Raw genomic sequence first — 115343 nt, forward strand, 5'->3', positions numbered from 1 at the left:
TGAACCGAGCGCACGCTCAGGTTCAGCCATTCCATCAGTTGTGCTTCCACAGTCTTTACCTCTCGCCTGTCAGTCTTGTTGTCGAGTGATCAGTCCTTCTCTTATTGGTGGGGGGCGAGGAACAGACGCTCTTCCTCTTTGAAAAAATGCTCATCGCAGTTATTGCCTGTGCCACTGCGATCAACCACCAGGAAGTCATCCCGCTTTTCGATCGTCAGCACCGGATGGTGCCAAACGCCGCGATGGTAATTAATGCCCTGCCTGCCGTTGGTGACGAAGGCGCGGACCAAGCCTGATACAGGTTCATCGCCAACTGGCGCGACCACGATCAGAAAGGGGTTGCCGAGCAGCGGTATGAAAGCCTGGCTGCCCAGCGGATGGCGTTCCAGCATGCAAACGGTCAGCGGCATGTCCTGCGCGTCGGCGCGAAAGATGCTGATGATCGCGTTGTCCTCAGGCTGAGCGGTTTCGACCGTCGCCAGTTTATGGAAGCGCATGGTCGAACCGTTGTTGATCATGAAGTGATCGCTGCCGTCGGTTTCGATCACGTCACCGAAAGGGGCGAAGGCTTCTTTGCTCAGCGGTTCAATCGTTAGTGTGCGCATGCTGTTCTTCTTTTCGTTGAGTGATCGTTCCCACGCTCCGCGTGGGAATGCAGCCCGTGACGCTCCGCGTCACATCCAAAACGGACGCAGAGCGTCCAGTGATGCGTTCCCACGCAGAGCGTGGGAACGATCAGTGCGGTGTTATTTAGCGACCTTGCCGAGAACGCGCAGGCGGCTCACGCCACCGTCCGGGAACACGTTCAGGCGGATGTGAGTGATCGGGCCCAGTGCTTTGATCTGCTCGACGAAGGTGTGCTCGGCGTGCATTTCCAGCTTCTGGCTTGGCAGCAGATCGCGCCAGAACAGCGACTGGGTTTCGATCTGGCTGTCAGTACCACCTTTCACGAACGCGCCCTGGATCGAGCAAGTGTCCGGGTAGTTGCCTTTGAAGTGCAGGGTGTCGACGACGATCTTCTCGATCTCGCCCGGGTGACCCAGCGCGACGATGACCCAGTCATTGCCCGGCGTACGACGACGTGCAGTTTCCCAGCCGTCGCCCATGTTGATGCCACGGCCCGGGTTGAGGATGTTGCTCATGCGGCCGAAGTGTTCGTCGGAGCAGGCGAGGGCGCGGCCACCGTTGAGGGCTGCTGCCAGATCGACTTGCTCGTTGTCGCCAACCGCCGACCAGTCACGATGCGGCACACCGTACACGCGCAGACGGGCAACACCGCCGTCCGGGTAGATGTTGAAGCGTAGGTGGCTGAACGCTTGGTCGTTGCTGATTTCGTGGTAGTGGTGGCTGTTGCCCTGCAGCTCGACGGCCGACAGCACTTCAGTCCACTGAGTGTTGTCATCAGGCTCGCCCGAGGCCAGGAAGCACGCTTCCAGCGAGGCCGATGGCGGGAAGTTGCCGGTGAAGAATGAAGTGTCGATGTCCACGCCTTTGATCGAGCCCGGTACGCCCAGACGGATCACTGCGCTGTCGAAGCCTTCGAAGCGCTTGCGGCGCGATTCCCAGCCGTCCATCCACTTGCCGTTGTCATCGAACACGCCCTCCTTCCATACGGCCGGGGTCGGTTGGAACAGACGATTGGCGTCTGCGAACCAGTCATCGGTGACCGAGATGATTTTGGTGCCCAGACGGGCATCGGCCAGGTTGACGAACTTCTCGAAAGGTACGGCGTAAGCTTTCATTCTTCTTGTCTGCCTTTAAATAAGTGGCTGGGGATGCTTGCAGGGCCCTGGGAAACACAAGCGTTCTAGAGGTTTCTCGGGCCAGGCTCGCTATAGGGTCAGTAAACGGAACAGGGCAATCTTGTTGATCTCCGCCAGCGCACATTTGAACTCGGTGTCTTGCGAGTTGTGAATGCGCGTTTCGAACGCCGCGAGGATCTGATGCCGGTTGCTGCCTTTTACCGCCATGATGAAGGGAAACTTGAACTTGGCTTTGTAGGCGTCGTTCAGCTCGGTGAAGCGCTGGAACTCTTCGGCCGTGCATTGGTGAATACCGGCGCCAGCTTGTTCATTGGTGCTGGCTTCGGTCAGTTGGCCCTGGACGGCGGCTTTGCCGGCCAGGTCCGGGTGAGCGTTGATCAGGGCCAGCTGACTGGCGTGATCGGCGCTCAACAGGATGTCGCTCATGCGCTGGTGCAGGGTTTCGATCTCGTCGATCGAAGCGTCCACGCCCAGGTCGTAGGCCTTCTCGGCCACCCATGGCGAATGTTCGTAGATGTCGGCGAAAGCTTTGACGAAAGCGTCGCGGCTCAGGGTCGACGGTTGCAGGGTTTGAAAGCGGCTCATTTGGCGGCCCCTTGGTACGGCTGGGTTTCGTGCCAGTGACGCGCGATGTCGACGCGACGGCTGAACCACACCTGTTCATGACTTTTGGCGTATTCGATAAAGCGTTTGAGCGAAGCGATGCGACCCGGACGGCCGATGAGGCGGCAGTGCAGACCGATCGAGAGCATTTTCGGTGCTTCAGCGCCTTCGGCGTAGAGCACGTCGAACGCGTCTTTAAGGTATTCGAAGAAGTCGTCACCCTTGTTGAAACCCTGCACTTGCGTGAAGCGCATGTCGTTGGTGTCGAGGGTGTACGGGATCACCAGATGCGGCTTGCCGGTCGGGTTGTTCGGTTCCCAGTAGGGCAGGTCGTCGTCGTAGGTGTCGCAGTCGTAGAGGAAACCGCCTTCTTCCATCACCAGACGACGGGTGTTCGGGCCAGTGCGGCCGGTGTACCAGCCCAGTGGGCGCTCGCCGGTGATTTCGGTGAGGATGCGGATCGCTTCGAGCATGTGCTCGCGTTCCTGCGCTTCGTCCATGTACTGATAGTCGATCCAGCGATAGCCGTGGCTGCAGATCTCGTGACCGGCATCGACCATCGCGCGGATCACATCCGGGTGGCGCTGAGCGGCCATGGCCACGGCGAAGATGGTCAACGGAATGTCGAATTCCTTGAACAGTTTCAGGATCCGCCAGACGCCGGCACGGCTGCCATACTCGTAAAGCGATTCCATGCTCATGTTGCGCGCGCCTTGCAGCGGCTGAGCAGCAACCATTTCAGACAGGAACGCTTCGGATTCTTTGTCGCCGTGCAGAATGTTGCGCTCGCCGCCTTCTTCGTAATTGAGTACGAAGGACAGGGCGATGCGGGCATTGCCCGGCCAGTGTGGGTGAGGAGGGTTACTGCCGTAACCGATCAGGTCGCGTGGGTAGTCAGCGCTCACTGCAGTCTTCCTTCTTATTCATGACTTGTTCAAAGTCGGGATTTTGTGGCGGCCTGGCGGTGAGTGAACAGGCTGGCGTCACAGCGATGGGCTGATTGTATACAACTTTAATCGCAATTTGTAAGCCTGAATTTTCGCATTTTTCACCGACTGTCATCTTTTACTGCTATTGGCGTGAGCCTGCAAGAAACCTGCCTGACCCGTCAGCTTATGGATAGGAGGTTCAATGAATAGGCGCGTTGCTGGCAGATCAAGGGGAAACGCCCGAATGGCGGGGGTGATGTGAAAAATGTCGTTTTTATTGTGTACAATTTTTTTGAAAAGTGTCTTAATCAGTCGCTCGCCGCAGCTTTTCGTGCTCCGAATCGGTGCGGTCTCCTTTTCAACTGACTTCGGGAGGCGCGAAGTCTGACTGCTTCCACGCAGGCAGGCGCGCAGAATCAATGGGACGTTTGACTACACACGTTTTGGACGCTGCACACGGTTGCCCGGGCAGTTCGATCAAGGTCGAGCTGTACCGCGTTGAAGGTTCGCAACTGGAATTGGTCGCCAGTGCGATTACCAACAGCGATGGCCGGGTCGATGCACCGCTGCTGCAAGGCGATGATTATCGTACCGGCGTTTATCAGGTTCAGTTCCACGCGGGCGATTACTACCGTGCCCGTGGTGTTCAGTTGCCGGAACCGGCCTTTCTGGACGTGGTTGTGCTGCGCTTCGGCATCTCTGCCGAACAGGATCACTACCATGTTCCGTTGCTGATTTCGCCGTACAGCTATTCCACGTACCGGGGCAGCTGACCCCCAAGCAGCTGCCCCCACCGGGAAGCGACTGCGCATATAGCTTCTTTGGTCTTTCGCCCGCCCACACTGCGGGCTTTTTTTTCGTCTGTCCTAAAGTCAAAAGATCGCAGCCTGCGGCAGCTCCTACAGATTGAAGTGCAATCCCATGTAGGAGGTGCCGCAGGCTGCGATCTTTTGCTCTTAACGGCTCAACAGGGACGCGGCACCCGCACCACTGAACAACCCGGCACTGATCCGGTTAAACCAGCTCTGCCCCTTGCCACTGCGCAGATACCGCGCCGCCCCATGCGCACCCAGCCCATAAGCCAGTTTGCAGCACAGATCGAGCACCACCCAGGTGGCAATCATGATCAGCAACTGCGGCAGGAACGGCTGCTGCGCGCTGAGGAACTGCGGCAGAAACGCGGCGAAGAACAGAATGTCCTTCGGATTGCTCGCGCCCAACACAAACGCGCGCCCGAACAAGGTGCGAAAGCGCGGAGTCGGTGCCGCCTGAGGCACTTCCGCGCCTACCGACGGCTGACGCGATTGCTGCCAGCTCTGCCAGGCGAGGTAGAACAGATACAGCGCACCGACGATTTTCAGCGCACTGAACAACTGCTCCGACGCCAACAGCAGGGCGCCCAGTCCCAGCGCCGAAGCACTGAGCAAACAGATCGACGCAATCACGCCACCCAAAAACGCCGGGTAAGAACGGCGCAAACCGTAATTCAGACTGTTGCTGATCATCAGCAATGACAGTGGCCCCGGAATCAGGATCACCACCAACGCAGCGCCGCTGAACAGCAGCCAGGTTTCCAGACTCATCACTTTCCTCCTTTTTTGTTGTACTGAAAAATGCACAAAAGCCCCACCCGTGAGGGTGAGGCCGTTTTGAAGCCTGAACCGCGTAGCGCTTACAGGAAGATGAACTTGGCGATGAAGATCGCGCAGAGCACCCACAGGCTCACGGAGATTTCCTTGTACTTGCCGGTACCGGCCTTCAGCGCCACGTAGGTGATGAAGCCCAGTGCAATACCGTCGGCGACCGAGAAGGTCAGCGGCATCATGATGGCGGTGACGATTGCCGGGATGGCATCGGTGGCTTCGTCCCACTCGATGTGGGCCATGCCGCCCATCATCAGCATTGCTACGTAGATCAATGCACCGGCGGTGGCGTAAGCGGGAATCATGCCGGCCAGCGGTGCGAAAAACATTGCCGCTATAAATAGCACACCTACGGTCACTGCGGTAAGACCAGTCCGACCACCAGCGGCCACACCGGCAGCACTTTCTACATAACTGGTGACGGGCGGAACGCCGACCACCGCACCGAATACGCTGGAAGCACTGTCGGCTTTCATCGCGCGGGAGAGGTTTTCGATGCGACCGTCAGCGCCGACCAGATTGGCGCGCTGAGCGACGCCCATCAGCGTACCGGCGGTGTCGAACATGTGTACAAAGAGGAAGGCCAACACCACGCTGATCATGCTGACGTTAAACACGCCGGCCACGTTCATCGCCATAAAGGTCGGCGCCAGGCTTGGCGGCGTCGACATGATCCCTTCGTAATGCACGATGCCCAGACCCCAACCGGCGAGGGTTACGGTGATGATGCTGATGAGGATCGCGCCGAAGATTTTGTGGTAGCTGAGGATCGCAATCATCAGGAAGCAGATGGCGGCGAGCAGCGGGCCGGGCTCACGCAGGGAACCGAGCTTGATCAGGGTTGCCGGGCTGTCGACGACAATGCCAGCGGTTTTCAGGCCGATCAGACCGAGGAACAAGCCCACACCGGCACCCATCGCAAAGCGCAGGCTGACCGGAATACTGTTGAGCAGCCACTCACGAATCCGCGAGAAGGTCAGGATCATAAACAACACACCGGAAACAAACACCGCACCCAGCGCGGTCTCCCAGTTGTAGCCCATGGTGCCGACCACGGTGTACGTGAAGAACGCGTTGAGGCCCATGCCCGGCGCCAGGCCGACTGGCCAGTTGGCGTACAGGCCCATCAGCAGGCAGCCCAGTGCGGCGGCGATACAGGTGGCGACGAACGCCGCACCGTGGTCAATCCCGGCATCGGCCATGATGTTCGGGTTGACGAAGATGATGTAGGCCATGGTGATGAAGGTTGTCAGACCGGCAATCAGCTCGGTCTTCACCGTGGTGCCATGCAAGCTGAGTTTGAACAAGCGCTCCAGCAGGCCAGTGCGTAATGGCGGCGAGAGATCCAGCGTCGATGCTTCGGATTTGCGGCTTTCCACAGCGAGTACTCCTCAAGAGTTTTATTGTTATTTCCAGGGCCGGACCCATGAGGGGTGGCAGCGGCCCTTTGAGGCACTTGCGAATTTGTTGACCATGCGGTCAGGAACTCGCACGCTGTGGATTATGCTTTTGTGTACAAATAAAGCAAATATTGTTTTTGGTTTTGTTTACGAAAGTTCCATTGATAGGGATATATCGCCTTTGAGGGCCCCTTCGCGAGCGAGCTTTGCTCCTACAAGGCAACTCAAACCGTAGGAGCAAAGCTTGCTCGCGAAGAGGCCGGCCCATTCAATCGAGAACTGTCTGGGTATTCCCCAGTGCCAGATTCACCGCCAACCACCCATTCACCGCCGCCTCCCCAGCCTCGGCAAACACCCGCTCCAGCAACTTCACCTGCTCACGCCGCAACGCCTGCTCAAACTTCGCACCTTCCGCCGTCAATTCCAGCAGCCGTTTACGCTTGTCCGCCTCCGACGCCACGCTGTCGACCAGGTGCATTTCCTGCAACTGCCGCAACGGCATGTTCAGCGCCTGCTTGCTCACGCCGAGCAAGCCAAGCAATTCCTTCACGCTCAAATTCGGATAGCGCGCGATGAAAAACACAATGCGCTGATGCACCCGCGACAACCCGCGGCGCTCGAGCATTTCGTCAGCCTTGGCGGTGAACGCCTGATAGCCGAAGAAAAACGCTTCCATCGCCTGCTGCTGGCTCGTTGGGTTTTTAAGGTCAAGCATGTTGACGTACTCGCTCAAGCTGTCGTAATTTCAGTCAACCAGTTTGACTCATTTTAAACCACCCTCGCTACCGGTGACCTCCATGGCTTTTTCCGAACGTGTCTCGCGCCTTAAAAGTTCTTTGATCCGTGAAATTCTCGCCGCCGCCCAGCGTCCTGAGGTGATGTCGTTCGCCGGTGGCTTGCCCGCCGAAGCCATGTTGCCGAAAGTCGAATGGGCGGACATGCCGCTGGCGCTCGGTCAATACGGCATGAGCGAAGGCGAACCGGCGTTGCGCGAAGCGTTGGCGGCGGAGGCGAGGGCGCTCGGTCTGGGATGCGAGGCGAGTCAGGTATTGGTGGTCAGCGGCTCCCAGCAAACCCTCGATCTGGCGGCCAAGCTGTACATCGACAAAGGCACGGAAATTCTGCTCGAAGCGCCGACCTATCTGGCCGCACTGCAAATCTTCCAGTTGTTCGGCGCCGATTGCCTGACCGTGCCGCAAGAGTCCGACGGCCCGAACCTGGTGCAATTGCGCAATCGACTGGAGCAGCATCGTCCGGCGTTCATCTACCTGATCCCGACTTTTCAGAATCCATCAGCCGTACGCTACAGCGAAGCCAAACGCGCAGCAGTCGCCGCATTGCTCGATGAATTCGGCGTGACCTTGATCGAAGACGAGCCCTACCGCGAACTGACCTTCGACGGCGGCAGCGCCAAACCGATTGCCGGACGCTTGCAGAAATCCAGCTGGATCTACACCGGCACCGTGTCGAAAACCCTGCTGCCGGGGTTGCGCGTTGGCTACTTGATCGCCAGCCCGGATCTGTTTCCGCACCTGCTTAAACTCAAGCAATCGGCGGATCTGCACACCAACCGCATCGGCCAATGGCAGGCGCTGCAATGGATCGGCACAGAGAAATATCAGCAGCATTTGAGTGAATTGCGTGGGTTCTACCGGCAGCGGCGCGATGCCTTCCAATCGGCACTGGAAACGCATTTTGCCGATTTGGCAGATTGGAGCATGCCGCAGGGCGGGCTGTTTTTCTGGCTGACGTTGAAGCAACCGCTGGATACTCGAACGCTATTGAATGAGGCGTTGGCCAATGATGTGGCGTTTATGCCGGGCGAGCCGTTCTTCCCGGAGCCGGATAATCATCATGGGCACTTGCGTTTGAATTTCAGCCATATTGATCCGGCGCGGCTGGATGAAGGGTTGAAGCGGCTGGCGGCGGTGGTGCGGCAGGCGCAGATAAATAAAGCGGCGTGATAAAAACAAATAAACCGGCTCAAGGGCCGGTTTATTTTTGTCTGGGATTTGCTGTGTCTGAGAGGGCCTCTTCGCGAGCAGGCTCACTCCTACAATTGGAATGCGTTCCCCTGTAGGAGTGAGCCTGCTCGCGATAGGGTCATCAGCCCAACATAGAAATATCAGACCGCAGCAAATCGCTTATCCAGATAATCAATAATCACCTTCGACTCATACATCCACGTCGTCTGCCCATTCTCTTCAATGCGCAGGCAAGGCACCTTGATCCGGCCGCCCTGTTCCAGCAGCGCTTGACGATCCTGCTCATTGTTCTTCGCATCCTTCAGCGCCACCGGCACATTCAGACGACGCAACGTACGGCGGGTTTTCACGCAGAACGGGCAGGCGTGAAACTGATACAGGGTCAGATCTTTCGCAGCGGCATCAACCTGAGCCTGAGCAGCGGCGGGGCGCTTTTTCTTGCCCGGACGGGTGAGGAAGTCGATGAAGATAACCAGTTGGCCGAGGCCGACACGAAGCGCTTTGACGAACACGTTGAAAGCCTCACGGTGCAGATTGAGAAAGGCGCGCAGCTTACCCGATTTTTCACGGGCGAAAAAAAACCGGCGATGAATGCCGGTTTTTTTCGTGTGGCGCGTTACTTGATCAGGCTGAGAAACTCGCTGCGGGTGGCAGCGTTCTCACGGAACTCACCGAGCATCACCGAAGTGATCATCGACGAATTCTGCTTCTCGACACCGCGCATCATCATGCACATGTGCTTGGCCTCGATCACCACGGCAACGCCCAGTGCGCCGGTCACTTGCATGATGGCGTCGGCGATCTGGCGGCTGAGGTTTTCCTGAATCTGCAGACGACGCGCGTACATGTCGACGATGCGCGCAACCTTCGACAGGCCCAGCACTTTGCCGCTCGGGATGTACGCAACGTGCGCCTTGCCGATGAACGGCAGCATGTGGTGTTCGCACAACGAGTACAGCTCGATGTCCTTGACCAGCACCATTTCGCTGTTGTCGGAGCTGAACAGGGCACCGTTGGTGACCTCTTCAAGCGTTTGTTCATAACCGCGGCAGAGGTACTGCATGGCTTTGGCGGCACGCTTCGGCGTGTCGAGCAGGCCCTCGCGGGAGACGTCCTCGCCCAGTTGGCCGAGAATCGCGGTGTAATTCTGTTCCAGGGACATGAAACTACCTGTGGGGGATTTTCGCAAAGGGCAAGGGTACGGTGGCGGACACGACCCTGCAAGTTCGGTGTAACGCGATTATTCGTCGCGACCTTCCATCATCGTGCGTTTGAGCATCACGTACACCGCACCCGCGCCGCCATGTTTGGCCTGACACGAGCAGAACCCCAGCACCTGTGCATGCTGACGCAGCCAGGTGTTGACGTGGCTTTTAATCATCGGTCGCTTGCCGTCCAGTCGCACGGCTTTACCGTGAGTCACACGCACGCAGCGGATTTCAAATTTGGTCGCTTCGGCAAGAAACGCCCAAAGGGTTTCGCGGGCCTTTTCGACGCTCATGCCATGCAGATCGAGGCTGCCTTCAAACGGAATCTGACCGACTTTGAGCTTGCGCATCTGACTTTCCTGCACGCCGTCGCGCGACCACATCAGCTCGTCTTCCGGGCCGACGTCGATCACGAACTGGTCGGACAGACCATCAACGGTGGTGGCGTCGGTGCGCACGGTGGCGGACTGGCGCAGCTTGGCGATTTGCGCGCGGTCAGTCTTGGGCTTGCCGGTGTCGGCGCGGTCGTGCTTGATCGGCTTGACGCCGCGCAGCTCGTTTTTGAACAGGGAAAAATCGTCGTCTTGCATGTCAGCCTCCGCGAAGGGCGGCCAGTTTACCCAAGTCGAAACAAAACGGCCCGGCAAAAAGCCAGGCCATTGTTCAATCGTGTTTTTTCATCAGGTGCGGGGACATGTTCAGTTCCCGCGATTGCCGTGCGCGACGGCGGCAGCGGCGCCACAGGGCGACACCGAAATACAGAAACAGCAAACCGACCGCCAGAATGATTGCCGAACCCATCGGCGTGGCATTCAAATCACCGAGCGCCGGCGGGCGCCCCAGCAGGCTGGCGGCACCGGCCATCGCCAGCAGCACCCCGAACGTCGCCAGAATGGCAGCGATCGCAGCGCCGAATCGAAAACGCCAGTTGCTTTGGCCTTTGGGCCGCAAGCGGCGAGCGTCAAATCCATCGGATAACTTCATTCCGACCTTCCTCAATGGTATCGGCCCTTCGACCGGGAGTTGACGATGTTGTTCCTGAGGCTAAGGCAATTGCGGCAAATGAGAGGGTTTTGCGGATGAGCGGCCATGCGCGCCGCTCATCTGAGCTCGAATCAGATCAGATCCTGAGTCAAGGCGAGGGTGGCGAAGTTGTCGGCCATGATCGCCATTTCGGCTTCTTGTACCAGTTCAGCGCTGAGCACACGGCCCTTGAACGGCAGGTCACGAGTGGCGCAGGCGTCTTCAACCAAAGTGCAGCGGAAACCCAGGTTCTTCGCGGCGCGCACCGTGGTGCTGACGCTGGAGTGGCTCATGAAACCGCAAACGATCAGATCCAGCGAACCAAGGTTTTGCAGGCGATCGAGCAACTCGGTGCCGTGGAACGCGCTCGGCAGCAGTTTGCCGATGATGGTTTCGTCGCCCTGCGGTTCGAGGCCCGGGATGAACTCACCGCGTTCGCCTTGCGGGTCGAACAGACCACCAACGGTGCCGAGGTGACGCACGTGCACGATCGGCCGACCGGCTGCACGGGCTGCGGCAACCACTTGTTTGATGTTCGCGACGGCCGCGTCCATGCCGCTCAGGGCCAGCGGGCCACTGAGGTATTCCTTCTGGGCATCGATGATGACCACGGTGGCATGGCTCAGAGTGGCCGCTGCGTAACCGCGGCCGCTGAGTTGAAACATCGTTTTTGGAACGGACATTCTGGGGCTCCTTGGGGTGGGGCTTTTGCGGCATTGTCCTCTGGCTGAGCGATTCTGTGAATCGCTACCATCGTAGGCACCGTCGATTGTGGCCTGCAGCCCCGTCACGTTACACGTTCTGTTCAACGGCTGATGCAAAAAAAAGAAAACTCCTACCGTCGCTCGAAGTTTTTCCTGCGTCGTCGTTACGCGTTTTGGCTGGTAGAATCGCCAGTCGTTTTTTCTGGAGTTCTGCCCCGTGATCACTTCCCGACTTCGTACCCTGCGCGACCACATCCGTTGGGCCGTCAGCCGCTTCCATGGGGAGGATCTGTTTTTCGGCCATGGCACCGACAATGCGTGGGACGAAGCCCGCCAATTGGTACTCGGTGCCTTGCACCTGCCATGGGAAATCGCCGACAGCTACCTTGATTGCGCGCTGGAAGACGACGAACTGGTCAACCTGCAGCGCTTGCTCAAGCGCCGCATCGAAGAACGCATTCCGACCGCGTACCTGTTGGGCGAAGCGTGGTTCTGCGGCATGTCGTTCATTGTCGACGAGCGTGTGTTGATTCCGCGTTCGCCGATTGGCGAACTGATCGAAAACCGCTTCGCGCCGTGGATCGGCACCGAGCCTGCGCGCATTCTCGACCTGTGCACCGGCTCCGGTTGCATCGGCATTGCCTGCGCCTACGAGTTCCAGAACGCCGAAGTGGTGTTGGCCGATCTGTCGTTCGAAGCGCTGGAAGTGGCCAATCAGAACATTGAGCGACACGGCGTCGATGAGCGCGTGTACACGGTGCAGGGCGATGGTTTTGATGGCTTGCCGGGTCAGCGCTTCGACCTGATCGTGTCGAACCCGCCTTATGTCGATGCGGAAGATTTCGCCGACATGCCGGATGAATATCAGCATGAGCCTGAGCTAGGTCTGGCCTGCGGTGATGATGGTTTGAATCTGGTTCGGCGGATGCTGGCTGAAGCGGCGGATCACCTGACCGAGAAGGGCTTGCTGATCGTGGAAGTGGGCAACAGCCAGGTGCACGTGGACGCGTTGTACCCGGAAGTCGATTTCGCCTGGCTGGACTTCCAGCGCGGCGGGCATGGCGTGTTCATGCTGACCGCAGAACAATGCCGCAACCACCAGGCCCTGTTCGCTTCCCGCGTCTAATCGAGACCGATCGTTCCCACGCTCTGCGTGGGAACGCCTCAATGGACGCTCTGCGTCCGCTTTTGGAACGCGGAGCGTCCCGGGCTGCATTCCCACGCGGAGCGTGGGAACGATCAAACAGGGTGTACACCGATCACAGTGTAGGAGCTGCCGCAGGCTGCGATCTTTTGATCTACCGGTGCGTCGCAATCCAGATCAACAACCCCGCCTGAAACACCGCAAACGCCACCAGACAAGTAATCGTAAAGCGCAACCCGGCGTCTTCACGCTTGAACTTGCCGACTTTCTCTTCCTGCTTCTTCAGCTTCACTTCCTGCTCAGCCAGATTCTGCTCAGCCTGCTGGAGCATCTGCGCCGCTTCAAGAATCTCGACGATCTGCAGCTTCTCGCTGTTCCAGTCGCCGAGCAAATCGCCGACCTGCACTTCCTTGACGCTGCCCTTCAAATGCTGGGCATCGGCGTAGACCACATCAAAGCCGTGCACGCGCAGGAAATGATCGCGACGCAGGCGCGTGTCTTCGTTCAACGCGTCCTTGTTGTTCAAATCCATGCCGTCGACGGTGTAGGTCGGCCAGCGCTTCTTCGCCCAATTGATGCCTTGCGCGGCCATGTAACGGCCGATGCCACGGTTCAACGGTTCGATCTGCAAGCCGCTGTCCGGGCCGAAATGCACACGCTTGGTCGCGTGATCAACCCACACGTCCAATTGATTTTGCTCTTTGCGAACTCGCTGGCCCGGCAGTTTGATCGCCATGCGCATCAGGCTGATTTCTTTGCTGTTGCGCTCGGCGTAACCGAATTCGACAAAGCGCAGTGGCCGCCCGCCGGTGTTGCGGTCGGTCTGCAGCGGGGCCAGGCGGAGCATCTTGTGGTGCTCGACGTGGACGTCCGCCCACGGCAGCTCGGCCGCTGGCGGTGCGTCTTTTTCAGCGGCGGTGTCGGGTGAAGTCTGGGTATCAGTCATAACGGCGAGATCCTGTCCAAGCCCTGCTTGTCGCCAGCCGTTGCGCTGGCGACAAAGGCTTATCGGCCGTGTTTTGCGGTACTGGAGGGCAAAAGCGTTTAACGGGTGCGAAGTCCGTCAATAAAACTGAGGATTGTCGCGCCTAACTCTGCCGCGAGTGGCAAGTTTGGATCCTTGTAGGAGGCCAATTGCCGCTTCATGTCGTTATGCACAATGCGCAACACGTGGTTCATGCCCTCGATCACCACCAGTTCGGCATCCGGTTTGGCAGCCTTGAGCCGCTTGGCATCGTCAACGCTGACTTGAATATCGTTCGTGCCCTGAATGATCAGCGCCGGCATTTTCAATTGCGCGAAGTCTTGCGCTGGATCTTGACGGAAAAGCGAAATCAGATACGGCTGCACGCTCGGGCGGAAGATCACCTGCAACGGCTGCGGCACGTTGTCATCGGTGCGACCGGCCTTGAGGCTGTCGAGCAGCTCGTTACTGCGCAGCATCAACGCGGGCGGCAGGCTGCGTGCCAGTTGTTCACGAATGACTTGATCGACCGGTCGGGCACTCCCCGACAGAGAGATCACCGCCGCCGCATCGACTTTCGGCGCGGCGAGGCTGGCGATCAACGCGCCTTCACTGTGACCGAGCAGAATCAGCGGGCCGAAGCGCGGATCAGCCTTGAGCTTCTGTCCCCACGCCACGGCATCGGCGGCATAAGATTCGATCGACAAATTGCGCTCGTCGGGCGTCGCCGGCAGGCTCGCGGCCACTCCACGTTTGTCGTAACGCACGCTGGCGATGTTGTGTTTGGCCAGCACCCACGCCAGCCGTTTAAGGCTGTCGTTGCGCCCGCCGTCGGGGTTGTTTCCGTCGCGGTCTGTAGGGCCGGAGCCGGAAATGATCAGGACAACCGGCACAGCCTTGTCGGACTTTGGCAGCAACAGCGAGCCGAAAAGTTCGCCGCTGCCGGTATCCAGAGTGACCGGGCGTTGTAAGACCGTCGCTTGGGCAAAGCCCGTAAACAAGGTAAGACTCAAGAGCAAAACTCGCAGCATCATCACGCCATCATTGGTCAAGGTGCCGGTTGGACTCGCCAACACCGCTAAGGTTCGAGGATGAACTACTCGGTTAGCCTGCGTATACTGGCGCGCATCACGAATTTGGGTTTGATTTCACGGAGCGTCCTGCATGTCCGGCAATACCTACGGCAAGTTGTTCACTGTCACCACCGCTGGCGAAAGCCATGGTCCGGCGTTGGTCGCCATTGTCGACGGCTGCCCGCCGGGCCTGGAGATCTCCCTCGAAGACCTGCAGCGCGACCTCGATCGCCGCAAGCCCGGTACCAGCCGCCACACCACCCAGCGCCAGGAAGCCGACGAAGTCGAAATCCTTTCCGGCGTGTTCGAAGGGCGCACCACCGGTTGCTCGATCGGCCTGCTGATCCGCAACACCGACCAGAAGTCCAAGGACTACTCGGCGATCAAGGATCTGTTCCGCCCGGCCCACGCCGACTACACCTACCACCACAAATACGGCGAGCGCGACTACCGTGGCGGTGGCCGCAGCTCGGCGCGCGAAACCGCAATGCGCGTGGCGGCGGGTGCAATCGCGAAGAAATACCTGGCCAGCCAAGGCATCGTCATCCGTGGCTACATGAGCCAGCTCGGCCCGATCGAAATCCCGTTCAAGACCTGGGATTCGGTGGAAGAGAACGCCTTCTTCAGCCCCGATCCGGACAAAGTCCCGGAGCTGGAAGCCTACATGGATCAATTGCGCCGCGATCAGGACTCGGTCGGGGCGAAGATCACCGTCGTCGCCGAAGGCGTGATGCCGGGTCTGGGCGAGCCGATTTTCGACCGTCTCGACGCTGAACTGGCCCACGCGCTGATGAGCATCAACGCGGTCAAAGGCGTGGAAATCGGCGCCGGTTTCGCCTCGGTCGCCCAACGCGGCACTGAGCACCGCGATGAAATGACCCCGCAAGGTTTCCTCAGCAACAATGCCGGCGGCATCCTCGGCGGCATTTCCTCCGGTCAGCCGATCGTTGCCCATCTCGCGTTGAAACCAACGTCGAGCATCACCACCCCGGGCCGTTCGATCGATATCCACGGCAACCCGGTCGACGTCATCACCAAGGGCCGTCACGACCCGTGCGTCGGCATCCGCGCCACGCCGATTGCCGAAGCGATGATGGCCATCGTGTTGATGGATCATCTGCTGCGTCACCGTGGGCAGAACGCCGATGTGCGCGTGAGCACGCCGGTGCTGGGTCAGCTTTGATGGCAGGCTCTAAAGCCGTCGCGGCATAACTGGCGTGGCGGCCCTCCCTTACTGGCGGCTGTCCAGTTTCTACCTGTTCTATTTCGCCTTGCTTGGTTCGACTGCGCCGTTTCTGGCGCTGTACTTCGATCACCTCGGTTTCAGTCCGGCGCGAATCGGTGAACTGGTGGCCATCCCGATGCTGATGCGCTGCGTGGCGCCGAACATCTGGGGCTGGCTCGGCGACTACACCGGCAAACGTCTGGCGATCGTGCGCTTCGGCGCCGTGTGTACGCTGCTGACCTTCTCGTTGATTTTCGTCAGCAAAACCTACGCCTGGCTGGCAATGGTCATGGCGCTGCACGCATTCTTCTGGCACGCGGTGCTGCCGCAATTCGAAGTCATCACCCTCGCGCATTTGCAGGGGCAAACCTCGCGTTACAGCCAGATTCGTTTGTGGGGCTCGATCGGTTTCATCATCACCGTGGTGGTGCTCGGTCGTCTGTTCGAATGGCTGAGCCTCGACATCTACCCGGCGGCGCTGGTGCTGATCATGGCCGGCATCGTCCTCAGCAGTCTGTGGGTGCCGAACGCGCAACCGCCGCAAGGCAATCGGCCGAGCGGCGAAGGGTTCCTCAAACAACTGCGCAATCCCGGCGTGCTGGCGTTTTATGGCTGCGTCGCGCTGATGCAGATGAGCCACGGCCCGTATTACACCTTTCTGACCTTGCACCTCGAACGACTTGGTTACACGCGCGGCACCATCGGCATGCTCTGGGCCGTGGGCGTGGTCGCCGAAGTGCTGATGTTTATGGCGATGAGCCGGATTCTTGCGCGGTTTTCCCTGCGCCGCGTATTGCTGGCGAGTTTTCTGCTGGCGGCGCTGCGCTGGTTGCTGCTAGGTTCGTTCGCCGAGTTTCTCTGGGTGCTGTTGTTCGCGCAGGTTCTGCACGCGGCGACCTTCGGCAGTTTTCACGCCGCTGCCATCGCCTTCGTGCAACGTAGCTTCGGCGCGCGCCAGCAAGGGCAGGGCCAAGCGCTGTACGCCGCGCTGGCCGGCACCGGCGGCGCGATGGGCGCGTTGTATTCCGGTTACAGCTGGAATGCCCTCGGCGCAACATTGACCTTTAGTATTGCCAGTCTCGCGGCGCTCGCTGCTGCCGTTATCATTGCCACACGTATGCAAGAGGACAGGCCATGAGCCTTACGCGTGAACAGCTCGCCCAGCAAATCGTCGACGCCGGGCGTTTTCTTTATGGTCGCGGCTGGTCGCCGGCCACCAGCAGCAATTACTCGACGCGTCTGTCGCCGAGTGAAGCGCTGCTGACCGTGTCCGGCAAGCACAAGGGCCAGTTGGGTCTGGACGATGTGCTTGCCACCGACCTTTCCGGCAATAGCCTGGAGCCGGGCAAAAAACCGTCCGCCGAAACCCTGCTGCACACTCAGCTGTATAGCTGGCGGCCGGAGATCGGCGCGGTGCTGCACACCCATTCGGTCAACGCCACGGTGCTGTCGCGCCTGACGCCGGAAGACTTTATCGAGTTCGAAGATTACGAACTGCAAAAGGCCTTCAGCGGCATCTCGACCCACGAATCGCGGGTGCGCGTGCCGATTTTCGACAACGACCAGGACATTGCGCGCCTCGCCGCCAAGGTGCAGCCTTGGCTCGACGCCCACCCTGATTGCGTCGGCTATCTGATTCGCGGCCACGGCCTCTACACCTGGGGCGCGCAGATGAACGACGCGCTGCGCCAGATCGAGGCCTTTGAATTTCTGTTTGAATGCGAGTTGAAAACCCGCAGCGTCATGAACCGCCAAGGCTGACTTCACCAGAAGTAGCCCATTTGCCTGATGAAATGCTGTGCCCGACCGGTCTGCAAGAACCGGATGGCAAGGCCGATACCGAGGAATTGCCCCAATGAGCAGCCTGTCCGTCTATCACGTCTCCAGCCCCGACATTCCCAACAAAGTGCTGACCCACTTTGAAGACATCGCCTCGACCCTGGCCGAGCAGGGCGTGCGCTTCGACCGCTGGCAAGCCGCCGCCAAGATCCAGCCCGGCGCTACCCAGGAAGAAGTGATCAGCGCTTATAAAGAGCAGATTGACCGACTGATGACCGAGCGCGGTTACATCACCGTCGACGTGATCAGCCTGAACAGCGATCACCCGCAAAAAGCCGAATTGCGCGCCAAGTTCCTCGAAGAACATCGGCATGGCGAAGACGAAGTACGATTTTTCGTCGCCGGCCGTGGGCTGTTTACCCTGCACATCGACGATTACGTCTACGCCGTACTCTGCGAGAAGAATGATCTGATCTCGGTACCGGCCGGCACCAAACACTGGTTCGACATGGGCGAGCATCCGCACTTTGTCGCGATCCGCCTGTTCAACAACCCTGAAGGCTGGGTTGCCAACTTCACTGGCGAAGACATCGCTGGCCGTTTCCCGCGACTGGAGGACTGATTCGATGTCGATCAAAGCCATTGTCACTGACATCGAAGGCACCACCAGCGCGGTGAGTTTCGTTTTCGACGTGTTGTTTCCGTACGCGGCCAAACATTTGCCGGACTTTGTGCGGCAGAACGCCGAACGTGCCGATGTCGCCGAGCAACTCGACGCCGTGCGCCGTGACAGCAATGCGCCGCAGGCCGATGTTGAGCGGGTCGTTGAAATTCTGCTGAGCTGGATCGAGGAAGACCGCAAAGCCACGCCGCTCAAGGCCTTGCAAGGCATGGTCTGGGCGCAGGGTTATCACGCCGGGCAGTTGAAAGGGCACGTTTACCCGGACGCGGTTGAAGCGCTGCAACGCTGGCATGCGGCGGGTTATCAACTGTTTGTGTATTCGTCGGGGTCGATTCAGGCGCAGAAGCTGATTTTCGGTTGTTCCGAGGCGGGGGATTTGACGCCGCTGTTCAGCGGGTATTTCGACACCACGTCGGGGCCCAAGCGTGAGGCGCAGTCTTACACCAACATTCAGCAAGCCATCGGCGTCGCGCCCGAGGAAATTTTATTCCTCTCGGACATCGTCGAAGAACTCGACGCCGCACAAGCCGCCGGCCTGCAAACCTGCGGCCTGGCCCGCGAAGGCGGCGAGCTGGGCAACCACATCACCGTCGACACCTTCACCGGAATAGAACCCGAAGCCTTCTAACCCACAGTCCCTGTAGGAGCTGCGGAACGCTGCGATCTTTTGATCTTGTTTTTAGAATCAGGATCAAAAGATCGCAGCGTTCCGCAGCTCCTACAAAGAGTTAGCGATCGTAGTTGAGATCGCGATCGCAATAGAGTGCGCGATTGCGGTAGAGATCGCGCACAAAAAAACAGGCCGTGAAGCGTGAGCTCCACGGCCTGTTTTGTTTAAAGCGTTTTACAAATTACAGCGAGTGATACGTCGGCAGGGCAAAACGCTGTTGGCTTTGCAGCATGCCGATTTGCGGCAGCTCACTGGCTTGTTCTGCCAGGTCACGACGGATCGCGCTGATCGCCCACGACAGTTGGTCGCCGGCATGCAGTTGTTGATAAGTCAGTGCGCGTTTGAACACTTTGCCGTCGCTGCTGCGCAGAGTCAGCAGGATCCCGCCATCAGGACGTGGCGCGGTGGTGACGTCGAAGTTGGAGAACAGGGAGGTAAATTTCTCTTGGATCAGGCTCATGTCTTTCAGCTCCGTATGCACTTGAATGGCAAGCATGCAGAGGAGGTTGCAGAGTTTGTGCCAGCATTTGATTTAAAAAATATCGTTATAAATCAATAACTTGAAAATTGTAGTTTTTCAGGGCGTCGTGCAATCTGCATGAGTGGCCATCGTGCATCCTGCATTTTGCGGGATCGTGATCATTTCTACGGAACCAAACGCTGACCCGGAGATCAGCTCCGCGCCCGCCACGTCAGCGGATACAAAACATTGCAAAAACCGCGTGTACAGCCTGAGAAGCGCTGACGTATTTTCGATCTCGACCGGCGCTCGAATGCGCCGGTTGCTTCAAGGCACAGCCCGAAAAATAAAAACATCGACCTGCACGCCAAGGTCGAACGGGGAGCTTCCATGCGTCACGCGCCAAGCGACACGATTACCTGGAGCATGATGCTCCGCAAACTGCCGATGATTGCCAAAGCCATCCCGCGGGTGGTCAAAGGCATGAAGGTGGCCAATGTCACGGATCCGACCCAAAGCTGTGGCCTTGGCTGGACGTTCGAACAAGCAACCCTGCGCAACCCCGACGGCCCGGCGCTATTGCACGGCGACGTGGCGCTGACGTACTCACAAGTCAACCAGTGGGCCAACCGTATCGCTCACTATCTGAACGGGCAGGGCATCGGCAAGGGCGACGTGGTCGCGGTGTTTATCGAGAACCGTCCGGAGTTGCTGGTGACGATTTTGGCGTTGGCCAAGGTCGGCGCCGTCAGTGCGCTGCTGAACACGTCGCAGACCCGCGACACGCTGATCCACAGCATTAATCTGGTAGCACCGGTAGCGATTGTCGTTGGCGAAGAGCTGGTTGCGGCTTATTCAGCGGTGCGCGAGCAAGTGGCAATCACCGCGCCGCGCACCTGGTTTGTCGCCGATCAGGACACTTACAGCCATCCGGGCATTGCGCCCGATGGCTTCGTCAATCTGATCAGCGCCAGTGCCGACGCCTCCAGCGAAAATCCGCCGAGCAGCCAGCAGATCTTCTTCGACGACCCGTGTTTCTACATCTACACCTCCGGCACCACCGGGCTGCCGAAGGCCGGGGTGTTCAAGCACGGGCGCTGGATGCGCAGCTCCGCCAGCTTCGGCATGATCGCCCTCAACATGGGCCCCGACGACGTCGTCTATTGCACCTTGCCGCTGTACCACGCCACCGGCCTCTGCGTGTGCTGGGGCTCGGCGGTCAACGGCGCTTCAGGCTTCGCGATTCGGCGTAAATTCAGCGCCAGTCAGTTCTGGAACGACGTGCGCCGCTATCGCGCCACCACCATTGGTTACGTCGGCGAATTGTGCCGCTATCTGGTCGATCAACCGGCCAGCGCCGACGACAACCGCCACGACGTGCGCAAGATGATCGGCAACGGTTTGCGCCCCGGCGCCTGGGCCGAGTTCAAAACGCGCTTTGCGGTGGATCACATCTGTGAGCTGTACGCGGCCAGCGACGGCAATATCGGCTTCACCAATATCCTCAACTTCGACAACACCATCGGTTTTTCGCTGATGGCCTGGGAGTTGGTGGCTTACGATCACGACAGCGGTGAGCCTCTGCGCAGCGACAACGGCTTTATGCGCAAGGTCGAAAAAGGCGAGCAGGGCCTGTTGCTGGCGCGGATCGACGAGAAAGCGCCGCTGGACGGTTACACCGATCCACAGAAAACCGCCAAAGTTGTACTGCAGGATGTGTTTGCCAAAGGTGACCGATTCTTCAATACCGGCGATCTGCTGCGCAACATCGGTTTCGGTCATGCGCAATTTGTTGATCGACTCGGTGACACCTATCGCTGGAAGGGCGAAAACGTCTCGACCACCGAGGTTGAAAACCTGCTGCTGCAACATCCGCACATCTCTGAAGCGGTGGCCTATGGCGTGGAAATCCGCAACACCAACGGCCGCGCCGGCATGGCGGCGATTACGCCGGCGGAATCCCTCGCGACCCTGGATTTCGCCGAGTTACTGACGTTTGCTCGGGAGCGCATGCCGGCGTACGCGGTGCCGCTGTTCCTGCGGGTGAAGGTGAAGATGGAAACCACGGGGACGTTCAAATACCAGAAAACCCGCCTGAAGAATGAAGGCTTCGACCCCGGCCAGACGGGCGATGACCCGATTTACGCATGGCTGCCCGGTACGCAGACTTACGTTCGCGTGACCGATGAAATATTGGCGGGCATTTATCAGGGCAAGCATCGTTATTGATCTGGCTATAGGCCGACTTGAGAAAAAGGGGGTGACAGTTTTCCTCGCGCTCGGGAAACTGTCGGCTTTCCGATTGACCGAAAGTGGAGTTGCCCATGTCCGAACAAAGCCGCCAGATGACCCCTGAAGAAGCCGCCGAATTCACCGAGCAGGTTTTCAACAAGGCGCGCGACGGTGATGCCGAGATGCTTGATCGCCTGGTCAGCGCCGGTTTGCCGGTCAACTTGAAGAACAGCAAGGGCGACACGCTGCTGATGCTCGCCAGTTACTACGGCCATATCGACGCGGTGAATGTGCTGCTTAAACACAAAGCCGATCCGGAAATGCGCAATGGCAACGGCCAGAGCCCGATTGCCGGGGCGGCATTTAAAGGTGATCTGGCCGTGGTCAAGGCGTTGGTCGAGGCGGGTGCCGAGATCGAAGGTTCGTCGTTTGATGGCCGGACGGCGCTGATGATGGCGGCGATGTTTAACCGTGTAGAGATCGTCGATTACCTGCTCGGCAAAGGTGCCAACGCGCAGGCCAAGGACGCCAACGGCGCAACGGCGCTGGACGCGGCGCGCACCATGGGCGCGGTCGATACCACGGCGCAGTTGGAAAAATTGTTGGCTTGAAAGATCAAAAGATCGCAGCCTGCGGCAGCTCCTACACTGAACCCACCGCAGGCTGCGATCTTTTGCGTTGTGCGCTATCCTCCGCGCCCTCAAATTTCACCTTCCACAGGATCCGCCCTCATGAAAGCCGCACTCGTCGAACTCATCAGCAAAATCAGCTCCGGCTGCATGGCCGAGGACGAGATCCTGAAAGTGGCCGATGAAGCGGCGCAAGCCTACGCCGATGCCGACGCCTTCCTGGCAGCCAACCCGGACATCAACTACGACGACACCTTCCCGATCCCGTTGGGCGAGTGGGTCGTCGTCGGCAGCCTGCCGGAAACCGTGTTGTTCCAGGCAGACACCTACGTTGACCTGTTCGCGCAGATCGTCGCCTCGTTCGGCCCGGGCGTGGATTTCAATCTCAAGCCCAAGCAACTGGCGAAAACCGAAGCCCTGACCGCGCTCAACCGCATTCAGGTGCAGATGAGCAGCATGAACAAGGAAAACGGCGGTTACACGCTGATGAACTTCAGCCAGTTGCTCGACGACGAGCTGCAAATGGTGCTGGTCTTCGGCAACGACGTGCCGCGCGTGCTGGAACTGTGCGCCGAAGTCGGCATCACGGCTGCACCCGCGCTGGAGGCGTTGAAGATCGCCGTTCACGTCTGAGTGCAATAAAAGGGAACCCTGCGCGCGACCGTCTATCCTAAAAGTGCATGCCACTATTCTGGAGCGACACCATGGGTTCCACGTTCAACGGTCTGATCGGCCTGATCATCCTCGCCCTCGACATCTGGGCCATCATCAATGTGCTGAAAAGCGGCGCGACCACCGGGATGAAAATCGTCTGGGTGCTGCTGATCATCCTCCTGCCGGTACTGGGCCTGATCATCTGGGCAATCGCCGGGCCACGCGGTAACGTCCGGATCTAACCAGCTAACACCGCAATACCCCTGTAGGAGCTGCCGAAGGCTGCGATCTTTTGATGTTGATTGTAAAAAACAAGATCAAAAGATCGCAGCCTGCGGCAGCTCCTACAGGGATTGTGGTTGTGAGGTTCGACCTGTCATCTTCGGCAACGTAGAATGCGCGCCTTTCCCGGGCAATCGTCCCCACGATTGGCGCCCGCGCATTCATCGGAGCACTTGACCATGACCGTCACCAAAACCAGCGAGTACCTGGAAACCCTCTACGAAGGCTACGGCCAGCGTTTTCGCATGGAAAAACTGCTGCACGAAGTGCGCACCGAACATCAGCATCTGGTGATCTTCCAGAACCCGCGCATGGGCCGCGTGATGGCGCTGGACGGCGTGATCCAGACCACCGAAGCCGACGAATTCATCTACCACGAAATGCTCACCCACGTGCCGATCCTCGCCCACGGCAGCGCCAAGCGCGTGCTGATCATCGGCGGCGGTGACGGCGGCATGTTGCGCGAAGTGACCAAGCACGCCGGCGTTGAACACATCACCATGGTCGAGATCGACGGCACCGTGGTCGACATGTGCAAAGAATTCCTGCCGAACCACTCCAGCGGCGCTTACGACGATCCACGTCTGAACCTGGTGATCGACGACGGCATGCGTTTCGTCGCCACCACCACGGAAAAATTCGACGTGATCATCTCCGACTCCACCGACCCGATCGGCCCGGGCGAAGTGCTGTTCTCGGAGAACTTCTATCAGGCCTGCCACCGCTGCCTGAACGAAGGCGGCATCCTCGTGACCCAGAACGGCACGCCGTTCATGCAGATCGACGAAGTGAAAACCACCGCCGGTCGCCTGAAAAGCCTGTTCCCGGACTGGCACTTCTATCAAGCTGCCGTACCGACCTACATCGGCGGTTCGATGACCTTCGCTTGGGGCTCGACCAACCCGGCCTACCGCAAGCTCAGCCGTGAAACCCTGCAACAGCGCTTCATCGGCAGCGGCATCGTCACCCGCTACTACAACCCGGAAATCCACATCGGCGCGTTTGCCTTGCCGCAGTACGTGCTGCAGGCGATCAACAAGCCAAGCAACGACTGATCGCACCATTTTTCATTTGTGTATGAATCCCCTGTGGCGAGGGGATTTATCCCCGACCGGCTGCGCAGCAGTCGTAAACCCGGCCAACGCGGTCTGCCTGATGGATCGCGTTGGATGGTTTTGGGGACGCTTCGCATCCCATCGGGGATAAATCCCCTCGCCACAGATAAATCCCCTCACCACAATGGTTTTCTCCCCAATTTTTCGCCCGCGCCTAAAATGTCGTTTTTTTCATCTTCGTCCGCTGTAATCCTTTTGAACCAACTTTCTGCGTAAACAGTCGAGATAGTTGTAAGCCCATTTGCGGGTTTGATCGAGGAGGCACCGATGCAAAAGTGGAAAGTCACTTTCGTGGACGATCATGGTGAAATTGTCGATGAGGTGTTCGAACGTGCGGAATGCCCCAGTGACGATGAGGCCGCACAACTGATCAAGGCACGGCTCCTGCCCGTGGCCGCCGAGCTGGATCTCAACGATCTGGAAGGGCGCACCGCCGATGCTGGCGTGAAAAGTCTGAAAACCCAGAACAGCATCGAAATCCGCAGCATCACCCCTATCTGACATTCTTCTTGTCACCTTCACCACCAGGCCTTGGCAGCAGCTCTATCTTGGGGCTACTCTGCAAGCGAGATCAGCGAACGGATCGCTAAGGTCTGGTCTTGTCAGCTACATGCTTGTTTCCCGCGTTCAACGACGTTGTCGCAGTACTTTGGCCAAAGGCCCGGGGCGGGAATACGGAAAGTCTATCCATCTATGCGAGGGGGACGATTCATGAGCACAGCCTATCAAGAAGACATCAGCAGCAATGTTCTGCGCCGCATGAAAGAAGGCGGTTTCGATTTTTCCCGATTCCATCCCATCGAGTTCTACGCGATTTTCCCGGACGAGGAGCGGGCGCGCAGGGCAGCAGGCAAATTTCGCGGTGAATCCATCAATGCCCAGGTCAGCGTGCGTGATGACGGTGCGTGGGCGCTGGAATTAAGCAAAGTGATGTACGCGACGTATGACGATATCGGCGATTTCGAGCAGGGCTTTTCGGCGGTGGTCGAGCCTTTGGGCGGAATAATCGAAGGGTGGGGCGTGAAACAGGAGGTGCGTAGCCGCCACCGGTTGAATTGAATATTTATAGATAGAAGATCAAAAGATCGCAGCCTTCGGCAGCTCCTACACAGATTCATGTAGGAGCTGCCGAAGGCTGCGATCTTTTGCTTTTACTTTCAAAACATTTCCAAAAGGCAAAAAAAAGCCACCGGAGAGGGTGGCTAAAAGGGAAGACCGATAAGGAGAGGAAACCGGTCAGGGTTAAGGCTTGGCGGGCTGCCGGGGCAATCCCAATCAATTGAGCTGACCACTTCGCGGTGCGGGGAGCGGCGAAGTTTGGCAGCGAATGCGCGGATTATCCGCAGCCGATCCCGGGCAGTGAAATCAACTCTGACTATGCTGCTAATAGGCGATGCAGTGCGTCGCAATGAAGCGGGGGCAATCAGGTTGGGGCATTTGCCGCACAGGAATGGTGCGGCGCCTGCGGCGCGAATATCCAACCGATTGAAATCAAAGCGTTTATGCCGATGGCACGGGCCTTGCGAAGGCCTGTATGTCCGGGTGACAAGGAGTACGGCATGATCCGCACCTATTTTGATGAAATGTACGATGCCGGCGGCCAGGTTCGCCCGCATTATCGGGAGTTCGCCCGATGGCTGGCCGACACGCCTGACGAGCTGCTGGCCCAACGGCGACGCGAGGCCGATCTGCTGTTCCATCGCGCCGGCATTACTTTCACGCTCTACGGCGACGAGCAGGGCACCGAGCGGCTGATTCCTTTCGACACCATTCCGCGCAGCATCCCCGCCAGTGAATGGCGGATCGTCGAGCGCGGCTGCATTCAGCGCGTCAAAGCGCTGAACATGTTTCTCGCCGACCTTTATCACGAACAACGCATCATCAAGGCCGGGATCATTCCCGCCGAGCAGGTGCTGGCCAACGAGCAATATCAGTTGGCAATGCAAGGCCTGGATCTGCACCGCGATATCTATTCGCACATTTCCGGCGTCGATCTGGTGCGCGATGGCGACGGCACGTATTACGTGCTCGAAGACAATCTGCGTACGCCGAGCGGCGTCAGCTACATGCTCGAAGATCGCAAAATGATGATGCGATTGTTCCCGGAGTTGTTCGCCGCGCAACGCATCGCCCCGATCGATCACTACCCGAACCTGTTGCTCGACACGCTGAAAAGCTCCAGTCCGATTGATGATCCGAGTGTGGTGGTGCTGACGCCGGGGCGCTTCAACAGTGCGTTCTTCGAACACGCGTTTCTTGCGCGGGAAATGGGCGTTGAATTGGTCGAAGGCGCGGATCTGTTCGTGCGTGACGACAAAGTCTTCATGCGCACCACCGACGGCCCGAAAGCAGTGGACGTGATTTACCGCCGCCTCGACGACGCCTTCCTCGATCCATTGGCGTTCAACCCGGACTCAATGCTCGGCGTGCCGGGGCTGCTGTCGTCCTATCGCTCCGGCAACGTCGTGTTGGCCAATGCCATCGGCACCGGCGTGGCGGACGACAAATCGGTGTACCCGTTTGTCACCGACATGATCCGTTTCTATCTCGACGAAGAACCGATCCTGAAAAACGTGCCGACCTGGCAATGCCGCAACCCGTCTGAACTTTCCCACGTGCTGGCCAATCTTCCAGATCTGGTGGTCAAGGAAACCCAAGGCTCTGGCGGTTACGGAATGCTGGTGGGGCCGGCGTCGACGAAAGCGGAAATCGATGCTTTCCGCGAACGCATCAAGGCCAAACCCCACGCGTACATCGCGCAACCGACGTTGTCGCTGTCGACCTGTCCGACCTTTGTCGAAAACGGCATTGCGCCGCGCCATATCGATTTGCGCCCGTTTGTCTTGTCTGGTCGCGAAACCCGCGTGGTGCCCGGCGGTTTGACCCGTGTGGCGCTGCGCGAAGGCTCGCTGGTGGTGAATTCATCACAGGGCGGCGGAACCAAGGACACCTGGGTGGTCGAGGATTGAAGGAAGCTTGCCATGTTAAGTAGAACTGCCTCGGATCTGTATTGGATGTCGCGTTACCTGGAGCGGGCGGAAAACCTCGCGCGGATGCTCGACATTAGTTATTCGCTATCACTGATGCCGCAGGACGGACGCGGCGACGGTTTGCATGAGCTGGCGATGCCGCTGTTGATCACCGGCACCCTTGAGGATTATCTGGAGCGTCACGGCGCATTACATGCCGAACGGCTGCTGCACTTTTTCGCCCTCGATGCGGCCAACCCGGCAAGCATTTACAGCTGCCTCGGCGCCGCACGGGCCAGTGCCCATGCAGTGCGCGGACGGATCACGGCGGACATGTGGGAGAACATCAACTCGACGTGGCTGGAGATTCGCGGGATCGCTGAACAGGGCCTCAGTCGCTATGGCATGAGCCGTTTCTGTGAGTGGATCAAGGAGCGTTCGCACCTGTTTCGTGGCGCGTCCTACGGCACGATTATGCGTAACGATGCGTTTCGGTTTATTCGTCTCGGCACGTTTATCGAACGCGCGGACAACACCCTGCGCTTGCTTGATGCCCGCTACGAAATGGCCGGCGATCAGGCCGAAGCGGTCAGCGACGGCACGGCCCACGCCTATTACCAGTGGAGTGCATTGCTGCGTGCGCTGTCGTCGTTCGAGGCCTACACCGAAATCTATCGCGACGCGCCCGGCGCCCGGCATGTCGCCGAGTTGCTGCTGTTGCGCGCCGACGTGCCGCGTTCGCTGCGCGCCTGCACCGAAGAGATCGACCAGATTCTCGCGCAACTGCCCGGGGCCAACGGTCGTCCCGCGCAACGCTTGGCCGCCGAGATGGACGCGCGCCTGCGCTACACCGGCATCAACGAAATCCTCGAGGAAGGCCTGCACGCCTGGCTGACCGAATTCATCCCGCTGGTGCGCCAGTTGGGCAACGCCATTCACAGTTCCTACCTGGAGGCTGCATGAGACTTTCCATAAGCCACGAGACCACCTATCACTACGAAGATAAGGTGCGGGCGAGCATCCAGTACCTGCGGCTGACCCCACACGACAGCGAGCGCCAACACGTGCTCAGTTGGCAACTTGATCTGCCGCGCCCGGTGCGCGCGCAACTCGATCCGTTCGGCAACATCCTGCACGTGCTGACCATGGACGAGCCGCACGAAGCGATCATCATCGGTGCGCGTGGTCAGGTCGATATCGATGAATTGCGCGAGGCGGAACATGAGAGCCAGTCAGCGCTGCCGTTCCTGCGTTTTACCCGGTTGACCGAGGCCGATGAGGCGTTGCGAGCGTTCGCGGAAAGATCCTGCAAGCAGCGACGCGATCGCACCGCGCTGATCGATTTGATGCACGGTTTGAATCAGCACATGACCTACACGCCGGGCTCGACCGAAGTCGACACCAGCGCCGCTGAAGCCTTCGCCGGACGCGCCGGGGTTTGTCAGGATCACACCCACGCGTTTCTGGCCTGCGCGCGCAGCCTGGGCGTGCCGTCGCGTTATGTGTCGGGGTATTTGTACAGCGAGGATTGCGAACATCTGGCCAGCCATGCCTGGGCGGAAGCGTGGCTGGATGACGCCTGGTACAGCTTTGACGTGACCAACGAACTGGCGCGGCCGGAACGGCATCTGAAACTGGCGGTGGGCCTCGATTACCTCGACGCCTGCCCGGTACGCGGCATGCGCCGGGGCGGCGGGTGTGAGCAGATGCACGCGAAAGTGTTCGTCTCACCGACCCCGGTCATCTCCGTGCAACAACAATAAACACGATCCCTCGTAGGAGCTGCGGCACGCTGCGATCTTTTGATCTTTATTCCGCAGATCAAAAGATCGCAGCCTCGTTGCACTCGACAGCTCCTACAGAGTGGGGCGCAAGCGTCAGGGCTTAACCTTGCGCCCCGCCATGTGTTTCAAATAACCCACCAGCAATTCCAGATCCCCCTCAGGCAACACCTCCGCCGAAAACCCCGGCATCTTCGCCTGCGGCCACTGGCGCAAACTCTGCGGATCACGAATGTAGCGCTTCAAGAAATCCACCCCAAAATACTCCGTCGGACTGTACGGAATATTCAGATCCGGCCCAAACTGCGCATCCCCCGCACCGTTTAAGCGGTGACAGGCCAGACAATGCTTCTGAAACAACGCAAAACCCAGATTTACCGGATCATCTTTCTTCAACACCGGATCCGGTAGCAGAGCAGGGAAGCGTTCGGCCACCGGCGCCATGCGCTTGATGCTCGCCACTTCAAACGGCCACTGCTCGGGGCTGATATTGCCCGCCTGCGGATCCGTCCACACCAGGTAAAACGGCCCGGCGCTGTGCTTGTCTTTCGACAACGGCGGCCACGGATGGGCCGGGTCTTCAATCGCCAGCCACGCGCGCGCGCCTTCACGATTGAGCAACGGCGCCGCCGCCAACTCTGCCGCAAAACCGTCCAGCGCCACCGCTTGCAGATGATCTTCAGCCTTTATTCCCGTCAACAACGCCGCCATCGGCACAGCGCGATAGACCATGTCCTTCTTATAGGACACATCGTTTTTGATGGTGATGTTTTGCACCTGAGGATGCTTGAGCAATTCCTCGGTCTGCCAGGTGCGGCTGTGCTCGCCCAGTTGCAAATCCAACTGGGCGGCAGACAGAGGCATGCTCAGCAGCATGGCCCCGAGTACGAAGAGCGCTTTCAAATGATCGCCGTCCATGTCGTGGAAGTGCGCAAAGGTTGGCACAGCCACGCTGGCCCGGGTAGCGGGCCAGTCACATTTTCAGTGGCGATAGATAAACCCGCCGCTCGATTCAGCCGATGACCTTGGTCAGATTCGGCAAAATCAACAACAGCGTCGTGGCGAAAAGAATGAGCCCTGCTTGACGAACTTTCGGTTGTTTGAACATGGCTTGACCGCCTTTATTGTTATTTCCTGATGCCTGCCTGCATATCCATGACGGCAAGCGCTGCACTTCCTGTTGAAGGACGCCGGCCTCGGCAAAACCCGACGACTCTGACGTACATGTACTACCTTAGGGCCCGCGTCACGCTTGGCTTAGATCCATTTCATATGGAGTTGCTGCCAACGGCGATTAAAAAGGCATGAGGCGTATTGCCAGCTTCTGCGCCGCCCGCTTGCTAGACAACTCCGTGACCTGAACCGGTTCACCCGACGGCCAATGACCGTCCGTCTGAGCGTGTCCGTCAACCGCATTGAGCACTGTGGTCATTGAATCCGTGGCCGTCCGGGACAAGAGTGCAAGCACAAGAAATCACTCACCGCACAGGTTCGAGGACGTCATGACCCAAGCTTTGATTTTCGATGCGCTACGCACGCCACGCGGCAAAGGCAAGGCCGACGGCGCCTTGCACAGCGTCAAACCGGTGAATCTGGTGGCCGGGCTGCTGACCGCGCTGCAACAACGCACTGCGCTGGACACCAGCCAGGTCGATGACGTGGTGCTCGGTTGTGTCACGCCGATTGGCGATCAAGGCTCGGACATCGCCAAAACCGCGGTGCAAGTGGCTGATTGGGACGTCAGCGTGGCGGGGGTGCAGATCAACCGTTTCTGCGCGTCCGGGCTTGAGGCGGTGAACCTCGGCGCGATGAAAGTGCGCTCGGGTTTTGAAGACCTGGTGGTGGTCGGTGGCGTCGAGTCGATGTCGCGCGTGCCGATGGGCAGCGATGGTGGTGCGTGGGCACTGGATCCGCAGACCAACTTGCACAGCCACTTCACCCCCCAAGGCGTCGGTGCCGATTTGATCGCCACGCTCGAAGGTTTCAGCCGTCACGACGTCGATGCCTACGCGCTGCACTCGCAACAGAAAGCCGCGCGGGCCCGGGCCGATGGTTCGTTCAACAAGTCGCTGGTGCCGGTGCAGGATCAGAACGGCATCATCCTGCTCGATCACGATGAATTCATTCGTGCTGAATCGACGCTGGAAGGGCTCGGCAAGCTCAAGCCGAGTTTTGAAATGATGGGGCAAATGGGTTTCGACGCGACGGCGCTGCGGGTCTACAGCCACGTTGCACGGATCAATCATGTGCACACACCCGGCAACAGTTCCGGGATCGTCGACGGTGCGGCGTTGATGCTGATCGGCTCCGAAGCCAAAGGTCGCGCGTTGGGCCTGCAACCGCGGGCGCGAATTGTCGCTACGGCAGTCACCAGCACCGACCCGACCATCATGCTCACCGGCCCGGCGCCGGCCACGCGCAAGGCTTTGGCCAAGGCCGGGCTGCGCGTGGAAGACATCGACCTGTTCGAGGTCAACGAAGCGTTTGCCTCGGTGGTGCTGAAGTTCATCAAGGACATGGCCGTCGATCCGGACAAGGTCAACGTCAACGGCGGCTCCATCGCCATGGGCCATCCGCTGGGCGCCACCGGTTGCGCGATCCTCGGCACCTTGCTCGATGAACTGGAAGCGCGGCACCTGCGCTATGGCCTGGCGACGCTGTGCGTCGGCGGCGGCATGGGCATTGCCACCATCATCGAACGTCTCTGAGCCCCCGAATTCAAGGAACCTTGTTATGAGCGAAGCCATTCGTTACGAAAAAGGCCAGGACGGCATCGTCGTGCTGACCATCGACATGCCGGGCCAGAGCGCCAACACCATGAACGCCGTGTACCGCGAGGCGATGGCCGCTTGCGTGGCCCGTCTGGTAGCAGAAAAAGACAGCCTTGCCGGCGTGATCATTACCTCGGCGAAGAAAACCTTCTTTGCCGGCGGCGACCTCAACGAACTGATCAAAGTCGGCAAGCCTGAAGCCAAAGCTTTCTACGACATGGTGCTGACCCTCAAAGGTCAGTTGCGCACCCTGGAAACCCTCGGCAAACCGGTAGTTGCAGCGATTAACGGCGCGGCGTTGGGCGGCGGCTGGGAAATCTGCCTCGCCTGCCATCATCGCGTGGCGCTGGACGACGCCTCGGTGCAACTCGGCCTGCCCGAAGTGACGCTGGGCCTGCTGCCGGGCGGCGGCGGGGTGGTGCGCATGGTGCGCATGCTCGGGATCGAGAAGGCGCTGCCGTATCTGCTCGAGGGCAAAAAAGTGCGTCCGCAACAAGCGTTGCAGGCCGGTTTGATCGATGAGCTGGCGGCGGATCGCGATGAACTGTTGGCCAAGGCGCGCGCGTGGATTGTTGCCAATCCGACGGCGGTGCAGCGTTGGGATGTGAAGGGTTATCAGATTCCCGGCGGTACGCCGTCTAATCCTAAAGTCGCGCAGATGCTGGCGATTGCACCGTCGATCCTGCGCACGAAAACTCAAGGCACACTGCCGGCGCCGGAGAAGATTTTGTGTGCGGCTGTTGAAGGGGCTCAGGTCGATTTCGATACCGCGCACCTGATCGAAACCCGCTACTTCACCGAACTCACCACCGGGCAGATTTCGAAAAACCTGATCGGCACGTTCTGGTTTCAGCTCAACGAGATCAATGCCGGCGGTTCGCGGCCGCAGGGTTTTGCACCTTATAAGACGCAGAAGGTCGGCGTGCTCGGTGCCGGGATGATGGGCGCGGGGATCGCGTTTGTCAGTGCTTCGGCGGGTATCGACGTGGTACTAAAGGACATCAACCTTGCAGCTGCCGAGAAAGGCAAAGCGCACTCGGCCGCGTTGCTCGACAAAAAAGTTGCCCGTGGCCAGATGAATGCAGCCCAGCGCGATGAAGTGCTGGCGCGGATCAAACCCTCTGAAAGCGATGCCGATCTGGCCGGTTGCGACCTGATCATCGAAGCGGTGTTTGAGGATCGCGAGCTCAAGGCCAAGGTTTCTGTGGCTGCGCAAAAAGTCGTGGGCGCCGACGCCGTTATTGCCTCCAACACGTCGACCTTGCCCATTACTGGCCTTGCCAGTGCCGTGCCGGATCAAAGCAAATTCATCGGCCTGCATTTCTTCAGTCCGGTGGAAAAAATGCCCTTGGTGGAAATCATCAAAGGCGCGCAAACCAGCGATGAAACCCTCGCGCGCGGCTTCGATTTCGTTCTGCAAATCAAGAAAACCCCGATCGTGGTCAACGACAGTCGCGGTTTCTTCACCTCGCGGGTTTTCGGCACCTTCACCAACGAAGGCATCGCCATGCTCGGCGAGGGCGTCAGTGCGCCGATGATCGAGACCGAAGCACGCAAGGCCGGGATGCCGGTCGGGCCTCTGGCGATCTCCGACGAAGTTTCCCTCAGCCTGATGAGCCATATCCGCAAGCAAACGGCCAAAGACCTACAGGCAGAAGGGAAACCGCTGATTGAGCACCCGGCCTTCGCCGTGATTGACTTGCTGCTCAACGAATACAAACGTCCGGGCAAGGCTGCTGGCGGCGGTTTTTATGAATACCCGGCCGGTGGCCAGAAGCATTTGTGGCCGGAACTGAAAACACGTTTTGAGAAGGCCGACGGGCAGATTTCCCCGAAGGATGTGCGTGACCGTTTGTTGTTCGTGCAAGCCATTGAAACCGTGCGTTGCGTGGAGGAGGGCGTGTTGACCTCGACGGCGGACGCCAACATCGGCTCGATCTTCGGCATCGGTTTTGCGGCGTGGACGGGCGGTGCGTTGCAGTTCATCAATCAGTACGGGGTGAAGGATTTCGTCGCTCGCGCGCAGTATCTGGCCGAACAGTACGGCGAGCGTTTCGCCCCGCCGGCGTTGCTGCTGGATAAAGCGGCGAAAGGTGAAATGTTCTAACGGGGCGAGCATTCCGGGGCTTGCCTTGTCAGGGTGTTTCAAGGCAGGCTCTGGGGTGTTCATTATTCCCATCACGTGTCAGGTATTTTTTATGTCGCTACGCATCTGCATTCTGGAAACCGACATCCTGCGTCCCGAACTGGTCGATCAATATCAGGGTTACGGGCAGATGTTTCAGCGCCTGTTCTCGCAGCAACCGATTGCCGCCGAGTTCACCGTCTACAACGTGATGCAGGGCGAATACCCAAGCGACGAGCAGACTTTTGATGCGTACCTGGTCACCGGCAGCAAGGCCGATTCGTTCGGTACCGATCCGTGGATTGAAACGCTGAGGGAATACCTGCTGAGCCGTTACGAGCGTGGCGACAAACTGCTCGGCGTGTGCTTCGGCCATCAACTGTTGGCGCTGCTGCTGGGCGGCAAGAGCGAGCGCGCTACGCAGGGCTGGGGCGTCGGCACCCACAACTACAAACTCGCGGCCAAGGCGCCGTGGATGAGCCCGGTGCGTGAAGAACTGACGTTGCTGATCAGCCACCAGGATCAAGTGACGTCGTTACCGGAAAACGCCACCGTCATCGCCTCCAGCGATTTCTGCCCGTTTGCCGCGTACCACATCAACGATCAAGTGCTGTGCTTCCAGGGCCATCCAGAGTTCATCCACGATTACTCGCGGGCGCTGCTGGATTTGCGTCAGGAAGCGCTGGGTTCGCAGATCTACAGCAAAGGCGTGGCGAGCCTGGAGCAAGAACACCACGGCGCGACGGTTGCGGAATGGATGATGCGGTTTGTGGCGCACAAGCCTGAGGTCGCTTAACAGCAGATCAAAAGATCGCAGCCTTCGGCAGCTCCTACACTGAAACCCTGTAGGAGCTGCCGAAGGCTGCGATCTTTTGCTTTTTTACAACCACCCAGACTTCTTGAAACTCGCCCACAAACTCACACACCCCACCGCAATAAACCCCAGCACCCCGAAGTAGCCGTAATGCCAGCTCAGCTCCGGCATGTTCTGGAAGTTCATCCCGTAAATCCCCGCCACCGCCGTCGGGAACGCCAGAATCGCCGCCCATGCAGCAAACTTGCGCTGCACCACGCTCTGTCGTGACGCCTCCAGCAACACACCGATCTCGATGGTCTGGCTGGCAATATCGGCCAGCGTGCTGAGGTCTTCCATCTGCCGCGTCACGTGAATCTGCACATCACGGAAGTACGGGCGCATGTTCTTGTCGATAAACGGGAAGCTGAGCTTCTGCAATTCCTCGCCGATCTCCACCATCGGCGCCGCATAGCGACGCAGGCGCACGACATCACGACGCAAGCCGTGCAGCTTCTGGATATCACGCTCATTCAATGCGCTGCACAGCACGTTGCGCTCCAGCTCATCGATCTCGGCATGGATCGCTTCACCGACCGGCTGGTAGTTCTCGATGACGAAATCGAGGAGCGCATAGAGTACGAAATCTTCCCCATGCTCCAACAACAGCGGACGCGCCTCACAGCGTTGGCGCACATGTGCGTAGGACGCCGAGTGACCGTTACGCGCGGTGATGATGTAGCCCTTGCCGGCGAAGATGTGCGTTTCGATGAATTGCAGCACGCCGTTTTCACGGATCGGCGAATAAGTGACGATAAACAAAGCGTCGCCAAAGGTTTCCAGCTTCGGCCGACTGTGTTTTTCCAGCGCATCTTCAATCGCCAGTTCGTGCAGGTTGAACTGACGTTGCAGGTTGGACAGCTCCTGAGCGTCCGGCTCTTCGAGGCCGATCCAGACAAAGTGGCCGGTTTTCGCGGCCCAGGCGGCGCCTTCGTCCAGGGAAATATTGGTGACTTTCTTACCGGCGCTGTACACAGCAGCAGCAACAACTCGACCCATGGTGGTGATTCACTTCTTCTTGGCAGGTGGCAGGAATACAAGGCTTCAGCTTAGCCGTGTCGCTACTTGAGAGTCAGTGAAATCTGCACCGTTCATTCGGCAAAAGAAAACCCGCACAAGGCGGGTTCGGTTTCAGGCGGCTTGCAACTGCCGATCCATTGATTCGATGCATTCGCGCATCTGCTCGCGGCATTGCTCTATGAGCATAGGCATGTCGTCCATGGTCAATCCGGCTGTAGGAATCGCCGGCAGCGAGCGTATGAGAATTTCCCCACTGTTCCAGCGGTTCAGACGCATGTGCTTGATGTAGCTGCTGACACACACCGGCACGATCGGCACACCAGCGGCAATCGCCATCTGAAACGCGCCTTTTTTGAACGGCAGCAACTCTTCGCCGAGGTTGCGCGTGCCTTCCGGGAATACCCAGATCGAGGTGTTTTCGTTTTGCAGCGTGTTGGTGGTGGTGAGCATCGACTGGCGCGCCTTGTGCGCATTGCCACGGTCGATCAACACATTGCCGGCGAGCCAGAACAATTGCCCGAACAACGGCACCCACTTCAGGCTCTTCTTGCCAATGCACACCGTGCGGTAGGGCACGACGTTACCGAACACAAACAAATCGTAGTTGGACTGATGGTTGGCAATGATTACGCAGCTGGCCGGTTTGTTCATCAACCCGCTGACGTCGGTTTTCACCCGCAGACGCAAAATGCACATGGCCGGCAATGCATAGAGGCGAGCGCACAGACGGCTGTTGTCCGGATTGAACGGACGGCATATGCCGAGGATCACCCCAAGCACGCCAGCCAGAATAAAGTGCAGGCTCATCAATAACATACGAAACACGAACAGCATTTTCAGGCCCCACCGGCGCAAAAGGTGGCGCAGTGTACGGATGTGCACTGTTTTCGGCAATTGCCACTATAGAGTCCGGAGATAGGCGATGTTTAAGCGCATGTTTCCGAATTGCTTGTCAGACCCGTCCTAGAGCAGCCACGGCATTTTCAACCGAGCGCGCAAGAAAAAGCCCGACACGCGGGTCGGGCTTTTCTTCGACGCAGGATACGGGGGTTAACCCAGATGCTCCTGATCCTGAACAATCGCGTTGTCCAGGGTTTCCAGCAGCGCTTTGCGCACCTTCAGTTTGGTGTTCTTGTGCGCCAGCATGTTGATCTTCTTCAACTGGCGCGCGGCGGCGAGGGCGGCACCTTGCAACTCTTCGGCAGAAACCACCTTGTCGAGAAAACCGGCGTCCACCGCGCTTTTCGGGTCGAACATCTCGCCATTGATCACCGACCGGTGGAATGCCGAGCGACGCAGACGATCACGCGCCAGCTCGATACCGGCGTGATGCATGGTCATGCCAATTTGCACTTCGTTCAGACCAATGCTGAACGGGCCATCGACACCGATGCGGTAGTCGGCCGACAACAGCAGAAACGCACCCTTGGCCACGGCGTGACCCGGGCAAGCGACGATCACCGGGAACGGGTGAGAAAGCAGACGACGGGCGAGGGTGGAACCAGCGGTCACCAGCGCCACGGCTTCTTTAGGGCCGGCGGTTATCACTTTCAGATCGTAGCCGCCCGACAGAATCCCCGGCTGGCCGGTAATGATCACGATGGCACGATCAGTCACCGCCTGATCCAGCGCCGCGTTAAACGCCGCAATCACGTCCGGGGAAATGGCATTGACCTTGCCGTTGCTCAAGGTCAGGGTCGCGATGCCGTCTTCGAGGTGGTAGGCAATCAACTCACTCATGACGCGATTCCTTGTAAGAAAGATGAGCAGACGTTACCCACCACCGCAGGCCAGGTAAAGCGCCGTGACTGACCCGCCGGTCACCGAATCCCGGCTGATCCAGCGCCGCACGCCATTCTGCTTCTATATGGAAGGGCCGCGCCCACCGAAGATTGGCCGGTTTGCCATGGGCCGTCGGCAGGGCAAACGGCTTTTTCTCTTAAGCGCATGAAAATCTTAAAAAAAAGTTTGCCATCGGAAAAGCTTTCGACTACATTAGCGCGCCTCGACAGACAGAACATGTTTGAAGAGATACGGTGAAGTGTCCGAGTGGCTTAAGGAGCACGCCTGGAAAGTGTGTATACAGGAAACTGTATCGAGAGTTCGAATCTCTCCTTCACCGCCACATTCAGTACACAAAAACCCCTGATTTCGAAAGAAATCAGGGGTTTTGTGGTTTTGGGCGTCTGGAATTTATCGGACAGCAGTTTTGATTTCGAGACCAGTAAGCGGGCCGGCACCGCCGTGAAGTTGTGCTGATCACTGATCGGACGTTTGTGCCTGGTAGATTTCGATGTTGCCGTGTTTGACCTGTTGATACACGGTGTATGGCAATACCAACGTATCTGTCACACCGGAGACTGCCAGATCTATCAAAACCAGCGGGGCTGAAGGGCGACCCTTCCAGGATTTTATCGGCAGATCGGGTGCGTGCAGGATGCAGAAGTCGTAGCCGACGCCGCTGTAAATTCGGGAAATCGAATCACAGTAGGTTTGGCGTTTTTTTAGATCATTTCCGGCGACGGTGTCTTCCTGTACGACACTGCTAATCGTGCCGCAGCCAGTAACGGCTAGCGCTGAAAGCAGCAAGGCGATGGTTTTTATTGTCATGCTCGCAATCCTTGGCAATGAGATGAGGGTGCCAGATTAGCGTGTTTGATTGGGGTAGGCCATTCGTCGGGCATCGGTCGATCTGAACCACAAGTCCAGTAATGACCGGCTAGTCTCAAAAGCCTTGGAGGTCGATATTTTTTCAGGCAAAAAAGTTTTGCCGGTGTCGATCCGCATCGCAGGGGCGAAGGTATGACAGAACCGTATATCGAAGACGATGGCGCCGAGTTTCCGTTTAACAACTGCGTTCGTTGTGGCCAGACCGAGTATCAGTCTGGTTTCGGCGAGGATCCGGTTCACACCGGCAAGATCAAGTCCACGGTGCCGAAAGGGCCGAAAGCGAAGTTTTTACCCAAGGTCACGGCACGCGCCCGAAAATGATTCTCCGCCAACCAACCCCGTCTAAGAACGGGGTTTTTTATGCTCAGAGATTTGATTTCAGACTAGACCTACGGACGGTCGTCAGGATCTGTGTTTCTTTCACAAACTTTTCACGTTCGCTTAAGTAGGGTGAAGCCATCCGTTAGAAAGCAAGTCTCCAGCCCGTCTCCCCAGCGGGCTTTTTTTTGCCCGTCATAAAACCTTTTCTGAAATCACTGTCCAATCGGCGCCCATTGCGCGGATGCGTCCGCTTTTATCTGGACTTTGCCGCTGTGACGGCATTCAATCGCGCCCCTTTTTGTTTCTCTGTCTTTGAGGTTTTCGTCATGCGTTTAACACTGCCCGCTCTGGTTCTCGGCCTTCTGTTCGCTCAAGGAGCAATGGCTGCCGGCGACGGCACCGCTGCATTGGGCGGCGGTCTGGGTGGCGCGCTGGGTAATGTCGTCGGTCAGAAAATGGGCGGCAGCACCGGTGCAGCGATTGGTGCAGGTGTAGCGGGCGCGGCCGGTAGCGCAGTGGCTGCACGCAAAGGCAGCCGGACGAAAGCGGCCATTGGTGGCGGTGTTGGCGCGGCGGGCGGTTCGGTGATCGGTAACAGCCTGGGCGGCCGAAATGGCGCCACCATCGGTGCTGGTCTGGGCGGCGCGGCGGGCGGTGCCGTCGGCAGCAACTTGGCCAAAAGCCACAAGCGTCATTGAGATTGATCGCTTGCAGACAAAGCCCGGCTCGATGCCGGGCTTTTTCATGGCTGAACGTTTTTCCCGCAAACGTCTCCAATCTCACATAGGCCCCCGCTGGGGCGAACTGTCCCGATTCGGGAACTGTGAGGTACACATGCGATTGTCATTATCTGCACTGTTGTTCGGATTGCTCGTGGCGCAAGGCGCGATGGCCGCTGGCGATGGTTCAGCCGCCGTGGGCGGTGGGCTCGGTGGCGTGCTGGGCAACGTGGTCGGCGGACAACTCGGCGGCAGCACCGGTGCGGCAGTCGGCGCAGGTGTCGGCGGCGCGGCCGGCGGTGCGGTTGGGGCGAATAAAAACAATCGCACCGAAGCTGCCATCGGCGGTGGGCTCGGCGCGGCGGGTGGCTCGGTGATTGGTAATAGCGTCGGCGGATCAACCGGTTCTGCTGTCGGTGCAGGATTGGGCGGCGCGGCGGGTGGCGCGGTCGGTAACAACCTCGGGGACGACGGCGGATCCCACTCCGGTGGGGGTCACAAGCACAAGAACAAACACAAGAACCGCCATCATTGATTGATGGAATGGTTTAGCGAGAGCCCGGCTATTTGCCGGGTTTTTCGTATTTGCCCATCAGACGCTGGAACGATTGGCTGTAGGACTTTTCGAATGTCTACACTCCCCGGAAATGATGAGGTTCGCCATGACTCCTGAAACCGAAGGCAAGGAAGAAAAAGGCCCGAGCGGGCTGCCGTTTATCAATGATCCGGGGAACGAGGATCCGGGGTCGCTGATGGATGATGCGACGGTGCCGCTGAATGATTCGGATGAGGCGGATATGGAGTATGAAGAGGATGAGGATGAGCAGTGAGCGTAATTATTAGATTCGCGCCTACTTTTGGCGTGAACGCCAATTCTCAGGGCCTGTTTCTCTCAGGCCCTTTGTGAGGTTCGAATAATACTTGAGACTCAGAATGAGACGTCAATTCTCTCCGCAGTGATTTTGACGAACTGTTCGTTGAGGTGCGGGTATTCGAAATGAATGCCTTGATCCGAAAATTCAATTAGAGACCGGAAAAAATCCCCATCCATGTAACCGTAGATATCACACGAAAACCCATCGTCTAGCATCTCGATGCGTGCTTCTTCTTGCTCTACTTTTATGATGTTTAATTCGTCAGGCAAAACCATTTCGAATTCGACCTCGTAGTTTTTTCCCTCCTCAATGACTGATGGACAGTATCCTGCGAAGCATCGGATGATCACACCTTGAACGCTAAGGACGATTAATTCTTCGATTATTGGATCGATTTCAATTATTTGTACGAGATATTTCTTAGTCATCTGCCGGCCTCACTGTTTTATCCTTCGCGTCGCCATTTATCGTTCGCCATAATTCCTTTCCGCTTTTTGTATGGAGGGTTGTGATTTCATTGTTTTGGTTTGTTCCCAAAAAAGCGAATTTTACCTCTCCCTTCCGGTTGTTTCCCATTAGCTTCAGATAGCCCGATCGGGTCTCGTCCTTGTATTCATACTCAATTCGTGTGCCGTGACGTACCAGAAATCTGGCCATGCTTAAGTATTCTTCTTTGCTCTCGGTTTTGAACTCTGCACCATGCTTTTCAAAGTGGTAATCAAGCTTATCTTCGCTACCAAAACCCTTTGGTGGCGATCTTGTTGTTGGCAGTGTTGGTTCACCTTCATTTACTTTAGTGCCGCTAACCTCACCCGGTACGGTACAACCAGGCCTATTCGGCGGCGGACAATTGGAGTTCAACCCCAACGGATCCACCCACCCAATCGGATTCGGCGTGTACTGGTACTGATTCAACCCGCCCGCCAGCTTCACCGGATCCGGCGTCAGATACCGTCCCAATCTAGGGTCGTAATACCGATGCCGGTTGTAATGCAGCCCACTCTCCGCATCAAAATACTGCCCCTGAAACCGCAGCGGCTGATCCAGGTACTCATCACCCGCCAACGTCACCGCCGCGACTTTCCCGTAGGCGTCGTACTGCGCCGACCAAACGATTTCCCCACTGTAATCGGTCAGTTCCAGCGGCGTGCCGAGGTGGTCGTTCTGGTAGTAAAACGGGCAGGCTTTTTTCGGGCCTTTGCCGTCAAGCAGTGCTAACGGACGGAAGGTGCCGGGTTCGTAGACGTAGCTGCGGTATTCGGTTTCGCTGCTTTCAGCGACTAGGTTGTCGCCTTGCCAGAAGAATTTGGTGGTGGCGCCGTCGACGGTTTTGCTGATGCGTCTGCCGAAGGCGTCGTAGCGGTAAGACGCGGCGTTACCGTCAGGGCGAGTCAGGCCGATCAGGCGGTGCTGGCAGTCGTAGCGGTATTCGGTGACAAGTTTGTGCGCTGTGCCGCGACGTTCGCGGATCAGGTTGCCGAAGGCGTCGTAGTCGTAATGGCGGTCGCCCTGCATCAACAGGCGGTTGCCTTTGATTTGGCTCGGGCCGGGGCGATCCTGCATGAGCAGGTTGCCGGCCGGGTCGTGGGCGTAGGTTTCCGGGAGTTCGTCGCGGGAGTGGCGGACGCGGATCAAGCGGTCGAGGGCGTCGTAGCCGTAGGTGCGTTGGCCGTGGCGGGTGTCGGCGATGTACGACAGATTTCCGTTGGCGCTGTAGGCATAATCGCGGCGATACATCGAATCGCGTTTATGGCCCACGGCATGGGCGAGCAGTCGGCCCTGTTCGTCGTAGGAGTATTCGCTGAGCAGCAGGCCTTGCTCGCGTTGTTGTTCGCGACCGGACGTGGTAGACGTGGCGGGTGAGTGGGGCGCCGTTGAGGTCGATGCCGGCGAGGGCGCCACCCTTGGCGTGTTGATAGTCGAGTTTGCTGTTGTCCGGCAAACGCATGCTTTTCAACTGACCGCAGGCGTCGTAGGCATAACGCAGGGTGCCCCAGCCTTGGTGCTCGGTGATCAGCCGATCCTGGCGGTCGTACTCGAAGGCCAGCGGATGCTTTTGACCGTCATCGACACCGATCAAGCGACCGAGACTGTCGTACTGGTAACTGACCTTCACTCCGTCCGGCAGGGTTTTCACCAGCAGACGCCCGGCGCCATCGCGTTCGTATGCGGTGACTAAACGTGAGTCGTCATCGCCAAACTCGGTCTTTTCCAGCAGGTGACCGTTGAGGTCATACACGTAAGCAGTTCGGCGCCCATCGAAACCGGTTTCCTGTCGGATTAATCCGGTCGGCGTGTAGTCCAGCCGATATTTCTCACCTGATTCGTTCTCGATTTCCGTGAGCAGCAGTTGCGCATGGTCGTAGCGGTATTGAATCCGCGTGCCGTCGTGGTTAATGCGACGGGAGACCAGATGCAGGTCATCGTCGTATTCATACCGGGTGATATGCCCCAGCTCATCACGCTCGGCGGTGACTTGCCCGTAAGCGCCGTAGCTATAACCACGCGTGGCACCCGTAGGAAAAGTCGTCTGAACCAGTCGGCCAACGGCGTCCCACTGCTGTCGCGTAACGGCGCCATGTTGATCAACCGTGGTCGTCCGCCGTCCCAAAGCATCGTAGGAAAAGCGCCGTACGCCACCCTCAGGCAACGTCTCTTCAACCAGTTGGCCAAGATCATTCCAGGCCAGCAAATGCCGACTGGTGTCCGGATACCGGATCGACACCAGTTGCCCGCGAACGCTGTAGTAGTAATGAGTGACCTGTCCGTCAGGATCGACGGCCTCGGTGATGTCGCCCTCGGCATTGCGCCGATAAATCCACACCGCATCGCCACGCGAACGCCGATGCAGAAAACCGTTGCGATACTCGTAGGAAGTCGGCGTATCCGCCGCAGGAATCAGCGCAATCAGTCGTCCGACATCGTCATAGCGGTACTCGGTGATAGAACCCAGCGCATCCTGTTCAGCGACCAACCGTCCCTGATCGTCGTAGGCCTTGAGCTGCTCGCCACCGTCGGCCTCAACCTTGCGCACCAACCGCGCACGGTCGTCGTGGACGTAAACCTCTTCGGTGCCATCGACGTACTGCACCGCGACACTGCCGTCGTCGCTCCAGACATAACGCGTGTCCATCTGCGAAAACGACGCCCAGTGCCGTACACAACGCGCAGCCTTGCCAGCCCGTTCCCACTCCCAGAAAAAACTCGCACCACCGGTCAGCTGTCGCTGCAGAATGACGTGCGCATCGTCGTAGTCGTAGCGCTCGCTTTCATCTAATGCATTGGTCGCCGCCAACAAGCGCTGACGCGCGTCATGGCAATAGCGAACAAGGATTTGCTCCGTCGCCCATTCAGCGTTTTGCAAACGTTGGTAATCGACCGCGATCAATTGCGCGCGGTCGTAACGCAGCAATAAGGAGCGACCTGCACCGTTATCCAGTCGCTGAACCCTGTCAGACCGATCGCGATGTACCGTCAGACGATTGCCATAGGCATCGCTGATCGACGTCAGACGCCCGGCCCGAAAGTGGTAAAACCGCGCCGTTTCCCCAGCCAGCGCGAGGATCAATTCCTCCGGCTCATCCCCGAGAAAAATTGCTGCCCGCGACAGGCTGTTGTGAATCGCCGGCCGCTCAACATTCGGCTGCGGAAACCGCGTGCGCCGATTCTCGTGATCGACCCAAACAACCGAGTCGCCATCAAATTCCAGCCGATGCGCCAGCGAATGGCTCCAGCCAAACCCCAGCCCGACATCGATTTCCACCGCACTCGTGCGATACAACCGAGTGAATTCAAACGGCAACACGCCATCAAGCACACCATCAGTCAGCGTCAGCAGTTCCTCGCCGGTGACCATCGATACCGGACAGCCGTTGGTGCAGGTACGCGGTACACAATCAGCGCTGTCCCCATTAGGATTTTTCGCCTGATCCGAAGCGTCATCGTGAGGCTCATGACGCTCCATACGCGTATCGCCATGTGCCTTGTCCCGTGCAATCGGCGCCGGGTTTGGCACCGTCAACACCACTTCATCTGCCTGCCGAATGTTCAGCGGAATCGACGGCGTCGGCTTCAACTGCACTTCACGCGCACTCAGCATCAACGGTCTCAGCGTGCTCGCATGTTGGGTCAGCTCCGGCGCAGAGGTCAGCTCAGCCAGGCGCAACGCCGAGGCCGCCAGCCATTCCCGCGCTCGCGGCGATTTGATCTTTGCCAGCACTTTGCTGCTCAAGCGCAGCGGCACGCCGACGCCGCCCGACACGCGCATCAGCAGAAAACTGATCAACAGTTCGACGCGCACTTCAGCCACGACTTCGGCCAGGTACTGCGGCGGCAGCATCTTCAGCCAACTGGTGAACGCGGCCAGATGAATGAACATCAGCGGCTCATCGCTGAGCATCAGCAACGCATTGGCAATCGCGTCGCTGGAGGTTTGCAGCAGGGCTTCAAGCTCGGCGGCGCTGAGGTATTCCAGGAGCTTTTCGCTGTTGGCCTGCAGATCGGCGAGGAGGGCGAACAGTTGCTTGATGTCGTCCCAGACACCGTTCAGCGCTTTCTCGAAGCCGCGCCAATCCGCCTGTTGCAACTGCCGGTAACGGTCAGAAAAACCGGCGTTGGAGAACTCCGCCCACAACGGCTGAAAACCTGTCCACTCGGCACGCAACCAGCGCTCGAGGTCACCAAGAAGGCTTTCGTAGGAGTCATACAACTCACGAACATGCGCAGTGGAAACATCGGGAAAGAAGGTGATGCGATAACGCTGGCCCCGATCGCAATCGGTCACCTGCAATATCCCGCTCGGGCCGATCGTATGGCGCAGCGCTTCGCCGAAGGTCAGGACACCGCCGACGTCGCCAATCACCGGTTCGAGCGTCACCGGGGTGTTGCCGATCGGTACGAAGCGGGCGGCTTCGAACATGTGCACCAGGGTCAAAGATCCGCTGGCGGGGCACATGACTACGGATGAGCTGATCGGTTTGCGGGACTTGATCGGGGCGCTGAGGCGTACGTCGTTGCCGACGGTAAACACCTGCTCGACATCCAGCGCCGTGCCCGTCCAGTATTGTTCGGCCCAGGCTTCGTAGTTATTGAGGCACAGGCGAAATTCGCCGATCAGGGTTTCGAAATCCGGGTGATCCGGATTCAGTGCGGCAACTATCAGCAGGCCAATGCTGTTGTTCAGGGCCAGTAGCCGATCGGGTTGAAACATTCGCAGTCGCTCGCGCACATCAAGGAGGAGCACGGACTTTGCGGGGGATCAGTGAGGAAAGAAGTCGGCCAAGTAGGTGATGCCTGTAGGACGTTTCGCTAAATATTCGCGAGTAGTTCATCGGCGCAACAGACATTGCCCGTTGCTCAATGTCTGTCGCGCTCGTTATGCTGCTGAACCCTTTAATCAGATCCGAGCAGCGGCGCGATGCCGCCTGGGATGTCTTTGAAAACGGATCCGATGATGAATGCAGCGCTGAAGGCGTTCGGCCCGATCAAGGCCGTGATTTTCGATATGGACGGTTTGTTGCTCGACACCGAGGGTATTTACACCGAGGTCACGTCGCTGATTGCCCAGCGCTACGGGCGCACCTTCGACTGGAGCGTCAAACAGAACATCATCGGTCGCGGTGCCAACGATCTGGCCAATTACGTGGTGCAGGCGCTGGATCTGCCGATCACCGCCGAAGAGTTCTTGGAGATCCGCGAGCCGTTGATGCGTGAGCGTTTCCCGAAAGCGCAGGCGATGCCGGGCGCCGAGGAGCTGATTCGGCACCTCAAGGCGCACAACATTCCGATCGCCGTGGGCACCAGTTCATCGCGTCAATCGTTTGGCCAGAAAACCACGCTGCACCGCGACTGGTTTGCGCTGTTCGACTTCATTGTTACCGCAGACGACCCGGAAGTCGGCGCGGCGAAACCGGCGCCGGATATTTTCCTCACCGCCGCGCGACGTCTGGGCGTCGCGCCTGAGGATTGTCTGGTGTTCGAGGATTCGCCGTTTGGCGTGACTGCAGCGAAAGCCGCAGGCATGACCGCGATTGCGATTCCGGACGCCGCCATGGCCGATGAAAAGTACGCACACGCGGACGGGATTCTTCGTACGTTGAAAGCCTTCACCCCGAGTGCTTGCGGTTTGCCGGCGCTGGAATGGGCGTAAACGCTTGAGACAAAAAAACGCCGTCGCTCTGTGAAAAGAGCGGCGGCGTTTTTCGTTACGGCGACTTGGAAATATCAGGCGCCAAAACCACCGTCGATGGTCAGGCTGGCACCGGTGATGTAACCGGCTTCCGGGCCTGCCAGGTAGGCGACGAAGCTGGCGATTTCTTCGGCTTTACCGTAGCGGCCGACGGCCATCAGCGGGATCAGGCTTTCGGCGAAATCGCCGTGCGCCGGGTTCATGTCGGTGTCGACCGGGCCAGGTTGCACGTTGTTGACGGTGATGCCGCGTGGGCCGAGATCGCGGGCCAGGCCTTTGGTCAGACCGACCAGTGCCGACTTGCTCATCGCATACACGCCGCCACCGGCGAAGGGCATGCGGTCGGCGTTGGTGCTACCGATGTTGATGATGCGCGCGCCTTCGCCCATGTGTTTGGCGGCTTCTTGCGAAGCGATGAACACGCTGCGAATGTTGATCGCCACGGTCTGGTCGAAGTCTTCCAGTTTGAAGTCTTCCAGCGGTGCGACGGCCAGCACACCGGCGTTGTTGACCAGAATATCGACGCGGCCAAACGCTTCGACGGTGGCGCTAACGGCGTGGCGGATGGCGGCGGCGTCGGCGCTGTCGGCCTTGATCGCCAAGGCTTTGCCACCGTTGGCGGTGATGCTGTTTTGCAACTCTTCGGCTTTGGCGGTGGAGCTGACGTAAGTGAAGGCTACTGCGGCGCCTTCAGCGGCCAGACGTTTGACGATGGCAGCGCCGATACCGCGGGAACCGCCTTGAATCAGAGCGACTTTACCGCTGAGGTGTTGAGTGGTCATGTTCGATCTCCAGAGTGTTCAAGGCGGGAATGCCTTGGTATTGGTGGCGAGTATCGACTTGGTATCGACAACTGTGTAGACCATGATTGCTATAGTCTGTGTAAACCAGAAGTTTATAGTGGTGATCATGGAAACCTTCAGCAGCATCGAATGCTTCGTGCGCAGTGCCGAGGTCGGCAGCTTTGCCGAGGCTGCACGGCGCTTGAGTCTGACCCCGGCGGCCGTTGGCAAAAGTGTTGCCAAACTTGAGGTGCGGCTCGGTGTGCGGCTGTTCCAGCGTAGTACACGCAGCCTGACGCTGACCGAGGCCGGGCAGCTGTTTTTGAATCAGGTCAGCGGCAGCCTGACCACCATTCAGAATGCCGTGGCCAATCTGTCCAGTGTCGAAGGGCTGCCGGCGGGAACGCTGAAAGTCAGCATGGGCGCCGCGTTTGGTTGTTTGCACATCGTGCCGATGCTCGGTGAGTTTTTGCAGCGATATCCAGCGATCAGTCCGGACTGGCATTTCGATAATCGCCAGGTTGATCTGATCGGGCAGGGGTTTGATGCGGCCATTGGTGGCGGCTTCGATCTGCCACAAGGGGTGATCGCACGCAAGTTGAGCCCGGCGCACCGGGTTCTGGTGGCATCTGCCGACTATCTACAGGCCAATCCCGAAATCACCGAGCCGGACGATCTCAGCCATCACGACGGGATTCTGATCCGTTCGCCGCAAACCGGACGCGTGCGTTCCTGGCAGTTGACCGGGCGCGATCCGCAGAACTGTCGGCCATTGATGCTCAAGGCGCGCATGACCCTGAGCGATTCCGAAGCCGCGTGCGCAACGGCGGCGCAAGGGTTGGGGATCGCGTTGGTGAGCATGCCATTTGCGGTGGGGTATCTGGAATCGGGTAGGTTGCAGCGGGTGTTGCCGGAGTGGTTTGTTGATGATGGCAATATTTCGATCTACTACGCCGAGCATAAATTGTTGCCGGGGAAGACACGGGCGTTTGTGGATTTTTTGATTGAGCAGTTTGCGGAGCGGGGGTTGGTGCGGCGGTTTAGTGCTATTTGAGTAAGGCATCTGACCGAGGTGCGGCCATCGCGAGCAGGCTCACTCCTACATTGGAATGCGCCCCCTGTAGGAGTGAGCTTGCTCGCGATGAACGATAACGCGGTCTACCGGGCAAACCGCCCCGGCCAGCCAATAATGTTCTTCGGCCGCGGCTTCGCGTAAGTCCGCACCTTCGACGTCGACAACCCCAACCGCACCAGCGATTCCGCAATCGTCACCGCCGCCGTCACGCCATCCACCACCGGCACGCCGGTACGACGACGAATCTGCTCATCCAGCCCGGCCATGCCGCCGCAACCCAGGCAAATCACCTCGGCCTTATCCTGCGTCACCGCCAGTTCGGCCTGATGCACGATCGCTTCCAGCGCACGCTGCGGTTCGTGTTCCAGCTCCAGAACCGCCAAACCACTGGCTCGCACCGAAGCGCAACGATCCCACAGCCCCGACAATTTCAGCCGATCCTCGATCAACGGCACGGTGCGATCCAGCGTCGTCACCACCGAATACGCGTGGCCCAAAAACATCGCGGTGCTCGCCGCCGCGTCGGTGATGTCCACCACCGGCACGTTGAGCAATTCCTGCAAACCTTCGCGACCATGTTCGCCATAACCGGCCTGAATCACCGCGTCGAACGGTTGGTCGTAGGCCATCACCCGATCCATCACGGCAATCGCGGCGAGGTAGCTTTCGAAGTTGCCTTCAATCGAGTCGGCGCCGAAAAACGGCGTCAAGCCAACGATCTCGGTACCCGGTGACGCGACGGCCTGCGCCGAGCGGGCGATGGCTTGGGTGATGGACTCGGTGGTGTTGACGTTGACCACGAGAATACGCATGGGAAATCCTTATAGCGGGCAGTTCTGCGGCCCGACATCCGGGCCGCGAGGGAAATTAATGGCAGACGTTGTCGACCGCGATCGACTCGCCGCTGACGTCGGCGTAGTGCGCTTCGCGTTTGGCGATGATCAGGTAGAGCATTCCGGCGATGCCGGCACCGATCAGCCAGGAGAACGGCGAGACGCTGTGGAAACCCGGCACCAGCGCCAGCACGATGGCGATCAGCGCCGCTGGAATGAACGCGGCAACGGCGCGCAGGTTGATGCCACGGCTGTAGTAATAAGCGCCGTTCGGGTCTTCGCTGTAGAGCTGCGGCACGTTGACCCGGCCTTTGCGGATCAGCCAGTAGTCGACCATGATCACCCCGTACAACGGGCCGAGCAGGGCGCCGAGGCCGGACAGGAAATACACGATCACCAGCGGGCTGTTGTAGAGATTCCACGGCAGGATGAGCACGGCGATGGTCGCGCTGATCAGCCCGGCGCGGCGGAAGGTCAGGTATTTCGGCGCCAGGTTACTGAGCACGAAAGCCGGGGCGACGAAGTTGGCCATGATGTTCACCGCCACGGTGACGATCAGGAAGGCCAGGCAACCCAGCACCAAAAAGAACGTGTTGGGAATCGACGCGATAATTTCCGTCGGGCTTTCGATGATTCGGCCATTGATCTGAAATTGCGCGCCACAGAGCAGCACGGTAATCGCAGCGAACACCAGAATATTCACCGGCAAACCCCAGAAGTTTCCTACCTTGATGGTCTTGCGGCATGGCGAAGAGCGAGCGAAGTCACAGAAATTGAGGATCAACGTGCCGTAGATCGCCAGCCACAATGCGCCGCCGGCAAAGATGTTGCGCCACATCTCGCCACCGGTCAGCGGATCGCGGGTCGACCAGGCGATGGTCGCGTTGGCCTGGAAGTACATCCATGCGGCGAGGGCGGCGACGGTCAGCAGAATCACCGGCCCGGCGAACGCCTCGTAACGACGCACCATTTCCATGCCGTAGGCGAGAATCGCCAGTTGCACGAACCAGATCGCCACGAACGATGCCCAGCCCAGCGTCGACAGCCCGAGAATCGAGTTGTGGTCGTATTCGGCGAAACCGGGATGCACTGCCGTGAGCAGCACTCGTAGGACTACTGACGCCAGATACGTCTGAATGCCGAACCAGGCGATGGCGATAACCGCCCGGATCAATGCAGGAATTTGCGCACCGTGAATGCCGAAACTGATCCGGCTGATTACCGGAAACGGCACCCCGGTTTTCTGCCCCATGTAACCGGACAGGTTCATGAAGAAGTACACCAGCGCCGCGCCGATCCCCAGCGACAGCAAAATCTGCCAGCCACCCAGGCCCAACGCGTACAAGCCGATGGCGAAGGAATAGTTGGCGATGTTGTGCACGTCGTTCGTCCACAGGGCGAAGATGCTGTATTTGCCCCAGCGTCGACCTTCGGCCTTGGTCGGCGCGAGGTCGCTGTTATGCAGGCGGGGGCTCAGTTGTAACGGTTCGGCCAGACCGTCGTAGGACGACGGTTGATCGAGGGCAGAGGCGGGCAGATTCAGCGCGATGTTATTGGAGAGACTTGTACGCATTCCGGCAGGCTCCTGATGTTCAGCGCCGCGATGACTGTGCTTAAGCCACAAATCTTCGTCGTGGCAGTGAAACATCACTGGTTACGGGGCATCTGCAGCCTGTACGGGATAGGGCGCTTCAGGCTTGCGGATCGAAAGTGTGTTTATGTTTTGCAGTTTTGTATACAAAACATGTATGCACTAAAGCCAGATTTGTGCCAGTTACTGATCTATCGACAGCGTTGCTCATTTCGAAAAGTTATCGATGAGCGCTAAGTCACTGAAATGTGGTGATTAAAAATTGACCGTTTGAACAGGTATTTATTTTCGGCGGGGGATTTGGGCGGGGAGCAAAAGCGTGGGGATTTCGGAGGGGATGTAACCTTTCAGGGCGCGGAAACAAAAAAGTGCACACACAAATGGCACCGATGGTGACATTCGTGTGTACACATTTTTTCAAGATCAAAAGATCGCAGCCTGCGGCAGCTCCTACATGGGAATGCGGTCACCTGTAGGAGCTGCCGCAGGCTGCGATCTTTTAGCTGTTGGACTTACTGAGGATATTCCCCGCATGCAGCCCACACTCTTTCTGCGTCGCTTCTTCCCACCACCAGCGCCCTTCGCGCTCGTGCTGATTTGGCAGGACAGGGCGGGTGCACGGTTCGCAGCCGATGCTGATGAAACCGCGTTCATGCAGGCTGTTGTACGGCAGCTCGAGCATGCGGATGTAACCCCAGATCTCTTCGCTGGTCATCTGCGCCAGCGGGTTGAACTTGTACAGGGTGCGTTCCGGAGTAGAGAACGCCGTGTCGATTTCCATCGCTGCCACGGCACTGCGCGTGCCCGGGCTCTGGTCGCGGCGCTGGCCGGTGGCCCAGGCTTTGACGTCTGACAGCTTGCGGCGCAGCGGTTCGATCTTACGGATGCCGCAGCATTCGCCGTGGCCGTCCTTGTAGAAACTGAACAGGCCTTTTTCCTTCACGAACGGTTCCAGTTTCGTGTAGTCCGGCGACACCAGCTCGATGTCGATCTTGTAGTGCTCGCGCACTTGATCGATGAAGCGGTAGGTCTCCGGGTGCAGGCGGCCGGTGTCGAGGCTGAACACCTTGACGTTCTTGTTGAGCTTCCAGGCCATGTCCACCAGCACCACATCCTCGGCGCCGCTGAAAGATATCCACAGGTCATCACCGAACTCGGCAAAGGCGAGTTTGAGAATGTCTTGCGCGGATTTGTTGGCATAGGTCGTGGCGAGTTCCACGACGTCGAACGTTGCACTCATCAGGGCGGCTTCCTACAGGTCGGTGGCGCTGGGCGCTCTATATGGGGCCGATGGTAACAAAAAGCTGCGCGGCTCGGGGCGCGCTGTGCGTTGCGCGAGTGGATTTGAGTCGCTAGAGTTCGGCCTCGCTCGACTCAAATAATCAATACAAACGGGAGTGTCTTGTGGAAATTGCTTGCCTGGATCTTGAAGGGGTGTTGGTGCCGGAAATCTGGATCGCCTTCGCTGAAAAAACCGGAATCGACTCCCTCATGGCCACCACCCGGGACATTCCCGATTACGACGTGCTGATGAAGCAGCGTCTGCGCATCCTCGATGAGCACGGCTTGAAGCTGTCGGACATTCAGGAAGTGATCGCCACGCTGAAGCCGCTGGACGGCGCGGTGGAGTTCGTCAACTGGCTGCGCGAGCGCTTTCAGGTGGTGATTCTGTCGGACACGTTTTATGAGTTCTCGCAGCCGCTGATGCGTCAGTTGGGCTTCCCGACGTTGCTGTGCCATCGTCTGATTACTGACGAAACCGGGCGGGTGACCAGCTATCAGTTGCGTCAGAAAGATCCGAAGCGTCAGTCGGTGCTGGCGTTCAAGAGCCTGTATTACCGGGTGATTGCGGCGGGGGATTCGTATAACGATACGACGATGCTGGGTGAGGCGGATGCGGGGATTTTGTTCCATGCGCCGGAGAATGTGATTCGCGAGTTTCCGCAGTTTCCGGCGGTGCATACCTTTGCTGAGTTGAAGCAGGAATTCCTAAAAGCCTCCAACCGCGACCTCAGCCTGTAAGCCTGGCTAAATGATCGTTCCCACGCTCTGCGTGGGAATGCCTCAACGGACGCTCCGCGTTCGGCTTTGGATGGGACGCCGAGCGTCCCGGGCTGCGTTCCCACGCAGAGCGTGGGAACGATCATTACTCAGAGTTTTTGCAGGGTTTCGAGGAGGATTCTGACTTTGGTGATCGACTCCTGATACTCAGCCTGCCAGTCCGAATCCGCAACAATCCCGCCACCGCCCCAGCAGCACACCTGCCCATCCTTGACCAACAGACTGCGAATCGCGATGGAGCTGTCCATCTCGCCGCGCACGTCCAGGTACAGCAACGAACCGCAATACAACCCGCGCCGGGTCGGCTCCAGCTCATCAATGATCTGCATCGCACGAATTTTCGGCGCGCCGGTGATCGAGCCGCCGGGGAAGCTGCCGGCGATCAAATCCAGTGCGTCGCGATCATCCGCCAATTCGCCGGTGACGCTGCTGACCAGGTGATGCACGTTCGGATAGCTTTCCAGACTGAACAATTCCGGTACCCGCACCGAGCCGATGCGGCAAGTGCGGCCGAGGTCGTTGCGCAGCAGGTCAACGATCATCAGGTTTTCCGCACGATCCTTGGGGCTGGCCAGCAGTTCGGCGGCGTTGGCGGCATCTTCGGCTGGGGTCAGGCCTCGGGGGCGGGTGCCTTTGATTGGGCGGGTTTCCACTTGGCGCTGGCTGACTTTGACGAAGCGCTCCGGCGACAGGCTTAACACCGCGCCACCGTCGGGCAGGCTCTGGAAACCGGAGAACGGCGTCGGGCAGGCTTCGCGCAATGCGCAATAGGCCAGCCACGGGTCGCCTTGGCACTCAGCACGGAAGCGTTGAGCGAAGTTGACCTGATAGCAATCGCCGGCCTGGATGTAATGTTGAATGCGTTCGAAGGCCTGACGATAATCGTCGGCCGAGAGGTCGGCGACCATCGGGTCGTTGAGCTTGAACGGGGTTAAAGCACTAACGACTGGCTGCGTGAACAACAAAATCAGCCGCTGTTGCTCGCTGTCGATCACGGACGGGTGAAAGACCAATTGGCTGGTTGACGTCTGGTGATCGCTGATCAGCGCCCAGTCGTACAGGCCGAAACGTGCGTCAGGCAATTGCAGATCATCGCGGGCCTGGCTTGGCAGGTTTTCCAGATGCCGGCCGAAGTCGTAGCTGAGGTAACCGATCAAGCCGCCGGCGAATGGCAGTTCGTATTCATCAGGCAATAACGCCTCGCCCAGGCGACTAAGGTTGTCGCGCAACCGCTGGAGGAAATGACTGCCACTCTCGTCCGGTAACACCGCCAGTTGTTCCAGCGGCCAGGCGCTGAGCAGGTCATAACGGCCACGGTCGGCACTCGGCCGGCCGCTGTCGAGCAGCACGGCGCCGGGCGCGTGGCGGATGGCCGCGAAATAGTCGGCAGGATTGGCGCGGTAGGGCAGCGGGTGTACGGAACAGGTCAACATGGGCGGGGCAGATCGGCCGTTGAGGCGGGGTGGGGATTGTAGTCCTCTCCGATGTCAGATCAAAGTCAAAAGCCACCCCCTCACCCCAGCCCTCCAGAAACGTCGGACCGCCCCCAAGGGGGCGAGGGGAAAGGGAGCAGATCGGGGTTTTACTGATCGTTCCCACGCTCTGCGTGGTAACGCCGCCATGGACGCTCTGCGTCCACTGTGACGCGGAGCGTCACGGGATGCATTCCCACGCAGAGCGTGGGAACGATCATCGGGGGAGATCAGCCTTCGACGGCGGGAATATGCCCAAACATTTCCTGAGTAAACGCCACTCGCTCTTCAGCCGTCTCGACCACCCCACGCGCCTTCAGCTCTTCCAGCCGCGCCTCAACCGCATGGGTACGCAACGTCAGCCCACAGTCGTTAGCGATCTGAATATTCAACCCGGGCCGCGCATTCAGCTCCAGAATCAGCGGGCCTTTCTCCTGATCCAGCACCATATCAACGCCGATATACCCCAACCCGCACAGCTCATAACAGCCGGCCGCGAGTTTCATGAAACCGTCCCAGTAGGGCAGTTGCACGCCGTCCACCGCGTTGGTGGTGTCGGGGTGTTTGGTGATGATGTTGTTCAGCCAGGTGCCGCGCAACGTCAGACCCGTCGCCAGATCGACACCGACGCCAATCGCGCCCTGGTGCAGGTTGGCCTTGCCGCCGGATTGCCGGGTCGGCAAACGCAGCATCGCCATCACCGGATAACCCATCAGCACAATGATGCGGATGTCCGGCACACCTTCATAACTGATGCTTTTGAAGATCTGATCCGGGGTCACCCGATATTCGATCAGCGCGCGGTCGCGGTGGCCGCCCAGCGAGTACAAACCGGTGAGAATGCTCGAGATGTGGTGCTCAAGCTCCTCGTGGTCAACAATCTTGCCCGACACCGTGCGATAACGGCCTTCGAAACGGTCGGCGACGACGATGATGCCGTCACCGCCAGCGCCCTGCGCCGGCTTGATCACGAAGTCGCTGCGCCCGCCGATGATCTCGCCGAGCTTGTCGATTTCCTTCTCGGTGGAAATCACGCCATACAATTCCGGCACGTGGATGCCGGCCTCGATTGCGCGTTCCTTGGTGATGATTTTGTCATCGACGATCGGGTACAGGCTGCGCTTGTTGTACTTGAGCACGTAGTCGGCGTTACGCCGATTGATGCCCATGATGCCGCGCGCTTCCAGCGCCTTCCAGGTCTTCCAGAAACCGAACATCAGGCGTCAGCCTTCTTCAGGAAAGCCTTGAAGCGCACCAGTTCGGTCAGGCGGTAGCCGCGATAACGACCCATCGCCAGCATGAAGCCGACCAGAATCAGCAGGATCGCCGGGAAGGTGAACACGAAGTACACCAGCTCCGGCACGGTCATGATCAGGTGCGCCAGGGACGCCGCGAACAGCGTGCCGATCGCAACTTTCATCGCATGGCTGGCGCCGCGTTCTTCCCAGGTGATCGACAGGCGTTCGATGGTCATGGTCAGAATCACCATCGGGAACAGCGCCACCGACAGACCACGTTCCAGACCGAGTTTATGGCTGAACAGACTGATCGCCGCGATCAACACCACGACAAAGGTCAGCACCACCGAGAGTCGCGGCAGCATTTGCAGCTTCAGGTGTTCCAGATAGGAACGTAATGACAGCCCCAGCGCCGTGATCACGGTAAACAGCAGAATGCCGAAGCCCAGTTGCGTCTCGCGGAAGGCGAGGGCGATCAGTACCGGGGTGAATGTGCCGAGGGTTTGCAGGCCGATCAGGTTGCGCAGGATCAGGATCACCAGCACGCCGATCGGGATCATCACCATGATCATGAAGGTCTGCTGGGTCTGCAGCGGCAAGCCGTACAGCGAGTATTCGAGGAAGTTGGCGTCGGTATTCTCGTCGGTCAGCTTGGCCAGACGAATTGCGTTCATCTCGCTGTTGTTCAGGCTGAAGGTCACATTGGCTTTCTTGCCGCCGTCGACGGTGATCAGGTTTTCATCGCCGGTCCACCACAGCAGGCGGTCGGTCGGCAGGCCTTGCTCGCCGGTTTCCGGGTTGAAATACAGCCAATCGTTGCCGTTGAAGCTGCGCAGCCACAGTTCGGGCATTTGCGGTTGATCAGCGACGAGGCGGATGGTGTGGACTTTTTCCACGGGTACGTGGGCGATGGACAGCAGCAGTTCGACGATTTTGGCTTTGTGCGCAGTCGACGGATCGCCGGCCAGCAGCAGTTTCACGTTGTCGTCGTTGAGGTTGTTGACGCGTTTGATCGCTTCGCCGATGAAGGTTTCAACATCAGCCGAGTGTTGGCGGATCGGCGCGAGCAGGGCCTCGGCAGCGATTTTTTCCGGGCCTTCGATGGCGATGCTGTCGCGGAAAGTCGGGCCTTTGACCTTGGATTTTTCCGCGGTGTAACGCTTGGTCAGCACCAGACGGTAATAAAGGGTCTGGTTGCCCTTGGCGCGACGTGCCGACCAGGTGACCTTGCGGTTGCCGTCGACACGGTTCACCGCGACGCCGTAGTTATTGGAAATAAAACTCTCATTGAGGCTGACGTAATCGCGGCTCAGCGGCGGTACGAACATCTGGATCTTCACCGGATCCTTGGTGCTGGCGACGAACTCGACTTTGGCGTCGATGTTCCACAAGTCGTCGGTAGCATCTTCGGTCACCGGGATGCCGAGTACGAAAATCTGATAGGCCGTAACCGAAACGCCCAGTAACACCAAAATGGTGATCAGGATTTTCAGGTGGAAGGTTAGAGAACGCATGGAAATTACTCGGCGGTATGAGCGGCGATGGTGCAGGCGGGTTTGCCGGCAGCGTATTTAAGACTGGGGTCGACCAGCGCGTCGAAGCGTTTCAACGCTTCGGAGCCGATCAAAAGCGGGTATTGGAACGCACTTCGGTCGGTCAGGTTCACTTCGATGCTGCGCATCGCCGTACCCATGCAGATATCCAGCTCGATTACCGGACGGGCGGTGTACTTCTTGCCTTCTTCCGGGTCGTAGTCGCCGGCGCGGCGTTTGATTTTGCTGACGCGGGCCAGTGGCCGTTCGATCGGGTGCGAATGCGCGGCGTCGATCGCCAGGTAGAAACGTACCCAGGACTCACCGTTGCGTTTAAAGCGTTTGATGTCGCGGGCGCTCAGCGAGGCGGTTTTCGCGCCGGTGTCGAGTTTGGCCGCGACTTCGAGATTGATGCCGTCAAGCGAAGCGTATTCGTTGAGGCCGTACACGGTTTTTTCCCCCGCGGCGGCGAGGCCGGGCAGGCAAAACAGGGCAAAGAATGTGGGAAAAGGCTTGAGTCTCATAAATCCTGGTGCGCAGCGTTCCGTGGTCGGTTCAGGTGCCTGGCAAGACTTGCGCAAGCGCCTGCGTGTGCCTGGCAGCTTTTTATGACAAGCCGTACAAATGGCCAGCAAATGCGGGCGGCATTCTAGCACGGTGGTTTTATGGCGCCAGCGCTGGGGGCGGTCTATACAAGATCCAAAGATCGCAGCCTGCGGCAGCTCCTACACTGATCCCTGTAGGAGCTGCCCAAGGCTGCGATCTTTTAAGGTTATTAGACGATTGTCGACAATACCCATTTATCCTTTGACTGATTCGGCTGAATTAGCTAGTTTTTGCCGCATTGGATTTAAAGGTGTCGACAATCATGCTGGATCAACTCGATCCCCCGGTCATCAACGGTGACGATTCCGAGACGCTCTCGGAAAACGTCTTCCGGCGTATTCAGGCGGCCATCGTCAAAGGCGAGATCGCCCCGGGCAGCAAAATCTCCGAGCCGGAACTGGCGCGCACTTACGGCATCAGCCGTGGACCATTGCGTGAGGCGATTCACCGACTCGAAGGCCAGCGCCTGTTGGTGCGCGTCCCGCATGTCGGCGCGCGCGTGGTCTCGCTCAATCATGCCGAGCTGATCGAACTCTACGAAATCCGCGAATCCCTCGAAGGCATGGCCTGCCGTCTAGCGGCCGAACGCATGAGCGTCGAAGAAATCGACGAACTGCGCCGGGTGCTGGAAACCCACGAGCGCGACGCCGCGTTTCAGGCCGGCGTCGGCTACTACCAGCAAGAAGGCGATTTCGACTTTCACTACCGGATCATTCAGGGCAGCGGCAACCGCACGCTGACCCAAATGCTCTGCGGCGAGCTGTATCAACTGGTGCGCATGTACCGCATCCAGTTTTCCACCACGCCGAACCGCCCACGCCAGGCCTTTGCCGAACACCACCGGATTCTCGATGCCATCGCCGACCGTGACGGCGAGCTCGCGGAATTGTTGATGCGCCGCCACATCGGCGCCTCGAAACGCAACATCGCCCGTCATTACCAGGACGGCGCCCACAATAAGACAGCCACTGAACGAGGTGAGTCATGAGTTCCAAGCACAGCACTCCAGGCCAGCGTTTCCGCGATGCGGTCGCCAGCGAGCATCCATTGCAAGTGGTCGGCGCGATCAACGCCAACCACGCGCTGCTGGCCAAGCGCGCCGGTTTCAAGGCGATCTACCTGTCCGGTGGCGGAGTGGCCGCAGGCTCGCTCGGCGTGCCGGATCTGGGCATCACCGGTCTGGATGACGTGCTCACCGACGTGCGCCGCATCACCGACGTTTGCGATCTGCCGCTGTTGGTCGATGTCGACACCGGTTTCGGCTCATCGGCGTTCAACGTCGCGCGCACGGTGAAGTCGATGATCAAGTTCGGCGCGGCAGCGATTCACATCGAGGATCAGGTGGGCGCCAAGCGCTGTGGCCACCGTCCTAATAAAGAGATCGTCAGTCAGCAGGAAATGGTCGACCGCATCAAAGCCGCCGTTGATGCGCGCACCGATGACAGCTTTGTGATCATGGCGCGTACCGATGCGCTGGCGGTGGAAGGTCTGGAATCGGCACTGGATCGCGCTGCCGCGTGCATCGAGGCTGGCGCTGACATGATCTTTCCGGAAGCCATCACCGAGCTGGAGATGTACAAACTGTTCGCCAACCGCGTGAAAGCGCCGATTCTGGCCAACATCACCGAGTTCGGCTCGACGCCGCTGTACACCACCGAGCAACTGGCTGGCGCCGATGTGTCGCTGGTGCTGTATCCGCTGTCGGCGTTCCGCGCGATGAACAAGGCGGCGGAAAACGTCTACACGGCGATCCGCCGCGATGGCACGCAGCAGAATGTCATCGACACCATGCAGACTCGCATGGAGCTTTACGATCGTATTGATTACCACACGTTCGAGCAGAAGCTCGATGCGTTGTTTGCTGCGAAGAAATAAAGATCAAAAGATCGCAGCCTGCGGCAGCTCCTACAGTGCAACGAGGCTGCGATCTTTTCGCCACACTCCCTAACAAATTCAAGATTGGAGATAGAAATGGCCGAAGCAAAAGTACTCAGTGGCGCCGGGCTCCGTGGCCAGGTTGCCGGGCAAACCGCACTGTCCACCGTGGGCCAGGCCGGTGCCGGGCTGACCTATCGCGGCTACGACGTGCGCGAACTGGCAGCCGATGCGCAATTTGAAGAAGTCGCGTACCTGCTGCTCTACGGCGAACTGCCAACCCAGGCGCAACTCGACGAATACCAAGGCAAGCTGAGCAAGCTGCGCGACCTGCCGCAAGCGCTGAAAGAAGTCCTCGAACGCATCCCCGCCGACGCCCACCCGATGGACGTGATGCGCACCGGTTGCTCGTTCCTCGGCAACATAGAGCCAGAGAAAGACTTCTCCGAGCAACGCGACAAGACCGACCGTTTGCTCGCCGCATTCCCGGCGATCATGTGCTACTGGTATCGCTTCAGCCACGACGGCAAGCGCATCCACTGCGTGAGCAGCGAGCCAACCATCGGCGGCCACTTCCTGCACCTGCTGCACGACAAAAAGCCGAGCGAACTGCACGTTAAAGTGATGAACGTGTCGCTGATCCTCTACGCCGAGCACGAATTCAACGCCTCGACCTTCACCGCCCGCGTTTGCGCCTCGACGCTGTCCGATCTGTATTCCTGCGTGACCGCCGCCATCGGTTCGCTGCGCGGTCCGTTGCATGGCGGCGCCAACGAAGCGGCGATGGAAATGATCGAACGCTTCTCGTCGCCGGAAGACGCGATCAAAGGCACCCTCGGCATGCTCGAGCGCAAAGACAAGATCATGGGCTTCGGCCACGCGATCTATAAGGACAGCGACCCGCGCAACGAAGTGATCAAAGGCTGGGCGAAGCAGCTGGCTGATGAAGTCGGCGACAAGGTGCTGTTTCCGGTTTCCGAGGCCATCGACAAGACCATGTGGGAGCAGAAAAAACTCTTCCCGAACGCCGATTTCTACCATGCCTCGGCGTACCACTTCATGGGCATTCCAACCAAGCTGTTCACGCCGATCTTCGTCTGCTCGCGCCTGACCGGCTGGGCCGCGCACGTGTTCGAACAGCGCGCCAACAACCGCATCATCCGCCCAAGCGCCGAGTACATCGGCGTCGAACAGCGCAAGTTCGTGCCAATCGAACGTCGCTGAATGGTGAGCTGACCCGGAACCAGAGAGCACCGCTAGACCCTGTGGGAGCGAGCCTGCTCGCGAAGACGGACTGACATCCAGCATGGATGTCGACTGATCTACCGCTTTCGCGAGCAGGCTCGCTGCCACAGTGGACGGTGTGTAACTCAGGTTTCTGGCATCACCCTTTGAAATTACCGTGACCCGAGTCCTGACCCGATGAACACAGAATTCCGCAAAACCCTGCCCGGCAGCCCTCTGGATTATTTCGACGCCCGCGCGGCGGTCGAAGCGATTCAGCCCGGCAGTTACGACACCCTGCCGTACACCTCCCGCGTGCTGGCGGAAAACCTCGTGCGTCGCTGCGACCCGGCCACGCTCACCGATTCCCTCAAGCAACTGATCGAACGCAAACGCGACCTCGATTTCCCGTGGTTTCCGGCCCGTGTGGTCTGTCACGACATTCTCGGCCAGACCGCGCTGGTCGACCTCGCTGGCCTGCGCGACGCGATCGCGTTGCAGGGTGGTGACCCGGCGCAAGTCAACCCGGTAGTGCCGACGCAACTGATCGTCGACCACTCGCTGGCCGTCGAGGCCGGTGGTTTCGATGCGCAGGCGTTCGAGAAAAACCGCGCCATCGAAGACCGGCGCAACGAAGACCGCTTCCACTTCATCAACTGGACGAAAAAGGCCTTCAAGAACGTCGACGTGATCCCGCCGGGCAACGGCATCATGCACCAGATCAACCTGGAGAAAATGTCGCCGGTGATCCAGGTGCGTGAAGGCGTGGCGTTCCCCGACACCTGCGTTGGCACCGACAGCCACACGCCGCACGTTGATGCCTTGGGCGTGATCGCCATCGGTGTCGGCGGCCTCGAAGCCGAAAGCGTGATGCTCGGCCGCGCGTCGTGGATGCGCCTGCCGGAAAGCGTCGGTGTTGAACTGACCGGCAAGCTGCAACCGGGCATCACCGCCACCGACATGGTGCTGGCGCTGACCGAATACCTGCGCAAACAAAAGGTCGTTGGCGCATGGCTGGAGTTCTTCGGTGAAGGCGCCGCTGCGCTGACCCTCGGCGACCGCGCAACCATCTCCAACATGGCCCCGGAATACGGCGCCACCGCAGCGATGTTCTACATCGATCAGCAGACCATCGATTACCTGAAACTCACCGGTCGTGAAGACCAGCAAGTGCAGCTCGTCGAGCAATACGCCAAGCTGACCGGCCTGTGGGCAGACAGCCTGAAAGGCGCGCAATACGAGCGCGGCCTGACTTTCGATCTGTCTTCGGTGGTGCGCAACATGGCCGGTCCGAGCAACCCGCACGCCCGCGTCGCGACCTCGGATCTGGCAGCCAAAGGCATCTCCGGTCAGTGGGAAGACGTCCCCGGGCAAATGCCTGACGGCGCGGTGATCATCGCCGCCATCACCAGTTGCACCAACACCAGCAACCCGCGCAACGTCATCGCCGCTGGCCTGATCGCGCGCAACGCCAACAAGCTCGGCCTGACCCGCAAGCCGTGGGTGAAATCCTCGCTGGCGCCGGGTTCGAAAACCGTTGCGCTGTATCTCGACGAAGCAGGGCTGACCACTGAACTGGAGCAGCTCGGTTTCGGCGTCGTCGCCTTCGCCTGCACCACATGCAATGGCATGTCCGGCGCGCTCGATCCGGTGATCCAGCAAGAGATTATCGACCGCGATCTGTATGCGACTGCGGTGCTCTCGGGCAACCGCAACTTCGACGGCCGCATCCACCCGTACGCCAAGCAAGCGTTCCTCGCGTCGCCGCCGCTGGTGGTCGCTTACGCCATCGCCGGGACCATCCGTTTCGATATCGAAAAAGATGTGTTGGGCGTGGTCGACGGCAAGGAAATCCGCCTGAAAGACATCTGGCCAAGCGACGAAGAAATCGACGCCGTGGTGAAGTCTTCGGTCAAGCCTGAGCAGTTCCGTCAGGTCTACATTCCGATGTTCGCCGTCCACGAAGACACCGGCCCGAAAGTCACGCCGCTGTACGACTGGCGCGAGATGAGCACCTACATTCGCCGTCCGCCGTACTGGGAAGGCGCACTGGCCGGCGCACGTCCGCTCAAGGGCATGCGCCCGCTGGCGGTGCTGCCCGACAACATCACCACCGATCACCTGTCGCCTTCGAACGCGATCATGCTCGACAGCGCCGCTGGCGAATACCTGGCGAAAATGGGCCTGCCGGAAGAGGACTTCAACTCCTACGCAACGCACCGTGGCGACCACCTGACCGCGCAGCGCGCGACCTTCGCCAACCCGAAACTGTTCAACGAAATGGTCGTGGAAAACGGCAAGGTCAAACAGGGTTCGCTGGCGCGGGTCGAGCCGGAAGGCAAGGTCATGCGCATGTGGGAAGCCATCGAAACTTACATGGAGCGCAAACAGCCACTGATCATCATCGCCGGCGCCGATTACGGTCAGGGTTCGTCCCGCGACTGGGCGGCGAAAGGCGTGCGTCTGGCCGGTGTCGAGGCGATTGCCGCTGAAGGTTTCGAACGCATTCACCGCACTAACCTGGTGGGCATGGGCGTGCTGCCGCTGGAGTTCAAAGCAGGCACCGACCGTCACACCCTGGCCATCGACGGCAGCGAAACCTACGACGTGATCGGCGAGCGCAAGCCGCGCGCGGATCTGACGCTGGTGATCCATCGCAAGAACGGCGAGCGTGTTGATGTGCCGGTGACTTGCCGTCTGGATACCGCTGAAGAAGTGTCGATCTACGAGGCCGGCGGCGTGTTGCAACGTTTCGCTCAGGACTTCCTTGAAGAGTCGGCGGTTGCCGTTTAAATCTACTGATGCAGGCGTGAGATCTCGGTCTCACGCCTGTGGATAAGGAGCACCATGGCTCACGCACCACAAATAAAGATCCCCGCCACCTACATGCGCGGCGGCACCAGCAAAGGCGTGTTTTTCAGCCTCAAGGATTTGCCCGAAGCGGCGCAGATTCCCGGGCCGGTTCGCGACGCTCTGCTGCTGCGCGTGATCGGCAGCCCCGACCCGTACGACAAGCAAATCGACGGCATGGGCGGCGCCACTTCAAGCACCAGCAAAACCGTGATCCTGTCGAAAAGCCTCAAGGCTGATCACGATGTCGATTACCTGTTCGGTCAGGTCTCCATCGACAAGCCATTCGTCGACTGGAGCGGCAACTGCGGCAACCTCTCGGCAGCGGTCGGTTCGTTCGCCATCAGCAATGGCTTGGTTGAGGCCAGCCGCATTCCGCACAACGGTGTTGCAGTGGTGCGCGTGTGGCAGGCCAACATCGGCAAGACGATCATCGCCCACGTGCCGATCACCAACGGCGAAGTGCAGGAAACCGGTGATTTCGAACTCGACGGCGTGACCTTTCCGGCCGCTGAAGTGCAGGTTGAATTCATGGATCCGGCGGCGGAAGAAGAGGGCGGTGGTGGCTCGATGTTCCCCACCGGCAACCTGATCGATGAGCTGGAAGTGCCGGTTGTCGGCACGTTCAAAGCGACGATGATCAACGCCGGCATCCCGACGATTTTCGTCAACGCCGAAGACATTGGCTACACCGGCACCGAGTTGCAAGGCGCGATCAACAGCGATCCGAAAGCGCTGCAAATGTTCGAGACGATTCGTGCGTATGGCGCGCTGCGCATGGGCCTGATTGCCAATCTGGATGAAGCGGCGAAACGGCAACACACGCCGAAAGTCGCGTTTGTTGCCAAGCCTGCGGATTATGTGGCTTCCAGTGGCAAGGCGATTGGCGCTGGTGATGTCGATTTGCTGGTGCGCGCGTTGTCGATGGGCAAGTTGCACCACGCGATGATGGGCACGGCGGCGGTGGCGATTGGTACGGCGGCGGCCATTTCCGGCACCTTGGTGAACCTCGCGGCGGGCGGCGTTGAACGCAATGCCGTGCGCTTCGGGCATCCGTCCGGGACGTTGCGGGTTGGTGCTGAAGCCAGTCTGGAAAACGGCGAGTGGATTGTGAAAAAAGCCATCATGAGCCGCAGTGCTCGGGTGCTGATGGAAGGCTACGTCCGCGTCCCGGGCGATTCCTTCTGACCCAACACCGGACGCCACCCTGGATTGCTTCGCCCTGTAGGAGCTGCCGAAGGCTGCGATCTTTTGATCTTGTTTTTGAAGGTCAAGATCAAAAGATCGCAGCCTTCGGCAGCTCCTACAGGGATTGCATTTCAACAATAAGAAATTGTTAGCCCTGAACCGAGGTCCCATCAACGAACCACTTCAAGAGTGAATCGAACATGAGCGCCAACGTCGACCTGAACAACCGCCCCGACTACGACCGTGTCCTGCAGGACATCGCCGACTACGTCCTCACCTTCAAAGCCGAATCCACCGAAGCCCTCGACACCGCCCGCAACTGCCTGATGGACACGTTAGGCTGCGGCCTGCTCGCACTGCGTTTTCCCGAATGCTCCAAACACCTCGGCCCGATCGTCGAAGGCACCGTCGTGCCGTTTGGCGCGCGCGTCCCCGGCACTTCCTATCGTCTCGACCCGGTCAAAGCCGCGTGGGACATCGGTTGCATCGTTCGCTGGCTCGACTACAACGACACCTGGCTCGCCGCCGAGTGGGGCCATCCATCCGACAACCTCGGTGCGATTCTCGCGGTGGCCGATCATCTCTCGCAAAAACGCGTGGCCAACGCTGAAGCGCCACTGACGATCCGCGATGTGCTCGAAGCGATGATCATGGCCCACGAGATTCAAGGCGTGATCGCCCTGGAAAACTCCTTCAACCGCGTAGGACTTGATCACGTCATTCTGGTGAAAGTCGCCTCCACCGCCGTCACCGCCAAACTGATGGGCGCCAATCGCGAACAACTGTTGTCGGCGTTGTCCCACGCTTTCGCCGACGGCCAAGCGCTGCGCACTTATCGTCATGCGCCAAACGCCGGCTCGCGAAAATCCTGGGCGGCGGGGGATGCGTCGAGTCGTGGCGTGCGCCTGGCCGACATCGCCATGCGCGGCGAGATGGGCATTCCCGGCGTGCTGACGGCAAAACAGTGGGGCTTTTATGAGGTGCTGTTCAGCCACAGCAACAACGATCTGGCGCTGAAACCGGAAGAAAAACGCGCTTTCAGTTTCTCGCGCGCGTTCGGCAGTTACGTGATGGAAAACGTCCTGTTCAAGATCAGCTTCCCCGCCGAATTTCATGCGCAAACGGCCTGCGAAGCGGCGGTGACCCTGCACCCGCAAGTGCGCAATCGTCTGCATGAAATCGACCGCATCGTCATCACCACTCACGAATCGGCGATCCGCATCATTTCCAAAGTCGGGCCGCTGGCCAATGCTGCTGACCGTGACCACTGCATCCAGTACATGACCGCCGTGCCGCTGGCGTTCGGCAATCTGGTCGCCGAGCAATACGAAGACGATTTCCACAAGGCGCACCCGATCATCGATGTGCTGCGCGAGAAAATGGTCATCGTCGAAGAGCCGCGTTTCACCCGCGAATACCTGGAGCCTGACAAGCGCTCGATTGCCAACGCCGTGCAGGTGTTTTTCAAGGATGGCAGCAGCAGCGAAAACGTCGTCGTGGAATACCCGATCGGGCATCGTCGCCGCCGCGCCGAGGGCATTCCGTTGCTCGAAGAAAAATTCAAAGCCAATCTGGCCACGCGTTTTACCGGTCAGCGCAGCGGCGAGATCTTCGCACTGTGTAAGGATCCAACCCGACTCGAGTCCACCCCGGTAAATCGCTTCGTCGACCTGTTCGTGATCTGAAGGTACAAACACGCTCCCTGTAGGAGCTGCCGCAGGCTGCGATCTTTTGATCTTTGTTTTTAAGGTCAAGATCAAAAGATCGCAGCCTGCGGCAGCTCCTACACGGACGATTTTCGCCATTTTTCGATGGGCAATTTGGTGATGGCAAAACCGCTCAACAAAATCGTCGAATAGATCATCAGCTCCCGGGACAGGGTTTGCCCCTCGTACCAGGCGCCGATGATCACGGCGAACACTGGGAAAATGATAAACACGAACGACAGGATGATCGGGCTCAGGCGTTTCAGCAGCAGAAAATAAACGATAAACCCGCCCACCGAGGCCACCAGCCCGAGGTAGAACAGCGCGCCCCATGAGCGTGCCGTGATGTTCTCGAACACCGGTGTTTCGACGCTCAATCCGACAATAAATAACATCGCCCCGGCAATGCCGATCGGCAGCGTGTTGTAGGTGATCACGCTGATCGCGCTGCCGTGTTTTTTCGTCACCACGTAGCACAGTGCATGCATCACGGCGGCGCAGAGAATCGCCAGCACTCCCAGCCATTCGGCCTGATCCAGATGCAGACCTTGGCTGCGAATAATCATGAACAGACTGCCAAAACCGATGGCAATGCCGAGCATCTGCGACGGGTAGATTTTCTCGCGCAGAAACAGCGCGGAAAACAGCAGGATAAATACCGGCATGCAGCTGAACAGCAACGCTGTCAGGCCCGACGAGACATGCATTTCGCCGTAGTTGAGCAGGTAGTAGGGCAGGCTGAAATACGACAGCGTGACGAACACAAAAAACCAGCGGCTCTGCCGAGGGAACAGCAGCGGTTCGCTACGCAACAACGCAAAGCTCAAAAACAGTGGAAATGCGATGAGAAAGCGCAGCCCGGCAGCGGTCAGTGGCGGCACACTTTCTACAGCAATCTTGATCCCCAGCCACGTCGTGCCCCAACTCAGGCAGACAATCAGAAACAACGTGCTGGTGATCAATCCGGCAAGCCAGGGTTTGCTGATGCTTATCGGTGTGCTGACGGCGGTCGACATGCGGTGTGCTCCGAGCGGCGGAATTGACCTGGTCACAGAAAAGGTCTATCCCTGATTGAACCTGTTTTCAGCACGCTATTCGGGGCGCGAATGACTGTCAAAGTAAGTATTGCCATGGTGTCAATCCTCCGTGATGGCCTCACTCACGGGGTTGGCGTGAAGTACCAGCGCCTCGCCGATGCAGTGGAAAAAGCTATCGCTGAAGGCGTGATCGACGCTGGCTGCAAATTACCGCCGCACCGATTGTTGGCTGATAGCCTCGGCGTCACCATCGGTACGATCAGCCGCGCCTACGGTGAGCTGGAGCGTGTGGGATTGGTCGTCGCCCGTGTAGGCGATGGCACTTACGTGCGTCAGAGAGGGATGGAGCGGCCGCAGGACAAAGGCTTTCGCAATGTCAGCGATGAGCCGCCCGCCTGTTTCGACATGAGCCGCAATCAGCCGATTCCGGGGCAGGAAGCGGCGTTTATGAGTCAGAGCCTTCAAGCGTTAGCGAATGATCCGCGAGTGCTGCAGCAATTGACCGGGTACACCGCTGAAGCAGGAATGGCGCGGCATCGACAGGCGGGAGCGGTGTGGTTGCAGCACGACGCGTTTGTGCCGCACGCCGATCAGGTGTTGTGCGTCAACGGCGGCCAGCACGGTTTGTTGTGTGCGTTGATGGGTTTGCTCAAGGCCGGCGACACGGTGGTGACCGAGCATTTGTCCTACCCCGGATTGCTCAGTGTCGCTCGCCAGCTCGGGATAAAGCTGATCGGCGCGGCGATGGATGACGAAGGGCTTTTACCGTCAGCGCTGGAGGAAATCTGCCGTCAGCATCGCGTTTCGGCGCTGTATTGCACGCCGACCATCCAGAATCCTACGGCGGCGGTGATGTCCGTCCCACGGCGCGAGGCGATTGCCGAGGTCTGCCGTCAGCACAATCTGCTGATCCTCGAAGACGAAGCCCACGCCGTGCTGGATCGTCAGCGGCCTTTACCGCTGAGTTATTTTGCGCCGGAGCGTTCGGTGTTGATCGGCAGTTTGAGCAAGGCTGTTTCGGCGGGATTGCGCGTGGGTTATCTGCATGCGCCGCAAGCGTTGATCGGCCGTTTGAGTTCAGCCATTCGCGGTACATGCTGGATGGCCAATCCGCTGGCGATGGAGGTGGCGAGTCTGTGGATCGAAAACGGCTTGGCCGAGCGCTTGCTGGATGAGCAGATTGACGAGATTGGCCGGCGTAAGGCGTTGGTGGTCGGGGCGCTGGAGGGCTTGAATTACAAGACGCACAGCCACAGTCCGCATTTTTGGGTCGAGGTGCCGGAAGGCTGGCGGGCGTCGCAGATTGCGGCGGAGTTGAAGGAGAATAATTATCTGGTGGCGACCGCAGAGGCGTTTGCGGTCGGGCATGCGGCGGTGCCGCAGTGTATTCGGGTGAGTGTGTGTAATTCGGTGGGGGATGATCGGTTGTTGCTCAGTGGGTTTGAGGCTCTTGCCCAATCTCTCACACAATACATCCCACTGTAGGAGCTGCCGCAGGCTGCGATCTTTTGACGTTGATGTTTAAAAACAAGATCAAAAGATCGCAGCCTGCGGCAGCTCCTACAGGTGACGTGTGGGGTTACTTGAAGCGTCGTTCGACGCCTTTCTCCACCAGAATCTTCGCCGAAATCTCTTCCACCGAAAAATGCGTCGAATTGATGTGCGGAATGTTTTCGCGGCGGAACAGATTCTCCACTTCGCGCACTTCAAATTCGCACTGCGCATAACTCGAATAGCGGCTGTTGGGCTTGCGCTCGTTGCGGATCGCGGTGAGGCGATCCGGGTCGATGGTCAGGCCAAACAGCTTGTGCTGGTGCGCACGCAGGGCGGCGGGCAGGGTCAGGCGCTCCATGTCGTCTTCGGTCAGCGGGTAATTGGCCGCGCGGATGCCGAACTGCATGGCCATGTACAGACACGTCGGTGTCTTACCGCAGCGCGACACGCCCACTAGTATCAGGTCGGCTTTGTCGTAATAGTGCGTGCGCGCACCGTCATCGTTGTCGAGGGCGAAGTTCACCGCCTCGATACGCTCCATGTAATTGGAGTTGTGGCCAATCGAATGCGACTTACCGACGGTGTAGGAAGAATGCTCGGTCAGTTCCTGCTCAAGCGGGGCGAGGAAGGTCGAGAAAATATCGATCATGAAACCATTGGACGTCGCGAGAATCTCACGAATGTCCTGATTGACGATGGTGTCAAAGATGATCGGGCGAAAGCCGTCGGTGTCAGCGGCTTTGTTGATTTGTTGTACCATGGCCCGCGCTTTTTCAACGCTGTCGATGTACGGTCGCGTGAATTTGCTGAAGGTAATGTTTTCGAACTGCGCCAGAAGGCTTTGACCCAGGGTTTCGGCGGTAATGCCGGTGCCATCGGAGATAAAGAAAGCAGATCGTTTCATTTGCACCTTGGGCCTTAAGTGAGTGTCCTGTGTTGCATAGGAATGCCGATGTGGCGGCGCCTGTTGTCGCCATACTACGTTGCCGCTCCTCGCCATAGCCAGCTATGACTTGTCGCGGCGCCTTGTCTGGCAACAACAGTCACTCGCCACATCGGCATGCCTATGCAACACAGGACACTTATGAGCATTCTTGGATATGATAGGCGCGATTTGTTGGCCGCCAGTGGCCAGCATTCTCACTTATTTTCCAGGTCCAGGCCATACAACCGGCCAACGCTCCCCCGAGCAGCCGGTTTCTGAGCTTTTCCAACACAGTTAGTGGAGAGATCACCTTGGTAGAGTACGTAGTTTCCATAGAAAAGCTCGGCAAACACGATGTTGAGCATGTGGGGGGCAAGAACGCATCCCTGGGCGAGATGATCAGTAACCTGGCAGGCGCCGGTGTTTCGGTCCCCGGCGGCTTCGCCACGACGGCTCAGGCCTATCGTGATTTCCTCGAACTGAGCGGCCTCAACGACCAGATCCACGCGGCCCTCGACGCGCTCGACGTCGACGACGTCAACGCCCTGGCCAAAACCGGCGCACAGATCCGTCAATGGATCATGGAAGCCGAATTCCCTGAAAAACTGAATGCCGAAATCCGCACCGCGTTCGCCGCGCTGTCGGCCGGCAACCCTGATGTGGCCGTGGCCGTGCGTTCTTCCGCCACCGCCGAAGACTTGCCGGACGCTTCGTTCGCCGGTCAGCAGGAAACCTTCCTGAACATCCGTGGTGTGGAAAACGTTATCCGCGCCGCCAAAGAGGTGTTCGCGTCGCTGTTCAACGACCGTGCGATTTCCTACCGCGTGCACCAGGGCTTCGACCACAAACTGGTCGCCCTGTCGGCTGGCGTGCAGCGCATGGTGCGTTCGGAAACCGGTACTGCCGGCGTGATGTTCACCCTCGACACCGAATCCGGTTTCCGTGACATCGTGTTCATCACCGGCGCCTACGGCCTGGGCGAAACCGTCGTACAAGGCGCGGTGAACCCGGACGAATTCTACGTACACAAGGGCACGCTGGAGGCCGGTCGTCCGGCGATCCTGCGCCGCAACCTGGGCAGCAAAGCGATCAAGATGATCTACGGCGACGAGGCCAAGGCCGGTCGTTCGGTCAAGACCATCGACGTCGACAAGGCTGATCGCGCGCGTTTCTGCCTGTCCGACGCTGAAGTCAGCGAACTGGCCAAGCAAGCGATGATCATCGAAAAGCACTACCAGTGCCCGATGGACATCGAATGGGCCAAGGACGGTGACGACGGCAAGCTGTACATCGTGCAGGCCCGTCCGGAAACCGTGAAGAGCCGCACCCAGGCCAACGTCATGGAACGTTACCTGTTGAAAGAAACCGGCACCGTGCTGGTGGAAGGTCGTGCGATTGGCCAGCGCATCGGCGCCGGTAAAGTGCGCATCATCAAAGACGTTTCCGAAATGGACAAAGTCCAGCCGGGTGACGTGCTGGTTTCCGACATGACCGACCCGGACTGGGAACCGGTAATGAAGCGCGCCAGCGCCATCGTCACCAACCGTGGCGGCCGTACTTGCCACGCGGCGATCATCGCCCGTGAACTGGGCATTCCGGCAGTGGTTGGTTGCGGCAACGCCACCCAACTGCTGAAGGATGGCCAGGGCGTGACCGTTTCGTGCGCCGAAGGCGACACCGGTTACATCTTCGAAGGCGAACTGGGCTTCGACATCAAGAAGAACTCCGTGGATGCCATGCCGGAGCTGCCGTTCAAAATCATGATGAACGTCGGCAACCCGGATCGCGCCTTCGACTTCGCGCAACTGCCGAACGCCGGTGTGGGCCTGGCCCGTCTGGAGTTCATCATCAACCGCATGATCGGTGTGCACCCGAAAGCGCTGTTGAACTACGACGGTCTGCCGCAGGAAATCAAAGACAGCGTCGACAAGCGCATAGCCGGTTACGACGATCCGGTTGGCTTCTACGTCGACAAACTGGTCGAAGGCATCAGCACCCTCGCTGCAGCGTTCACGCCGAAAAAAGTCATCGTGCGCCTGTCGGACTTCAAGTCCAACGAATACGCCAACCTGATCGGCGGCAAGCTCTACGAGCCGGAAGAAGAAAACCCGATGCTGGGCTTCCGTGGCGCGTCGCGTTACATCAGCGAATCGTTCCGCGATTGTTTCGAACTCGAGTGCCGTGCGCTGAAACGTGTGCGCAACGAGATGGGCCTGACCAACGTCGAAATCATGGTGCCGTTCGTCCGTACCCTCGGTGAAGCAAGCCAGGTCGTCGATCTGCTGGCTGAAAACGGCTTGAAGCGCGGTGAAAACGGTCTGCGCATCATCATGATGTGTGAACTGCCATCCAACGCGATCCTCGCTGAAGAATTCCTCGAATTCTTCGACGGCTTCTCGATCGGCTCCAACGACCTCACTCAGCTGACGCTGGGTCTGGATCGCGACTCGGGCATCATCGCGCACCTGTTCGACGAGCGTAATCCGGCGGTGAAGAAGCTTCTGGCGAACGCGATTGCTGCGTGCAACAAGGCCGGCAAGTACATCGGTATCTGCGGTCAGGGCCCGTCCGACCACCCGGATCTGGCCAAATGGCTGATGGAGCAGGGCATCGAAAGCGTGTCGCTGAACCCGGACTCCGTGCTGGAAACCTGGTTCTTCCTGGCCGAAGGTCAAGCGCAGGCTTAATGAGAATGTAAGCGGCCCGCTCCCCTTGTAGGAGCCGAGCTTGCTCGCGAAGACGGACTGACATTCAACAACGATGTCGACGGATACACCGCTTTCGCGAGCAGGCTCACTCCTACAATGGCAGGGCTTTGAGATTGAAGTAGGGCGGGCTCCTGTAGATGCCGCCCTTTTTTGTGCAAGAGCATTATGCAAAGCAGCAGCAACCTATTTCCTGTCGCCCTGATCAGCGCCGAGCGGCGCGGCGATCTGAGCGAAGACGTTTATCGTTTAAAACCCGGCAACAGCCCGGACTGGTCCGTGGAGATCGCCGTTACCCGTTTGGGCATGGCCGACGACACGGCGCCCCGTGGTGTGCCGGTGATTCTGTTGCACGGCAGCTTTTCCAATCGGCGCTTCTGGTTTTCGCCAAAAGGCCTCGGGCTTGGCGCGTATCTGACGCGGCTGGGTTTCGATGTGTGGATTCCGGAGATGCGCGGCCACGGCCTGTCGCAGCGCAATGAGGAATACCGACGCAATCGCGTTTCCGACTATGCCAAATACGATCTGCCGGCGATTGCCGCGTTCGTGCGTGAGCAGAGCGGTCAGGTTCCGCACTGGATCGGTCATTCGCTGGGTGGCATCACCTTGGCCGCTGCGCTCGGGGGTGAATACCTTGGCGAGCCAGCAGTTGCTTCGGCGGCGTTTTTCGGTACGCAGGTCAGTCGCACGTATTGGCCGCTGAAAATTCCGCCGGTGGAATGGAGCGGGCGCTTTATTCTCAAGCGTTTCGCGCAGTTGTCCGGCTCACGCCTCAAGCGCGGCCCGGAAGACGAGCCGATCGGTCTGGCCATCGAGAGCATGCGCTGGTACGGCTTGTTCGGCCGCTTTGGCGACAAGGACAAGGATTGGTGGGCAGGATTGGCCGAGGTTCAGGTGCCGGTGCTCGCGGTGACAGCCGCTGGTGACCATCAGGATCCGGCGTGGGCGTGTCGCAAGCTGTTCGAGCAGCTCGGCTCCGAGCACAAACAATTCATCAATCTCGGGCGCGAGCAGGGTTTCAACGACAATTTCGGCCATGTCGAAATGTTGGTGAGCAAAGCCGCGCAAGCTGAAATGTGGCCGCTGGTGGCGCGTTGGTTGAAGGATCAACAGACGCCGTTGCTCGGCGAGAAGGCGGATCTGGCCGCTGCAGTCTGAATCAGAGGCTCTGAAAAGGGCATTTCGTTCAGGTCGGCTTGCGGCTAAGATATGACGCATTGTGCGGTTCTGGTCATTTTTAGCGGCTGTTTAGCTATTACGTTTCAGCGTATGTTCAGGTTCAGTCAGCGACCATGGCATGGGCTAAGGTAAACAACGGCCGCCGGAACTCGTCTCTATAGCGTGCGTCATCCTTGATCGTCTTCCTTTTTACAGGAGTTTTTCGATGAACCATTACCTTACGCCTGACCTGTGTGACGCCTATCCGGAGCTGGTGCAGGTGCTGGAACCGATGTTCAGCAATTTCGGTGGCCGTGATTCGTTCGGCGGCGAAATTGTGACCATCAAATGTTTCGAAGACAACTCGCTGGTCAAGGAACAAGCCGAACTCAAGGGCAACGGTAAAGTATTGGTCGTGGATGGCGGCGGTTCGCTACGCCGTGCGCTGCTGGGCGACATGATCGCCGAGAAAGCCGCGAAGAACGGTTGGGAAGGGCTGGTGATCTACGGTTGCATCCGTGACGTCGACGTCATTGCGCAGACCGATCTGGGCGTGCAGGCGCTGGCCAGCCACCCGATGAAAACCGAAAAACGTGGCCTCGGCGACCTCAACGTCCCGGTGACTTTCGCCGGTGTGACGTTCCACCCGGGCCACTACATTTATGCGGACAACAACGGCGTGATCATCTCGCCGAGCCCGCTGAAAATGCCTGAATAAGGCTTCGACAAAGGGATGCGGATGTTCGAGGAAGAAAACGCGCAATGGGGGCTGGTGCATGCCCTCGTGCTGGACGGTAAAGGCGGCGCGCGTTCGATAGCCCGGACTGAGCTCGACGATTTGCAGCTGCAGGCGCATGAAAGTCTGTGGCTGCATTGGGATCGCAGCCATCCGCAAACCCAGACCTGGTTGCGCAAATCCAGCGGTCTCAACGAATTCACCTGCGACCTGCTGCTGGAAGAAAACACCCGGCCGCGTTTGTTGCCACTGCCGGATTCCGAGCTGTTGTTGTTCTTGCGCGGGGTCAACCTCAATCCGGGCGCCGAGCCGGAAGACATGGTTTCGGTGCGGATTTTCGCCTCAGCTCAGCGCGTCATTTCTCTGCGTTTGCGTCCACTGCGCGCCACGGATGAGTTGCTGGCGCAATTAGCCGACGGCAAAGGCCCGAAAACCGCTTCTGAACTCATCCTTTATCTGGCGCAATTCCTCACCAGCAAGGTGCAGGATCTGGTCACTTGCCTCTCGGAAATCGCCGATGAGGAAGAAGAAAAGATGGATGCCGACGAACGGTATACCCCCGAGCACGGAGCGATTTTGCACATCCGGCGCAGGGCTGCCGGACTGAAGCGTTTTCTTGCACCGCAGCGGGATATTTTCGGACAGCTCACGCGGATAAAACTGCCGTGGTTTGTCGAAGATGATGCCGACTACTGGAACGAATTGAACAACAGCCTGACGCGATATCTCGAAGAGCTCGAATTGACCCGGGAGCGCGTGGGGCTGGTGCTGGAGGCTGAAGACCGGCGTTTGAGCGAGCGCATGAATCGCACGATGTACCGCTTCGGCATCATCACCTGCATCTTTTTGCCGATGAGTTTTATCACCGGTCTGCTGGGTATCAATGTCGGCGGAATTCCGTTCTCCAGCAGCCCTTATGGCTTCCTGATTGCCTGTTTGACGGTGCTCGCCCTGGCCTTCGGTCAGTGGTGGTTGTTCCGCCGATTGCGCTGGGTGTGACCATGCAACATGTGACCCGACCAAATCTGCCCGCGTCTTTCACAGACATCACGAGAGGTGCGTATGCACGATCCGTTTGAACAGTCTTTGCGCGACATGCTCAACGCCTCACCGTCCGGTCGTGACGACGATGCGTGCTTGGGCCGCGTACTCAAAACCGCCAACCGCCAGGTCGGTGCCGGTGATCTTTTCAGCCTGCTGGGCCGCTGGCTGCCCGCGCTGATGATCGCCCTGAATAATGGATCGGCGCATGTCTCGCCGGTTTCCCGTCTTCGTAAACCTACCGCTCGCACTGCTGATAAGGCTGATTGAATATGGAACTTGATCTCTGGACTCAGAGCCTCGTCACTGCAATGACTGCGTTGTGGACCAAAGTCGCTAACTTCATTCCGAACCTGTTCGGCGCACTGGTGGTGCTGCTGTTGGGTTTCGTCGTGGCCAAACTGCTCGACACCTTGTTGTCCAAACTGCTGGCCAAACTCGGCCTCGATCGCCTGATGGGCGGCACCGGTCTGACCAAGTTGATGTCGCGTGCCGGCCTGCAAGTGCCGATCTCGACCCTGATCGGAAAAATCGTTTACTGGTTCGTTCTGCTGATATTTTTGGTTTCTGCAGCAGAATCCCTTGGACTTGAGCGAGTTTCAGCTACGCTGGACATGCTGGCGCTGTATTTGCCAAAGGTCTTCGGTGCCGCGCTGGTGTTGCTGGTCGGTGTTTTGCTCGCACAATTGGCCAATGGCCTGGTGCGCGGGGCGGCAGAAGGCGTAGGCCTCGACTACGCTTCGGGGCTGGGGCGGATTGCGCAGGGGCTGGTGATCATTATCAGCATCTCGGTGGCGATCAGTCAGCTTGAGGTCAAGACCGACCTGCTGAACCATGTGATTGTCATTGTGTTGATTACCGTTGGTCTGGCGGTTGCGCTGGCCATGGGTTTGGGAAGCCGGGAAATTGCCGGTCAGATTCTTGCGGGAATCTATGTGCGTGAGTTGTATCAGGTTGGGCAACAAGTGCGTGTTGGCGAGGTCGAAGGGCAGATCGAAGAGATCGGCACGGTTAAAACCACATTGCTGACCGATGAGGGTGAGCTAGTCTCTCTTTCCAATCGGATCCTGCTGGAACAGCATGTGAGTAGCCGCTAATCCGGCAAACCCTGCTAATGTATGCCGCCGCTAAATGCCAGCTGATGCTGGCTGCGGCGGACATTGACCTGACTGTCGGCACGACTTGTTTTGAATAAAGCCCAAACGCTATCCACGCGCTACGACCCCCGCGAGCTCTCTGATGAGGAGTTGGTCGCGCGCTCGCACACCGAGCTTTTTCACGTGACGCGCGCTTATGAAGAACTGATGCGGCGTTACCAGCGAACATTATTTAACGTCTGTGCGAGATATCTTGGGAACGATCGCGACGCAGACGATGTCTGTCAGGAAGTGATGCTGAAGGTGCTGTATGGCCTGAAGAACTTCGAGGGGAAATCGAAGTTCAAGACATGGCTATATAGCATCACTTACAACGAATGCATCACGCAGTATCGGAAGGAACGGCGAAAGCGTCGCTTGATGGATGCTTTGAGTCTTGACCCCCTGGAAGAAGCGTCTGAAGAAAAGATGCCAAAACCCGAGGAGAAGGGCGGACTCGATCGCTGGCTGGTGTATGTGAACCCGATTGACCGTGAAATTCTGGTGCTACGATTTGTCGCAGAACTGGAATTTCAGGAGATCGCAGACATAATGCACATGGGTTTGAGTGCGACAAAAATGCGTTACAAACGTGCTCTAGATAAATTGCGTGAGAAATTTGCAGGCATTGCTGAAACTTAGTTCAGCGCAAATATCTCTTACGTGTAGGCAAGTTCATAAAGACTTACCTCACAGTAGTCACCAGGTTTCAGAGACTGCTACACAAACACCAGATGGGGATTTAACGGATGAAACTGAAAAACACCTTGGGCTTGGCCATTGGTTCTCTTATTGCTGCCACTTCGTTCGGCGCTCTGGCACAAGGCCAAGGCGCAGTTGAAATCGAAGGCTTCGCTAAGAAAGAACAATTCGACAGCGCTCGTAACTTCAAGAACAACGGCAACCTGTTCGGCGGTTCGATCGGTTACTTCCTGACCGACGACGTTGAACTGCGTCTGGGCTACGACGAAGTGCACAACGTGCGTTCCGACGACGGCAAGAACGTTAAAGGCGCTAACACCGCTCTGGACGCTCTGTACCACTTCAACAACCCAGGCGACATGCTGCGTCCATACGTCTCGGCCGGTTTCTCCGACCAGAGCATCGACCAGAACGGTTCGAACAGCCGTGACCGTTCGACCTTCGCTAACGTTGGTGGCGGCGCCAAGCTGTACTTCACTGACAACTTCTACGCCCGTGCTGGCGTTGAAGCTCAGTACAACATCGACAAAGGCGACACCGAGTGGGCTCCAAGCGTCGGTATCGGTGTGAACTTCGGTGGCGGCTCCAAGCCTGCTGCTGCTCCAGTTCCAGCACCAGCTGAAGTTTGCTCCGACAGCGACAACGATGGCGTTTGCGACAACGTTGACAAGTGCCCGGACACCCCAGCCAACGTAACTGTTGACGCTGACGGCTGCCCAGCAGTTGCTGAAGTTGTTCGTGTTGAGCTGGACGTTAAGTTCGATTTCGACAAATCTGTTGTTAAAACCAACAGCTACGGCGACATCAAGAACCTGGCTGACTTCATGAAGCAGTACCCATCCACCACCACTACTGTTGAAGGTCACACTGACTCCGTCGGTCCTGACGCTTACAACCAGAAACTGTCCGAGCGTCGTGCAAACGCCGTTAAGCAAGTTCTGACCAACCAGTACGGTGTTGAATCGTCCCGCGTTCAGTCTGTTGGCTACGGCGAATCCCGCCCAGTTGCTGACAACAAAACTGACGCTGGCCGCGCTGTAAACCGTCGCGTAGAAGCGCAGGTTGAAGCTCAAGCTAAGTAATTAGCTGCCGCTCTGAGGAAAGCCCGGCTTAGGCCGGGCTTTTCTTTGTCTGCGATTTGAGTTTCAGGTTTTAAAGATCGCAGCCTTCGGCAGCTCCTACAGGGCGCATGCAGGCTCAATGTAGGAGCTGCCGCAGGCTGCGATCTTTTGATCCTCCGCGTACCCAGCTACTGCGCCGATGACCAGTATCGCAGGGCTCTTCAATTGAAATCTGTAGGCCGCTTCGCTCATTGCCGTCAGAACACTCCGGCATTCACGTTGATGAGGCAGAGAGGCGTTTTCGATCATCGCCACCGGCGTATCCGCTGCCATTCCTCCGGCCAATAGCTGATCACGAATCTCGTCGAGCTTGGCCACGCCCATGTACACCACCAGCGTCGTGCCGCCCTGCGCCAGCGCCTGCCAGTTCAACTCGCTGTCATCTTGCGTGTGCGCCGTCACCAGCGTTACCCCACGCGCGACACCGCGCAGGGTCAGCGGGATGTCGCACTGAGTCGCACCGGCCAGCCCGGCGGTGATGCCGTTAACCAATTCCACCTCAACACCACGCTCACGCAGCCACTGCGCTTCTTCGCCGCCACGGCCGAAAATGCACGGATCACCACCCTTAAGCCGCACCACGCATTTGCCGTGACGGGCATACCGCAGCATCAAGCGATGGATAAAGGCCTGCGGCGTCGAACGGCAGCCGCCGCGTTTCCCCACGGCGATAATCCGCGCGTCCGGGCAGTGTTCCAGCACCGCGTCATTGACCAGATCATCGATCAGCACCACATCGGCTTCGCGTAACGCGCGCACGGCTTTGAGGGTCAGCAATTCGGGATCGCCGGGGCCAGCGCCCACCAACCAGACTTTTGCATTCATGGAATCTTTCCTCATCAGATGAGCGCGACCGGCTGCACATTGGCAGCCAGCAGACGTTTTATTTCCGGGACGCAGGAACCGCATTGCGTGCCGCACCCCAGTTGATTTTTCAAACTTTGCAGATCGAGACCTTGGCGAATGCCGGTGCACACTGCGTCGAGGCTGACGTTTTTGCAGTTACACACCGTTTTCGCCGTCATCATTGGTGCTCCGGCATTACCCGGTGGCGCACTCATCGGCGCCAGCAGCCAGCGACGCAGTTGCTCGTCGGCGCGGCCCTCCAGCCACAGGCCTTGCAACCAATGCTGGGCGAGGGTTTCGCCGGCCAGACGAATTGCGGTGATCCGGCCGTTCTCGATACGCACGCGTTTGCCGATCGCGCGGCGTGGGTCGTCATAGGCGAGCACCGGGCCATCGATCAGCGACAGGCAGCGGTCGATTTCACCCAGCAACTGTGGATCCGGTGCCTCGCTGCTGGCAGCGCGTATCAGCAACGCCGATCGTTCACGTCCGACAAGGCTGAGACTCACGTAGGAAAACGCCTCACAGAGTGGTCGTAGCGTCTCGAAATGCTGTTGAACATTGCCTTCGATGAGTGCGAACAGTTGCCACGGCAGATTCACCGCTTCCAGGCGCACGCCGCTGTGTTTCAGTTCCGGTTGTTTCGACAAAGGATCGAACGCCGGCAAGGTCAGGCTGTTGACGCCGCCCTTGAGAAAGCGATCGCCCCAGTGCATCGGTAGAAAGGCCTGGCCCGGACGCACACTGTCATCGCTACCGACCGCGACGATCAACGCGCCACGCCGACTTTTCAGATTGACCAGATCACCCGGCTGCAAGCGATGCCGACGCAATTCGTCGGGGTGCAAACTCAACACCGCTTCGCTGACATGACCGAACAACTGCGCTGCCGTGCCGGTACGGCTCATGCCGTGCCACTGATCGCGCAGGCGTCCAGTGATCAGCGTCAAGGGGAAGCGTGCATCACGTTGTTCCTTGGCGGCGCGATACGGGTCGGCGATGAACTGCGCTCGACCATTTGCCGTAGGAAAAATACCGTCGACGTACAGCCGCGCCGTGCCTTGCTGCGCGCCGACGGGGAAGGGCCATTGTTGCGGGCCGATCTGGTCGATCAAGGCATGGCTGATTCCGGATAAATCCAGATCACGACCACGGGTCAGCCCTTTGAACTCATCGAACAACTGCGCAGGCTGTGTGAAGGCAAACAGGCTCGATGCTTGTGGGCGCAGACGTTTCTCCAGACGCTGTGCGAAATCCACCGTAATCGCCCAGTCCGGTCGTGCTTCACCGGGTGGGAGAATGGCTTTGCGTACGTGGGAAATGCGCCGTTCGGAGTTGGTGACCGAACCTTCCTTCTCGCCCCAACTGGCGGCCGGCAACAGCAGGTCGGCGAAAGCCGCCGTCTCGGTGGTGCGAAAAGCTTCTTGCAACACCACAAATGGGCATGCCTCAAGCGCTGCACGCACCGAGCTTTGATCGGGCATGGATTGCGCAGGGTTGGTGCAGGCAATCCACAACGCTTTGATCTTGCCGTTGCCTACCTGCTCGAACAGTTCGATGGCGCTGAGGCCGGCGCTTTCCGGCAACTGCTCCACGCCCCAGTAAGCCGCCACTTCGGCGCGGTGCTCAGGGTTAGCGGCATCACGATGGCCCGGCAACAGATTGGACAGGCTGCCGGTTTCCCGTCCTCCCATGGCATTCGGCTGACCGGTCAGAGAGAAAGGTCCTGCACCGGGACGGCCGATTTGTCCGGTGGCCAGGTGCAGATTGATCAGTGCGCTGTTCTTCGCGCTGCCGGCGGTGGACTGGTTCAAACCCATGCACCATAACGACAGAAAACTTGGCGACGTGCCGACCCATTCCGCGCATTGCTGCAATTGCTCGACACTGATTCCGCACAGTTGCGAAACCATTTGCGGGGTGTAATCGCGCACCAGATTTTTCAGTTCGGCCAGGCCATCGGTGTGTGCCTTGATGAAGTCGCGGTCGATCCAGTCTTCCCACAACAACAGGTGCAAAATCCCATGGAATAAAGCGACATCGGTGCCCGGCAGAATCGCCAGGTGCAGATCCGCGAGGTCGCAGGTGTCGGTGCGCCGTGGATCGATGACGATGACTTTCATCTGTGGACGCAGGGATTTCGCCTCTTCCAGACGACGGAAAAGTACCGGATGGGCGTAGGCCATGTTACTGCCGACGATCATCACGCAATCGCTGAGCTCCAGATCTTCATAGCTGCACGGCGGCGCATCGGCGCCGAGGCTGCGCTTGTAGCCGACCACTGCTGAAGACATGCACAGTCGCGAATTGCTGTCGATGTTGTTGGTGCCAACCAAGGCCCGTGCCAGTTTGTTGAAGGCGTAGTAATCCTCGGTGAGCAATTGCCCGGAGATGTAAAACGCGACACTGTCCGGGCCGTGTTCGGCGATGGTCTCGGCAAAGACATTGGCAGCGTGTTCCAGCGCCGTGTCCCAATCGGTGCGGCTGCGCGCCAGACTTTTGCCCAGGCGTAATTCCGGGTACAGCGCGCGTGCCGCGAGGTCGCCGGTGAGGTGCAGTGTCGAGCCTTTACTGCACAGTTTGCCGAAGTTGGCCGGATGCGCCGGATCGCCGCTGACGCCGAGGATGCGCTCGCCGTCATGCTCGATCAGCACGCCGCAGCCGACCCCGCAATAACAGCAGGTCGAGGCGGTCGTCTGGCGGCTCATCAGATGGCGTCCCGCAGAGCTAACTGCACGCGACCGTTTTCGACCCGCGCCGGGTGATGGTGCGCGCAGCCGATGTCCGGCGCCTGAGCTTCGCCGGATTCAAGGTCGATCTGCCAGTTGTGCAGCGGGCAGGCGACGCGTTTGCCGTAGATCAGGCCTTGCGAGAGTGGTCCGCCCTTGTGCGGGCAGCGGTCGTCGAGGGCGAAAACTTCGTTGTCGCTTGTGCGAAAAATCGCGATGTCACCTTTCGGCCCGGCAATGATCCGCGAACCGAGGGCGTTGATTTCTTCAAGGGCACAGATATCGAGCCAGTTCATGCTGGCACCTCCAGATTTTTCACCGGGATCACGTCGAATTCTTTCTTCAATTGCGGCTCGGCCAGACGTTCTTTCCACGGATCCTGTTCGAACGACAGGGAGAATTGCAGGCGCTCGTTCAGGGCTTTGCGGCGCTCCGGGTCTTCCAGCACGGCTTTTTTGATGTGCTCCATGCCGACCCGTTGCAGGTAGTGCACGGTGCGTTCGAGGTAGAAGGCTTCTTCGCGATACAGCTGCAGGAAGGCACCGTTGTATTCGCGGACTTCTTCGGCTGTTTTCAGCTTGACGAAGAATTCGGCGACCTCGGTTTTGATCCCGCCGTTGCCACCGATGTACATCTCCCAGCCGGAATCCACGCCGATAATTCCTACGTCCTTGATCCCCGCTTCCGAGCAGTTGCGTGGGCATCCGGAGACAGCCAGTTTCACTTTGTGCGGCGACCACATGTTGAACAGGTCGTGCTCAAGCTCGATGCCCAGTTGCGTCGAGTTTTGCGTGCCGAAGCGGCAAAACTCGCTGCCGACGCAGGTCTTCACCGTGCGAATGGATTTGCCGTAAGCGTGGCCGGACGGCATGTCGAGATCCTTCCAGACACCGGGCAAGTCCTGCTTTTTGATGCCGAGCAAATCGATGCGCTGCCCGCCGGTGACCTTGACCATCGGCACGTTGTATTTGTCGGCGACGTCGGCTATCCGCCGCAATTCCGAAGGATTGGTCACGCCGCCCCACATCCGTGGCACCACCGAATAGGTGCCGTCCTTCTGGATGTTGGCGTGCGCACGTTCGTTGATCAGGCGCGATTGTGGGTCGTCCTTGGCTTCGCCGGGCCAGGTGGAAATCAGGTAATAGTTGAGCGCCGGGCGGCAGGTCGCGCAGCCGTTCGGCGTGCGCCAGTTGAGGTAACTCATGGTGCCGGCGATGGTCAGCAGGTGTTGCTCGCGAATGGCCTGGCGGATCTGTCCGTGGTTGAGGTCGCTGCAACCGCAGATGGCTTTTTCGCTTTTCGGTTTGACGTCGGCCGCGCCGCCGACGGTGTTGATCAGGATCTGCTCGACCAGCCCGGCACAGGAGCCGCAGGAGCTGGCGGCTTTGGTGTGTTTCTTCACCTCATCGACGCTGAACAGGCCGTGTTCCTGAATCGCTTTGACGATGGTGCCTTTGCACACACCGTTGCAGCCGCAGACTTCGGCGGTGTCAGCCATGACCATGGCTTTGTCCTGGCCCTGATGTCCTACGTCGCCTAACGCATTTTCGCCAAACATCAGGTGATCGCGGATCTCGCCGATGGCGTGATTCTCACGAATCTGTCGGAAATACCAACCGCCATCTGCCGTATCGCCGTACAGACAGGCGCCGACCAGCACGTCATCCTTGATCACCAGTTTTTTGTACACCCCGCCGATCGGGTCGGATAGGGTGATGGTCTCGGTGCCTTCGCCGCCCATGAAATCGCCGGCGGAAAACAGGTCGATGCCGGTGACTTTCAATTTGGTCGAAGTCACCGAGCCCTGATAACGGGCGAACCCCAGTTGTGCGAGGTGGTTGGCGCAGACCTTGGCCTGTTCGAACAGCGGCGCAACCAGGCCATAAGCGATGCCGCGATGGCTGGCGCACTCGCCGATCGCATAGATGCGCGGGTCGTAGGTTTGCAGGGTGTCGTTGACCAGGATCCCGCGATTGCACGGGATGCCGGCCTTTTCCGCGAGTTCGGTGTTGGGACGAATGCCCGCAGCCATCACCACCAGATCGGCGGGGATGATGTCGCCGTTTTTGAATTGCACCGAGCCGACCCGACCGTTGCCGGCGTCGTCCAGGGCTTGGGTCTGTTCGCACAGACGAAAGTTCAGGCCACGGGATTCGAGGGCGCTTTGCAGCAACTGGCCACTGGTTTTGTCCAGTTGCCGTTCCAGCAGCCACTCACCGATGTGCACCACGGTGACGTGCATGCCGCGCAGCATCAGGCCGTTGGCGGCTTCGAGACCGAGTAAACCGCCACCGATGACGACCGCGTGCTTGTGGGTTTTTGCCGTGTTGATCATCGCCTGGGTATCGGCGATGTCGCGGTAACCGATCACGCCGTGCAGGGTGTTGCCCGGGATCGGCAAAATGAACGGCGTCGAACCGGTGGCGACCAGCAGGCGATCATATTCCGCTTCGGTGCCGTCGTCGGCGATCACTCGACGTTTGACTCGGTCGATCTCCACCACTTTGCGGTTGAGCAGCAACTTGATGTGGTTTTCCAGGTACCAGTCGAGGTCGTTGAGGACGATCTCTTCGAAGGTCTGCTCACCGGCCAGCACCGGCGAGAGGAGGATGCGGTTGTAGTTGGTGTGCGGTTCGGCGCCGAAGACAGTGATGTCGTACAGCTCGTTGCTCAATTTGAGCAGCTCTTCGAGGGTACGAACCCCGGCCATGCCATTGCCGATCATCACCAGTTTGAGTTTTTTCATCAGGTTCTCCGGGGAGCTGCGGCTGGCCTCTTGTGGGCAGTCAGGCCGTGCTCGAGAAATTTTGCGCAAACAAAAAAAGGCGTCCCGCTAGTTGCCTAGCGAGGACGCCTTTGTCCTGGTCCCGTTCTCTCGGGAAGCGCAGCCTTCGTCGTTGAAGGTTGGGCTTTATGTGTGTGTTGGGTGGGGTAATGCAGTGGTTGTGCCAAGTGGGGTGGGGGCGGGTTTATTGGGGGGGCGCGGGTTTTGAGGGTGATTTTCTGCACTGAATCGAGGCGGGTTGCTCGTTCGTGGGGCGCTCAGGCGGGTGGATTTTTGGTGATTGGGCTGACGTCATCGCGAGCAGGCTCACTCCTACAGGGGAACGCATTTCAAATTGTAGGAGTGAGCCTGCTCGCGATGGCCGCGACGCGGTGTCAGTGATGAAACAACAAAACCAGCAGCACCAGATTCCCGAGCAATGCCAGCAACGCTATCGTCCGCCACACCTTCAACGGCTCACGCTCCAGCAACGGCCGAGGCCGCACGCTCAAACTGCGTCGCTCGCCCTGTTCCAACACCAACAACCATTCTTCCGCTGTTTCAAAGCGTTGCTGCGGATCAGCCGCCACGCCGCGCTCCAGACTCTGCGCCAGCCATTCCGGCAGATCCGGTCGATAACGCCCGGCACTCACCGCCAGTCCAAAACGCGGCCGCTGAAACGCTTCTATCTCGCCGTAAGGAAAATGCCCCGTAAGCAGGAAATACAAGGTCACGCCCACCGCATACAAGTCCTGCTGCGCACTCGGCGGATCACCGCGAAAGCCTTCCGGGGCGATATAACTTGGTGTTCCCGGTAGCGTAGACGGTGCGTCTTCGGACAGTCCCGGGCAATACGCCAGGCCAAAATCCAGCAGCCGCAGTTCACCTTCATCCCCCCAATGCAGATTCTCCGGTTTGATGTCCCGATGCAGAATCTGCCGCCGATGCAGCAGCCCGACTGCACGCAGCAGGCGTTCGGCAATGTCTTGCCACTGCGCCAACGGTAACGCCCCGTTTTTTTGAAAAACCTGCGCCAGCGTCTTGCCGGAATATTCCCGCATTACGTAGTACAAATGCTGACGCTGATTGCACGCATGGACTTCAGGAAAATGCCGTCCGGCCACACGTTTCAGAAACCATTCCTCGGACAACAGCGCTTGTCCGGCACAGGAATCATCTGCGGAACGTGTGGGCAGGGTTTTCAACAGCCACGTTTGACCTTGGCTATCCAGCACGCGATACAGCAACGATTGCTGGCTCTGCGCGACGATGCCTTGCACCTGCCAGCCTTCAAACGACTGACCGGGTTTCAGCGGCGGCGGCAGTGGCCATTGCTGCAAATGCATCAGTGCATCGCCAAAACTCGCCTCGCCAACCGCATCGACCCGCACCAGCAAAGCGCTGGCGTTGTCCTGACTGCCGGCCAGATGCGCGGCGTTGACCAATGTTTGCGCCGCGCTGTGCAGATCCGGCTGATCACGCAGGATCGCCGCAATCGCGGTATCGCCCAGGGTTGACCAGACGCCATCACTGAGCAGTAAAAAGCTTTCGCCATCACGCAATTCACCGTCGAGAAAATCCAGCACCAAATGTTGATCCAGCCCGAGCGCACGCTTGAGCACATGCTGCATGCCCGGCTGCTCCCAGACGTGATCCTCGCTGATGCGCTGCAACGCGTCGGCGTGCCAGCGGTATACCCGGCAATCTCCTACATGGGCGAGGGTAAAGCGCCGACCGCGCATGACCAAAGCACTGACAGTGGTGAGTAACGGCTGCCCACCGCCATTGGCCTGCAACCAGCGATTTTGCGCGAGCAGCAGGCGATCCAGCGCCTGCGCCACGCTCCAGGTTTCCGGGGTGGCGTAATAGTCGAGCGCCAACGCCTGCAAGGTCGAACGCGCGGCGAGCCCGCCATCGGCGCATTGGCTGACGCCGTCGGCGATGGCGAACAGATAACCCTTGCTCGCCGCCAGCGCCGGGGCCGGCGTGACCAGGCGCACAGCGTCCTGATTCTCCGCGCGCGGCCCGGTGGCGCTGGCTTCGGCGAAACTCAGTTGCAGGGCCATCGACGCCTCAGACCCGAGCCGCCGTCACCGCTGCCGAACCCCATGTGGTCCTCCAGCGACGCTTGACGCCGTGCAGGCCAAACCACGCCAACACGCCAAGGCTGGCGAACAACCACAGCGCCAGTTGATAACTGCCGGTGCTCTGCTTGATCGCACCCATGCCCGCCGCCAAGGCGAAACCACCAATGCCGCCGGCCATGCCGATCAGCCCGGTCATCACGCCGATTTCCAGACGAAAACGCTGCGGCACCAGTTGGAAAACCGCACCGTTGCCTGCCCCCAAACCGAGCATGGTGCAGACGAAAAGGGCCAGCGCCGCGTAGGAACTTGGCAGGTTGAACCCGACGGCTGCGATGCAGATGGCGGCAACGGTGTACATCGCCAACAGAGTGCGGATGCCGCCGAAACGGTCAGCCAGTGCGCCACCCAATGGACGCATCAAACTGCCGCCGAACACGCAAGCGGCGGTGTAGTAACCGGCGGTCACCGGGCTCAAACCGTATTGATCGTTGAAATAGCCGGGCAGGGCGCTGGCCAAGCCGATAAAGCCGCCGAAGGTGACGCTGTAGAAGAACATGAACCACCAACTGTCGCGGTCGCCGAGGGCTTTGAAGTAGTCGGTCATGGCTTTGGCTTTTGGCCGTTCCGGCGCGTTTTTCGCCAGCCAGGCGAACAGCACCAGCGTCAGGATCAGCGGGATCAGGGCGAAGCCGAAAACATTGCTCCAGCCGTAAGCGGCGGCGAGCACCGGTGCGAGCAGCGCGGCGAACACGGTGCCGGAGTTGCCCGCGCCAGCAATGCCCATGGCTTTGCCCTGATGTTGCGGCGGGTACCATTGCGAGGCCAGCGGCAGGGCGACGGCAAACGAAGCGCCGGCCATGCCGAGGAACAGGCCGAGGATCAGCGCTTGTTCGTAACTGTGGATGCCGATTTTCCAAGCCCCGAACAGTGCGCAGATGACGATGACCTGGCCAATCAGCCCGGCGGTTTTCGGCGACAGTCGATCGGCGAGCATGCCCATGATGAAGCGCAGTACCGCACCGGCGAGGATTGGCGTGGCGACGACGAGGCCGCGTTGTTGTGTGGTCAGGTGCAGGTCGGCGGCGATCTGCACCGCCAAAGGCCCGAGTAGATACCAGACCATGAAACTCAGGTCGAAATAGAGGAAGGCCGCGAACAATGTCGGGGTGTGGCCGGATTTCCAGAAGCTTGAATTCATCGCGCACCTCAGCTGAAAAGAGTCTCGAAAGGAGTCATGCAACAGCAGGTGGGGCGCCGCACGGCCGCACCACCGGCCCCGGTCTGTGGGGCCAAAACGCAAAAACGCCGCTACCTGCTGCGCCGGGTGGGGCGAACGGGTGAGCGACGTCTTTGTCGTGGGTGGGGCAACCGCCGTTGGTTACCTTTGAGTTTTACATAGCGAGATTTGTGCCAAGGATCAAACGATCGCAGCCTTCGGCAGCTCCTACGGGGGAATGCAGTCTCCTGTAGGAGCTGCTGAAGGCTGCGATCCTTTGATCTTGATTCAGCCGAGCAACTCACTCATGGCTATGATTTGTTCGGCCACTTGAATCAGCTTCTGCTGCCGGCTCATCGCCTGGCGCCGCATCAGCGTGTACGCCTCTTCCTCATTGCAGTCCTTCATCTTCATCAACAAGCCCTTGGCCAGCTCGATACGCTTGCGCTCCGCCAGTTGCTGATCGCGCGCCTGCAACTGCGCACGCAACGCCTGATCACTCTCAAATCTTGCCATTGCCACATCGAGAATCGGCTGCAACCGCTGGGCGTGAATGCCTTCGACGATGTAGGCACTGACCCCGGATTTGATCGCCTGACGCATCACTCCCGGATCATGCTCGTCGGTAAACATCACGATCGGCCGTGGCTGGTCGCGGCTGACCAGCACCACTTGTTCCATGACATCGCGGCTCGGTGACTCGGTATCGATCAGGATCACGTCCGGGCGCACCGTTTCGACGCGCGCGGGCAGGTCGATGGTCAGGCCGGATTCGTCGATGACCTCAAAACCCGCTTCGGTCAGCGCCGCTTTCAGACGCCCGACTTTTTTCGCGGTGTCGTTGATCAGCAGAATGCGCAACATGTTCGCGTCTCCTGTCAGCGGCGGGCGAGAAGGGCTGAGTCGTCGCTCATGGCGTGCAGTTTGAAGCTGCGCGCATAAGCGGCCGGGTCGCTGCCGTCCCAGATTTTGCCGTCGAGCAACTGGCTGCTGCGCATGTCGGTGCCCCACGCGGCAACACCGACTGCGGTGGCAGCGTCGCGATACAGATCGAGCTGCTGAACCTGACGGGCGACGGCCAGGTAATCCGGATCCTCGCGCAGCAAACCCCAACGCCGGAACTGGGTCATGAACCACATACCGTCGGACAAGTACGGCAAATTCACCTCGCCATGGCCGTGGAAACGCAGCGCGTGCGGATCCTGCCAGCGGTTGCCGAGGCCATCGGCGTAATCACCGAGAAAACGCGGTTCGATGCACGCCACTGGCGCGTCGAGATATTCCGGCGCGCAGAGTAATTGCGCGGTGCTGCGGCGGTTTTCCGGGCTCTCTTCAATGAAACGGCTGGCTTCAAGGATTGCCATCACCAACGCGCGCGCGGTGTTCGGATACTGCTCGACGAATTCGCGGGTGCAGCCGAGGACTTTTTCCGGGTGATCGGGCCAGATGGTCTGGCTGGTGGCGAGGGTGAAGCCGAGATCCTGCTGTACCGCGCTGGCGGCCCACGGTTCGCCGACGCAAAAACCGTCGATGCGCCCGGCCTGCAAGTGCGCGACCATTTGCGGTGGCGGCACCACCACGCTGTCGACATCCTGCAGCGGATGAATGCCCTGACTCGCCAGCCAGTAATAAAGCCACATCGCGTGGGTGCCGGTGGGGAAGGTCTGGGCGAAGGTGAGTTTTGCGCGGCTTTGGTGCACGTGGCGATCCAGCGCGTCAGGACTGGTCACGCCGAGGTTCTGCAAGCCGTGTGAGAGGTTGAGGCTCTGGCCGTTTTGATTGAGGCCCATCAGCACGGCCATGTCGGTCGGCGCGACACCGCCGATGCCCAGGTGCACCGCGTAAATCAGCCCGTACAAACTGTGCGCGGCATCGAGTTCGCCGCTGACCAGTTTGTCGCGCAATCCTGCCCAGGAGGTCTGGCGCTTGAGGTTCAGGGTCAATCCGTAAGGCTGAGCAAAGCCTTGCGTGGCCGCGACCACCACCGAGGCGCAATCGCTCAGGGCCATGAAGCCGAGGTTGATTGCACTCTTTTCCGGGGCATCGCTGCCGTTGACCCAGGCCAGCGGCCCTACCGAAGGTTCATTCATCCAACGCTACCTCGAAAAAAAACGCCGCCGCGGACTTTGCGCAGGCAAAACCCGGGACGACGCCATTGTCCTTGCCCGCACGCCGCCATTGGCCTGCAAGCTGATAACGATGCCGGTGCAAGGCATATGCCACTCGCCGCGATTTGCGCGTGCGCCTCGCGCGGTGGGGCGATGCCCGGCTATAATCGCCGCCTCTTTTCGCCGCCCGAGTCAAAGCCGCCCATGTACACCCTGGCCCGTCAGATGTTGTTCAAACTTTCCCCGGAAACCTCCCACGATCTGTCGCTGGATCTGATCGGCGCGGGCGGACGTTTGGGCCTCAACGGCTTGCTGTGCAAGGCGCCGGCAAAAGTCCCGGTGACCGTCATGGGCCTGGAATTCCCCAACCCGGTGGGTTTGGCGGCCGGTCTGGACAAGAACGGCGCAGCCATCGATGGCTTCGCGCAACTGGGTTTCGGTTTTGTCGAAATCGGCACCGTGACCCCGCGTCCACAGCCGGGCAACCCGAAACCTCGGATTTTCCGTCTGCCGGAAGCCGAGGCGATCATCAATCGCATGGGGTTCAACAACCTCGGTGTCGATAACCTGCTGGCGCGCGTGGCGGCGGCGAAATACAAAGGCGTGCTGGGCATCAACATCGGCAAGAATTTCGACACGCCGGTTGAGCGTGCGGTCGACGACTACCTGATCTGCCTGGACAAGGTTTACGCCCACGCCAGCTACGTGACCGTCAACGTCAGCTCGCCGAACACCCCGGGCCTGCGCAGCTTGCAGTTCGGTGATTCGCTCAAGCAGTTGCTCGCCGATCTGGCCACGCGCCGTGCCGAACTGGCGTTGCGTCATGGCAAGCATGTGCCGCTGGCGATCAAGATCGCGCCGGACATGACCGACGAAGAAACCGCGCAGGTGGCGCAGGCGCTGATCGACACGGGGATGGATGCGGTGATCGCGACCAACACTACCCTGAGCCGTGTCGGCGTTGAAGGCATGGAACATGGCGACGAGGCGGGCGGTTTGTCTGGCGCTCCGGTGCGTGAGAAGAGCACCAATACGGTGAAAGTGCTGGCGGGCGAGTTGGCTGGGCGGTTGCCGATTATTGCTGCTGGCGGGATTACCGAAGGCAAGCATGCGGCGGAGAAGATTCTCGCGGGTGCGAGCCTGGTGCAGATTTACTCGGGCTTCATCTATAAGGGCCCGGCGCTGATCCGTGAATCCGTAGACGCAATCGCCGCCCTGCGCAAATAACCCGACCCGACCCGGTCAATGTAGGAGCTGCCGAAGGCTGCGATCTTTTGATCTTGATTCTAAAAACAAGATCAAAAGATCGCAGCCTTCGGCAGCTCCTACAGGGGTAGTTGCCCGCCAATCAAAAGGTGGGTGACAGTCGAGTTTTCGGGCATAAAAAAGGGCTCCTCGAAGGAGCCCCTGGGCCGTAGCCCGCCGTCCGGGAAGGACGTGCATGGTAAGTCGTTACAAATTCAGATTGTCGTGTCGGAGTAAGTGCCCTGTGTCAGCCGACGGCGTGAAGTTCGTTGAGTCTATGGATTCCCGCAGTGCCGGTCATACCGTCCCAGTTGTCGCCGCGTCCTTCTCGCCAGCCGTTAATCCAGGCTTGACGTACCGACGGTAGAGTAAATGGGCAAAGCTCACGGGATTTGCCACCAACGCCATATTGATATCCGCGCAAAAATGCTCTTTCCAACGGATCACGCTTAAGTCTTCTCATAGGGTGTTGCCCTCACTTGTTGACTGTTTGTGTCGCGTCGACCTCAATCGAGGTCTGGCAGAAAAAACTCTGCCGTGGTGCGGCTCGCTGCCGGCGTGGCGAGCCAAGGTGTTGACGCCGTTGCGACGTCAACCTGTGGTCAGTTCTAACCAATGAGTCACAGCGATGGAATGACCGTTTTGTCATAAGGACGTAACGAAAAGGGTGCTATAGCGATAAGTAACCGCGTATTTATTGAACGTTTATTGAGCAAACCCCGGTATGATCGGCCCCGCGCTGGATAATGGGCTTAATTCTTTAGTGAGAATGACCCACGTTTGCGCTGGGGTACTATTCGACGAAGGGTCGCTTTAAGACTTTTTGTTACTCCAACTTTTTTATCTGTCCTTGCATCTAAGCTCTTTTAACCCGAGCAGCGGGGATGGAACGGCACACCTTCGTGCCACGCGGGCGTTCTTTTAGAAAAGCGCCTGATTGAAAACCGGATCGGCAATGCGTTGCCGATTCACTAGCCAAAGGCTTTGGAAATACCATGTCCGACAGTTTCGAACTCTTCCTCACTTGCCCTAAAGGCCTTGAAGGCCTGCTCATCGAGGAAGCCGTCGGGCTTGGCCTTGAAGAAGCACGCGAGCACACCTCCGCCGTGCGTGGCATGGCGACCATGGAAACCGCTTATCGCCTGTGCCTCTGGTCGCGTCTGGCTAACCGCGTGTTGCTGGTGCTCAAACGCTTCCCGATGAAGGACGCCGAAGACCTGTACCACGGCGTCCTCGACGTCGAGTGGCAGGATCACATGCTCAGCGACGGCACTCTGGCCGTTGAATTCAGCGGTCACGGCTCAGGCATCGACAACACCCACTTCGGCGCGCTGAAGGTCAAAGATGCCATCGTCGACAAACTGCGCACGCCGCAGGGCGACCGTCCGTCGATCGACAAGCTCAATCCGGATCTGCGCATTCACCTGCGCCTGGATCGCGGCGAAGCGATTCTCTCCCTCGACCTCTCCGGCCACAGCCTGCACCAGCGCGGCTATCGCTTGCAGCAGGGCGCCGCGCCGCTGAAGGAAAACCTCGCGGCGGCGATCCTGATCCGTTCCGGCTGGCCACGCATTGCGGCCGAAGGCGGCGCGCTGGCTGACCCGATGTGCGGTGTCGGTACGTTCCTCGTCGAAGCAGGGATGATCGCCGCCGATATGGCGCCGAACCTGCGTCGTGAGCAGTGGGGTTTCACTGCCTGGCTCGGTCACGTGCCGGCGCTGTGGAAAAAACTGCATGAAGAAGCCGCTGAACGCGCCGCTGCCGGTCTGGCCAAGCCACCGCTGTGGATTCGCGGTTACGAAGCCGATCCACGTTTGATTCAACCGGGCCGCAACAACGTTGAGCGTGCCGGTCTGAGCGAGTGGATCAAGATCTACCAAGGCGAAGTCGCGACCTTCGAGCCGCGTCCGGATCAGAACCAGAAAGGTCTGGTCATCTGCAACCCGCCGTACGGCGAGCGTCTCGGTGACGAAGCCAGCCTGTTGTACCTCTACCAGAACCTCGGCGAGCGTCTGCGTCAGGCTTGCCTGAACTGGGAAGCAGCGGTGTTCACCGGCGCGCCGGATCTCGGCAAGCGCATGGGCATCCGCAGCCACAAACAGTATTCGTTCTGGAACGGCGCGCTGCCGTGCAAGCTGCTGTTGATCAAAGTCGTGCCGGATCAGTTCGTCACTGGCGAGCGTCGTACGCCGGAACAGCGTCAGGCCGAGCGCGAGCAAGCGGCTTACGATCAAACCCCGGATGAGCCGCAAGAGCGCAAGTTCAACAAGAACGGCAACCCGATCAAACCGACGCCAGCCCCGGCACCGGTGATCGAGCAGCCGCGCTTGAGCGAAGGCGGGCAGATGTTTGCCAACCGTCTGCAAAAAAATCTCAAGGCGATGAGCAAGTGGGTCAAGCGCGAAGGCATCGATTGCTACCGCGTCTACGATGCCGACATGCCTGAGTACGCGATGGCGATCGATCTGTATCACGACTGGGTGCACGTGCAGGAATACGCCGCGCCGAAGTCGATCGATCCGGAAAAAGCCTCGGCGCGCATGTTCGACGCACTGGCAGCGATTCCGCAGGCGCTGAACGTCGACAAGAGCCGCGTGGTGGTCAAACGCCGTGAGCGCCAGAGCGGCACCAAGCAGTACGAGCGTCAGAGCGCGCAGGGCAAGTTCAATGAAGTCACCGAGGGTGGCGTGAAGTTGCTGGTCAACCTCACCGACTACCTCGACACCGGCCTGTTCCTCGATCACCGCCCAATCCGCATGCGCATTCAGAAAGAGGCCGAGGGCAAGCGTTTCCTCAATCTGTATTGCTACACCGCGACCGCCAGCGTGCACGCAGCCAAGGGCGGCGCGCGCAGCACCACCAGCGTCGACCTGTCGAAAACCTACCTCGACTGGGCGCGCCGCAACCTGTCGCTGAACGGTTTCTCGGACAAGAACCGTCTGGAGCAGGGCGACGTGATGGTCTGGCTGGAAAGCTGCCGTGAAGAGTACGACCTGATCTTCATCGATCCGCCGACCTTCTCCAACTCCAAGCGCATGGAAGGCATCTTCGACGTGCAGCGTGATCAGGTGCAGTTGATCGACCTGGCCATGGCGCGTCTGGCGCCGGGCGGCGTGTTGTACTTCTCCAACAACTTCCGCAAGTTCCAGTTGGAAGAGAACCTGACCGAGCGTTACGCGGTCGAGGAAATCAGCGCACAGACCATTGATCCGGATTTCGCCCGCAACACCAAGATCCACCGCGCCTGGAAAATAACGGCTCGTTGACGCTTCGCCAGACTGGATCCACAGAGCCTTGATTTTTAAAGGCTCTTGGATCCAGTCAGCGCTAGCCAAATTAATGGCTAATAGCTATAACTCAACCCATGGCCAAGGGGTTTTTCCCGGAACATTGGCGTAGTGAGTTGTCCTTATGTCGTTGCACCCCGTGCGCCCGAAGATACTGGGTTTTATCAGCGAAGAAGTCTCGGCCTGGCTGGTCGCGCTGCTGGTATTGCTCGCCGGCGGGATTCTCACGGGGCTGCTCGCCTGGGCCACACTCAATGAATTTCACCAGCAATTGCGTCAGCGATTTCAGCTGCTGACCAATGAACGTTACAGCCGCATCGAAGAACGCTTCGAGGATCAAGAGCAACGCCTCGACGGTCTGCGTCGTTTCTTCTCCAATTCTGAATCGGTGTCCCGCGCCGAATTCGACGGTTACACCCAACCTCTGTTACTGCGTACTCAAGCCTATTCGTTCGCCCTCAAGGTCAGTGGCGCCGAGCGCGCGGCGTTTGAGCAGCGCGTGCGGGATGACGGCTTGGGCGATTTCACCATTCGCGAACTGAATGTCCATGGCGAATTGCAACTGGCTGCGTCCCGCGATGAATACGTGCCGGTGCTGTACAGCCAGACCCAGAGCAGACTCGGCTCGCCTTTGGGTTACGACTTGCTCGCGCAACCGATGCGCCGTGACACGCTGATGCGTGCCGATCAGTTGAACAATCTGGCGGTGTCGCAACCGTTGCACCTGGTCAGCACCGAACCGTCCTACGCACGCGGTGTGTTGTTAGTGGCTCCCGTCGTCCACGAGGGTGAGCAGCAGTCGTTCGGTTATGTCGCGGCGGTGATCAGCATGCGCCAGCTGCTCGCCGACGGTTTGCCGGACGCGTTTCATGACTATCTGTCGGTGCGCATTCTCGATCTGTCGACCAATGATCAGCACGAAGTGTTGTTCGAATCGACCAATGAGCCGGCGCCGAGTGACTTGTCTGCGACTCGCCTGTTGCGAATGGCCGATCACGACTATCAAGTCGATATCCTGCCGAGTGAAGCGTTTATGCAGGCCAACCATTCGTCGGTTGGCAGCATTGTGATTCTCGGTGGGCTGTTGAGTGTTTTACTCAGTGCGCTGCTGTATGTGCTGGTCAGTCAGCGTCAGCGCGCGGTGCGCATGGTCGAGCAACGCACCGAGGAGCTGCACGCCAGCGAACAGGAATTGCGCGGCACCCATGGTCAGTTGCGCGGGGTGCTTAACGCGGCGACACAAGTGGCAATCATCGCCACCGACCTGCGCGGGGTGATCAGCACCTTTAATCCCGGCGCCGAGCAAATGCTCGGTTACAGCAGCGCTGACGTTATCGGCCACATGACCCTGGAAAACCTGCATCTGCCGCGAGAACTCGCCACACGTTCGGCGGAGTTGAGCGCGCGTTACGGCAAAAGCATTCCGACTTGCCACGCGATGCTGGTTGAGGGCGGCGAAGTCGGTGGTCATGAAGCGCGCGAGTGGACGTTGGTGCGCAGCGATGGCAGTCATCTGCCAGTGAACATGCTCGCCACCCCGGTGCTCGACGAGCAGGGGCTTTGGGTCGGGCATCTGGCTATCTGCATCGACATCACCGAGCGCAAGCGTGTGCACGAGGCGCTGGCGGCACGGGATGTGTTGCTGAAGAAGCTCAGCGCCCACGTCCCCGGCGGCATTTACCAGTTCAAGATGGAATTCGACGGGCGCTTCAGCGTGATTTACGCCAGTGACGGCATTCGTGAAATCTACGAACTGGAGCCGGATATTCTGCTACTGAATGCCGAGGCGATCTTCACCCGCATTCATCCGCAGGACACCACGCGGGTGCGCGCTTCGATCCGTGAGTCGGCGGACAACCTCAGCCCGTGGCGCGAGGAATACCGCGTGCAACTGCCCGAGCGCGGCCTGCGTTGGGTGCGCGGCGAGGCAACGCCGGAAGAGCTGCCGGGCGGTGGAGTGTTGTGGCATGGCTATATTTCCGACATTTCCGACCTCAAACGCGTCGAGGAAGAACTGCGTGCGCTGTCGGTGACGGACTCGCTGACCGGCATTCATAACCGTCGTTATTTCCAGGAACGCCTGACCACTGAAATGGCTCGGGTCGAGCGTGGCGGCGGCGAGTTGTCGGTGATCATGCTCGACATCGACCACTTCAAACGCATCAACGACCAGTACGGGCATGCCGTGGGCGATCGGGTTTTGCAGGCGGTGTGCGAGCGCATTGGCCACCGGTTACGGCGCACCGATGTGTTCTGCCGTTTGGGCGGCGAGGAATTCATGGTGCTGTGCCCGGACATCGACGGCGAACATGCGCACATGCTGGCGGTTGAGCTGTGGCAGGGCTTGCGGGGCGCGCCGGTGGATGTGGTCGGCGTAGTCACAGCGAGTTTCGGCATCGCCAGTTGGCGCACGGGAGAGGGCGCGGATGCGCTGCTGCTACGTGCGGATTCCGGGGTGTACGCGGCAAAACAGGGCGGCCGCGATCGCGTCGAGCAGATGAGCTAACGCCAAAGCCTTGCTCCTACAGAAGATCAAAAGATCGCAGCCTTCGGCAGCTCCTACATGTTCACCTGTAGGAGCTGCCGAAGGCTGCGATCTTTTACTTTTTTGCTTTTTTGCTTTTAGAGCACTGATGCAGTCTGCGGTAGCTTCGGCTGGCGATACAGATCCAGCAGCACCTGATCCAGTACCGACGAGGCGCCAAACGGGGCTTTGTCGTTGAGGATCGCCACCACCGCCCAGGTATTGCCATTGACGTCGCGGCTGAAGCCGGCAATCGCCCGCACGGTGTTCAAGGTGCCGGTCTTGACGTGCGCTTCGCCGCGCATTGCGGTGGTTTTCAGGCGTTTACGCATGGTGCCGTCGGTGCCAGCGATCGGCAGCGAGCTGATGTATTCAGCGGCATACGGGCTGTGCCACGCGGCTTGCAGCATGTTCGCCATTTCACGGGCGCTGACGCGTTCAGCGCGGGACAGACCGGAGCCGTTCTCCATCACCAGGTGCGGCGCGGTGATGCCTTTCTTCGCCAGCCACTGACGGACGACGCGTTGCCCAGCCTTGGCATCATCGCCGTCGGCGTCGTTGCGGAATTTCTGGCCGAGGCTCAGGAACAGCTGCTGGGCCATGGTGTTGTTACTGTATTTGTTGATGTCGCGAATGATCTCGGCCAGATCCGGCGAGTAAGCGCGAGCCAGCAGTTTGGCGTTGCTTGGCGTGGTCGCGAGGCGATCGCGGCCCTGAATGCTGCCGCCCAGTTCTTTCCAGATCGCGCGCACGGCGCCGGCGGTGTAAGTCGCGTGGTCGAGCAGCGACAGATAAGTCTGCGAGCTGCAGCCTTCGCCCAACTGGCCGCCAACGGTCACGGTCACGCTGCCATCGGCTTGCGGCACCGGGTTGTAGCGCACGCCGCCGGTGCATTGCTTCGACGGCAGGGCTTTGACGGTGTTTTCGATGTGGATGCTGGCAATCGGCGGCTCGACCGAGATCAGTACGCGGCCACCGTCATTGCGCGCGACAAAGCGCAGGGCTTTGAGGTTGACCAGCAGCGAATCCGGCTTGACCAGGAACGGTTTGTTCTCGTCATTGCCGTCATCGTTGAATTCCGGCAGTTGCGGCTGGATAAAGAAGTTGCGGTCGAGCACCAGATCACCGGTGATCTGCGTCACGCCGTTGGCGCGCAGGTCGCGCATCAGCAGCCAGAGTTTTTCCATGTTCAGCTTCGGATCGCCGCCACCCTTGAGGTAGAGGTTGCCGTTGAGAATGCCGCCGCTCAGTGTGCCGTCGGTGTAGAACTCGGTTTTCCACTGATGATTGGGGCCGAGCATTTCCAGCGCCGCGTAGGTGGTCACCAGTTTCATGGTCGAGGCCGGATTGACCGACACGTCGGCGTTGAACACGGTCGCCGTGCCCGGGCCGTCGAGCGGCACCATCACCAGCGACAGGGCGCTAGGCTGCAATTTGCTTGCCTTGAGGGCTTTTTCGACGTTCGGGGTGAGGGAAGTATTGATGGTGGCAGCGGAAACAGGCAGGGCCAGAGGCAGAAGAAGGCCGGCGAGAAACAGTGGACGCAACGATTTGATCATATGAAATAAAACCCTACAGCCGAGGGGAAAAAGACGAGGACATGGATGAAAAGGTCCTCAGTGGTCACGAAAGTGTCGGCATTATGCCCCAAGGTGTAACCGATTGTGGCTTCCTCGGGGTGGCGATTCGTTGATTTTTTTACAGGCGGTCGGCCTCTGTGTCCAGAGAGGCGGGCAAACGATTGCTGAAACTGGTAAAGTGCCCGCCGTATTTACTTAAGAGGATTGTTCCAATGGCGACTAACCGTTCCCAGCGTCTGCGCAAAAAACTGTGCGTTGATGAATTTCAAGAGCTGGGTTTCGAACTGAACCTGGACTTCAAAGAAGACTTGTCCGAAGAAGCCATTGACGCTTTCCTCGAAGCATTCATCAAAGAAGCCATGGAAGCCAACGGTCTGGGTTATGTTGGCGGCGACGACTTCGGTCTGGTTTGCCTGCAGAAGCGTGGCTCGGTCAACGAAGAGCAGCGCGCTGCCGTTGAAGCCTGGCTGAAAACCCGCTCCGAGCTGACCAAGTATGAAGTCAGCCCGTTGCTGGACGTTTGGTATCCGGAAAAGCCGATCAACGCGGCTAAGTGATACTGACAAAAACGGCGACCTGAGGGTCGCCGTTTTTTTTGGTCGATCAAAAGATCGCAGCCTCGTTTCACTCGACAGCTCCTACAGGGGAGCGCGATCTCCTGTAGGAGCTGCCGAAGGCTGCGATCTTTGCTTTTAAGCTTTGCGCCAGTTCAAAATCAGCAGCGTCAAAACCCCCGCAACAATCCCCCAAAACGCCGACCCGATAGAAAACAGCGTCAACCCCGACGCCGTGACCATAAAGGTAATCAGCGCCGCTTCCCGCTCCTTCACCTCGGTCATGGCAATGCTCAAGCCATTGATGATCGAGCCGAACAGCGCCAGCGCGGCAATCGACAACACCAATTCTTTCGGCAACGCTGCAAACAAGGCCGCCAATGTCGCGCCGAACACCCCGGCAATCCCGTAGAAAATCCCGCACCACACCGCTGCCGTGTAGCGCTTGTTGCGATCTTCATGGGCGTGCGGCCCGGTGCAAATCGCCGCGCTGATCGCCGCGAGGTTGATGCCGTGGGAGCCAAACGGTGCCAGCAACAGCGAGGCGATGCCGGTGGTGGTGATCAGTGGCGAGGCGGGGACGGTGTAGCCATCGGCGCGTAAAACGGCGATGCCGGGCATGTTCTGCGAGGTCATCGCCACGACGAACAGCGGGATGCCGATGCTGATGGTCGCCGCCAGCGAGAAATGCGGCGTCGTCCACACGGGCGTCGCCACTTCCAGATGAAAACCGCTGAAATCCAGCAGCCCCATGAAGCCCGACAGTGCGGTGCCGATCAGCAGCGCAGCGAGCACGGCATAACGCGGCGACAGGCGCTTGACCACTAAATAGGTGAAAAACATCCCCAGCACCAAACCCGTGCGGTGCTGCGCAGCGACGAAGATTTCGCTGCCGATCTTGAACAGAATCCCCGCCAACAACGCCGCCGCCAGGGATGCCGGGATCTTTTTTACCAGCCGTTCGAAGCTGCCGGTCAGGCCACAAATGGTCACCAGCACGGCGCAAGTGATGTAGGCGCCGATGGCTTCGCCATAACTGACGCCGCCCAGGCTGGTGATCAGCAACGCCGCGCCGGGTGTCGACCAGGCGATGGTGATTGGCGTGCGATAGCGCAGCGACAGGCCGATCGAACACACCGCCATGCCGATCGAAATCGCCCAGATCCACGAAGAAATCTGCCCGCTGGTCAGGCCCGCCGCTTGCCCGGCCTGGAACATCAGCACCAGGGAGCTGGTGTAGCCGGTCATCATCGCGATGAAACCGGCGACGATCGCTGATGGTGACGTGTCGGCCAGAGGGCGCAGTTGCGTGTGCGTGGCGTCGTTCATGACGGCGGTGTTCCTTCTACAGATAGTATTCCCCTGTAGGAGCTGCCGAAGGCTGCGATCTTTTGATCTTTCTTCTAGAAAATCAAAATCAAAAGATCGCAGCCTTCGGCAGCTCCTACATTGAGATAGAGACGGGCGGCGGATTTCGGGATCAAGCCTAAACTCAATCGTAACGGATCGTTGCAATACAGCCGAACTCACAAACAGCCGTACAGTCGTGTTGCCACCATCCATTGTGTACAATCGCGGTGTTTTTTACGCGATACTTGCCAGCGACCTACTGTGCCGTATTACAGTCACGGTCTATTCGCCGCAGTTCTCCCGACTCGAGTGCCCATGAACGAACAGTTGCAACCCCTCAAGAAACAACCGCGAGCAGGCAAAGCCGGCCGCAGCGGAACCCAGGACGATATTGTCTACGCGCATATCTTCGAGGCCATCCTCGAACAGCGTCTGGCGCCCGGCACCAAGTTGAGCGAAGAAGCGCTGGGGGAAATCTTTGGGGTCAGCCGCACCATCATTCGCCGTGCGCTGTCGCGTCTGGCCCATGAAGGCGTCGTGCTGTTGCGGCCGAATCGTGGCGCCGTCGTCGCCAGCCCGAGCGTTGAAGAAGCGCGGCAGGTGTTCCTCGCCCGTCGCTTGGTCGAGCGCGCGATCACTGAACTGGCGGTGCAACACGCCACCGCCGAGCAGATCGCCGAGCTGCGGCAGATGGTCAACGATGAGCGCGACAGCTTCTCGCGCGGTGATCGCGGCGCCGGTATTCGTCTGTCGGGCGAATTCCACCTGAAACTGGCGGAAGCGGCGATGAACGCGCCGTTGATCAGCTTCCAGCGCAGCCTGGTGTCGCAGACGTCGCTGATCATTGCCCAGTATGAAAGCGGCAACCGTTCGCACTGTTCCTACGACGAACACACCCAGTTGATCGACGCGATTGAAAAGCGCGACGGCGATCTGGCGGTGCGTTTGATGATGCATCACATGGATCACATCGACAGCAAGCTCAACCTCGACGAAGAAAGCGCGTCGGATGATTTGCATGCGGTGTTCTCGCATTTGTTGCAGACCAAGAAGCCAGGGCGCCCTGCAGCAAAGATCTAAAGATCGCAGCCTTCGGCAGCTCGTACAGGAGCGTGCGATCCAATGTAGGAGCTGCCGTGTTGCGATCTTTTGATCGTCCTGACAGGCAATAAAAATCCCCCGGGGTGAACACCACCGGGGGATTTTTTTATGCCTGATCGTTCCCACGCTCCGCGTGGGAATGCCTCTAGGGACGCTCCGCGTCCAGTGACGCGGAGCGTCACGGGGCTGCATTCCCACGCAGAGCGTGGGAACGATCATGGAGTAGGGTGGATTAGCGCTGATGCACCAGCGCACCCGCCGCATACGTCTGCTGCACCGTACGATCATCACCCAGCGTCATCAACACAAACAACGACTCGGCAATGTTGTTGGCCTGCTTCAAGCGATAGCTCAGCAGCGGCGTCGCGTTGTAGTCCAGCACCAGGAAGTCAGCGTCGGAACCCGGTTGCAGGTTGCCGATCTTGTCTTCCAGACGCAGCGCCCGTGCGCCACCCAGCGTCGCCAGATACAGCGACTTGAACGGGCTCAACCGCGCGCCTTGCAGTTGCATCACTTTGTACGCTTCGTTCAGCGTTTGCAGCAGCGAAAAACTGGTGCCGCCGCCGACGTCAGTGCCCAGACCGACGTTGAGTTTGTGCTTCTCGGCCATCGGCAGATTGAACAGGCCGCTACCCAAGAAGAAGTTCGACGTCGGGCAGAACGAGATCGCCGAGCCGGTTTCCGCCAGACGCGCGCATTCGTCGTCGCACAAGTGCACGCCGTGAGCGAACACCGAGCGCTCGCCGAGCAATTTGTAATGGTCGTAAACGTCGAGGTAGCCCTTGCGCTCCGGGAACAGCTCCTTGACCCACTCGATTTCCTTGAGGTTTTCGCTGATGTGGGTCTGCATGTACAGATCCGGGTATTCAGTCAGCAGTTGCCCGGCGAGGGTCAGTTGCTCCGGGGTGCTGGTCGGTGCGAAACGCGGGGTCACCGCGTAGTGCAAGCGACCCTTGCCGTGCCAGCGCTCGATCAGCGCTTTGCTTTCGACGTAGCTGGATTCGGCGGTATCGGTCAGATAATCCGGCGCGTTGCGGTCCATCATCACCTTGCCGGCGATCATGCGCAGATCGAGCTGCTCTGCCTTTTCAAAGAACGAATTCACCGACTGCGGATGCACGCTGCCGAACACCAGCGCGGTGGTGGTGCCGTTGCGCAGCAGTTCCTTGATGAAAATGTCGGCGACGTCATCAGCATGGGCCTTGTCGCCGAACTGGCTTTCGCACGGGAAGGTGTAGGTGTTCAGCCAGTCGAGCAGTTGTTCGCCGTAGGCGCCGACCATGCCGGTTTGCGGCAAGTGAATGTGCGTGTCGATGAAGCCCGGGGTGATCAGGGCGTCCTGATATTGGGTGATTTCGATGTCCGCCGGCAGGGTCGGCAGCAAATCACTGGCGTGGCCAAGGGCGCTGATCTTGCCGCCATCGACCACCAGCAGGCCATCCTCGAAATACTCGTAGGAGGCTTCGATCCCGACTTCGGCGGGGTCGGCAATGCTGTGCAGGATGGCGGCGCGGTAGGCTTTGCGAGTCAGAGGCATGAGGGTTCTCTAATCAGTTTGAGGCTTTGAGTTTGGCGGCCTGACTGCGCCGCGAAACCGGCAGCAGTTTGGCAATCGGTTCGGCGCTGGCAGTCTGCTGGCCGAAGTTGGCGTTATAGGTGGCGATGATTTCGCCGGCGATGGAGATGGCGATTTCCACAGGCAGTTTGCCTTTGACTTCGCCGATGCCCATCGGGCAGCGCATGCGTTGCACGACGCCACTGTCGAAACCGCGATCACGCAGACGGTGTTCGAACTTCGCGCGTTTGGTCTTCGAACCAATCAGGCCGAAGTAGGCGAAGTCGTTGCGTTTGAGAATCGCGGCAGTGAGTTCAAGGTCGAGCTGATGATTGTGGGTCATGACGATGCAATAACTGCCGGCGGGCAGGTCATCGATTTCATCCACGGGTTCTTCGGACACGATTTTACGCACGCCGTGGGGGATGTGTTCGGGGAATTCGGCATCGCGCGAATCGATCCAGCGCACCCGGCAGGGCAGGCTGGCGAGCAGTGGCACCAAAGCGCGGCCAACGTGGCCGGCACCGAACACGGCGATTTGCGCCTGTACCTGGCCCATCGGTTCGAACAGCAACACGGTGGCGCCGCCGCAGCACTGGCCAAGACTCGCGCCGAGGCTGAAGCGCTCCAGATGGGTGTCCTGCTTACCGCTGGCGAGCATGTCGCGGGCGATCTGCATGGCTTTGTATTCCAGATGCCCGCCACCGATGGTGTCGAAACTCTGGTTAGCGCTGATGACCATTTTCGAACCGGCGTTGCGTGGCGTCGAGCCGAGTTCTTCGATGATCGTCACCAGCACACAGGGTTCGCCCTGGTTCTGCAGGTCGGCGAGGGCGTCGATCCAGTTGTACATACACACCTCTCAGATCGTTCCCACGCTCTGCGTGGGAATGCATCACTGGACGCTCCGCGTCCGCTGTTCAGGATGCGACGCAGAGCGTCGCGGGCTGCATTCCCACGCAGAGCTTGGGAACGATCATCAAACAACCTCGGTTTCAGCTTCGACGGCTTTCACCGCCTTCAACTGCCGCATCTGCTCACAACCCCACAACACCCGCTCCGGCGTCGCCGGCGCATCAATCTGCGGCTGATGCTTGTAATCGCCGAGGCTCGCCACGGCATCCTTGATCGCACACCACGAAGCAATCCCGAGCATGAACGGTGGTTCACCGACAGCCTTGGAATGGAACACCGTGTCTTCCGGGTTCTTGCGGTTTTCCACCAGTTTCACCCGCAGATCCAGCGGCATGTCCGCCACGGCCGGAATCTTGTAGCTGGCCGGGCCGTTGGTCATCAGCTTGCCTTTGTTGTTCCAGACCAGCTCTTCCATGGTCAGCCAGCCCATGCCTTGAATGAAACCACCCTCGACCTGACCGATGTCGATGGACGGGTTCAGCGAGGCACCGACGTCGTGAAGAATGTCGGTACGCAGCATCTTGTACTCGCCGGTCAGGGTGTCGACGATCACTTCGCAGCACGCCGCGCCGAAGGCGAAGTAGTAGAACGGACGGCCGCGCGCCTGGCTGCGGTCGTAGTAGATTTTCGGGGTCTTGTAGAAGCCGGTGCTCGACAGCGAGACCTGATTGAAATACGCCTGCTGGATCAGCGCTTCAAAGGTCAGGATGTGGTCGCGAACCCGCACATGGCCGTTGTGGAATTCAACGTCTTCTTCAGTGACTTTGAAGTGACGCGCAGCGAATTCGACCAGACGTTTCTTGATGATTTCTGCCGCGTTCTGCGCCGCTTTACCGTTCAGGTCAGCGCCGCTGGACGCCGCAGTCGGCGAGGTGTTCGGCACTTTGTCGGTGTTGGTCGCGGTGATCTGCACGCGATCGATTTCCACCTGGAACACTTCAGCCACGACCTGCGCAACTTTGGTGTTCAGGCCCTGACCCATTTCGGTGCCGCCATGGTTCAGATGGATGCTGCCATCGGTGTAGATGTGGATCAGCGCGCCGGCCTGGTTCAAGAAACTCGCGGTGAAGGAAATACCGAATTTCACCGGGGTCAGCGCCAGGCCTTTTTTCAGGATCGGGCTGTTGGCGTTGTAGCGACGGATCGCTTCGCGACGCTCGTAGTACTGGCTGCTTTCTTCCAGTTCGGCGGTCATTTCCTCGAGCATGTTGTGCTCGACGGTCTGGTAGTAATGGGTGACGTTGCGCTCGGTCTTGCCGTAGTAGTTGGCCTTGCGCACCGACAGCGGATCGACGTTCAAGTGACGGGCAATCGCGTCCATCACTTCTTCGATCGCGACCATGCCTTGCGGGCCACCGAAACCACGGTAAGCGGTGTTCGACGCGGTGTTGGTTTTGCAGCGGTGACCGTTGATGGTCGCGTCGCCGAGGTAGTACGAGTTGTCCGAGTGGAACATCGCACGGTCAACGATCGAGGCGGACAAGTCCGGCGAGCAGCCGCAGTTGCCGGCCAGATCCATGTTGATCCCGTGCAGGCGCCCGGTGCTGTCGAAGCCAACGTCGTATTCGACGTAGAACGGGTGACGCTTGCCGGTCATCAGCATGTCTTCGACGCGTGGCAGGCGCATCTTGGTCGGCTGACCGGTGAGGTGCGCAACCACCGCGCACAGGCACGCCGGGCTGGCGGCCTGAGTTTCCTTGCCACCGAAACCACCGCCCATGCGGCGCATGTCGACGACGATTTTGTTCATCGACACGTCGAGCACTTCGGCGACCAGTTTTTGCACTTCGGTCGGGTTCTGCGTCGAGCAGTAAACGATCATGCCGCCGTCTTCGGTGGGCATTACCGAGGAGATTTGTGTCTCCAGGTAGAAGTGTTCCTGACCGCCGATGTGCAGCGTGCCTTGAATACGGTGTTCAGCGGTCGCCAGCGCAGAGGCCGAATCGCCGCGCTGGTGGGTGTGGCTGTCGAGCACGAAGTGGCGTTTGCGCAGGGCTTCGACCACGTCGAGCACAGGTTCGAGGTCTTCGTATTCGATGATCGCGGCCATCGCCGCTTTGCGCGCGGTTTCCAGATCTTTCGCCGCAACGGCGAGCACCGGTTGACCAACGAACTGCACGTCATCGATGGCCAGCAACGGATCGCCCGGCATCAACGGGCCGATGTCTTTCAGGCCCGGCACGTCTTCGTGGGTGATGGCGATGCGCACGCCTTCGAAGGCGTAGCACGGCGAAGTGTCGATGCTGATGATTTTCGCGTGGGCGCGGTCTGACATGCGTGCATACAAGTGCAACTGGTTGGGAAATTCCAGGCGGTCATCGATGTACTGCGCTTCACCGGACACGTGCTTGGCGGCGCTGTCGTGCTTGACGCTGCGGCCGACACCGGAGGTCAGATCCTTGGCGAACAATTCAGCCAGTTCAGCTTGGGTTTTTTCTACGCCGTGATGGTTAGACATAAGCGGTCACCCGAGTCTCGATGTGCGGTGTTTGCAGTTCGATGAAGTATTTACGCAGCAGGTTTTGCGCGCTGAGCAGGCGATATTCCTTGCTGGCGCGGAAGTCCGAGAGCGGCGTGAAATCTTCCGCCAGCGCGGCGCAGGCCCGTTCGACCACAGCGTTGTTGAACGGCGCACCGATCAGCGCAGCTTCACAGTGGGCTGCGCGTTTCGGGATCGCGGCCATGCCGCCGAACGCCATACGCGCATCGGTGATCACGCCGTTTTCCACGCGCAGGTTGAACGCGGCGCAGACGGCGGAGATGTCATCGTCCAGACGCTTGGAGACTTTGTAGGCGCGGAACAACTGCTCGGCCGTGGCGCGGGGCACGATGATCTTCTCGATGAACTCACTTTCCTGACGGGCCGTGACTTTGTAATCGATGAAGTAATCGTCGAGGTTCAGGGTGCGGCGGGTTTCACCTTTGCACAGCACAACCTGCGCGCCGAGGGCGATCAGCAGAGGTGGCGAGTCACCGATCGGCGAGGCGTTGCCGATGTTGCCGCCGAGGGTGCCCTGGTTGCGGATTTGCAGGGACGCGAAGCGGTGCAGCAGTTCACCAAAGTCCGGGTACTCGGCGTTCAACGCTTCGTAGCAGTCGGAGAGGGCAGTGGCGGCGCCGATTTCGATGCGGTCATCGAAGGTTTCGATGCGCTTCATTTCCGCGACGTTACCGACGTAGATCATCACCGGCAGGGTGCGGTGGAACTGGGTGACTTCCAGCGCCAGATCGGTACCGCCGGCGAGCAGGCGCGCTTGTGGGTAAGCATCGTAGAGGTCAGCCAGATCGGCGACAGTCAGCGGCACCAGGCAGCGCTTGTCGCCGCTGTTCAGTTCGCCGATATCGGTCGGAGCGATAGCTTTCAGACGAGCAATGGTGTCCGCTTCGCGGGCATCGAACTGATCCGGTTGCTTGCCGCAGCAGGATTGTTCGGCAGCCGCCAGAATCGGCCGGTAGCCAGTGCAGCGGCAGAGGTTGCCGGCCAGCGCTTCGTGGGCCTTGGCGTGATCCGGTGCATCGCTGTTCTTTTGCAGGGCGAACAGCGACATGACGAAGCCGGGAGTGCAGAAACCGCACTGCGAGCCGTGGCACTCGACCATGGCTTTCTGCACGCTGTGCAGTTCACCTTTGTGCTTGAGGTCTTCGACGCTGATCAATTGTTTGCCGTGCAGCGACGAGACAAAGGTCAGGCACGAGTTGAGGCTGCGATAGCGAATGTGTTCGCGGCCATCGTCATCCGTCTGCAACTCGCCGACCACTACGGTGCAGGCGCCGCAGTCACCGCTGGCGCAACCTTCTTTAGTGCCGGATTTACCCACGTGTTCACGCAGGTAATTGAGCACGGTCAGATTCGGGTCCAGGGCGTGCTCGCTACGGAGTTCCTGGTTAAGTAAAAACTGGATCACGGAAGGCCTCGCAGACTCATTATTGTTGTTAACCGACTTGAGCCGAATTTAGCAGGTCTGACTTTTCGGTCAATGGTTTTCTGACTTAAAGGTCAGGAAAATCCATTTCGTCGATCAACAACGTGTCTATTCAGTATTGACCTTCATTGGTCAGCCTGGTTTTTTGTTTGGTTTTCTGAAGAAAACTGCGGGAATCGTGCCAAAAACCGCTGAGTGGGCACTCCGCCATGAGCCCGCATTTGCGCTACACTGCGCCGCTTGTGCAGATCGATAGAGTTTGAAGGACAACCATGACGTTCAAGGCGCCGGACAGCCTCGCCGAGCAAATCGCTCACCACCTCGCCGAACGCATCATTCGTGGCGAAATGAAGCCGGGAGAGCGCATCCAGGAACAAAAGGTCACGCTGGCCCTCAATGTCAGTCGCGGCTCCGTTCGTGAAGCCTTGCTGATCCTTGAACGCCGCCACCTGATCGCGATCCTGCCGCGTCGTGGTGCGCACGTCACCGAAATGACGCCGCACAAGGTGCAGAGCCTGTGCACGCTGATGAGCGAGCTGTACATCCTGCTCGGCAACTCGGTGGCCAATGGCTGGCAAGTCCAGTCGGACATGGCGCCGTTCGTGCAGATCCAGCAGCGCCTGACCGCCAGCTACGAGCGTCAGGACATCCGCAGCTTTGTCGATGACAGCTTCAGCGTGATGCGCGCCGCCTATCCGTTTGCCAACAATCCTTACCTGCAAGAAACGGTCGAGAACCTGCAGCCGGCGATGAGCCGCGCCTACTTCCTCGCCCTCGAACAGCGCAAGGCGGAAATGAGCGAGTTCCTCGAACTGTTCGAACGCCTGTTGGCCGCCGTGCTTGCCCGTGATTTGCCGCAGATCCGCATCGTGCTCACGGCTTACGGCCAGCGCAGCTGCGATCTGGTGGTTGCTGCCTTGACGGGCGCTTAAGCGTGCGGCTCAAGTGCATCAAACTGGCGGGATTCAAATCCTTCGTCGACCCGACCACGGTGAACTTCCCCAGTAACATGGCGGCGGTCGTCGGGCCGAACGGTTGCGGCAAGTCGAACATCATCGACGCCGTTCGCTGGGTGATGGGCGAAAGTTCAGCGAAAAACCTGCGTGGCGAGTCGATGACCGATGTCATCTTCAACGGCTCGACCAGCCGCAAACCGGTGAGTCAGGCCAGTATCGAGCTGGTTTTCGACAACTCCGACGGCACCTTGCTCGGCGAATACGCGGCCTACGCGGAAATTTCCATTCGCCGCAAAGTCACCCGCGACAGCCAGACCACGTATTACCTCAACGGCACCAAATGCCGTCGTCGCGACATCACCGATATCTTCCTCGGCACCGGCCTCGGCCCGCGCAGCTACTCGATCATCGAGCAGGGGATGATCTCCAAGCTGATCGAATCCAAGCCCGAAGATCTGCGCAACTTCATCGAAGAAGCGGCGGGCATCTCGAAATATAAAGAGCGCCGTCGCGAGACCGAAAACCGCATCCGCCGCACCCACGAAAACCTCGCGCGTCTGACTGACCTGCGTGATGAGCTTGAGCGTCAACTCGAACGCCTGCACCGTCAGGCCGAAGCGGCGAAGAAGTACCAAGAATTCAAAGCCGAGGAGCGTCAGCTCAAGGCGCAACTGTCGGCCCTGCGCTGGCAGGATCTCAACGATCAGGTCGGTCAGCGCGAGTCGATCATCGGCACTCAGGAAATCAGTTTCGAAGCCTTGGTCGCTGAGCAGCGAAATGCTGACGCGGCCATCGAACGCTTGCGCGACGGTCACCATGATCTGTCCGAGCGCTTCAATCTGGTGCAAGGGCGCTTCTATTCGGTCGGCGGTGACATCGCCCGGGTCGAACAGAGCATCCAGCACGGCCAGCAACGTCTGCGGCAGTTGCAGGACGATCTGAAAGAAGCCGAGCGCGCCCGCCTCGAAACCGAATCGCATCTGGGCCACGACCGCACGTTGCTGCTGACCCTCGGTGAAGAGCTGGACATGCTTGTGCCCGAGCAGGAAGTCACCAGTGCGGCCGCCGAAGAAGCCGCCGCTGCGCTGGAAGATTCCGAAAGCGTCATGCACGGCTGGCAGGAGCAGTGGGACGCCTTCAACCTGACTGCCGCCGAACCGCGCCGTCAGGCCGAGGTGCAGCAGTCGCGCATCCAGCAGCTGGAAACCAGCATGGAGCGCCTCGCCGATCGGCAAAAGCGTCTCGGCGAAGAGCGCGCGTTGCTCTCGGCCGACCCGGAAGACGCGGCGATCATGGAGCTCAACGAGCAGCTCGCCGAGTCCGAAGCGACCCTCGAAGATTTGCAGACCAGCGAAGAAGCGCAGGTCGAAAAACTCGAACAACTGCGTCAGGAATTGCAGCAAGCGCTGACCGCGCAGCAGCAGGCTCAGGGCGATTTGCAGCGCCTCAATGGTCGTCTCGCGTCGCTCGAAGCGTTGCAGCAAGCCGCGCTCGATCCGGGCACCGGCACTGCCGAGTGGCTGAAGGAGCACAACCTCGCCGAGCGTCCGCGTCTGGCTGAAGGTTTGAAGGTCGAGGCCGGTTGGGAATTGGCGGTGGAAACCGTGCTCGGCGCCGATCTGCAAGCGGTACTGGTTGACGACTTCAGCAGCTTTGATTTGTCCGGTTTTACGCAGGGCGATTTGCGCCTGCTCAGCCCGGCCAGCGATGGCGAGCGGGTGGCGGGCAGCTTGCTGGATAAGGTCGACGCGCAGATTGATCTGTCGCCGTGGCTCGGTCAGGTCAAACCGGTCGACAGCCTTGAGCAGGCGTTGGCTTTGCGCGGGCAGTTGAGTGCTGGCGAGAGCTTGATCAGTCGCGACGGTTATTGGGTTGGTCGGCATTTCCTGCGCGTACGACGTGCCAGTGAAGCGGAGAGCGGCATGCTCGCCCGTGGCCAGGAAATCGAAGCGCTGCACCTCGAACGCGAAGAGAAAGAAACCACCGTCGAAGCCATGGAAACCCGTCTGCAAACCCTGCGTGCGCAACAGCGTCAGCAGGAAAACGGTCGCGAACATTTGCGTCGTTTGCTGCAAGACGAAGCGCGCCAGCAAGGCGAACTGAAAGCTCAGTTGTCCGCCGGCAAAGCCAAGGCTGAACAGTTGACCTTGCGTCGCACGCGTCTCGATGAAGAGTTGATCGAACTCGGCGAACAGCGTGAGCTTGAGCACGAACAAGTCGGCGAAGCGCGCATGCACTTGCAGGAAGCGCTGGATGCCATGGCGCTGGACACCGAACAGCGCGAGTTGTTGCTGGCCCAGCGTGACAGCCTGCGCGAACGCCTTGATCGTGTGCGTCAGGAAGCGCGGCAGCATAAGGATCACGCCCATCAATTGGCCGTGCGTCTCGGCTCGTTGCGCGCGCAGCATGACTCCACGCGTCAGGCGCTCGAGCGTCTGGAAATGCAGTCCGAGCGCCTGACTGAAAAACGCGAACAGTTGAGTCTGAATCTGGAGGAGGGCGAGGCGCCGCTGGAAGAGCTGCGCCTGAAACTCGAAGAGCTGCTCGACAAGCGCATGACCGTCGACGAAGAACTCAAGACCGCGCAGATTGCTCTGGAAGACGCTGACCGCGAATTGCGCGACGCGGAAAAACGCCGGACTCAGGCTGAACAACAATCGCAATTGATTCGCGGCCAACTCGAACAGCAGCGCATGGAATGGCAAGCCCTGACCGTGCGCCGCAAGGCCTTGCAGGATCAATTGCTCGAAGACGGCTACGATCTCAACGGCGTGCTCGCGACATTAACCGCGCAAGCCAGTGAACGCGAAGCCGAAGAAGAACTCGAACGCATCAATGCGCGGATTCAACGCCTGGGCGCGATCAACCTCGCGGCCATCGACGAATACACGCAGCAGTCTGAGCGTAAGCGCTATCTGGATGCGCAGGACGCTGATCTGGTCGAAGCACTGGAGACGCTGGAAAACGTTATCCGCAAGATCGACAAGGAAACCCGTAACCGCTTCAAAGATACCTTTGATCAGATCAATGGCGGTTTACAGGCGCTTTTCCCAAAAGTTTTCGGTGGCGGGCGCGCGTATTTGGAACTGACGGGCGAAGATCTACTCGATACAGGGGTAACGATCATGGCGCAGCCGCCAGGGAAGAAGAACAGCACCATCCATTTGCTCTCCGGCGGGGAAAAAGCCCTGACCGCATTGGCACTGGTTTTTGCGATCTTCAAGTTGAACCCGGCGCCGTTCTGCATGCTCGATGAGGTTGACGCGCCGCTGGATGACGCTAACGTTGGACGCTACGCACGCTTGGTCAAAGAGATGTCGCAGACCGTGCAGTTCATCTATATCACCCACAACAAGATCGCCATGGAAATGGCCGAGCAGTTGATGGGCGTAACGATGCATGAACCGGGTTGTTCGCGACTGGTGGCCGTGGATGTCGAGGAGGCAATGGCGATGGTGGACGCGTAAGTCCGCGTGTTGTCGGAAAGGTATTAGAGGGTTGTAGGACTTTTTTACCGACGTCGACTTGCTGGCCAATCGACATATTCGTGCAAGCCAATGAGACAGACGGTGTAAAGTTGCCTTTGGTCGTGCTAGTTTAATGTCAAATTTTCGTATACGTGGGCAAAACGCCTGTCAGAACATAGAGTTGGCGCCACGTTTTAAAGCGGTTTGCACAGTGTAAACCCCTTATTTTACAGCAAATTATATATAGGCACGGTATTACAATGAAATAGGACTGCGCGAGTGGCTGATCGTCATCGGCATCATAGTGATAGCCGGTAGTCGTGTCGATGGCTGGCGCCGTATGCGCGGCGGCAAGGGAAAACTGAAGTTCCGTCTTGACCGAAGTCTGTCCAACCTGCCGGACGAGGACACCAGCGCTGAGCTGTTGGGCCCGGCCCGCGTGCTGGACACGCACAAAGAACCGCAGCTGGACGAACACGATTTGCCGTCGGTGAGCATGCCGGCCCGCGAAGCACGCGAGCCTCGCGATTCCGGCAATAAACGTGGCAAGCGTGGCAGCAAAGGTTCGGCGCAGGGTGACTTGAACCTCGATCTGGATCTGGACGACAGCCCGAGCTTCAGCAGCCGCGACGATGATTTCGCCGACGACAGCAAGCCTGCACCGGCCGTGGTCGAAAAAGATCAGCCGCAAGCTGAAGAAGTTTTGGTGATCAGCGTGATCTGCCGTGACGCTGCCGGCTTCAAAGGCCCGGCGCTGTTGCAGAACATTCTGGAAAGCGGTCTGCGTTTTGGCGAGATGGATATTTTCCACCGTCACGAAAGCATGGCGGGTAACGGTGAAGTGCTGTTCTCGATGGCCAACGCGGTCAAACCGGGCATTTTTGATCTGGACGACATCGACCATTTCAGCACTCCGGCGGTGAGCTTCTTCCTCGGTCTGCCAGGCCCGCGTCATCCGAAGCAAGCCTTCGACGTGATGGTCGCCGCAGCCCGCAAGCTGTCGCAGGAACTCAACGGCGAGCTGAAAGATGACCAGCGCAGCGTGCTGACTGCACAGACGATCGAGCACTACCGTCAGCGCATCGTTGAATTCGAACGCCGCGCATTGACCCAGAAGCGCTAAGGCCAGATCAAAAGATCGCAGCCTTCGGCAGCTCCTACAGAGGATCGCGATCCTGTAGGAGCTGTCGAGTGCAACGAGGCTGCGATCTTTTAAGGATGAAACTGGAGCAGCCTCGGCTGCTCTTTTGCTTTATGAGAGAACACCCATGACCGCCGCCAAACACCGCATTCTCGAGCTGCGCGCTGAACTCGATCAGCACAACTACCGTTACCACGTCCTCGACGAGCCGAGCATTCCGGACGCCGAGTACGACCGGTTGTTCCACGAGCTCAAGGCGCTGGAAGCGGCCAATCCGGAACTGATCACCAGCGACTCGCCGACCCAGCGCGTCGGCAGCGTGGCGCTCACCGCGTTCACTCAGGTGCGGCACGAAGTGCCGATGCTCAGCCTCGGCAACGCCTTCGAAGAAAGCGACATGCGCGAGTTCGATCGTCGCGTCACCGAAGGTCTGGATATCCCTGCCGGCGATTTGTTCGGCGGCGGCGCGGCGGTGGAATACAGCTGCGAACCGAAACTCGATGGCCTGGCGGTCAGCCTGCTCTATCAGGACGGCGTGCTGGTGCGCGGCGCCACACGCGGCGACGGCACCACCGGCGAAGACATCAGCGTCAACGTGCGCACCGTGCGCAACATTCCGCTGAAGCTGCACGGCGAAGGCTGGCCGGCGACCCTCGAAGTGCGCGGTGAAGTGTTCATGTCCAAGGCCGGTTTCGAGCGCCTCAACGCCTCGCAACTGGAAGTCGGCGGCAAGACTTTCGCCAACCCGCGTAATGCCGCCGCCGGCAGCTTGCGTCAGCTCGATTCAAAGATCACTGCCAACCGTCCGCTGGAATTCTGCTGCTACGGCATCGGTCAGGTCTCCCACGATATTTCCGACACCCACATCGGCAACCTCAAGCAATTGCAGAAGTGGGGCATGCCGATCAGCCATGAGCTGAAACTGGCAAAAGGCATCGACGAATGCCTGGATTACTACCGCGACATCGGCGCACGCCGTAACGCGCTGACCTATGAAATCGACGGCGTGGTGTTCAAGGTCAACAGCATTGCCGATCAGCGCGAACTGGGCTTCCGCGCCCGCGAACCGCGCTGGGCGATCGCGCATAAATTCCCGGCGATGGAAGAACTCACCGAGCTGCTTGATGTGGAATTTCAGGTCGGTCGTACCGGTGCCGTTACGCCGGTCGCGCGTCTGAAACCGGTCAAAGTCGCTGGCGTCACCGTGGCCAACGCCACGTTGCACAACATGGACGAAGTCGCGCGACTCGGCCTGATGATCGGCGACACCGTGATCATCCGCCGTGCCGGTGATGTGATTCCGCAAGTGGTGCAAGTGGTGCTCGAGCGTCGTCCGGACAACGCCCGCCCAGTGGCGATTCCCGAGAGCTGCCCGGTGTGCGGCTCGCACGTTGAGCGCACGCAACTGATCAAGCGCAGCAAGGGCAAGGAAACCGTCAGCGAAGGCGC

At 59.1% G+C, this 115343-nt stretch carries 99 protein-coding genes, 1 tRNA gene and 1 pseudogene (1 of these 101 running past the window's edge); 54 read left to right on the plus strand and 47 right to left on the minus strand.

The features are described from left to right. Positions 1–101 precede the first annotated feature (101 nt). From ACIOMO_RS10320 to puuE, 4 genes are all read right to left on the minus strand, one after another. A complete protein-coding gene (locus tag ACIOMO_RS10320) occupies positions 102–605 on the minus strand; it encodes an ureidoglycolate lyase (RefSeq protein ID WP_401240409.1) in 504 nt (167 codons plus the stop codon). Between the two features lie 141 nt (positions 606–746). Continuing rightward, positions 747–1742 carry an allantoicase gene (gene alc / locus ACIOMO_RS10325; protein WP_053118656.1) on the minus strand — a complete coding sequence of 332 codons (996 nt, stop codon included), beginning with the start codon at positions 1740–1742 and terminating at the stop codon, positions 747–749. 90 nt (positions 1743–1832) lie between these two features. Next, a complete protein-coding gene (uraD, locus tag ACIOMO_RS10330; RefSeq protein ID WP_008080897.1) occupies positions 1833–2348 on the minus strand; it encodes a 2-oxo-4-hydroxy-4-carboxy-5-ureidoimidazoline decarboxylase in 516 nt (171 codons plus the stop codon). Then, entirely contained in the window at positions 2345–3271 is a 927-nt protein-coding gene (gene puuE / locus ACIOMO_RS10335; RefSeq protein WP_034151757.1) for an allantoinase PuuE, read from the minus strand. The genes uraD and puuE overlap by 4 nt, the downstream gene beginning before the upstream one ends. 443 nt (positions 3272–3714) lie before the next feature. Between puuE and uraH the strand changes: the two genes are divergently transcribed. Next, positions 3715–4068 carry a hydroxyisourate hydrolase gene (uraH, locus tag ACIOMO_RS10340; RefSeq protein WP_008031462.1) on the plus strand — a complete coding sequence of 118 codons (354 nt, stop codon included), beginning with the start codon at positions 3715–3717 and terminating at the stop codon, positions 4066–4068. 183 nt (positions 4069–4251) lie between these two features. On the opposite strand, the gene ACIOMO_RS10345 is transcribed toward uraH, so the two are convergent. From ACIOMO_RS10345 to ACIOMO_RS10355, 3 genes are all read right to left on the minus strand, one after another. Continuing rightward, positions 4252–4878: a LysE family translocator gene (locus tag ACIOMO_RS10345; RefSeq protein ID WP_008080903.1), complete on the minus strand. Its 627-nt coding sequence runs from the start codon at positions 4876–4878 to the stop codon at positions 4252–4254. An 89-nt stretch (positions 4879–4967) separates the two neighbouring features. Then, positions 4968–6317 (minus strand): NCS2 family permease, encoded by a 1350-nt coding sequence (locus tag ACIOMO_RS10350; RefSeq protein ID WP_159815647.1) that lies wholly within the window; start codon positions 6315–6317, stop codon positions 4968–4970. 289 nt (positions 6318–6606) lie between these two features. Then, complete coding sequence (locus ACIOMO_RS10355; protein WP_401240415.1) at positions 6607–7053, minus strand: MarR family winged helix-turn-helix transcriptional regulator; 447 nt, start codon at positions 7051–7053, stop codon at positions 6607–6609. An 82-nt stretch (positions 7054–7135) separates the two neighbouring features. Here ACIOMO_RS10355 and ACIOMO_RS10360 point away from each other — a divergent pair, with 82 nt between their 5' ends. Beyond that, a complete protein-coding gene (locus tag ACIOMO_RS10360; RefSeq protein ID WP_401240418.1) occupies positions 7136–8302 on the plus strand; it encodes a PLP-dependent aminotransferase family protein in 1167 nt (388 codons plus the stop codon). Positions 8303–8463: 161 nt separating this feature from the next. Here ACIOMO_RS10360 and ACIOMO_RS10365 read toward each other — a convergent pair whose 3' ends face one another. The 5 genes from ACIOMO_RS10365 to ACIOMO_RS10385 form a co-directional block, all read right to left on the minus strand. After that, the gene (locus tag ACIOMO_RS10365; RefSeq protein WP_159815716.1) at positions 8464–8835 is read right to left on the minus strand and encodes a glutathione S-transferase N-terminal domain-containing protein; all 372 of its coding nucleotides are present in this window, start codon (positions 8833–8835) and stop codon (positions 8464–8466) included. Between the two features lie 104 nt (positions 8836–8939). Next, positions 8940–9485, minus strand: a complete 546-nt coding sequence (gene folE / locus ACIOMO_RS10370) for a GTP cyclohydrolase I FolE (RefSeq protein WP_212551373.1) — start codon at positions 9483–9485, stop codon at positions 8940–8942. Positions 9486–9563: 78 nt separating this feature from the next. Continuing rightward, positions 9564–10121, minus strand: coding sequence for a Smr/MutS family protein (locus ACIOMO_RS10375; protein WP_159815712.1), 558 nt, complete (start codon positions 10119–10121; stop codon positions 9564–9566). Positions 10122–10194: 73 nt separating this feature from the next. After that, a complete protein-coding gene (locus tag ACIOMO_RS10380) occupies positions 10195–10515 on the minus strand; it encodes a hypothetical protein (protein ID WP_007914024.1) in 321 nt (106 codons plus the stop codon). A 131-nt stretch (positions 10516–10646) separates the two neighbouring features. Next, entirely contained in the window at positions 10647–11237 is a 591-nt protein-coding gene (locus ACIOMO_RS10385; protein ID WP_053118675.1) for a cysteine hydrolase family protein, read from the minus strand. A 238-nt stretch (positions 11238–11475) separates the two neighbouring features. Between ACIOMO_RS10385 and prmB the strand changes: the two genes are divergently transcribed. Then, positions 11476–12384, plus strand: coding sequence for a 50S ribosomal protein L3 N(5)-glutamine methyltransferase (gene prmB / locus ACIOMO_RS10390; protein WP_053118677.1), 909 nt, complete (start codon positions 11476–11478; stop codon positions 12382–12384). Positions 12385–12556: 172 nt separating this feature from the next. On the opposite strand, the gene ACIOMO_RS10395 is transcribed toward prmB, so the two are convergent. Further along, positions 12557–13348, minus strand: a complete 792-nt coding sequence (locus ACIOMO_RS10395; RefSeq protein WP_212544309.1) for a hypothetical protein — start codon at positions 13346–13348, stop codon at positions 12557–12559. A gap of 98 nt (positions 13349–13446) precedes the next feature. Then, entirely contained in the window at positions 13447–14400 is a 954-nt protein-coding gene (locus tag ACIOMO_RS10400; RefSeq protein WP_401240423.1) for an alpha/beta hydrolase, read from the minus strand. A gap of 130 nt (positions 14401–14530) precedes the next feature. Here ACIOMO_RS10400 and aroC point away from each other — a divergent pair, with 130 nt between their 5' ends. The 5 genes from aroC (at position 14531) to mtnC (ending at position 18753) form a co-directional block, all read left to right on the plus strand. Then, complete coding sequence (gene aroC, locus ACIOMO_RS10405; RefSeq protein ID WP_008080929.1) at positions 14531–15622, plus strand: chorismate synthase; 1092 nt, start codon at positions 14531–14533, stop codon at positions 15620–15622. Positions 15623–15656: 34 nt separating this feature from the next. Then, a complete protein-coding gene (locus tag ACIOMO_RS10410; protein WP_401240426.1) occupies positions 15657–16802 on the plus strand; it encodes an MFS transporter in 1146 nt (381 codons plus the stop codon). Continuing rightward, positions 16799–17425, plus strand: a complete 627-nt coding sequence (locus ACIOMO_RS10415; RefSeq protein ID WP_034151739.1) for a methylthioribulose 1-phosphate dehydratase — start codon at positions 16799–16801, stop codon at positions 17423–17425. The genes ACIOMO_RS10410 and ACIOMO_RS10415 overlap by 4 nt, the downstream gene beginning before the upstream one ends. A gap of 94 nt (positions 17426–17519) precedes the next feature. Then, positions 17520–18065, plus strand: a complete 546-nt coding sequence (locus ACIOMO_RS10420; protein WP_053118683.1) for an acireductone dioxygenase — start codon at positions 17520–17522, stop codon at positions 18063–18065. Positions 18066–18069: 4 nt separating this feature from the next. Then, positions 18070–18753 (plus strand): acireductone synthase, encoded by a 684-nt coding sequence (mtnC, locus tag ACIOMO_RS10425; protein ID WP_212544313.1) that lies wholly within the window; start codon positions 18070–18072, stop codon positions 18751–18753. Between the two features lie 223 nt (positions 18754–18976). Here mtnC and ACIOMO_RS10430 read toward each other — a convergent pair whose 3' ends face one another. Continuing rightward, on the minus strand, positions 18977–19255 hold the full coding sequence (locus ACIOMO_RS10430) for a DUF3509 domain-containing protein (RefSeq protein ID WP_053118700.1): 279 nt from the start codon (positions 19253–19255) through the stop codon (positions 18977–18979). Positions 19256–19645: 390 nt separating this feature from the next. On the opposite strand from ACIOMO_RS10430, the gene ACIOMO_RS10435 reads away from it, so the two are divergent. The 10 genes from ACIOMO_RS10435 to ACIOMO_RS10480 all read left to right on the plus strand — a co-directional run bounded on the left by ACIOMO_RS10435 (position 19646) and on the right by ACIOMO_RS10480 (position 28899). After that, positions 19646–21484: a long-chain-acyl-CoA synthetase gene (locus tag ACIOMO_RS10435; RefSeq protein WP_401240429.1), complete on the plus strand. Its 1839-nt coding sequence runs from the start codon at positions 19646–19648 to the stop codon at positions 21482–21484. 95 nt (positions 21485–21579) lie between these two features. After that, the gene (locus ACIOMO_RS10440; protein WP_401240432.1) at positions 21580–22098 is read left to right on the plus strand and encodes an ankyrin repeat domain-containing protein; all 519 of its coding nucleotides are present in this window, start codon (positions 21580–21582) and stop codon (positions 22096–22098) included. 120 nt (positions 22099–22218) lie between these two features. Beyond that, the gene (locus ACIOMO_RS10445) at positions 22219–22749 is read left to right on the plus strand and encodes a hypothetical protein (protein ID WP_401240435.1); all 531 of its coding nucleotides are present in this window, start codon (positions 22219–22221) and stop codon (positions 22747–22749) included. A 71-nt stretch (positions 22750–22820) separates the two neighbouring features. Beyond that, on the plus strand, positions 22821–23012 hold the full coding sequence (locus ACIOMO_RS10450) for a PLDc N-terminal domain-containing protein (RefSeq protein WP_007914053.1): 192 nt from the start codon (positions 22821–22823) through the stop codon (positions 23010–23012). Between the two features lie 219 nt (positions 23013–23231). Further along, complete coding sequence (speE, locus tag ACIOMO_RS10455) at positions 23232–24107, plus strand: polyamine aminopropyltransferase (RefSeq protein ID WP_008080944.1); 876 nt, start codon at positions 23232–23234, stop codon at positions 24105–24107. A gap of 327 nt (positions 24108–24434) precedes the next feature. Next, the gene (locus ACIOMO_RS10460) at positions 24435–24668 is read left to right on the plus strand and encodes a hypothetical protein (RefSeq protein ID WP_053118693.1); all 234 of its coding nucleotides are present in this window, start codon (positions 24435–24437) and stop codon (positions 24666–24668) included. 210 nt (positions 24669–24878) lie between these two features. Beyond that, positions 24879–25226, plus strand: coding sequence for a ribonuclease E inhibitor RraB (locus tag ACIOMO_RS10465; protein ID WP_008080948.1), 348 nt, complete (start codon positions 24879–24881; stop codon positions 25224–25226). 500 nt (positions 25227–25726) lie between these two features. Continuing rightward, positions 25727–27136, plus strand: coding sequence for a circularly permuted type 2 ATP-grasp protein (locus tag ACIOMO_RS10470; RefSeq protein WP_007914061.1), 1410 nt, complete (start codon positions 25727–25729; stop codon positions 27134–27136). Between the two features lie 12 nt (positions 27137–27148). After that, a complete protein-coding gene (locus ACIOMO_RS10475; protein ID WP_053116841.1) occupies positions 27149–28099 on the plus strand; it encodes an alpha-E domain-containing protein in 951 nt (316 codons plus the stop codon). Further along, positions 28096–28899, plus strand: coding sequence for a transglutaminase family protein (locus ACIOMO_RS10480; RefSeq protein WP_053116842.1), 804 nt, complete (start codon positions 28096–28098; stop codon positions 28897–28899). The genes ACIOMO_RS10475 and ACIOMO_RS10480 overlap by 4 nt, the downstream gene beginning before the upstream one ends. 114 nt (positions 28900–29013) lie before the next feature. On the opposite strand, the gene ACIOMO_RS10485 is transcribed toward ACIOMO_RS10480, so the two are convergent. Beyond that, entirely contained in the window at positions 29014–29835 is an 822-nt protein-coding gene (locus tag ACIOMO_RS10485; protein WP_401240566.1) for a c-type cytochrome, read from the minus strand. Between the two features lie 584 nt (positions 29836–30419). Here ACIOMO_RS10485 and ACIOMO_RS10490 point away from each other — a divergent pair. The 3 genes from ACIOMO_RS10490 to ACIOMO_RS10500 all read left to right on the plus strand — a co-directional run bounded on the left by ACIOMO_RS10490 (position 30420) and on the right by ACIOMO_RS10500 (position 34609). Beyond that, positions 30420–31625, plus strand: coding sequence for an acetyl-CoA C-acetyltransferase (locus tag ACIOMO_RS10490; RefSeq protein WP_401240439.1), 1206 nt, complete (start codon positions 30420–30422; stop codon positions 31623–31625). A 25-nt stretch (positions 31626–31650) separates the two neighbouring features. Beyond that, the gene (locus ACIOMO_RS10495; RefSeq protein ID WP_401240442.1) at positions 31651–33795 is read left to right on the plus strand and encodes a 3-hydroxyacyl-CoA dehydrogenase NAD-binding domain-containing protein; all 2145 of its coding nucleotides are present in this window, start codon (positions 31651–31653) and stop codon (positions 33793–33795) included. A gap of 91 nt (positions 33796–33886) precedes the next feature. Then, positions 33887–34609 carry an amidotransferase gene (locus ACIOMO_RS10500; protein ID WP_053116846.1) on the plus strand — a complete coding sequence of 241 codons (723 nt, stop codon included), beginning with the start codon at positions 33887–33889 and terminating at the stop codon, positions 34607–34609. 84 nt (positions 34610–34693) lie between these two features. Here the strand turns inward: ACIOMO_RS10500 and ACIOMO_RS10505 are convergent, their stop codons facing one another. The 3 genes from ACIOMO_RS10505 to ACIOMO_RS10515 all read right to left on the minus strand — a co-directional run bounded on the left by ACIOMO_RS10505 (position 34694) and on the right by ACIOMO_RS10515 (position 37426). After that, complete coding sequence (locus ACIOMO_RS10505) at positions 34694–35665, minus strand: magnesium and cobalt transport protein CorA (protein ID WP_053116847.1); 972 nt, start codon at positions 35663–35665, stop codon at positions 34694–34696. 132 nt (positions 35666–35797) lie between these two features. Further along, positions 35798–36520 (minus strand): 1-acylglycerol-3-phosphate O-acyltransferase, encoded by a 723-nt coding sequence (locus ACIOMO_RS10510; protein WP_159815291.1) that lies wholly within the window; start codon positions 36518–36520, stop codon positions 35798–35800. 216 nt (positions 36521–36736) lie between these two features. After that, positions 36737–37426 (minus strand): crotonase/enoyl-CoA hydratase family protein, encoded by a 690-nt coding sequence (locus ACIOMO_RS10515; protein ID WP_401240446.1) that lies wholly within the window; start codon positions 37424–37426, stop codon positions 36737–36739. A 64-nt stretch (positions 37427–37490) separates the two neighbouring features. Here ACIOMO_RS10515 and ACIOMO_RS10520 point away from each other — a divergent pair, with 64 nt between their 5' ends. Both ACIOMO_RS10520 and ACIOMO_RS10525 read left to right on the plus strand, forming a co-directional pair. Then, positions 37491–37637: a hypothetical protein gene (locus ACIOMO_RS10520; RefSeq protein WP_401240449.1), complete on the plus strand. Its 147-nt coding sequence runs from the start codon at positions 37491–37493 to the stop codon at positions 37635–37637. Positions 37638–37721: 84 nt separating this feature from the next. Further along, positions 37722–37811 (plus strand) — tRNA-Ser (locus ACIOMO_RS10525). A gap of 134 nt (positions 37812–37945) precedes the next feature. On the opposite strand, the gene ACIOMO_RS10530 is transcribed toward ACIOMO_RS10525, so the two are convergent. Next, entirely contained in the window at positions 37946–38296 is a 351-nt protein-coding gene (locus ACIOMO_RS10530) for a YceK/YidQ family lipoprotein (RefSeq protein WP_053116850.1), read from the minus strand. Between the two features lie 192 nt (positions 38297–38488). On the opposite strand from ACIOMO_RS10530, the gene ACIOMO_RS10535 reads away from it, so the two are divergent. The 4 genes from ACIOMO_RS10535 (at position 38489) to ACIOMO_RS10550 (ending at position 40226) form a co-directional block, all read left to right on the plus strand. Next, positions 38489–38677, plus strand: coding sequence for a hypothetical protein (locus tag ACIOMO_RS10535; protein WP_053116851.1), 189 nt, complete (start codon positions 38489–38491; stop codon positions 38675–38677). A 326-nt stretch (positions 38678–39003) separates the two neighbouring features. Continuing rightward, on the plus strand, positions 39004–39375 hold the full coding sequence (locus ACIOMO_RS10540; RefSeq protein WP_401240452.1) for a glycine zipper domain-containing protein: 372 nt from the start codon (positions 39004–39006) through the stop codon (positions 39373–39375). Positions 39376–39511: 136 nt separating this feature from the next. Then, the gene (locus ACIOMO_RS10545) at positions 39512–39931 is read left to right on the plus strand and encodes a YMGG-like glycine zipper-containing protein (protein WP_401240455.1); all 420 of its coding nucleotides are present in this window, start codon (positions 39512–39514) and stop codon (positions 39929–39931) included. A 127-nt stretch (positions 39932–40058) separates the two neighbouring features. After that, complete coding sequence (locus tag ACIOMO_RS10550; RefSeq protein ID WP_163005296.1) at positions 40059–40226, plus strand: hypothetical protein; 168 nt, start codon at positions 40059–40061, stop codon at positions 40224–40226. 98 nt (positions 40227–40324) lie between these two features. On the opposite strand, the gene ACIOMO_RS10555 is transcribed toward ACIOMO_RS10550, so the two are convergent. After that, on the minus strand, positions 40325–40699 hold the full coding sequence (locus tag ACIOMO_RS10555; RefSeq protein WP_401240457.1) for a hypothetical protein: 375 nt from the start codon (positions 40697–40699) through the stop codon (positions 40325–40327). Beyond that, a pseudogene (locus ACIOMO_RS10560) lies at positions 40692–45480 on the minus strand (RHS repeat-associated core domain-containing protein). Before ACIOMO_RS10560 ends, ACIOMO_RS10555 begins: the two are co-directional and overlap by 8 nt. 243 nt (positions 45481–45723) lie before the next feature. On the opposite strand from ACIOMO_RS10560, the gene ACIOMO_RS10565 reads away from it, so the two are divergent. Next, the gene (locus ACIOMO_RS10565; protein ID WP_282353079.1) at positions 45724–46419 is read left to right on the plus strand and encodes an HAD-IA family hydrolase; all 696 of its coding nucleotides are present in this window, start codon (positions 45724–45726) and stop codon (positions 46417–46419) included. Between the two features lie 74 nt (positions 46420–46493). On the opposite strand, the gene ACIOMO_RS10570 is transcribed toward ACIOMO_RS10565, so the two are convergent. Then, on the minus strand, positions 46494–47240 hold the full coding sequence (locus ACIOMO_RS10570; RefSeq protein WP_053116857.1) for a 3-oxoacyl-ACP reductase family protein: 747 nt from the start codon (positions 47238–47240) through the stop codon (positions 46494–46496). Positions 47241–47367: 127 nt separating this feature from the next. Between ACIOMO_RS10570 and ACIOMO_RS10575 the strand changes: the two genes are divergently transcribed. Next, positions 47368–48294 (plus strand): LysR family transcriptional regulator, encoded by a 927-nt coding sequence (locus tag ACIOMO_RS10575; protein WP_212544322.1) that lies wholly within the window; start codon positions 47368–47370, stop codon positions 48292–48294. A 104-nt stretch (positions 48295–48398) separates the two neighbouring features. Here the strand turns inward: ACIOMO_RS10575 and ACIOMO_RS10580 are convergent, their stop codons facing one another. The 3 genes from ACIOMO_RS10580 to ACIOMO_RS10590 all read right to left on the minus strand — a co-directional run bounded on the left by ACIOMO_RS10580 (position 48399) and on the right by ACIOMO_RS10590 (position 51979). Further along, on the minus strand, positions 48399–49127 hold the full coding sequence (locus ACIOMO_RS10580) for an aspartate/glutamate racemase family protein (protein ID WP_401240461.1): 729 nt from the start codon (positions 49125–49127) through the stop codon (positions 48399–48401). A gap of 55 nt (positions 49128–49182) precedes the next feature. Further along, the gene (locus ACIOMO_RS10585; RefSeq protein WP_401240463.1) at positions 49183–50721 is read right to left on the minus strand and encodes an NCS1 family nucleobase:cation symporter-1; all 1539 of its coding nucleotides are present in this window, start codon (positions 50719–50721) and stop codon (positions 49183–49185) included. 517 nt (positions 50722–51238) lie between these two features. Next, the gene (locus ACIOMO_RS10590; protein WP_401240466.1) at positions 51239–51979 is read right to left on the minus strand and encodes a phosphoadenylyl-sulfate reductase; all 741 of its coding nucleotides are present in this window, start codon (positions 51977–51979) and stop codon (positions 51239–51241) included. A gap of 164 nt (positions 51980–52143) precedes the next feature. On the opposite strand from ACIOMO_RS10590, the gene thrH reads away from it, so the two are divergent. Then, a complete protein-coding gene (thrH, locus tag ACIOMO_RS10595) occupies positions 52144–52761 on the plus strand; it encodes a bifunctional phosphoserine phosphatase/homoserine phosphotransferase ThrH (protein WP_401240469.1) in 618 nt (205 codons plus the stop codon). 128 nt (positions 52762–52889) lie between these two features. Here thrH and pabB read toward each other — a convergent pair whose 3' ends face one another. From pabB to ACIOMO_RS10615, 4 genes are all read right to left on the minus strand, one after another. Beyond that, positions 52890–54233: an aminodeoxychorismate synthase component I gene (pabB, locus tag ACIOMO_RS10600; protein WP_401240472.1), complete on the minus strand. Its 1344-nt coding sequence runs from the start codon at positions 54231–54233 to the stop codon at positions 52890–52892. A 269-nt stretch (positions 54234–54502) separates the two neighbouring features. Beyond that, complete coding sequence (locus tag ACIOMO_RS10605) at positions 54503–55489, minus strand: alpha-L-glutamate ligase-like protein (protein WP_053116864.1); 987 nt, start codon at positions 55487–55489, stop codon at positions 54503–54505. Further along, positions 55489–57024, minus strand: coding sequence for an inactive transglutaminase family protein (locus ACIOMO_RS10610; protein ID WP_159815415.1), 1536 nt, complete (start codon positions 57022–57024; stop codon positions 55489–55491). Before ACIOMO_RS10610 ends, ACIOMO_RS10605 begins: the two co-directional genes overlap by 1 nt. Before the next feature lie 5 nt (positions 57025–57029). Further along, on the minus strand, positions 57030–57566 hold the full coding sequence (locus ACIOMO_RS10615) for an ATP-dependent zinc protease (protein WP_053116866.1): 537 nt from the start codon (positions 57564–57566) through the stop codon (positions 57030–57032). Positions 57567–57913: 347 nt separating this feature from the next. Here ACIOMO_RS10615 and ACIOMO_RS10620 point away from each other — a divergent pair, with 347 nt between their 5' ends. From ACIOMO_RS10620 to prpD, 6 genes are all read left to right on the plus strand, one after another. Continuing rightward, positions 57914–58636 (plus strand): GntR family transcriptional regulator, encoded by a 723-nt coding sequence (locus ACIOMO_RS10620; RefSeq protein WP_172680069.1) that lies wholly within the window; start codon positions 57914–57916, stop codon positions 58634–58636. After that, on the plus strand, positions 58633–59523 hold the full coding sequence (gene prpB / locus ACIOMO_RS10625; RefSeq protein ID WP_007916432.1) for a methylisocitrate lyase: 891 nt from the start codon (positions 58633–58635) through the stop codon (positions 59521–59523). The genes ACIOMO_RS10620 and prpB overlap by 4 nt, the downstream gene beginning before the upstream one ends. Before the next feature lie 96 nt (positions 59524–59619). Beyond that, entirely contained in the window at positions 59620–60747 is a 1128-nt protein-coding gene (prpC, locus tag ACIOMO_RS10630; RefSeq protein ID WP_401240476.1) for a 2-methylcitrate synthase, read from the plus strand. A 198-nt stretch (positions 60748–60945) separates the two neighbouring features. Then, positions 60946–63540 carry a Fe/S-dependent 2-methylisocitrate dehydratase AcnD gene (gene acnD, locus ACIOMO_RS10635; RefSeq protein WP_401240479.1) on the plus strand — a complete coding sequence of 865 codons (2595 nt, stop codon included), beginning with the start codon at positions 60946–60948 and terminating at the stop codon, positions 63538–63540. Between the two features lie 54 nt (positions 63541–63594). Further along, positions 63595–64785, plus strand: a complete 1191-nt coding sequence (gene prpF, locus ACIOMO_RS10640; RefSeq protein WP_401240481.1) for a 2-methylaconitate cis-trans isomerase PrpF — start codon at positions 63595–63597, stop codon at positions 64783–64785. A gap of 200 nt (positions 64786–64985) precedes the next feature. Beyond that, a complete protein-coding gene (gene prpD / locus ACIOMO_RS10645; protein ID WP_401240484.1) occupies positions 64986–66470 on the plus strand; it encodes a 2-methylcitrate dehydratase in 1485 nt (494 codons plus the stop codon). 98 nt (positions 66471–66568) lie between these two features. On the opposite strand, the gene ACIOMO_RS10650 is transcribed toward prpD, so the two are convergent. After that, positions 66569–67507 (minus strand): DMT family transporter, encoded by a 939-nt coding sequence (locus tag ACIOMO_RS10650; RefSeq protein ID WP_401240486.1) that lies wholly within the window; start codon positions 67505–67507, stop codon positions 66569–66571. A gap of 90 nt (positions 67508–67597) precedes the next feature. Here ACIOMO_RS10650 and ACIOMO_RS10655 point away from each other — a divergent pair, with 90 nt between their 5' ends. Beyond that, entirely contained in the window at positions 67598–69013 is a 1416-nt protein-coding gene (locus ACIOMO_RS10655) for a PLP-dependent aminotransferase family protein (RefSeq protein WP_401240489.1), read from the plus strand. A 94-nt stretch (positions 69014–69107) separates the two neighbouring features. On the opposite strand, the gene ACIOMO_RS10660 is transcribed toward ACIOMO_RS10655, so the two are convergent. After that, on the minus strand, positions 69108–69926 hold the full coding sequence (locus tag ACIOMO_RS10660; protein ID WP_053118702.1) for a pyruvate, water dikinase regulatory protein: 819 nt from the start codon (positions 69924–69926) through the stop codon (positions 69108–69110). Positions 69927–70258: 332 nt separating this feature from the next. On the opposite strand from ACIOMO_RS10660, the gene ppsA reads away from it, so the two are divergent. The 8 genes from ppsA to ACIOMO_RS10700 all read left to right on the plus strand — a co-directional run bounded on the left by ppsA (position 70259) and on the right by ACIOMO_RS10700 (position 78507). Then, positions 70259–72634 carry a phosphoenolpyruvate synthase gene (gene ppsA / locus ACIOMO_RS10665; protein WP_401240491.1) on the plus strand — a complete coding sequence of 792 codons (2376 nt, stop codon included), beginning with the start codon at positions 70259–70261 and terminating at the stop codon, positions 72632–72634. A gap of 186 nt (positions 72635–72820) precedes the next feature. Next, positions 72821–73810 carry an alpha/beta fold hydrolase gene (locus ACIOMO_RS10670; RefSeq protein WP_401240494.1) on the plus strand — a complete coding sequence of 330 codons (990 nt, stop codon included), beginning with the start codon at positions 72821–72823 and terminating at the stop codon, positions 73808–73810. Positions 73811–74036: 226 nt separating this feature from the next. After that, positions 74037–74528: a ribonuclease E activity regulator RraA gene (rraA, locus tag ACIOMO_RS10675; RefSeq protein ID WP_282353114.1), complete on the plus strand. Its 492-nt coding sequence runs from the start codon at positions 74037–74039 to the stop codon at positions 74526–74528. A gap of 21 nt (positions 74529–74549) precedes the next feature. After that, positions 74550–75545 carry a zinc transporter ZntB gene (locus tag ACIOMO_RS10680; protein ID WP_401240497.1) on the plus strand — a complete coding sequence of 332 codons (996 nt, stop codon included), beginning with the start codon at positions 74550–74552 and terminating at the stop codon, positions 75543–75545. 63 nt (positions 75546–75608) lie between these two features. Beyond that, positions 75609–75857, plus strand: coding sequence for a hypothetical protein (locus tag ACIOMO_RS10685; protein ID WP_053118712.1), 249 nt, complete (start codon positions 75609–75611; stop codon positions 75855–75857). A 2-nt stretch (positions 75858–75859) separates the two neighbouring features. Further along, positions 75860–76684 carry a mechanosensitive ion channel family protein gene (locus ACIOMO_RS10690; protein ID WP_007916401.1) on the plus strand — a complete coding sequence of 275 codons (825 nt, stop codon included), beginning with the start codon at positions 75860–75862 and terminating at the stop codon, positions 76682–76684. Positions 76685–76774: 90 nt separating this feature from the next. Then, positions 76775–77365, plus strand: coding sequence for an RNA polymerase sigma factor SigX (gene sigX, locus ACIOMO_RS10695; protein WP_053118714.1), 591 nt, complete (start codon positions 76775–76777; stop codon positions 77363–77365). 107 nt (positions 77366–77472) lie between these two features. Then, positions 77473–78507 carry an OmpA family protein gene (locus ACIOMO_RS10700; RefSeq protein WP_053118716.1) on the plus strand — a complete coding sequence of 345 codons (1035 nt, stop codon included), beginning with the start codon at positions 77473–77475 and terminating at the stop codon, positions 78505–78507. Between the two features lie 96 nt (positions 78508–78603). Here the strand turns inward: ACIOMO_RS10700 and cobA are convergent, their stop codons facing one another. From cobA to ACIOMO_RS10740, 8 genes are all read right to left on the minus strand, one after another. Next, positions 78604–79371 (minus strand): uroporphyrinogen-III C-methyltransferase, encoded by a 768-nt coding sequence (gene cobA / locus ACIOMO_RS10705; protein ID WP_401240501.1) that lies wholly within the window; start codon positions 79369–79371, stop codon positions 78604–78606. Positions 79372–79385: 14 nt separating this feature from the next. Next, positions 79386–82100 (minus strand): molybdopterin-dependent oxidoreductase, encoded by a 2715-nt coding sequence (locus ACIOMO_RS10710; RefSeq protein WP_401240503.1) that lies wholly within the window; start codon positions 82098–82100, stop codon positions 79386–79388. Then, a complete protein-coding gene (nirD, locus tag ACIOMO_RS10715; RefSeq protein ID WP_401240506.1) occupies positions 82100–82417 on the minus strand; it encodes a nitrite reductase small subunit NirD in 318 nt (105 codons plus the stop codon). Before nirD ends, ACIOMO_RS10710 begins: the two co-directional genes overlap by 1 nt. Next, positions 82414–84867, minus strand: coding sequence for a nitrite reductase large subunit NirB (gene nirB, locus ACIOMO_RS10720; RefSeq protein WP_401240508.1), 2454 nt, complete (start codon positions 84865–84867; stop codon positions 82414–82416). Before nirB ends, nirD begins: the two co-directional genes overlap by 4 nt. Before the next feature lie 413 nt (positions 84868–85280). Then, a complete protein-coding gene (locus tag ACIOMO_RS10725; protein WP_401240511.1) occupies positions 85281–86951 on the minus strand; it encodes a protein kinase in 1671 nt (556 codons plus the stop codon). Positions 86952–86958: 7 nt separating this feature from the next. Then, on the minus strand, positions 86959–88170 hold the full coding sequence (locus tag ACIOMO_RS10730) for a NarK/NasA family nitrate transporter (RefSeq protein WP_053118728.1): 1212 nt from the start codon (positions 88168–88170) through the stop codon (positions 86959–86961). A gap of 306 nt (positions 88171–88476) precedes the next feature. Next, positions 88477–89052, minus strand: a complete 576-nt coding sequence (locus ACIOMO_RS10735) for an ANTAR domain-containing response regulator (protein ID WP_007916390.1) — start codon at positions 89050–89052, stop codon at positions 88477–88479. Between the two features lie 14 nt (positions 89053–89066). Further along, complete coding sequence (locus ACIOMO_RS10740; protein ID WP_401240515.1) at positions 89067–90278, minus strand: CmpA/NrtA family ABC transporter substrate-binding protein; 1212 nt, start codon at positions 90276–90278, stop codon at positions 89067–89069. 222 nt (positions 90279–90500) lie between these two features. Between ACIOMO_RS10740 and ACIOMO_RS10745 the strand changes: the two genes are divergently transcribed. Beyond that, positions 90501–91523 carry a quinone-dependent dihydroorotate dehydrogenase gene (locus ACIOMO_RS10745; RefSeq protein WP_212550392.1) on the plus strand — a complete coding sequence of 341 codons (1023 nt, stop codon included), beginning with the start codon at positions 90501–90503 and terminating at the stop codon, positions 91521–91523. Between the two features lie 265 nt (positions 91524–91788). On the opposite strand, the gene rmf is transcribed toward ACIOMO_RS10745, so the two are convergent. Continuing rightward, complete coding sequence (gene rmf, locus ACIOMO_RS10750) at positions 91789–92004, minus strand: ribosome modulation factor (protein WP_003223300.1); 216 nt, start codon at positions 92002–92004, stop codon at positions 91789–91791. A gap of 532 nt (positions 92005–92536) precedes the next feature. Here rmf and rlmKL point away from each other — a divergent pair. Then, the gene (rlmKL, locus tag ACIOMO_RS10755; protein WP_053118734.1) at positions 92537–94807 is read left to right on the plus strand and encodes a bifunctional 23S rRNA (guanine(2069)-N(7))-methyltransferase RlmK/23S rRNA (guanine(2445)-N(2))-methyltransferase RlmL; all 2271 of its coding nucleotides are present in this window, start codon (positions 92537–92539) and stop codon (positions 94805–94807) included. A gap of 145 nt (positions 94808–94952) precedes the next feature. Beyond that, entirely contained in the window at positions 94953–97334 is a 2382-nt protein-coding gene (locus tag ACIOMO_RS10760; RefSeq protein WP_401240520.1) for a diguanylate cyclase, read from the plus strand. Positions 97335–97450: 116 nt separating this feature from the next. On the opposite strand, the gene dacB is transcribed toward ACIOMO_RS10760, so the two are convergent. After that, positions 97451–98911 carry a D-alanyl-D-alanine carboxypeptidase/D-alanyl-D-alanine-endopeptidase gene (gene dacB, locus ACIOMO_RS10765; RefSeq protein WP_053118738.1) on the minus strand — a complete coding sequence of 487 codons (1461 nt, stop codon included), beginning with the start codon at positions 98909–98911 and terminating at the stop codon, positions 97451–97453. Positions 98912–99144: 233 nt separating this feature from the next. Between dacB and ACIOMO_RS10770 the strand changes: the two genes are divergently transcribed. Further along, entirely contained in the window at positions 99145–99489 is a 345-nt protein-coding gene (locus tag ACIOMO_RS10770; RefSeq protein ID WP_007916365.1) for a YggL family protein, read from the plus strand. Between the two features lie 135 nt (positions 99490–99624). Here ACIOMO_RS10770 and ACIOMO_RS10775 read toward each other — a convergent pair whose 3' ends face one another. After that, positions 99625–100815: a benzoate/H(+) symporter BenE family transporter gene (locus ACIOMO_RS10775; RefSeq protein ID WP_311886325.1), complete on the minus strand. Its 1191-nt coding sequence runs from the start codon at positions 100813–100815 to the stop codon at positions 99625–99627. A 336-nt stretch (positions 100816–101151) separates the two neighbouring features. Between ACIOMO_RS10775 and ACIOMO_RS10780 the strand changes: the two genes are divergently transcribed. Then, on the plus strand, positions 101152–101916 hold the full coding sequence (locus ACIOMO_RS10780) for a GntR family transcriptional regulator (protein ID WP_401240524.1): 765 nt from the start codon (positions 101152–101154) through the stop codon (positions 101914–101916). Positions 101917–102169: 253 nt separating this feature from the next. Here ACIOMO_RS10780 and guaD read toward each other — a convergent pair whose 3' ends face one another. The 4 genes from guaD to xdhA form a co-directional block, all read right to left on the minus strand. Further along, positions 102170–103474 (minus strand): guanine deaminase, encoded by a 1305-nt coding sequence (gene guaD / locus ACIOMO_RS10785; protein WP_159813696.1) that lies wholly within the window; start codon positions 103472–103474, stop codon positions 102170–102172. Positions 103475–103487: 13 nt separating this feature from the next. Next, positions 103488–104345: a xanthine dehydrogenase accessory protein XdhC gene (xdhC, locus tag ACIOMO_RS10790; RefSeq protein ID WP_053118745.1), complete on the minus strand. Its 858-nt coding sequence runs from the start codon at positions 104343–104345 to the stop codon at positions 103488–103490. A 126-nt stretch (positions 104346–104471) separates the two neighbouring features. Next, positions 104472–106865: a xanthine dehydrogenase molybdopterin binding subunit gene (gene xdhB, locus ACIOMO_RS10795; RefSeq protein ID WP_400754141.1), complete on the minus strand. Its 2394-nt coding sequence runs from the start codon at positions 106863–106865 to the stop codon at positions 104472–104474. Then, a complete protein-coding gene (xdhA, locus tag ACIOMO_RS10800; RefSeq protein ID WP_159813700.1) occupies positions 106858–108312 on the minus strand; it encodes a xanthine dehydrogenase small subunit in 1455 nt (484 codons plus the stop codon). The genes xdhB and xdhA overlap by 8 nt, the downstream gene beginning before the upstream one ends. 290 nt (positions 108313–108602) lie before the next feature. Here xdhA and ACIOMO_RS10805 point away from each other — a divergent pair, with 290 nt between their 5' ends. The 4 genes from ACIOMO_RS10805 to ligA form a co-directional block, all read left to right on the plus strand. Then, positions 108603–109262, plus strand: a complete 660-nt coding sequence (locus ACIOMO_RS10805) for a GntR family transcriptional regulator (RefSeq protein ID WP_053118751.1) — start codon at positions 108603–108605, stop codon at positions 109260–109262. 2 nt (positions 109263–109264) lie between these two features. Further along, complete coding sequence (smc, locus tag ACIOMO_RS10810) at positions 109265–112753, plus strand: chromosome segregation protein SMC (protein ID WP_401240529.1); 3489 nt, start codon at positions 109265–109267, stop codon at positions 112751–112753. A gap of 265 nt (positions 112754–113018) precedes the next feature. Further along, positions 113019–113876, plus strand: coding sequence for a cell division protein ZipA (gene zipA / locus ACIOMO_RS10815; RefSeq protein WP_401240570.1), 858 nt, complete (start codon positions 113019–113021; stop codon positions 113874–113876). A 145-nt stretch (positions 113877–114021) separates the two neighbouring features. Next, positions 114022–115343, plus strand: partial view of an NAD-dependent DNA ligase LigA gene (gene ligA, locus ACIOMO_RS10820; protein ID WP_401240532.1) — the 5' portion only. The gene runs 1036 nt beyond the window's last position; 1322 of the gene's 2358 nt are visible here — the first part of the coding sequence; the start codon lies at positions 114022–114024; its stop codon lies beyond the right edge, outside the window.

The sequence above is a fragment of the Pseudomonas sp. NPDC087804 genome (assembly GCF_044742965.1).
Lineage (GTDB): Bacteria > Pseudomonadota > Gammaproteobacteria > Pseudomonadales > Pseudomonadaceae > Aquipseudomonas > Aquipseudomonas rustica.

Bases quoted from the DNA above. Each gene is read 5' to 3' on its own strand.
- ACIOMO_RS10320 (WP_401240409.1), bottom strand. From the start codon at position 605: ATGCGCACACTAACGATTGAACCGCTGAGCAAAGAAGCCTTCGCCCCT.
- alc (WP_053118656.1), bottom strand. From the start codon at position 1,742: ATGAAAGCTTACGCCGTACCTTTCGAGAAGTTCGTCAACCTGGCCGAT.
- uraD (WP_008080897.1), bottom strand. From the start codon at position 2,348: ATGAGCCGCTTTCAAACCCTGCAACCGTCGACCCTGAGCCGCGACGCT.
- uraH (WP_008031462.1), top strand. From the start codon at position 3,715: ATGGGACGTTTGACTACACACGTTTTGGACGCTGCACACGGTTGCCCG.
- ACIOMO_RS10345 (WP_008080903.1), bottom strand. From the start codon at position 4,878: ATGAGTCTGGAAACCTGGCTGCTGTTCAGCGGCGCTGCGTTGGTGGTG.
- ACIOMO_RS10355 (WP_401240415.1), bottom strand. From the start codon at position 7,053: ATGCTTGACCTTAAAAACCCAACGAGCCAGCAGCAGGCGATGGAAGCG.
- ACIOMO_RS10360 (WP_401240418.1), top strand. From the start codon at position 7,136: ATGGCTTTTTCCGAACGTGTCTCGCGCCTTAAAAGTTCTTTGATCCGT.
- folE (WP_212551373.1), bottom strand. From the start codon at position 9,485: ATGTCCCTGGAACAGAATTACACCGCGATTCTCGGCCAACTGGGCGAG.
- ACIOMO_RS10375 (WP_159815712.1), bottom strand. From the start codon at position 10,121: ATGCAAGACGACGATTTTTCCCTGTTCAAAAACGAGCTGCGCGGCGTC.
- ACIOMO_RS10380 (WP_007914024.1), bottom strand. From the start codon at position 10,515: ATGAAGTTATCCGATGGATTTGACGCTCGCCGCTTGCGGCCCAAAGGC.
- ACIOMO_RS10385 (WP_053118675.1), bottom strand. From the start codon at position 11,237: ATGTCCGTTCCAAAAACGATGTTTCAACTCAGCGGCCGCGGTTACGCA.
- ACIOMO_RS10395 (WP_212544309.1), bottom strand. From the start codon at position 13,348: ATGACTGATACCCAGACTTCACCCGACACCGCCGCTGAAAAAGACGCA.
- ACIOMO_RS10400 (WP_401240423.1), bottom strand. From the start codon at position 14,400: ATGATGCTGCGAGTTTTGCTCTTGAGTCTTACCTTGTTTACGGGCTTT.
- aroC (WP_008080929.1), top strand. From the start codon at position 14,531: ATGTCCGGCAATACCTACGGCAAGTTGTTCACTGTCACCACCGCTGGC.
- ACIOMO_RS10415 (WP_034151739.1), top strand. From the start codon at position 16,799: ATGAGCCTTACGCGTGAACAGCTCGCCCAGCAAATCGTCGACGCCGGG.
- ACIOMO_RS10420 (WP_053118683.1), top strand. From the start codon at position 17,520: ATGAGCAGCCTGTCCGTCTATCACGTCTCCAGCCCCGACATTCCCAAC.
- mtnC (WP_212544313.1), top strand. From the start codon at position 18,070: ATGTCGATCAAAGCCATTGTCACTGACATCGAAGGCACCACCAGCGCG.
- ACIOMO_RS10430 (WP_053118700.1), bottom strand. From the start codon at position 19,255: ATGAGCCTGATCCAAGAGAAATTTACCTCCCTGTTCTCCAACTTCGAC.
- ACIOMO_RS10435 (WP_401240429.1), top strand. From the start codon at position 19,646: ATGCGTCACGCGCCAAGCGACACGATTACCTGGAGCATGATGCTCCGC.
- ACIOMO_RS10440 (WP_401240432.1), top strand. From the start codon at position 21,580: ATGTCCGAACAAAGCCGCCAGATGACCCCTGAAGAAGCCGCCGAATTC.
- ACIOMO_RS10445 (WP_401240435.1), top strand. From the start codon at position 22,219: ATGAAAGCCGCACTCGTCGAACTCATCAGCAAAATCAGCTCCGGCTGC.
- ACIOMO_RS10450 (WP_007914053.1), top strand. From the start codon at position 22,821: ATGGGTTCCACGTTCAACGGTCTGATCGGCCTGATCATCCTCGCCCTC.
- speE (WP_008080944.1), top strand. From the start codon at position 23,232: ATGACCGTCACCAAAACCAGCGAGTACCTGGAAACCCTCTACGAAGGC.
- ACIOMO_RS10460 (WP_053118693.1), top strand. From the start codon at position 24,435: ATGCAAAAGTGGAAAGTCACTTTCGTGGACGATCATGGTGAAATTGTC.
- ACIOMO_RS10465 (WP_008080948.1), top strand. From the start codon at position 24,879: ATGAGCACAGCCTATCAAGAAGACATCAGCAGCAATGTTCTGCGCCGC.
- ACIOMO_RS10470 (WP_007914061.1), top strand. From the start codon at position 25,727: ATGATCCGCACCTATTTTGATGAAATGTACGATGCCGGCGGCCAGGTT.
- ACIOMO_RS10475 (WP_053116841.1), top strand. From the start codon at position 27,149: ATGTTAAGTAGAACTGCCTCGGATCTGTATTGGATGTCGCGTTACCTG.
- ACIOMO_RS10480 (WP_053116842.1), top strand. From the start codon at position 28,096: ATGAGACTTTCCATAAGCCACGAGACCACCTATCACTACGAAGATAAG.
- ACIOMO_RS10485 (WP_401240566.1), bottom strand. From the start codon at position 29,835: ATGGACGGCGATCATTTGAAAGCGCTCTTCGTACTCGGGGCCATGCTG.
- ACIOMO_RS10490 (WP_401240439.1), top strand. From the start codon at position 30,420: ATGACCCAAGCTTTGATTTTCGATGCGCTACGCACGCCACGCGGCAAA.
- ACIOMO_RS10495 (WP_401240442.1), top strand. From the start codon at position 31,651: ATGAGCGAAGCCATTCGTTACGAAAAAGGCCAGGACGGCATCGTCGTG.
- ACIOMO_RS10500 (WP_053116846.1), top strand. From the start codon at position 33,887: ATGTCGCTACGCATCTGCATTCTGGAAACCGACATCCTGCGTCCCGAA.
- ACIOMO_RS10505 (WP_053116847.1), bottom strand. From the start codon at position 35,665: ATGGGTCGAGTTGTTGCTGCTGCTGTGTACAGCGCCGGTAAGAAAGTC.
- ACIOMO_RS10510 (WP_159815291.1), bottom strand. From the start codon at position 36,520: ATGCTGTTCGTGTTTCGTATGTTATTGATGAGCCTGCACTTTATTCTG.
- ACIOMO_RS10515 (WP_401240446.1), bottom strand. From the start codon at position 37,426: ATGAGTGAGTTGATTGCCTACCACCTCGAAGACGGCATCGCGACCCTG.
- ACIOMO_RS10530 (WP_053116850.1), bottom strand. From the start codon at position 38,296: ATGACAATAAAAACCATCGCCTTGCTGCTTTCAGCGCTAGCCGTTACT.
- ACIOMO_RS10535 (WP_053116851.1), top strand. From the start codon at position 38,489: ATGACAGAACCGTATATCGAAGACGATGGCGCCGAGTTTCCGTTTAAC.
- ACIOMO_RS10540 (WP_401240452.1), top strand. From the start codon at position 39,004: ATGCGTTTAACACTGCCCGCTCTGGTTCTCGGCCTTCTGTTCGCTCAA.
- ACIOMO_RS10545 (WP_401240455.1), top strand. From the start codon at position 39,512: ATGCGATTGTCATTATCTGCACTGTTGTTCGGATTGCTCGTGGCGCAA.
- ACIOMO_RS10550 (WP_163005296.1), top strand. From the start codon at position 40,059: ATGACTCCTGAAACCGAAGGCAAGGAAGAAAAAGGCCCGAGCGGGCTG.
- ACIOMO_RS10555 (WP_401240457.1), bottom strand. From the start codon at position 40,699: ATGACTAAGAAATATCTCGTACAAATAATTGAAATCGATCCAATAATC.
- ACIOMO_RS10565 (WP_282353079.1), top strand. From the start codon at position 45,724: ATGAATGCAGCGCTGAAGGCGTTCGGCCCGATCAAGGCCGTGATTTTC.
- ACIOMO_RS10570 (WP_053116857.1), bottom strand. From the start codon at position 47,240: ATGACCACTCAACACCTCAGCGGTAAAGTCGCTCTGATTCAAGGCGGT.
- ACIOMO_RS10575 (WP_212544322.1), top strand. From the start codon at position 47,368: ATGGAAACCTTCAGCAGCATCGAATGCTTCGTGCGCAGTGCCGAGGTC.
- ACIOMO_RS10580 (WP_401240461.1), bottom strand. From the start codon at position 49,127: ATGCGTATTCTCGTGGTCAACGTCAACACCACCGAGTCCATCACCCAA.
- ACIOMO_RS10585 (WP_401240463.1), bottom strand. From the start codon at position 50,721: ATGCGTACAAGTCTCTCCAATAACATCGCGCTGAATCTGCCCGCCTCT.
- ACIOMO_RS10590 (WP_401240466.1), bottom strand. From the start codon at position 51,979: ATGAGTGCAACGTTCGACGTCGTGGAACTCGCCACGACCTATGCCAAC.
- pabB (WP_401240472.1), bottom strand. From the start codon at position 54,233: ATGTTGACCTGTTCCGTACACCCGCTGCCCTACCGCGCCAATCCTGCC.
- ACIOMO_RS10605 (WP_053116864.1), bottom strand. From the start codon at position 55,489: ATGTTCGGTTTCTGGAAGACCTGGAAGGCGCTGGAAGCGCGCGGCATC.
- ACIOMO_RS10610 (WP_159815415.1), bottom strand. From the start codon at position 57,024: ATGCGTTCTCTAACCTTCCACCTGAAAATCCTGATCACCATTTTGGTG.
- ACIOMO_RS10615 (WP_053116866.1), bottom strand. From the start codon at position 57,566: ATGAGACTCAAGCCTTTTCCCACATTCTTTGCCCTGTTTTGCCTGCCC.
- prpB (WP_007916432.1), top strand. From the start codon at position 58,633: ATGAGTTCCAAGCACAGCACTCCAGGCCAGCGTTTCCGCGATGCGGTC.
- prpC (WP_401240476.1), top strand. From the start codon at position 59,620: ATGGCCGAAGCAAAAGTACTCAGTGGCGCCGGGCTCCGTGGCCAGGTT.
- acnD (WP_401240479.1), top strand. From the start codon at position 60,946: ATGAACACAGAATTCCGCAAAACCCTGCCCGGCAGCCCTCTGGATTAT.
- prpF (WP_401240481.1), top strand. From the start codon at position 63,595: ATGGCTCACGCACCACAAATAAAGATCCCCGCCACCTACATGCGCGGC.
- prpD (WP_401240484.1), top strand. From the start codon at position 64,986: ATGAGCGCCAACGTCGACCTGAACAACCGCCCCGACTACGACCGTGTC.
- ACIOMO_RS10650 (WP_401240486.1), bottom strand. From the start codon at position 67,507: ATGTCGACCGCCGTCAGCACACCGATAAGCATCAGCAAACCCTGGCTT.
- ACIOMO_RS10655 (WP_401240489.1), top strand. From the start codon at position 67,598: ATGACTGTCAAAGTAAGTATTGCCATGGTGTCAATCCTCCGTGATGGC.
- ACIOMO_RS10660 (WP_053118702.1), bottom strand. From the start codon at position 69,926: ATGAAACGATCTGCTTTCTTTATCTCCGATGGCACCGGCATTACCGCC.
- ACIOMO_RS10670 (WP_401240494.1), top strand. From the start codon at position 72,821: ATGCAAAGCAGCAGCAACCTATTTCCTGTCGCCCTGATCAGCGCCGAG.
- rraA (WP_282353114.1), top strand. From the start codon at position 74,037: ATGAACCATTACCTTACGCCTGACCTGTGTGACGCCTATCCGGAGCTG.
- ACIOMO_RS10680 (WP_401240497.1), top strand. From the start codon at position 74,550: ATGTTCGAGGAAGAAAACGCGCAATGGGGGCTGGTGCATGCCCTCGTG.
- ACIOMO_RS10685 (WP_053118712.1), top strand. From the start codon at position 75,609: ATGCACGATCCGTTTGAACAGTCTTTGCGCGACATGCTCAACGCCTCA.
- ACIOMO_RS10690 (WP_007916401.1), top strand. From the start codon at position 75,860: ATGGAACTTGATCTCTGGACTCAGAGCCTCGTCACTGCAATGACTGCG.
- ACIOMO_RS10700 (WP_053118716.1), top strand. From the start codon at position 77,473: ATGAAACTGAAAAACACCTTGGGCTTGGCCATTGGTTCTCTTATTGCT.
- cobA (WP_401240501.1), bottom strand. From the start codon at position 79,371: ATGAATGCAAAAGTCTGGTTGGTGGGCGCTGGCCCCGGCGATCCCGAA.
- ACIOMO_RS10710 (WP_401240503.1), bottom strand. From the start codon at position 82,100: ATGAGCCGCCAGACGACCGCCTCGACCTGCTGTTATTGCGGGGTCGGC.
- nirD (WP_401240506.1), bottom strand. From the start codon at position 82,417: ATGAACTGGCTCGATATCTGTGCCCTTGAAGAAATCAACGCCCTCGGT.
- nirB (WP_401240508.1), bottom strand. From the start codon at position 84,867: ATGAAAAAACTCAAACTGGTGATGATCGGCAATGGCATGGCCGGGGTT.
- ACIOMO_RS10725 (WP_401240511.1), bottom strand. From the start codon at position 86,951: ATGGCCCTGCAACTGAGTTTCGCCGAAGCCAGCGCCACCGGGCCGCGC.
- ACIOMO_RS10730 (WP_053118728.1), bottom strand. From the start codon at position 88,170: ATGAATTCAAGCTTCTGGAAATCCGGCCACACCCCGACATTGTTCGCG.
- ACIOMO_RS10735 (WP_007916390.1), bottom strand. From the start codon at position 89,052: ATGTTGCGCATTCTGCTGATCAACGACACCGCGAAAAAAGTCGGGCGT.
- ACIOMO_RS10740 (WP_401240515.1), bottom strand. From the start codon at position 90,278: ATGAATGAACCTTCGGTAGGGCCGCTGGCCTGGGTCAACGGCAGCGAT.
- ACIOMO_RS10745 (WP_212550392.1), top strand. From the start codon at position 90,501: ATGTACACCCTGGCCCGTCAGATGTTGTTCAAACTTTCCCCGGAAACC.
- rmf (WP_003223300.1), bottom strand. From the start codon at position 92,004: ATGAGAAGACTTAAGCGTGATCCGTTGGAAAGAGCATTTTTGCGCGGA.
- rlmKL (WP_053118734.1), top strand. From the start codon at position 92,537: ATGTCCGACAGTTTCGAACTCTTCCTCACTTGCCCTAAAGGCCTTGAA.
- ACIOMO_RS10760 (WP_401240520.1), top strand. From the start codon at position 94,953: ATGTCGTTGCACCCCGTGCGCCCGAAGATACTGGGTTTTATCAGCGAA.
- dacB (WP_053118738.1), bottom strand. From the start codon at position 98,911: ATGATCAAATCGTTGCGTCCACTGTTTCTCGCCGGCCTTCTTCTGCCT.
- ACIOMO_RS10770 (WP_007916365.1), top strand. From the start codon at position 99,145: ATGGCGACTAACCGTTCCCAGCGTCTGCGCAAAAAACTGTGCGTTGAT.
- ACIOMO_RS10775 (WP_311886325.1), bottom strand. From the start codon at position 100,815: ATGAACGACGCCACGCACACGCAACTGCGCCCTCTGGCCGACACGTCA.
- ACIOMO_RS10780 (WP_401240524.1), top strand. From the start codon at position 101,152: ATGAACGAACAGTTGCAACCCCTCAAGAAACAACCGCGAGCAGGCAAA.
- guaD (WP_159813696.1), bottom strand. From the start codon at position 103,474: ATGCCTCTGACTCGCAAAGCCTACCGCGCCGCCATCCTGCACAGCATT.
- xdhC (WP_053118745.1), bottom strand. From the start codon at position 104,345: ATGTACAACTGGATCGACGCCCTCGCCGACCTGCAGAACCAGGGCGAA.
- xdhB (WP_400754141.1), bottom strand. From the start codon at position 106,865: ATGTCTAACCATCACGGCGTAGAAAAAACCCAAGCTGAACTGGCTGAA.
- ACIOMO_RS10805 (WP_053118751.1), top strand. From the start codon at position 108,603: ATGACGTTCAAGGCGCCGGACAGCCTCGCCGAGCAAATCGCTCACCAC.